This window comes from Pseudomonas mediterranea CFBP 5447, from assembly GCF_000774145.1.
Taxonomy (GTDB): domain Bacteria; phylum Pseudomonadota; class Gammaproteobacteria; order Pseudomonadales; family Pseudomonadaceae; genus Aquipseudomonas; species Aquipseudomonas mediterranea.
Genome location: NZ_KN322985.1, coordinates 340,955 through 455,996, shown reverse-complemented (window position 1 = coordinate 455,996; position 115,042 = coordinate 340,955). Strand labels below are relative to the sequence as shown.

Genomic DNA, 115,042 nt, shown 5'->3' with positions numbered 1-115,042 from the left:
GGATGCTGGAGAGGATGAAGCCCAGGGGTTCGAAGGTTCCGGCAAATACCAGCAACAGCGCGACGCAGATGCCGATCTTCTGCAGGGTTTCACGGTCCAGTTGCGGGTCGTCTTCGCTGTGCACGATGGGGGCAGGGCGGAACACCATGTACAGCAGCGCCAGGCCCATCAGCCCCAGCATGAGCAAGGGGAAGGCACGTGGGCCGACCGGTTCGTAGGAAAAAGCGGCCTGGTACGGCCAGGCCATCAGTGCCAGGCCGATACAGACCAGCAACAGCACCGCGGCAAAAATACGTTGGAGGGTGAGCATGACTAACTCCTGGGCGACGCGGCTTTGCTGCCGACGCCGCCACGAGAACAGAGACGGTTACTGGATCAGGCCGAACTCTTTGGCCAGCACCTTGTAATCAGCTACCTGCTTCTTCACGTAGGTATCCAGTTCCGGGCCGGTCATGGCGAACGGGAACAGCTCACGCTGGTCACGCAGCTTGGCGAACTCTTCGGAAGCCAGCAGCTTGTCGAAGGCGTCTTTCCACCAGGCGTAGTCTTCATCGCTGACTTTCGGCCCGAGGTAGAAGCCGCGCACCACCGGCCACAGGATGTCGTAACCTTGCTCGCGAGCGGTGGGGATGTCCTTCATTTCCGGCTCGTCCAGGCGCTTCTCGGCGAACACCGCCAGCAGGCGCATGTCACCGCTCAGGATGTGGGGCATGGAGTCGGAAATGTCCGTACTGCCCACCTGGATGTGACCGCCCAGCAGGGCAGTGGCGATTTCACCGCCGCCTTCGAGTGCCACGTAGCGCAACTTGCGTGGATCGATACCCGCTGCCTTGGCGATCAGTGCGGTTTGCATCCAGTCCTGGCTGCCGACGGTACCGCCGGAACCGATGACGACGGATCCAGGATCTTTCTTCAGGGCCTGTACCAGATCGTCGAGGTTCTTGTAGGGAGAATCGCTTTTCACCGCGATGGCGCCATAGCTGGTGCCCACGGCTGCCAGCCAGCGCACGTTGGTTTCGTCGAAACGACCGAACTTGCCTTGCGCCAGGTTCAGCAACGAACCGCTGGACCAGGCCACCAACGTGCCGGCGTCTGCCGGGCGTTGCGCGACCACGGCGTTGTAGGCCACTGCACCGACACCGCCGGGCATGTAGGTGACACGCATCGGTTTGGTCAACAGCTTCTGGTTTACCAGCGCGCTTTGCGCCAGCTTGCAGGTCAGGTCAAAACCACCGCCGGGCGCTGCGGGGGCGATGCACTCCGGGCGCTTCGGCTCGGCGAGCAATTGTCCGGTGAACATCAGGCATCCGACGGCCAGGGCTACTTTACGCAGTGATAGGTTCATTCTCGTCTCCACGGGAGTTGTTATTGTGTGTTGCGGTCTTTGCGCTGCCGAACCCTCTGGATCGGGCAACAGGTTCATCGCAGGAACTTGAATCTATAGCTGACCCACCGGCACATGTCCGGGTATTCGCTGACGGCACAGGCCACGAGGAGGCTGGTTGGGGCGGGAAAAGCGAGCAGGCATCGGCGCCTGGGGCTGCATGGACAGCATGGGGGTACTCCGCTTTATTGTTCTTATGTGAAAACGCATCGGGGCGTTTCTCGTTCGCGATTGTGTTGGCGATCGGCAGTCGAAACTGTCCGTGGAAGGACTCTAATCGCCCAACCTTTCGCTAACCTTTCAAAAGCTTTCAGGATGTTTTTTGGCTTCACAGCAGCGGATGCGGCTGTAAACTCCGCGCCAGTGAATGGCGTCGACCGTTCCCGAATCGAGGAAAAAACATGCGTGTTCTGCTCGTCGAAGATCATCTGCAGCTTGCCGAAAGCGTCGCCCAGGCGCTCAAGAGCACCGGTTTGACTGTGGATGTGCTGCACGACGGGGTGGCTGCCGACCTGGCGTTGAGCAGTGAGGAATACGCAGTGGCAGTACTCGATGTCGGGCTGCCGCGCATGGACGGCTTTGAAGTGCTGGCACGCCTGCGGGCCCGGGGCAAGACCTTGCCGGTGCTGATGCTGACGGCGCGCAGCGACGTCAAGGACCGGGTGCATGGCCTCAACCTCGGTGCCGACGATTACCTGGCCAAACCCTTCGAACTCACCGAACTCGAGGCGCGGGTCAAGGCGCTGTTGCGGCGTAGCGTACTCGGCGGCGAACGCCAGCAGCGCTGTGGTGGACTGGTCTATGACCTGGACACCCGGCGTTTTACCCTCGACGACGAACTGTTGACCCTGACGTCCCGCGAGCAAGCCGTGCTGGAGGCGTTGATCGCGCGGCCGGGGCGGGTGATGAGCAAGGAACAACTCGCCGCCCAGGTATTTGGCCTGGATGAAGAAGCCAGTCCCGATGCGATTGAAATCTACGTCCACCGCCTGCGCAAGAAACTCGATGGGCATGCCGTGGCGATCGTGACGTTCAGGGGCTTGGGCTATCTACTGGAAACCCGCGATGCATAAACCCGACAGCCTGCGCTGGCGACTGCTGCGCAACTTGGCGCTGTTGCTGGTGGTGTTGATGCTGGCCAGCGGTCTGAGCGCCTACTGGAACGGTCGCGAGGCCGCGGACACGGCCTATGACCGGACCTTGCTGGCCTCGGCCCGGACCATTGCCGCGGGCCTTTCGCAACGCGACGGCAGCCTCAGTGCGGATGTGCCCTACGTGGCCCTGGATACCTTCGCCTACGACAGCGCCGGGCGCATCTATTACCAGGTCAACGATATCAACAAGAAGTTGATCTCCGGCTATGAAAACCTCCCAGGTCCGCCACCCGGCACGCCGCGCACCGACGATTACCCGGCCCTGGCGCGCTTCTACAATGCCCGCTATCAGGGCCAGAACGTGCGGGTGGTAAGCCTGCTCAAGGCCGTCAGCGAGCCGAACATGAACGGCATGGCGGAAATCCGTGTGGCGGAAACCGAAGAGGCCCGGGTCAGCATGGCCCGCGGTCTGATGGCCGACACACTGCTGCGCCTGGGCATGCTGGCCGTGGGCGCCCTGTTGTTGGTATGGTTCGCGGTCAGCGCGGCGTTGCGCCCGTTGGAGCGTTTGCGAACGGCGGTGGAAGAGCGCCAGTCGGACGATCTACGGCCGTTGCCACTGGTGGAGGTGCAGCACGAGTTATGGCCGCTGGTGCGGGCCCTCAACCACTTTACCGAGCGTTTGCGTGGGCAGTTCGAGCGCCAGGCGCAATTCATTGCCGACGCTGCCCATGAACTGCGCACGCCCCTGGCTGCGCTCAAGGCGCGGCTTGAGTTGGGGCTGCGGGCCAGTGAGCCGGCGATCTGGCGGGAAACCCTGGAGGCCGCGGCCCAGGGCACCGATCGGCTGACGCATCTGGCCAACCAGTTGCTGTCCATGGCGCGGGTCGAAAACGGTGCGCGGGCCATTGCCGAAGGGGGCGCGCAGTTACTGGATCTCAGCCAGTTGGCCCGTGAGCTGGGCATGGCCATGGCGCCGCTGGCTCATGCGCGGGGTGTGGCGTTGGCCTTGGAAGCGGACGAACCGGTGTGGCTGCGCGGTGAGCCGACCTTGTTGAACGAGTTGCTGAGCAATCTGGTGGACAATGCCCTGGCCCATACGCCCTCGGGCGGCAACGTGATTCTGCGGGTCGCCGCGCCGGCGGTGCTGGAGGTCGAGGACGATGGCCCCGGCATTCCGTTGCACGAGCGCGACCGTGTCTTCGAACGCTTCTACCGGCGCAACCAGCAGGTCGCCGGCTCCGGCCTGGGCTTGGCCATCGTCGGAGAAATCTGCCGCGCCCACCTGGCGCAGATCAGCCTGCATGACGGGCAAGAGGGCGGGTTGAAGGTGCGGGTGAGTTTTATCCCCGGCTCAGATTGATCCTGAGACGAACCCGGTTGTGGCGAGGGGATTTATCCCCGTTGGGCTGCGAAGCGGCCCCCCTGCGTTGTATCAGACAAAACGCGGAGGACCGCTTCGCGCCCCAGCGGGGATAAATCCCCTCGCCACAGATGACCCTCCTGGTCTAGTAAAACATCGACCGCGCTTCTTCGAGATGCGCGCATCGTTCCTTGTCGCTCGGGTCGATGCCCAGCTTCTGGAATGACGGCACCTTGAACGCGTCGATCCGGCCGAGGGGATGATCGGTATCCTTGTAGCAGTACAGCGCAGCGACCTGCACCAGGTCGACGTAGTCGAGTTGCCGGGATTCCCGGGCGAAATCCAGGTAAAGGCCCGGCAGTTTCACCAGCCTCTCCGGAAACTCCCAGACGCTGAGCAGCTTGTCCCCCAGCACGGGATGAATCGTTTCGATGACATGGTTGAGGCTGACCGGGTCTGACAGCAGTTCATTATGGTCTTCGGCGTAGGTCAGGATCGGCAGGACGCCGATCTGGTGCACCAATCCTCCCAATGCTGCCTGGTCGGGCTTGAGCTGGGTATAGGTCCGGCACAACGCATAGCTGACGCCGGCGATCTCCAGGCTCCTGCGCCAGACATCGCGCATTTTCTGTTCCACCACCTCGGAGCGGGCGTGGAAGATCTGCTCCATGACCAGGCCGATGGCCAGGTTGCTGCTGTAATTGACGCCCAGCCGGGTAATGGCCGTGTGCAGGTCGGTGACTTCCTGGGTGGCGCGCAGCAATGGGCTGTTGACCACTTTTATCAGGCGCGCCGAAAGCGCCGTGTCGCGGCCGATCACCTTGCTCAGGTTGCTGACGCTGATTTCCGGATCTTCGGCGGCCCGGCGAATCTGCAGGGCCACTTCCGGCAATGTCGGCAGAACCAGGTCATCGTTATCGATGGCCTCTACCAAGTCCCGTTGGACCTTATCCGCCAAATCGCTCATTTCGATTCTCTAGGTATTGCGACAAATGCTGCGATCAGCGCTGGATTTCGCGGTCGCGGTCCAGTTCGTAAGGCAGGTCCAGCAAGTTCAGTATCGGGCCTTCCAGGCTGCCGAGGTGCACATTGCCCTCTTCTGCTGCTTCGGCCTGCAACACTGCCAGCAGTTCAATGTTTCGCTCGGCTTGCGCTGCGATCACCACCTCGCCGATGGCGCTGCCGTGAGCGGGAGAGAACAAGGCGGTGCCGGGCTCTGGCAGTTCGCCAGCGTCCAATTGCAGGCGATACAGGCGTCGCTTGAGCTTGCCCAGATACTGCATGCGGGCAACGATTTCCTGGCCGGTGTAGCAGCCTTTCTTGAAACTCACGCCGCCGACGGCCTGCAGGTTGAGCATCTGCGGAATGAACAGCTCGCGAGTGGCAGGCATGACCTGGCCGATGCCGGCGCGGATCTGGCCCAGCAACCACGAGTTCAGGTCTGCCTCGGTCAAGGTTGCGCGCAGGTGGGTCTTCAGCACGTCGGCCTGTTCGACAGGTGCCCACAGCTCGACTCGGCCGGGGGACACGCGGATGGCGATCAAGGATTCGTGGCGTACCACTCTGTCGACGTCGGCCGGCGGGGCGAGACCCAGTTGAGCCAGTGCCGCGTCGGAGTTCTGCAGGCCGAAGCGAACCCAGGCTGCGCTTTCGTCGGTGAGCTTGGATTTCGAGAACACGGCGTATTTCTTCAGGTCCGCCAATTGCGGCTCGAGCAATTCGGACGCCATTGCCATCAGCACGCCGTCGCCTTCGAGCAGGATCCGAAAGCTCGATTGCATCCGGCCCTTCTGGGTGCAACGGGCGCCGAGGCTGGCCCGGCTGTCGCTCAGGTAGTTGAGGTTGCAGGTCAATTGGCCCTGCAGGAATTTGCCGGCGTCCACGCCGCGGACCGCAAGAACGCCTTCGTGGGACAGGGTGCAGAAAAAAGCGGAATCAGCCATGAGTCATCGCAGGATAAAAAGTCTGGTAGACATCATAAGGGCGCGCCCTTGAAATGGGTAGTTCACAAAGGATCGATGGCGACTGACCAAAGCTGTCTGTTTCAGCGCGGCGGGGCCTGTATACTTGCGCTCTATTTGAGGAGCGCTCCATGGTCGAAGATGTAGAACTGAATCGCCTCTACTGGCACAGCCGCCGCGGCATGCTTGAGCTTGATGTCCTGCTGGTGCCATTCGTGAAAGAGGTCTATCCCCACCTTAATGACGTGGACCGTGCCTGCTATGTCCGCCTGCTCGAATGTGAAGACCAGGACATGTTCGGCTGGTTCATGGAGCGCAGCGAATCCGAAGATCCGGAACTGCAGCGCATGGTCCGGATGATCCTGGACCGTGTCCAGCCGAAGTAATCGCTTCGAATGCCGCTGGCAGGCCTCCGGGCAACTGCTGGCGGCCTACCTGCTGGCCCAAGTCTTCGCGCTGGGCTCGTTGTTCCTGATGTCTGTCCCGCCGGGGTTTGCACTGCTTGGCGTTGTGCTGTGCCTAGCCCACGGCATCTGGACGATACCTCGACAGTTGTTGTTGACTCACCGTCAGGCATTTTGCGGCTTGCGTCGGGACGTTGACGGCTGGCAGCTCTGGAACAAGGCCGATGGCTGGAAGGCTGTGCAGCTACGCCCTGACAGCCTGGCACTGCCACTGATCGTGATACTGCGCTTTCGCTTGAAGGGCGAGTGGCGGATCCGCTCGCTGTGCGTGCCCCGCGACGCGCTGGCGCCGGATGTCCATCGGCGCCTGCGTGTGCGGCTCAGGTTCAGTCGGCGTAGGTGGGCGGCACCAGGATAGTGTCCAGCGCCTCGGGCAGCAGGTTCGGATAATCGAGGGTGTAATGCAGTCCTCGGCTTTCCTTGCGCTCCATCGCTGAGCGAATCATCAGCTCGGCCACTTGGGCCAGGTTGCGCAGTTCGATCAGGTCACGGCTGACTTTGTAATTGCTGTAGAACTCATCGATCTCGTCCAGCAACAGCCGCACCCGATGCTGGGCCCTTTGCAGGCGCTTGTTGGTGCGCACGATACCCACGTAGTCCCACATGAACCGCCGCAGTTCATCCCAGTTGTGCGCAATGATCACGTCTTCATCCGAATCGGTGACCTGGCTGGCGTCCCACGAGGGCAGGGCGGCCGGGATGGCAATCTGTGGCAACTGTTCGAGGATGTCCGCAGCGGCCGAGCGGGCATAGACAAAACACTCCAGCAGCGAGTTGCTGGCCATGCGGTTGGCGCCATGCAAGCCCGTGAAGCTGGTTTCGCCAATGGCGTACAGGCCCGGTACGTCGGTGCGGCCGTGCTGGTCGACCATTACGCCGCCGCAGGTGTAATGCGCGGCCGGCACCACCGGGATCGGTTGTTTGGTGATGTCGATGGAGAATTCCAGGCAGCGCTCATACACCGTCGGGAAATGGCTTTTGATGAATGCCTCGGGCTTATGACTGATATCCAGGTAAACGCAGTCGATACCCAGGCGCTTCATTTCATGGTCGATGGCCCGGGCGACGATGTCCCGCGGCGCCAGTTCGGCGCGCGCGTCGAAGCGCTGCATGAAACGCTCGCCATTGGGCAGCTTCAAGTGGGCGCCTTCGCCACGCAGGGCCTCGGTGACCAGGAAGCTCTTCGCCAGCGGATGATAGAGGCAGGTGGGGTGGAACTGATTGAATTCCAGGTTCGCCACCCGGCAACCCGAGCGCCACGCCATGGCGATGCCGTCGCCGCAAGCACCGTCGGGATTGCTGGTGTACAGATAGACTTTGGCTGCGCCACCGGACGCCAGGATCACGAAACGTGCGCCATAGGTGTCGACTTCACCGGTGCCACGGTTGAGCACGTAGGCGCCGAGGCAGCGATCGCCGGCTAGGCCCAGGCGTTTTTCAGTGATCAGGTCGACGGCGACTCGCTGCTCCAGCAGCTCGATATTCGGTCGCCGCTGAGCCTGGGCCAGCAGCGTCTTGAAAATCGCCGCACCGGTGGCATCGGCCGCATGGATGATGCGCCGATGGCTATGGCCGCCCTCACGGGTCAGGTGGAATTCGAATCCGCCGTCTTCAGTGCCGGACTGCTCGTCACGGGTAAAAGGCACGCCCTGGTCGATCAGCCACTGGATGGCTTCGCGGCTATGCTCGACGGTGAAACGCACTGCTTCAGGATCGCACAGGCCGCCACCGGCATTGAGGGTGTCGTCGACATGGGACTCGACGGTGTCGGTATCGTCCAGTACGGCTGCGACGCCGCCCTGCGCCCAGAACGTCGAGCCGTTGGCCAGGTCGCCTTTGCTCAGCACTGCAATGCGCAGGTACTCCGGCAACGTCAATGCAAGACTCAATCCGGCGGCACCGCTGCCGATTACCAGAACATCATGTTGAAACTGTTGGCTCATTCGATAGTTTCCGCTCAAGGCGACCCGGGTCGGGGTTGGCGCAAGGCATCCGCTTCAGCGGCGTCAGGCAGCCACGCAGCCCACTAGTATATAGAGGGGTGGAACGGCACAATAGCCGGGCATTCATGGCAATGTGAAACCAACGTGACAGAAAGGCGACGCGCTTCGTCGGATCGGTTTTTTCGCCGATGGGTAACAAGACCGTCTTTTCGAGGATAAACGCGGCTGATCTCGTCACGGTTGCCCAATGTCTGCTTTTAATGGCTGTAAATGGCGGGAACTTTTGCTGATCGCTTACGTTCAATAGACGGTTGTCTGCAAAAGGGAACAGCGTCGGGTTGGTGCAGACCTCGATTGAGCGTCTTTGCCAGCAGGCCCGGTGACAGATTATTCGCGCAGCCGGGGAATCTCGTGCTGCGTTTTTCGTGCGTGCCGGATCAGAGCGCGCCGGAAACTTGCTTGAAAGGGGGAGAACTTTTGCGAAAAGCCCGAGTCTATGTTTGCAAGTCCGGTCAATTAGTCATGCAAGCCTCCTTCGAGCTTATCGAGGAGTGTTCATGCTAACCCAGGAAGAGGATCAGCAGCTGGTCGAACGTGTTCAGCGCGGCGACAAGCGAGCTTTCGATCTGTTGGTGCTGAAATACCAGCACAAAATTCTCGGGTTGATCGTGCGGTTTGTGCACGACACCCATGAAGCCCAGGATGTCGCTCAGGAAGCCTTCATCAAGGCCTACCGCGCACTTGGTAATTTTCGCGGGGACAGCGCGTTTTATACGTGGCTTTACCGCATCGCCATTAACACGGCGAAAAACTATCTGGTTTCACGCGGCCGCCGGCCGCCGGATAGCGATGTCAGTTCCGAAGACGCAGAGTTCTACGATGGCGATCATGGCCTCAAGGATCTCGAATCCCCGGAGCGAGCATTGCTGCGGGATGAGATCGAGGGCACCGTCCATCGGACCATCCAGCAACTGCCTGAAGATTTGCGTACGGCGTTAACTTTACGTGAATTCGACGGTCTGAGTTACGAGGACATTGCGAGCGTCATGCAATGTCCGGTAGGCACCGTGCGCTCCCGGATCTTCCGCGCCCGGGAGGCCATCGATAAAGCCCTGCAACCATTGTTGCAGGAAAACTAAAGACAGCGGCGATAGCCAAGAGAGGAACGCCATGAGTCGTGAAGCCCTGCAGGAATCGCTGTCCGCAGTGATGGATAACGAAGCGGACGAACTGGAATTACGTCGGGTATTGAATGCCTTTGACGATGTTGAAACCCGTGAGACCTGGGCTCGTTACCAGATCGCCCGGGCTGTCATGCACAAGGACCTGCTGCTTCCGCGCCTGGATATCGCTGCGGCCGTTTCTGCTGCATTGGCCGACGAAGCCGTACCGGCAAAAGCTTCCCGTAGCCCATGGCGCAGCCTGGGTCGTCTGGCAGTGGCCGCTTCGGTGACCGTCGCCGTTCTGGCCGGTGTACGTCTGTACAACCAGGATGAAATCGCCGGTGTGCAGATGGCGCAGCAGTCCAACCAGCCAGGCCTGGTCGCTCCACAGGTCAAGGGCCCAGCGGTATTGGCCGGTTACAGTGAAAGCTCGGAAGCCGCCGGCCCCATGGTCAACGGCGTTCTTCAGGGGCAGCCAGGCTGGCACGACCAGCGTCTGCCCAACTACCTGCGTCAGCATGCCCAACAGGCTGCCCTGAAAGGGACTGAAAGCGCATTGCCTTACGCCCGTGCGGCCAGTCTGGAAAACCGTTAAGGACAACCCTTGCGCGCCATACCTCTTTTCACGCTGCTGCTGGGTGGCTGGTGTGCTGTCCCAGCGTACGCCGATGAGGCTCAGGACTGGTTGAATCGTTTGGGCCAGGCCGAGCAACAACAAAGCTTCCAGGGCACCTTCGTTTACGAGCGCAACGGTAGTTTTTCTACCCATAACATCTGGCATCGTGTCCAGGATGGGAAGGTACGGGAGCGGTTGCTCCAGCAGGATGGCTCGGCGCAGGAAGTCCTGCGCATCGATGGACATACTCAATGCGTCAGTGGCGCCCTTATCCCAGGGATTGGGAATACCGAGGGCACTGCCCGTGCGCTTGATCCGCAAAAACTCAAGAATTGGTACGACCTTGCCGTCATCGGCAAGTCGCGCGTGGCCGGGCGACCGGCTGTCATCGTTTCCCTGACGCCCAAGGACCAGCATCGCTACGGCTTTGAGCTGCACCTGGACAAAGAGACCGGCCTGCCGCTCAAGTCCCTGCTGCTTAACGACAAGGGACAGTTGCTCGAACGTTTCCAGTTCACGCGACTGAACATTGCCGAGCCGGCAGACAGCGACCTGCAAGCCAGTGCGGAGTGCAAGGCAGTCGTCCAGGACGCCAGCAAGGCTGCCGTGGCGAAAGCCACCTGGCACTCGGATTGGCTTCCCCCTGGCTTCGAGTTGACCAACAGTGCCGTGCGCAAGGACCCGGAGACCAGCGTTCAGGTCAGCAGCCTGATGTACGACGATGGCCTGGCCCGGTTCTCGGTATTCCTGGAGCCGCTGAACGGCGCAAACGTCACCGACACGCGTACCCAGCTTGGCCCGACGGCAGCCGTCTCTCGTCGCCTCACGACGCCCCAGGGCGAAATGATGGTGACCGTGGTCGGTGAAATCCCGATTGGTACGGCAGAACGGATCGCGCTTTCGATGCGTTCCGATGCCACGGCGACTCAGTAACGTGCTGCCCCGGTGGTTCGGTCTTGATCGAAATGCCGAAACTTCCTGTCAGCATTTTCATTTGCAAAACTTCAGTTTTTTTTCTATTAGGTCAGAGCCGCTCGGCTCTGTCCTTGCCTGTTTTTCCGGAGCGACGATACCGGCGTGTCTTCCCACCGGTATTCCTTGCTCCATATCGCTTAACCCTGCTCGTCGTAACGGGAGCCGTATGTCGATACCAAGCTTGAAAACCTGTTTTTCCATCCTTGCCACCGTGCTGGTGCTCGGCCAGGCCGTTCCCGCCGTGGCGGACAGCTTGCCTGACTTCACCCAGCTGGTCGAAAACGCCTCGCCTGCGGTGGTGAACATCAGTACCACCCAGAAGCTGCCGGATCGCCGCGTCTCGGAGCAGCAGATGCCGGATCTGGAAGGGTTGCCGCCCATGCTGCGCGAGTTCTTCGAGCGCGGAATGCCGCAGCAACCGCGTTCGCCGGGCGGTGGTCGCCAGCGTGAAGCCCAGTCCCTGGGCTCGGGTTTCATCATTTCGCCCGACGGCTACATCCTGACCAATAACCATGTGATTGCCGATGCCGACGAGATTCTGGTGCGCCTGGCCGATCGCAGCGAGCTCAAGGCCAAGCTGATCGGTACCGATCCGCGCTCCGACGTGGCGCTGCTGAAAATCGACGGCAAGGACCTGCCGGTGCTCAAGCTCGGCAAGTCCCAGGACCTGAAGGCCGGTCAGTGGGTCGTAGCCATTGGCTCGCCATTCGGCTTCGACCACACCGTGACCCAGGGTATCGTCAGTGCGATCGGCCGCAGCCTGCCGAACGAAAACTACGTTCCGTTCATCCAGACCGACGTGCCGATCAACCCGGGTAACTCTGGCGGTCCGTTGTTTAATCTGTCCGGTGAGGTGGTGGGCATCAACTCCCAGATCTACACCCGTTCGGGCGGTTTCATGGGCGTGTCCTTCGCGATTCCGATCGATGTGGCCATGGACGTGTCCAACCAGCTGAAAAGTGGTGGCAAGGTCAGTCGCGGCTGGTTGGGCGTGGTCATCCAGGAAGTGAACAAGGACCTGGCTGAGTCGTTCGGGCTGGAAAAACCGGCGGGTGCGCTGGTGGCACAGATCCAGGAAGGTGGTCCGGCTGCCAAGGGCGGCCTGCAGGTTGGTGATGTGATCCTGAAGCTCAATGACCAGCCGATCATCATGTCCGCTGACCTGCCACACTTGGTGGGCGCCCTCAAGGCCGGTGCCAAGGCCAATCTGGAAGTGATTCGCGAGGGCAAGCGCAAGAACGTCGAGTTGACGGTCGGTGCCATTCCTGAAGAGGGCGCGGAGCTGGAATCACAACCCAAGTCCGGCGTCGAGCGCAGCAGTAATCGCCTCGGCGTGGCAGTGGTCGAGCTGACGGCCGAGCAGAAGAAAGCCCTGGAGTTGCAGGGCGGTGTGGTGATCAAGGAAGTGCAGGACGGTCCTGCTGCCCTGATCGGCCTGCAACCCGGTGACATCATCACGCACCTGAACAACCAGGCCATTGGTTCCACCAAGGAGTTCACCGAGATCGCCAAGGCCCTGCCGAAGAATCGCTCGGTATCGATGCGGGTCCTGCGCCAGGGGCGTGCGAGCTTCATCACCTTCAAGCTGGCCGAATGATCGGTTGGTGACGCAATGAAAAACCGCCTCGAGAGAGGCGGTTTTTTTGTGCCCGGTGAATGGGCATCCATTGGCGAATATGTTGCCCCTGTGGGAGCGAGCCTGCTCGCGAAGGGGTAGCACATCCAACATCATTGCAAGCTGACCCACCGCTTTCGCGAGCAGGTTCGCTCCCACAGGGGCAGAGCCTGACCGCGAATATTGTCTTCTCAGCCCATCATGTCCTTGACCATGCGCTCCTGCTCCATGAGCTCTCGCTGCCGGGCATCGATACGTGACGACAACGGGAAGTTGGTGCCGGCGCGCCGTTTGGCGAAGTCCAGTTGCTGGATGGCCTGGCGGTAGTCTCCCACCAGGGCGAAGTACTCCGCGCGGGCTTGGTGCAAGCCGATGATGTTCCCCGAGAGCCCGCGAGTCTCGGCCACCATGTACCAGACGTCCGGATCGTCCGGGCGGGTCTTGAGCAGGGTTTCCAGGGCTTTCTCGGCGTCGGCGGGGCGGTTCTGCTTGAGCAGCAGGTCGACGCGCACCTGATTGAGTGGATAATTGCCTGGGTATTGGGTCAGCATCCGATCGACGCGGGATTGAGCGTCGGCCAGCTTGTTGCTGGTGATGTCCAGGTCGACCTGGGCCAGGTTGTAGATGATTTCGTTGGGTGACTTGGCCAGCAGGGGGGCAAGGTTCTGCCGTGCTTCGTTCAACTGGCCGCCCTTGATCTGCGCAATCGCCAGGCCATAGCGGGCCACATCGTTCTTGGGATTTTCATCCAGTTGTGCCCGGAAACGCTTGGCGCCCAAGCCTGGGGTTTCCTCGTAGATCAACTGGACGCGTGCGCGGATCAGTTGATAGCGCATGCTGTCTTCTGTGCCGCCCGGCTTGGCCTGTTCGGCGCGGTTGCGGGTGTCGGCGATGCGGGATTCGGTGACCGGGTGCGTCAGCAGGAATTCCGGTGGCCTGGCGTCGAAGCGGTACTGGCGCATCAGGCGCTCGAACATGGTCGGCATGGAGCGTGGATCGTAGCCGGCCTTTTCCAGGTTCTGGATACCGATGCGGTCGGCTTCCTGCTCATTCTGGCGTGAGAAACGTCGTTGTTCCTGGATGGCGGCCGCCTGGGTCCCGGCAATTGCGGCGATCCCCGCATCACCACCGCCGGCGGCGGCAATCACGATACCGGTCAGCAGAGCAGCCATCATGGGTACCTGCATGCGCTGCTGGGCTTCGACGCCACGGGCGAAGTGGCGTTGCGACAGGTGAGCCAGTTCGTGGGCCATCACCGAGGCGTATTCGCCTTCGGTCTGGGCGTTGAGAAACAGGCCGCCGTTGACCCCGACGATCCCGCCAGGTGCGGCGAAGGCGTTGAGCTGCGGGCTGTTGATCAAGATGAATTCCAGGCGACGGTCATTGACCTGGCTGGTTTCCACCAGCTTGTACACGCTGGTCTCGACGTAATCCTTGAGCTGTGGATCGTTGAGTTGTTGGACCTGGCTGCGCAGCAGGGCCAGCCAGGCACGACCCAGCTGGTGTTCCTGCTCCGGCGAGACAACGGCAGAACTGGCATCGCCAAGTGACGGCAGGTCGTCGGCGAAGCCTGGTGAGGCGAGCAGGCAAGCGAGCGTCAGCAGGGTGGGGCGCAGAAATGTCATGCACGGGGGCCTTAGTCGACAAAGACCCTACTGTAGCCGGACACCGGGCCCGGGACCAGATATTCTAGGCGGCTCTACGACCTGCTGCGGAGTGAATCCATGACCGATGCTGTAGCCCACGATGCCGAACTGGACGCCAGCGGCCTGAATTGTCCGTTGCCATTGCTCAAGGCCAAGCTGGAGCTCAACCGTCTGGCCAGTGGCGACGTGCTCAAGGTCATCGCCACGGATGCGGGCTCGCAGCGTGATTTCCGCACCTTCGCCCGGTTGGCCGGTCATACGCTGCTGCATGAAGAAGACGATAACGGCGTCTACCGTTACTGGCTGAAGAAAGCCTGAATAACCGATGGTGTTGCTTAAGGATTTTTAATGTTCAAAGTGTTACGCGACTGGATTCAGCGCTACTTCTCCGACGAGGAGGCGGTGGTGCTGGCGGTGCTGCTATTCCTGGGGTTCACCGCTGTCCTCACCTTGGGTGGCATGCTGGCACCGGTGCTGGCGGGCATGGTGCTGGCGTACCTGATGCAAGGATTGGTGACGACGCTGGAACGCCTGCGGTTGCCCGGCACCGTGGCGGTGGGCCTGGTGTTTGCCCTGTTCATGGGGCTGCTGGTGGTGTTCGTCGTGATGATCGTGCCACTGCTCTGGCACCAGTTGGTGACACTATTCAACGAATTGCCAGGCATGCTCACCAAATGGCAGTCCCTGCTGTTGCTGTTGCCCGAGCGCTATCCGCACCTGGTATCGGACGAGCAGGTACTCCAGACCATCGAAGTGGTGCGCGGCCAGATCGGCAAGTTCGGCCAGTGGGCACTGACGTTTTCGTTATCCAGTCTGCCGCTGTTGGTGAACATCATGATCTACCTGGTGCTGGTGCCGATCCTGGTGTTTTTCTTTCTCAAGGACCGGGAAATGATCGGCCGCTGGGTTCGTGGTTACCTGCCCCGTGAGCGGGCGCTGATCACCCGGGTGGCCCAGGAGATGAATCGCCAGATCGCCAACTACATTCGTGGGAAGGTCATCGAGGTGTTGATCTGCGGCGGCGTGACCTACATCGGCTTCGTGGCCCTCGGGCTCAACTACGCCGCGTTGCTGGCGCTGCTGGTGGGCGTATCGGTGGTGGTGCCTTATGTCGGCACGGTGGTGGTGACTGTGCCGGTGGCCTTGATTGCGCTGTTCCAGTGGGGGTGGAGCGACCAGTTCATCTACCTGATGGCAGTCTACGGCATCATCCAGACGCTGGACGGCAACGTGCTGGTGCCGCTGCTGTTCTCCGAAGCGGTGAACCTGCACCCGGTGGCGATCATCTGCGCGGTGCTGCTGTTTGGCGGGTTGTGGGGATTCTGGGGGGTGTTCTTTGCGATTCCCCTGGCGACGCTGTTCAAGGCTGTGCTGGATGCGTGGCCGAGCAAGGAACCGATTGTGGCGCCGTTGCTGTAACTGGGATGAAGCTGATGGCCTCATCGCGAGCAGGCTCGCTCCCACAGGGTTCTACACGATCCATGTGGGAGCGAGCCTGCTCGCGATAGGGCCTGGCAGACAATAAAGAACCTCAGGCCTTATCGAGTGCCTGAGCCGCCGCCAGCACGGCATCCACATGCCCAGGCACTTTCACGCCGCGCCATTCCTGGCGCAGCACGCCGTTCTTGTCGATCAGGAACGTGCTGCGATCTACGCCCAGGTATTCCTTGCCATAGAGCTTTTTCAGCTTGATCACATCGAACAACTGGCAGACGGCTTCGTCTTTGTCGCTGATCAGCTCGAACGGAAACTCCTGCTTGCACTTGAAGTTCTCGTGGGACTTGAGGCTGTCCCGGGAGACGCCGAACACTTCGGTGTTGGCGGCCTTGAACTGTGGGTACTGGTCACGAAAGCCCTGGCCTTCGGTGGTGCAGCCCGGGGTGCTGTCCTTCGGGTAGAAGTAGATCACCACCTGCTTGCCTTTCAGGGCGGCGAGGCTAATGGTCTGCCCGCTGGTGGCGGGCGCCTGGAAATCGGTAACCGGCTGGTCGATGGCAACGGCCATGGGCGCCTTCCTTACATTGGGTTTTGTGGGCGCCACGGTTCGATCAGTGCGTCCAGGTTCATCGCGTCGGCGAAGTCCAGGAACTGATCGCGCAGCCAACTGATCTGGGTGCCGGCCGGCAGGGTCACGGTGAACGTGGCGTTGAGCATGGTGCCGCCGGTCTGCGGGGCCTGGTAGGTGTCGCAGGTGAGATTTTCCAGCTCGACGTGGTGGTCCATGAAGAACTGGCACAGCTCGTTGATGATGTCCGGGCGGTAGGCCGAGCTCACATAGGCCACGTAGGGCAGGGCCTGTGGACGGTTTTCCAGCGCGGCGCTGCGCACCACGTTGACGGTGAAGGTGTGCTTCTTGGCCAATATCGGCAGGCTGCCTTCCAGGCGGGCCAGGGCGTCCCAGCTGCCGGAAACCTCAAGCACGAGCGCACTGCATTCGCCGTGGCGGGTCAGGCGTGAGGTCACGACGGCGCAGCGGTTTTCATGGCTGGCGCGGCACAGGACGTTGGTCAGCTCCATGGGGTTGGCGCCGAGGGCACTGATGACAAGGAATTGTTCGCGGACTGTGGGGGTGGACATGCAGCATTCCTAAAGCGATGAGCGGTCGATACCTATGCCATCCTGCACGGTGCCGGCCTGTGAAAACGAACGACTCGAGCCCTGTGCCTGAGGTTGCGCGGCATTCCGTAGAGGGAAATAGGCCGGTACAAACGCAGGATCGGGGCTTGTGGCGACGAAAACGGAGGCTGGGAACCGGCCTGTGAGCGTGTCGGTACCGATCAAAGTCTGAAGGGTAGCGAAAACCATCGCCAAGGGGAATGGGAGTTCGCTTGTACAAGCATCTTGGCGCCAGTACCATTACGGCTCTCTTTTTCCGGCAGGAGCGGTTTCATGATTGCGGGCAGTATGGTGGCACTGGTCACACCCATGGATGCACAAGGGCGTCTTGACTGGGCCAGCCTCAGCAAACTCGTGGACTTCCACCTTGAAAACGGCACCCATGCCATCGTCGCCGTCGGCACCACCGGCGAGTCGGCGACCCTCGATGTCAACGAGCACATCGAAGTCATCCGTGCCGTGGTCAAGCAGGTCAACGGTCGCATTCCCGTAATCGCCGGTACTGGCGCCAACTCGACCCGCGAAGCCGTCGAGCTGACCCGCAACGCCAAGGAAGCCGGTGCCGACGCCTGCCTGCTCGTCGTTCCGTACTACAACCGGCCGACCCAGGAAGGCCTGTACCAGCACTTCAAGCACATTGCCGAAGCGGTCGACATCCCGCAGATCCTCTATAACGTTCCTGGCCGCACCTCCTGCGACATGCAGGCCGAGACCGTGATCCGCCTGTCTACCGTCCCGAACATCATCGGCATCAAGGAAGCCACCGGCGACCTGAAGCGTGCCAAGGCCATCCTCGATGGCGTGGGCAAAGATTTCATCGTGCTGTCCGGTGACGATCCGACCGCGGTCGAGCTGATCCTGATGGGCGGCAAGGGCAACATCTCCGTCACCGCCAACGTCGCGCCGCGGGAAATGGCCGACCTGTGCGAAGCCGCGCTCAAGGGCGACGCCGAGACCGCACGGGCCATCAACGAAAAACTGATGCCGTTGCACAAGGACCTGTTCATCGAAGCCAACCCGATCCCGGTGAAGTGGGCGCTGGTGGAAATGGGCCTGATGCACGAAGGCATCCGCCTGCCACTCACCTGGCTGAGCAACACCTGTCACGAACCGCTGCGGCAGGCCATGCGCCAGTCCGGCGTCCTGGTTTAATTGAGGAAGTACACCGCATGAAGCGAATTGCCGGACTTTCCGCACTTGCCTTGATTATCTCCAGCACCAGTGGCTGTGGGTGGATCTGGGGCCCGGAAGGTTATTTCCGCGATCGTGGTAGCGATTACCTGAACGCGCAACAGACTGCACCGATGCAACTGCCGCCGGATGTCCATGTCGCCAAGCGCCTGGATCCGCTGCTGCCGATCCCGCGTAACGTGGCCGACGACACCGCCAAGGGCGAATACGAGGTTCCTCGTCCGCAGCCGCTGTCGGCCATCGCCGATGCCAGCGACTACACCCTGCAGAAGAGTGGCGATTCACGTTGGGTCATGGCCCAGCACCCTCCGGCCGAAGTCTGGCCCGTGGCGATCCAGTTCTTCCAGGACAACGGCTTCCGCATCGATGAACAGCGCCCGCAGACCGGCGAGTTCACCACCACCTGGCAACACGCCGATGAATTGTCCGCCGCCATGGGCAAGCGCCTGAGTGCCGCCGGTGTCGCCAGCGACAGCGAATCCCGCGTGCGGGTGCGTATCGAGCCGGGCGTGCAGCGAAACACCAGTGAAGTCTACGTGGTCAGCGCCGAGCGCCCTGCCGGCAGCAGCGCCGATGTGGCGTTCACCAACCGTTCGGTCAATACCGGTCTCGACGCCGCACTGGTGGACGACATGCTTGCCAGCATGACCCGTTCCGCCGAACAGGGCGGTTCGGTTTCGATGCTGGCATCCCGGGATTTCGACACGCCGAGCCGTGTCAGCCTGACCGAAGACGGCAGCGGCAACCCGGTGCTCAACGTTGGCTCCGACCTGGACCGTGCATGGTCGAGCGTAGGCCGCGCGCTGGAGCAGGGCGAATGGCGGGTTGAAGACATCAACCGCAGCCTGGGCCTGTACTACATCAACCTCGCCGAAAAAGCCGAGAAGAAAGACGAGAAGCCCGGCTTCTTCAGTGGTCTGTTCGGCGGCAAGCCGGACAAGGAAGAAATCGAGGCCCGCGCCGAGCGCTATCAGGTTCGCCTGAGCAAGGTAGGCGAGAACGTCCAGGTGACCGTCGAGAAAAACATCAACACCGTGGCGCCGGCCGAAGTGGCCCGCAAGGTGTTGGGTGTGATTCAGGACAACCTGGGCTGATCCGATGCGTTTTGCCGTTCTCGGCAGCGGTAGCCAGGGGAACGGCACGCTGGTAGCCAGCGCCGGTACGTATGTGCTGGTCGACTGTGGTTTCTCCCTTCGGGAAACCGAGAAACGCCTGCTGCGCCTGGGTGTGCACCCGGCGCAACTGAGCGCGATACTCGTGACCCACGAACATGCCGACCATGTGCATGGCGTGGGTTTGCTGTCCCGGCGCTACAATCTGCCGGTCTACCTCAGCCGCGGAACGCTGGGCGGTTTGCGCAAGCCCATCGAGCCAGCCGGTTTCGTGGCCGGTGGCGAACAATTGCGTATTGGCGCCCTCGACATCGACGTGGTCAGCGTGGCCCACGATGCCCGGGAACCGACGCAGTATGTGTTCAGCGATGGCGAGCGGCGTTTCGGCTTGTTGACCGACCTGGGATCGTATTGCGACAGGGTCATGGACAGTTATCGGGATCTCGATGCCTTGATGATCGAGTCCAACCATTGCCGTGACATGCTTGCACGTGGGTACTACCCGTACTTCCTCAAGCAGCGGGTCGGCGGGGAACACGGACATTTGAACAACCACCAGGCGGCGTACCTGGTGGCCGAGTTGGGCTGGCAAGGCCTGCAACATCTGGTCCTGGCCCATCTGAGCAGCAAGAACAACCTGCCGCAGCTGGCCCGGCAATGTTTTGTCGACACCCTCGGGTGCGACCCGGACTGGCTGCAACTGGCCGATCAAGATTCAGGGCTCGACTGGCGACATATCGCCTAGCCCATCTACTTAGCAAGCGGAGCCCATCATGGAAAAACGTGAAGAACTCTACCGCGGCAAAGCCAAGTCGGTTTACAAGACCGATGACGCCGACCGCTTGATCCTGCTGTTCCGTAACGACACCTCGGCGTTCGACGGCAAGCGCATCGAACAGCTGGACCGCAAGGGCATGGTGAACAACAAGTTCAACGCCTTCATCATGCAGAAACTCGAAGCCGCCGGCGTGCCGACCCAGTTCGACAAGCTGCTGGGCGACAACGAGTGCCTGGTCAAGAAACTGGACATGATCCCGGTGGAATGCGTCGTGCGTAACTACGCCGCCGGCAGCCTGGTCAAGCGCCTGGGTGTGGAAGAGGGCATGAAGCTCAACCCTTACACCTTCGAACTGTTCCTGAAGGACGACGCCAAGGGCGACCCGTTCATCAACGAATCCCACGTCGTGGCATTCGGTTGGGGCACCGCCGAGCAACTGGCGCGCATGAAGGAGCTGTCCCTCAAGGTCAACGAAGTGCTGAGCAAGCTGTTCGACGACGCCGGCCTGCTGCTGGTGGACTTCAAGCTTGAATTCGGCGTGTTCAGCGATGGCTCCATCGTCCTGGGCGACGAATTCAGCCCGGACGGCTGCCGTCTCTGGGACAAGGCCACCAAGAAGAAGATGGACAAGGACCGCTTCCGCCAGGGCCTCGGTGACGTCATCGAAGCCTACGAAGAAGTCGCCCAACGCTTGGGTGTGCCGCTGTAATCGACGCAAGCATCTGATAGCACGGAAAAAAATTCGCTCGGGGGTTCGCTTCCGGCGAATGTGCTGGTATGATGCGCGCCACTGGAGAGATGCCGGAGTGGCCGAACGGGACGGATTCGAAATCCGTTGTACTGGCGACAGTACCTAGGGTTCAAATCCCTATCTCTCCGCCATTATTGAATACGACTAAGCCCCTGAAATGGTTGAACATTTCAGGGGCTTTTTCGTTTCTTGCGTTTTAATGCTTCGGCGGTTCATGTCGTCGAGCAATAGACACATCCGGGCTGCAAAGCGACCCCGCTTTGTGAGCGCTCCGCACCCACGTTGAGCAAGCCCCTCGGCAGGTCTGCATTACCGTAAGGGATTCACCAACGATAACCATTGGGTTTCTGGACTAATCATCCAGATCAGGAAATAAATAAGCAGAAGTCGTTGGCTGGATCGTCTTTCAAGGCGGTGCGATAGCATTGACTATCCATTTTTGCCCAGCGGATCTGTGTCTTTGCAGTGCTCGCGAGATAAATGTGATACATCTCGCTCAAGTCGAGCCCTTCAGCCCTACCGAAGATGGCTGGGATTTCGCCGCACACTTTGTAGTTATAAAACTGTGCAGCGAAGTTTTTCCAGTTATGTATTTTTTCAAACAGAGCGGAAATTTTAATGGCTGGCATCAGGCCTACTTTGTAATAGGAAGCTTGCCAGTGATTACAAATTTATCGAATGCTTCTTGTCCATCACGCGCGGCCTGCCTGACATCAAGAAAAGTCAGCTCGTCGTGAGCGACCTTTTTCTGCGGTTTGGCGGCTTTTTTGGTGGTGGCCATCGGAGCCTCCGAGGTATGTGTATTCATGCTGATCGGCTTATGTGAATAATCGTATCCGGGCAAATGAGGGCGGGAGGATAAAGCCCTCGGAGGTATTACCGCGTTGGTGGGCATGTCCCTTCGCATCGCGAGGTCCTGAAAGCTGGGTTACAGCGCGAAGTCTATAATCTGCTGGATCGAGCAATATGTCTTAGGGGCGGTGATGTCGACGAGGAGAGTTGATTATCGGCAGTACTTGTAAGAGCCACCTGAACTATGGGCTTTTCGGAAGAGATCATCAATTAGATAGGGTGTAAGACGATTCTTTGAATTGCGTAGGCGCAGGGTGTAAGAAAAAAAGTCCCTCCACCGCTCGTCACCACCCTGTGACAATTGGGCTAATGTCTCTCTAGCAGAATGCACATCCTGCCGATAGGTAGGGCATACCCTAAAAAGGAGTGACACCCCATGCCACGATTTTTCGCCGACCTGGGCTTTCGCTGGAAAATCACCCTGCCAATCGCTTTCCTGGCGTTGCTGTTGGTGTTGATGGGCTGGACGGGCGTGCGTGGCATCGATCAGGTGACCGACTCCAGTACGGAGCTGACCAAGCGTTATCTGCCGGCCATCAGCCTGCTGCTCAATGCCGACCGCGATCTCTACCAGGCGTTCGTGGCCGAGCGCAGCCTGCTGGTCGGCAATGCGGGCGATCACGTGCAAGCACTGCGCGCCAGCCATGCCGAGAACATGAAGCAGGCCTATGATCGCGTGCACAAATACGCGGCGATGCAGCCGGGGGCCGAGGCGCTGGCGCTGGTCAAGCAGTTCGATGACAGTTTTGCCCAGTGGGCGCAACTGACGCGACAAGTGGTCGAGCAGGCCGCAACCAATCCGCAGGCGGCCAGTACCCTGAGTTTCGGCGACAGCGAAAAGCGCTTCGACACCATGCGCGATGCCATCGACAAGTTGGGCGAGCTGGAAGACCAGGCCTCGCTTAACGAGGGGCAGGCGGCTATCGACCATGGCGAAGCGGTAGGGCGGCAACAGGGCGGCATTTTGCTGATCGGCCTGCTAGGGTGCATGCTGTTGGTTTTTGTCCTGCCGCTGGTGGTGTTGCATCCCATGCGTCGGTTGCTTCACCGCGTCGAGCAGATTGCCGAGGGCGGCGGTGATTTGAAGGGGCGCCTCGAGGTGCGTTCGGCTGACGAGCTGGGCCAGCTTGGCAGTGCTTTCAACCGCTTCCTCGACAAGCTTCAGCCGCTGATTGCCGAGGTAGGCCGGGTGACCGGGGAGGTCGATGCCGCGGCCCGCACTATGGCCAGTATGGCCGCGACCAATGATCAACTGATCAGCAGCGAACATGCGGCGCTGGATCAGGTCAGTACCGCCGCCACCCAGATGAGCGCGGCCGTGCATGAGGTGGCGCACAGCGCGGTGAACGCCTCGGACGCTGCCAAGCAAGCCAGCAGCCAGTCCCGTGACGGCGCCGAGGTGGTCAGCAGCACTGTTGAGTCGATCCGCCAACTGGCCCAGGAGGTGGAAAGCGCCTCGGGCACCATCGGCGCATTGGCCCAGGAAACCTCCAGCATCGGTGCCGTCCTCGAGGTGATTCGAGGCATCGCCGAACAGACCAACCTGCTGGCGCTGAACGCTGCCATCGAGGCCGCGCGGGCCGGCGAGCAGGGTCGCGGTTTTGCCGTCGTAGCCGACGAAGTCAGGGCCCTGGCGGCACGTACCCAGGATTCGACCAAGGACATCCAGGTGCGTATCGAGCGGCTGCAAAGTGGGGTGGCTAAAGCGGTGCAGGCCATGCAGGCCGGCAGCGACAAGGCCCGCGACAGTGTCGAGCGCGCCGCGGGCGTCGATCAGGTGCTCAGCGGTACCAGTGGCTCGATACAGCGGATCAACGACATGGCCGCGCAGATTGCCAATGCCTGTGAAGAGCAGAGCAGCGTCACCGAGGAGATTGCCCGCAACATCTCCGACATCCGTGACCTTTCCAACGAAGCGGCAGAGAATTCCGCCCAGAGCATGCAGGCCAGCCGGCAGTTGTCCACTCTGTCGAAGAGCCTGGCGGAACTCACCGGCCGCTTCCGCACCTGAGTCGGGCACGGCCGTGTCTTCCCGCAATTCCCTGGCGGCGCTCACCCGCGACCGCCTGGGGGCCCTGCATCGGGACGGCTTCGTGCTGCTGCCGGCAGTATTGGGCAGCGAGCAGATCGTGGCGCTGCGCCAGGCAATCGACCAGCTCAAACCCCAGCACTGGGACTACAGCGGTGTCATCGATCATTACAAATGCGTTTTCAACCGCGACCCATTCTGGTTGCCGTTTCTGGACGTGGACGGCGTGATCGAGCTGGCCGAGGCCGCATTGGGGGATGACTGTCACGTCATCGGCCAGACGGCCTGGCGTTGCCATCCCGGTTTTATCGGAGCGCCGCTGCATCTGGATTACCTGCCGATGGCGCTACCGCCAAGCCTGTTGGCCGACCCCGCCTTCGAGTTGCCGATGCAGATCTGTACCGCGCAGTTCTATCTCGACGACATCGATGCCGACTTGAGCCCAACCCGTGTCATCCCCGGCAGCCACCGAGCGGGGCGGGCGCCTGTGGCAGGTGAAACCCAGTGGGCGGGACAGTCTGCGCAGCCGGTCTTGTGTAGGGCAGGCGATGTGCTGGTGCTGCGCAGCGAGTTATGGCATGCCGGCAGCGACAACCGGACCGTCGACCGCACCCGTTACCTGCTGCAAGTGCACTATGGCCGACGCATGGTGGCGCAGAAATTTTCGCCTTACCTGCACTGGCAATTCAACCCGGCCGTCCTGGCAGCCGCGTCACCTCGCCAGCGACGCCTGTTGGGCGAGCATCAGGAAGCCGAGTACGACTGAATCTTGCTGCGATCTCAGTTAGATCCAGACATCGTTGTCTGCCGTTCGCTCATGGGTTTCCCCCGTGTTGATGACCCCCCGTGGTTCGATCAACAGCACCTTCACTTCCTGCGCGGCCCAGGGCTTGTGTTCGACGCCTTTCTTGACGACGTACATCTCGCCGGGGCCGATGGTCACCGCGCCGTCGCGAAAGTCGATACGAAGCTCGCCTTCCAGCACGATGAAGGTTTCATCGGTGTCGGCGTGGGCGTGCCAGACGAAATCGCCTTCGAGCCGGGCGACCTTGAACTGGTAGTCGTTCATTTCAGCCACGACCTTGGGGGCCCACTGATCCTGGAACAGGGCGTATTTCTGGGCAAAGTTGACAGGGGCGTCATGGGTAGCCATCGCGCAGTACTCGCTGTAGGACTTGGATGAGGCCACAACAAGCTGCTCGACAGGCAGGGCCCGGCGAAGCAGCTGATGGGGCGGTAATGGCGCGACGCTGTGTCAGATTTCCTTCACTGGCGTCTCGCCCTGGACGTTCTTGATCAGCCCGATGACGTGCAGGCAGTCCGCCTTGTTCACATAGGATTCGCCGCTGGCGATCGTTTCGTGGTTGCCCGCGCGCAGGCGCCAGCGCCATTGACCTTTGCCGCTGCTGTGGGTGCCTCGGGTCTGTCTGTAGATTTCAAAATACATCGGTTCGCTCCCTGCGATTGACTCATTCAAGACATGTTTTTGAACATGTCGACGAAAGCCTAGCCAAGCTGAAAGTTTTCGCTATCGGAAATACGTTTCCAATGGTTATGAAATATTGCCGATAATGACAGCGTTCGCTCGAACTGACTTGACCCGGGAGCAAAGGATGAACCGCAACGAATTGCGCAAGGCAGACATCAACCTGATGGTGGTTTTCGAAACGCTGATGCTTGAGCGCAATGTGACACGGGCGGCAGAAAAACTGTTTCTGGGCCAGCCGGCCATCAGTTCGGCCCTCAACCGATTGCGCGCGCGGTTCAACGATCCGCTGTTCATCCGTGTCGGCCATCGCATGGAGCCCACGGCGCGGGCGGAGGAGATCATCCAGCACTTGTCGCCGGCATTGGACTCGCTGTCAGCGGCCCTGAGCCTGACCCATGATTTTGATCCGGCCAGCAGCAACATGACGTTTCGTATCGGCCTGTCGGACGATGTCGAGTTCGGCCTGCTGCCGCCGCTGTTGCGCAGCCTGCGCCAGGAAGCGCCGCAAGTGGTGTTCGTGGTCCAGCACGTCGATTACTGGCGGATTCCCGATCTGCTGGCGTCCGGCGACATCACCGTGGGCATCAGCCAGACCCGCGGGCTGCCGGCCAATGCCAAGCGTAAACTGTTGCGGCATATCCAACCTTGCGTGCTGCGGGCTGATGCCTCGCAGACACCGCTGACCCTGGACGACTACTGTTCGCGGCCCCACGTGCTGGTGTCCCATACCGCGAACGTGGCCGGGTTCGCCGACGAATGGCTGGCCGAGATCGGTCGCAAGCGTCAGGTGGTGTTGTCCGTGCCGCAGTACAGCGCGTTGCCGGCGTTGCTGGCCGGCACCGATATGATCGCCAGCCTGCCGGACTATACCGCGGTCGCCATGGCCGCTTCGGGCCAGTTGTTCTGCGAACCTTTTCCGTTCAAGACCCCGACCCTGGACCTGTCCATGGTCTGGCTGAGCCATGTTGACACTGACCCGGCGGAACGCTGGTTGCGGTCCAGGTTGGAGGCGTTCATGAGTGAACGTGGGTTGTCGGGGCAGGCGCTTGGCTAGAGCAGCACATGGCTTTGTGACGAGGGAGCTAGCTCCCGCTTGGCTGCGCAGCAGCCCCAAAAAGAAACTGACCGAAATCCGCCTGACACACAGCGGAGCCTGATCCAGGGGCCGCTGCGCAGCCCGGCGGGAGCAAGCTCCCTCGCCACAGGGTTCTGTGTTTATCCCTGGAATCTGGTTTAACCAAAAAGTTTTGCTTAGTCCCGGAGGGGATTCAACCACAGGATTCTGTGCTTGAGCGCCAAGTAGGCGTATGGTTGCGTCGGCTGAATTCACGTCTTCACATTTCGAACCGGAGTCGAACACATGCCTCACCTGCACATCGAGTACACCGCCAACCTGCCCGAGATGAACGCCGACGTCGCGTTGCTGCGCTTGAATAATGCGTTGGTGGCTTCCGGTCAGTTCGCAGAGACGGACATCAAGAGCCGGGCCGTGAAGGTCGAGCATTTCCGGGTAGGCACCGGTTTGGGCGAGCGTGCTTTCGTGCACGTGCAGTTGGCGTTGTTGAGCGGCCGTTCGCCGGAAATCAAGAAGCAGCTGGGGGAGAGCCTGTTGAGCGTGATCCAGGAGTTGGGCCCATGGCCGACCGGTCTCAGCGTGCAGTTCAGTGTGGAAACCGTCGATATGGATCGCGGCTGCTACGCGAAGGCTATCCTCGACAACTGACCCTCAGGCGTCAGCCGGGTGCAGGCTTCGATCGCCCGTTCGTGGCATGGGTGAGCCAGCACCGGCGTGACACAAATTGATGCTTTGCAAGATGCTGCGCACGTGATCGTACATGCCCTCGGCCTTGAACGTGGGGCGCATGCCGGTGCGGGTGTTGATGAACAGTTCATCCTTGAAACAGGTCCGCAGTTTCTTCAGGCAGTAACTCACCGTTGACTGGCTGACACACAATGCCTCGGACACGCCGCTGACACTGCTTTGTTCGTACACGGCGTTAAACACCATGAGGTCCTGCATATCGAGCTTTCTGAGGGAGTTACTGTTTAGCATCCGTTGCTTCTCGCTGTGCTCCTTGCGCGAATCTTGCGCAAACAAGATTCGTGATCCTAACGGAACGATGGTCCCAAGTGAATGCTGTGAAGGCTGTTTCGCTGTCGGGAACGGGACAGATAATGTAGGGAATACGACGAATAGATCGTCTTTCGTTGCGAGAGTGATTGTTTAGCGCATTCCCATCCACGCTTCAGCAAATCCGGATTTAACGACACAGGTCGGCGTGGGACGCTCGCGGGGTTTGTTTACTGTGATGCGCTTATGGACGGTCGGCCCCCAGCATTCCCGTACCCATCATCCGCCGCAGTCGGTCCGGTCGGTCGACTCACGCCTGTCTTCGCCCCGTCACTTTCTGCGCTGCCCTCTGAATTGGCTTTCTGGGCCCTCTGGCATTGTCGCCATGCCCGGCCTCCGGATGTCCGTATTTCCTGTTGAACACTTCACGGTGTCCGCTCATCGCGGGCACAGACTGACGGCGCCCTGGTGCCCGTCCGACATGAAAATACGAGCATTCCCATGAGCATTGCCAATCCTGCGTTCGCGCCCGTTGAACACGCCCGGGCATTCCTGGCCCAGCACCCGGACATCGAACTGTTCGAACTGTTTATCCTCGACAACAACGGCGTGCCCAGGGGCAAGTTGCTGCACCGGGATGAATTGCTGGCGGTCTATGAAAGCGGCCGTCCGCTGCCGAGCACCATCCTCGGGCTGACCCTCAATGGCGACGATGTGGAAAACTCGGGACTGGTATGGGATGTCGGTGACATCGACTGCCGGGCCTACCCCATCAGCGGCAGTTTGCAGCGCATGCCCTGGCGGTTGATCCCCACCGCGGCCGTACAGGTCGCCATGCATCCCCGGGAGGGCATGCCGGCAGCCATCGCCGACCCACGTTATCTGCTCAGCCGGGTGATCGAGCGGTTGCAGACCGACGGCTATTACCCAGTGATGGCGGCAGAGCTGGAGTTCTATCTGCTGGACGCGCAACGCGACAGCCAGGGGCGGCCGCAGCCGGCGCGGGATGCCGATGGTGGCCGGCCGCGTGCAACCCAGGTCTACGGTTTGCGCGAGCTGGAGCAGATCGAGCCGTTCCTGGCGGACCTTTATGCCGCCTGCAAACTCCAGGGCATTCCGGCGCGCACGGCCATTTCCGAATACGCCCCAGGCCAGGTGGAAATCACCCTCGAGCATCGCACCGATGCGTTGCAAGCCATGGACGAGGCGGTGCGCTACAAACGCCTGGTCAAGGGCGTGGCGCATAAACATGGCATGGTGGCGTGTTTCATGGCCAAGCCATTCGAGCATCTGGCGGGTTCCGGCATGCACATGCACGTCAGCCTGGCGGACCGCGAGGGCAACAACCTGTTCGCCAGCGAGGCCGCCGACGGCACACCGTTGCTGCGCTGGGCGATAGGCGGGATGCTCGACACGCTGCTCGATTCGTTGCTGATGTTCTGCCCGAACGCCAACTCCTACCGGCGATTCCAGAGCAACAGTTACGCGCCCCTGACGGCGACCTGGGGCGTCGACAACCGCACCGTGAGCCTGAGGGTGCCGGGCGGGCCGGCCTTTTCTCGACACATCGAGCATCGCATCTGCGGCGCCGACGCCAACCCGTACCTCGCGGCTGCGGCGATGCTGGCCGGCATCCATCGCGGCATACGGGAGCAGTGCGATCCCGCTGCGCCCGTTGAAGGCAATGGTTATGCACAAGCGACCCGTTTATTGCCCACCGACTGGCTCACTGCCTTGCAGGCGCTCGAGGCTTCGACTTGGGCGCAAGAAGCCTTCGGTGGCGAATTCCTTGGCGTTTACCTGGCGGTCAAGCGCGCCGAATACCGTCAGTTCATGGGCGAGGTGGGGGAGCAGGACTGGCGCTGGTATCTGAATCAGGCCTGACGGCTGCGCCAGGTCAGTCACTTAAATAATAATTTAATAGCAACTTTTTCACGAAAAATTGATGGTGGGCTGCCTAAAGTTTGTGTTGCCCTAGGGGACGAATTTTTCACACTTTCCTCAGGCACTTCTTCTCCAAAGAGCAACTTTCAGGAAAACGCCCACCATCATGCTGACCATTAAAGCCGTGCGCCCCGAGTGGGTGACGCTGCTCGCCAGTGCCTTTTTATTAGTTGGCTTCAACGTCATTCTCTGGCAGCACTTGCTGACGATCACGGCGGCCGATGGTCGAGGCCTGCTGATGTGCGCGGCCTTTGGCGTGATGATCTTCTGTGCCTTCAACCTGGTGCTGACCCTCGTGGCGTTCCGCCCGCTGCTCAAGCCCGTGCTGATGCTGATGTTCCTGATCAGCGCCGGTGTGGCTTACTTCATGGCCCAGTACGGTGTATTGATCGACGTCGGCATGCTGCGCAACTTTGCCGAAACCAATGCCACCGAAGTCCGTGACCTGTTGTCGCTGAAGTTATTTGCCTATCTCGGCTTACTTGGCGTCTTGCCTTCCTGGTTATTGTTCAAGACTCCGATCAAGTACCGTAGCTGGTCCAGAGAGTTGTTAAGTAAGCTGTTGGTCGGTGTAGCCTCGGCGGCGCTGATTGGCGTAGTTGCCCTGGCAAATTATCAAGGGCTGTCTTCTCTGTTTCGCAACCATCACGAATTGCGCCTGATGATCGTGCCAAGCAACTACATTGGTGCTTCGGTCGGCTATCTGCGCGAGCAAGTCGTCTCGGCCAAGCAACCGTTTATCAAGCTGGGCGAGGATGCCAGTCGCAATCCGGCCTGGCAGACCCACGCCCGCAAGTCCCTGACCGTACTGGTGGTCGGGGAGAGTGCTCGCGCGGAGAACTTCGGCATCCTCGGCTATAACCGCGACACCACGCCGAAGTTGGATCACGAGGCCGGTCTGATCGCTTTCACCGACGTGCATTCCTGCGGTACCGAAACCGCCGTGTCGGTGCCGTGCATGTTTTCCAACATGGGCCGCAAGAACTACGACGCCAGCAAGGCCAGGCATGAAGAAGGCCTGCTGGATGTACTCCAGCGTGCCGGCCTGGACGTGATCTGGCGGGACAACCAGTCCGGCTGCAAAGGCACCTGCGACCGGGTTACCCTGCAGGATGTGAGCAATCTCAAGGACCCGGCCCTATGCGCCAACAGCGAATGCCGGGATGAGATCCTGCTGCAGGGGCTGCAGCATTTCATCGACACCCTGGACAAGGACACGGTGCTGGTCCTGCACCAGATGGGCAGCCACGGGCCTGAGTACTTCAAGCGTTATCCCAAGGAGTACGAACACTTCACGCCGGTGTGCGAAAGCAACGCGTTGAACAATTGCAGTCGCGAAAGCATCGTCAACGGCTACGACAATACGCTGGTGTACACCGACCACGTTCTTTCGACCCTGATCGATCTGCTGCGGGCCAACCAGGACAAGGTCGATACGGCCATGCTCTACCTGTCGGACCACGGTGAATCCCTGGGCGAATACAACCTGTTTCTCCATGGCACGCCCTACATGCTTGCTCCAGAGCAGCAGAAGCATGTGGCGATGCTCGCCTGGTTTTCCGACAGTTATCAAAAGTCCTTTGCGGTGGACACCCATTGCTTGCAGTTGAGTCGCGAAAAGCCCTTGAGCCAGGACAACCTGTTTCACTCGATGCTCGGCTTGCTGGAAGTCAACAGCAATGTCTATAACCGGGACCTGGATCTGTTTGCCGGTTGTCGCAGCGCGGTGATTGATGGCGTGTTGGCACGAGAGTAATTGCCTACACCTTTTTTTCACCTCGCGCCGTTTAACCTGTCATCTGTCCATTTTCCAAGAGCTGTTCGTATGTCCGGGCTACCCCCATCCACCGTCGAGCTTGAGTTCGCCAGGCATCATGACCAGGAGCATGCGCAAGTCTGCTGCCAGCCGGCCCCTCGACGGCTGCGCCTGGCGTTCTGGCGCGATGAGCATATGGTGCGTAATGCCCTGAAAGTGGCCGGTGAGCCGGGATTGGTGCTGGACGTGGCGTGTGGGGCAGGGCGGTACTGGCCGGTGTTGGCCGAACATGCCAACCGGGTGATCCTGGCGGCGGACCCATCGCCGGACATGCTCGAACACGCGCTTACCCACCACGGCGGCGCATTGCTCAAACGGGTCAAGACCTTTCCAAGTTCGGCGTTTACCATCGGGCTTTCGGAAAACGCGGTGGATTGTATTTGTTGCCTGCAATTGTTTCGTCACGTGAGTGCCAGTGAGCATCGCCTGGCGCTGCTACGCGAGTTTCGTCGGGTCAGTCGCGACACGGTCATCGTGTCGGTGCAAATCGACGGGCGTTTCAAGCTCGGCCATCCATCGCAACGTAACCTGGCGGACAAGGCCGATGTCGAGTCCGAGTTCCTCCAGGCCGGTTTCAACGTGCTGTGGCATCAGGACTTCCTACCCGGTTTTGCGCTGACCCGGGTTTATGTGTTGCGTAAGACCAGTTAGCTTCGAATGTAGGACTATTCTTGCGATTGCGCAGGCAATTTCTCTCAGGCTCTTGCTCTATGGATGCTCGCAATCGCTGACGGCGATATATACTGCGCGCCATTATTCAAGGGAGAGCCGTGTGGCCATCGATATTCACTGGATTCGCGACAACGATAGCCTCGGTCGGTTTTGCGCCGAATGGCAGCAGTTGCCCTTCGTCGCCCTCGACACTGAATTCATGCGGGTCGACACCTTTTACCCTATCGCCGGTTTGCTGCAGATCGGCGATGGCAAGCGTGCCTACCTGATCGACCCCTTGACCATCGACAACTGGCAGCCCCTGGCGGCATTGCTGGAAAACCCGGCCGTGCTCAAGGTGCTGCATGCCTGCAGCGAAGACCTTGAAGTCCTGTTGCGCCTGACCCGCAGCCTGCCTGCGCCGCTGTTCGACACCCAATTGGCTGCCGCCTATCTGAACCTGGGCTTCTCCATGGGCTACTCGCGGCTGGTGCAGGACGTTCTGGGCATCGAGCTGCCCAAGGGCGAGACCCGCTCCGACTGGTTGCAACGGCCGCTGTCCGAAACGCAGATCAGCTATGCCGCGGAAGATGCGGTGCACCTGGCTGAGGTTTTCGTACAACTGCGTCCCAAGCTTTCCGACGAGAAGTACGCCTGGGTCCTGGAGGACGGCGCTGAGCTGGTCGCCAACCTGCGCCGCGAAGTCGACCCCGATGAGGTGTACCGCGAAGCCAAGCTGGCCTGGAAACTGTCCCGCGCTCAACTGGCGGTGCTGCGTGAGCTCTGCGCCTGGCGCGAGCGCGAGGCGCGGGCCCGTGACTTGCCGCGTAACCGCATCATTCGCGAGCATTCGCTGTGGCCCCTGGCCCGTACTCAGCCGGATAACCTCGGCGCATTGGCGAAAATCGAAGACATGCACCCGCGCACCGTGCGCCAGGACGGCGAGTTTCTGCTGGACCTGATCAAGCGCGCCGCCAGCGTGCCACCCGAACAATGGCCGCCGGCCGTGGCCGAGCCGTTGCCCATCGAGGCGGCGGCCCTGGTCAAGCGCCTGCGCGCCCTGGGGCAGGCTGAAGCCGAACGTCTGGGCATTGCCCCGGAACTGATGCTGCGCAAGAAAACCCTCGAGGCGTTGATCAAGAGCGGCTTCCCCGAGGGGCCTTACCAATTGCCTGATTCGCTGCGTGGCTGGCGTCGCGAACTGATGGGCCAGGCGCTGCTCGACAGCCTGGCCACTGCCGGAGAACAGCCTTGAAACGTATTTGCTCCATTTACCGCAGCTCGAAGAAAAACGAGATGTACCTGTATGTGCTCAAGAGCGATGCCTTGACGCGCGTGCCTGAGCCCTTGATGGCGGCCTTCGGCAAAGCGACCCATGCCTTCGACCTGGTCCTGAGCCCCGAGCGGCAGTTATCCCGGGAGGACATCAACAAGGTGCTGGAGAACCTCGACACCCAGGGTTATCACCTGCAGATGCCACCGGCCGAAGACGAGTACATCGAGCATCTGCCCGAAGAGTTGCTGCGACGCAACGACCCGGTCTGACGCGGTACCGAGGTGCCCGTCCTGGGGCCTCTGGAAACACATTGGAATTTTTTTGACGATCGCCGCATGGATGAAGCGACACTCTGTCGGCGTTCGTCTGCACTGTTTTGAAAGGTTTGATTCATGCGCGTTCTGATTGCCGAACACGACCACGCGGTATATGCCCAACTGTTGCGCCAGGCTGCACCCGATATCGAAGTGCTCACCAGCGGTGACTCCGCCGAGTTGTCCCGGCTGGCCGCCGATTGCCCGGTCTGGCTTGGCCAGCCCGACCTGCTGGCTACCCTGCTGCGCCAGGGCCATCGCCCCCAGTGGCTGCAATCGACCTGGGCGGGCATCACGCCGCTGTTGGCCGAAGGGCTGACACGCAACTACCGGCTGACCCGTGCGGTAGGCATTTTCGGTCAGTTGATGGCTGAGTACGTGCTCACCTACATGCTGGGCCATGAGCGCGAGGTGCTGGCGCGGCTGGTCAGCCAGGTCGAGCGCAAGTGGGACAACCGCCAGGGGCAGGGTCTGGCGGGGCGCAAGGCGCTGATCGTCGGGACCGGTGATATCGGTCAACGGGTGGCACAGTTCCTCGTGCCGTTTGGCGTGCAGCTCTATGGCATTGCCAGCGAGGCGCGGGAGCAGGCCCCTTTCGTCGAGGTTGGCGCGATGAAGGACCTGCCGCGTCTGGTCGGCGAAGTGGATTACGTCATCAACTTGCTGCCCAATACGCCCCACACCCATGACGTCTACGACGCGGCGCTGTTCAAGCAGTTCAAGCCCACCGGATTGTTCATCAATGCCGGACGCGGCGTGGCCGTGGTGGACGCGGACCTGGTGCAAGCCTTGAAAGACGGACACCTGGCCGGTGCGGTGATCGACGTTTGCCGCCAGGAACCGCTGCCTCAGCGTCACCCGTTCTGGACGGCCTGGGGCTTGCTGTTGACCGGTCACAGTTCGGCACCGACGTCGCCGCCGCTGATGGCGCAGCTGTTCCTGGAAAACCTGCGCGCCTATCAGGCCGGCGAAGCCTTGCGCGGGGAAGTGGATTTCACCCGGGGCTATTGACCCTCAATCAGCCCTGTGGGAGCGAGCCTGCTCGCGATAGCGGTGTGTCAGTCAACATTGATTTCGACTGTCGCATCGCTATCGCGAGCAGGCTCGCTCCCACAAGGGTGCTTGGCACTTACCGACAGTCGCCAACGCTTGGCCTGAAGCAGCCCCGGCACTAGACTGTCGGCCTTTTCACTACCTGATGTTGTTACTCCGAGCCATGGCCGCCAAAGTCGAACCCTTCTGGATACGCAAGACCCTCGATCAGCTCGACGCGCAGGAGTGGGAATCGCTGTGCGACGGCTGTGGCCTGTGCTGCCTGCAAAAGCTCGAAGACGAAGACGACAACAGCGTCTACTACACCCGCATCGCCTGCAAACTGCTGGACCTGAAAACCTGCCAGTGCACCGATTACCCGCGCCGCCGCGAGTCGGTGCCCGATTGCATCCAGCTCACGCCGGGCAAGGCCGATGAGTTCAAGTGGTTGCCGCCGACCTGCGCTTACCGCCTGGTCAGCGAGGGCAAGGACCTGCCGCTGTGGCACCATCTGGTGTGTGGCGACCGCGATGCCGTGCACCACGAACGCATTTCCCAATCCGGGCGCATGTTGGCTGAAGGCAGCGTGCCGGAAGACGATTGGGAAGATCATCTGATTTTTCGCGCCGGCTGAATCGTCAGGCGTTGCATCACCGGGGAGAGTCCATGGGCGCAGGATGGAAACGGCTGCTGATGACCGGCGGGCTGCTGGCGGTGTGCGGTCCGCTATGGGCGGCGCAGAAAGTCGATCTGGATTATCACGTGCACCTGTTGCCGCAGAGTGACCAGGCCGAAGTGCGCTTGACCCTGGCCCGAGGCTCGGCGGTGCGCAGTCTGGATTTCGACCTTGGCGACGGCAGCCGCTACAGCGATTTCAAGGCGGACGGTCAATGGCAACTGACACCCGGTCAAACCGCGCGAGGCCTCTGGCGCCCGAGCGCCGACAAGGCCAGCCTGAGCTATCGGGTGCGCATCAGCCATGGGCGCAAGAATGGCACCTTCGAAACCCGCATGACACCCGCCTGGGCCATGCTGCGTGGCGATGACCTGGTGCCGTCGGCCCGGCTCGACCAGCAGGACGGCGTCGAGCTGGTGGCGCGCCTGGACGTTGAATTGCCCGCCGGCTGGAAAAGCATCGAAACGTCCTGGCCACGCATCGGCAAGCAACGTTTTCGCATCGACAACCCCTCGCGCCTGTTCGACCGTCCCACGGGTTGGATGCTGGCCGGCAAACTGGGCAGCCGTCGCACGCGTCTGGGTGAAACCGAAGTGACCGTAGCTTCGCCCCAGGGCCAGGGCATGCGCCGGATGGACGTACTGACACTGCTGACCTTTGTCTGGCCGCAGGTGCAGGCGCTGATACCGCGCCACCCCAGCAAATTGCTGATTGTCGGTGCCCAGGACCCGATGTGGCGCGGTGCCCAGGCCGGCCGTGAGTCGATTTACCTGCACAGCCGTCCGCCGCTGGTCAGCGAGCGGGGCTCCAGCCCGTTGCTGCGGGAACTGGTGCAGACCCTCGCCCGTATCCACGACAGTGAGCGCAGTGACTGGATCAGTGAAGGCCTGGCCGAGTACTACGCCATCGAACTGCTGCGCCGCGCCGGCGGCATGAGCGATGAGCGTTACCAGACCCTGAACGAGCGCCTTGTGCGCGACAGCCAGGGCGTGACGACCCTGCGCGGCGAACAGGTCAGCCCCGCGATGGTGGCCAAGGCAGTGCTATTGCTGCAGGAACTGGATCGGGAGATTCGTTTGAAAACCCGTAACAAGCGCTCGCTCGACGATGTGCTGCAGGCGGCGATGCGCCTGGAAACGGTCGACACCCGGGAGTTCGTGCAGCTCAGCGAGAGCATCCTGGGTGGGGCTTCTACGGTGTTGGATAGCCGGTTGCTTCAGTAGAGTCGCCATCGCGAGCAGGCTCGCTCCCACAAGGAACCGCATCCCAATGTGGGAGCGAGCCTGCTCGCGATGGGGCCATCAGCCCCGGCGCATTTTCCAGCTCAAAGCCCGGCCTTCGGTGAATCCAACGAATCATTCCCCGTCACCGTAGCCGTACCGGTCGCCGCCTCGGCGTTGGCCTTCATGCGGACCAGCTCATCGCCGGCCTGCTCGATACGGGCACGGGCGCTGCTCAGGTTCTGGCGGCTCTTCTCCAGCAGCGTCTTGGCCGAGCAGTGCCCGGTAATGCCCCGCGCCAGGGCCATGCCACCGATGGCCAGTTGAGCCAGACCAATGATGCCGCCACGCCGCAAGCCCTTGCCCATCATCAGCACGCCGCCAGCCAGGGAGCCCGCGCGTTCCCAGCCGTGCACGTTTTGCGCAGGGCGGGATTGGAACGGGGTGCTCTCGATCGGCTCGAACGGATTGTTATCGCTCATGGTCTGTCTCCAGTGTGGGGATTGGTATAAAACTGACTGCCGGAGCGAATCCGTCGTTCAATGGAATTTCCCACCGGTCAGCGGAATTGCGGCCCCGAGCGGGTGTTGTTGCCTTTGGCCATGCGGTCGTACAGCACGACGTTGACCGTGGCGGCCAGGTTCATGCAGCCGGTGGTGGGGATGTACACCACGTCTTCGCACCAATCCCGGATGTCCTTGTCCAGCGAGCCGTCTTCAGGGCCGAAGATGTACAGCGCCCGGTCCGGGTGGGTGTATTCGGGCAGGGGGCGGGCACCTTCCACCAGCTCCACGGCCACCGGTATACAGCCCAGGGGCAGGATTTTCTTCAGGTCGTCGATGCCGATCAACGGAATGTCGTAGTGGACTTTCTTGGTGTCGGTGACGAAGTCGGCGGCCCGTTCATAGCGCTTGCCGGTGTAGAACACCGACGCCACGCCGTAGCAACCGGCGGCGCGCATGACCGAACCGACGTTTTCCGGTGATTTGGGGTTGAACAGACCGATGCAGCTGTAGCGTTTGTTGGCCACGGGCGGGGTGCCTTTGGGAAAAGGCGCGATTATACGGGGAATGGGGGAGGGTGGTCAGTTTCAAGATTGGCGGTGAAGGTAGCATCGCCATCGCGAGCAGCGAGCATGCTCGCCCTGCTCGCGATGAGGGCCTGACAGGCGCTCAGTGCCCTACCGGTTACTCGTCTTTCTTCATCAACCCTGCCAGCGCGGCAAACGGGTTGTGAGTCGCCTTGGCGATTTTCGGGGTGCTCAGGGAGCCGTCGCCGAAGTACTGTTGGTCGGTGTAGCGCGAGTGTTCGTTGTCGTGACAGTACAGGCACAGCAGTTCCCAGTTGGAACCGTCCTGCGGGTTGTTGTCGTGGTTGTGATCGCGGTGGTGAACGGTCAGTTCGCTCAGGCGCTTGCCGGAGAATTCACGGGCGCAGCGGCCACAGACGTGGGGGTACATTTTCAGGGCTTTGTCGCGGTAACCCATTTCCCGGTCGCGCTGGGCGTCGGCGAGGATGCGATCCAGCTTCGCGGTATTGGAAGGAGGCGTTGACGAACTCATGGGTTCACCTTTGTAGATAAGACTGATGACGGTTGAACGAAGTTTAGCTCAGCCCTTGAGCTTCTCGGCAATCCAGATGGTGTGGCGGGTGCCTTTGTTGCCATGGGCGAACACCTGCACCTCTTCGGCCTTGAAACCGGCCTTCTTCAGTTTGTCGGAAAACTGCCGGTCGGCGCTGGCCGACCAGACCGCCAGCACCCCCTTGGGCCGCAGGGCCTTGGCACAGGCGGCCAGGCCACCGGCCGAATACAGCCAACTGTTGGCCTTCTGGGTCAGGCCTTCGGGACCATTGTCGACATCGAGCATGATCGCGTCGAAACCCTGGGGCTCGGTTTGCAGCACCTTGGCGACATCCTCCAGGCGGATCACCGTGCGCGGGTCCTCAAGCGGCCGCCCGGCCTTTTCGCCGAGGGGGCCACGGTTCCACTCCACCACGCCGGGCACCAACTCGGCCACCACCACTTCGGCATTCTTGCCCAGGTGCTTGAGGGCCGAGGCGAGGGTGAATCCCATGCCGAGGCCGCCGATCAGCACCCGTGAATCCGGACGTCCCGCTACCTTGCGGCAGGGAATCTCCGCCAGGGCATCTTCGGAGCCGTGCATGCGGGTGTTCATCAACTGCCCACCGTCACCGCCCTGGATCTTGATGACGAAGTCTTCGCCGTACTCGAACAGGCACAGGGCACCGCCATTGTCGGGGATGGGAGTGGTGTCGAGCAGAACGAAACGTTTCATGGAAATCTCATGAGGAAGTGCGGGCCGCTAGGGTCTAGCCTGAAGATGACAGTAGCCACGGAGCCAGTGATGAAGTGCGTCATTCTAACGGCCATTGCCCTGGCCGCGCTTCCATTAAGTTATGCACAGGCCCAGCAGCCGACGATTCCGGTAACCCCGCCCAGTGTGCCAGGTTCGCCTGGTACCGCCACACCGATGCCGTACCCACCGGTCGCGCCCAGCAGTGTGCCCAAGGCCGGTCCCGAAAACGGCGGGCCCCCCTTGCTGCCACCGATCGAGATACCCAGGCCGCCGCAGGATCAACCGCTGCCGGGGATGGAGGTGAAACCGCCCAAGGCCAAGTCGCCGGGGGGCTGACCCCATGGCCTATGTGAATGAATGACGACCCCTCTGTGGGAGCGAGCCTGCTCGCGATAGCGGTGGGTCAGTCACATGGATATTGATTGATCCGGCGCCATCGCGAGCAGGCTCGCTCCCACAGGGTTGATGTGCAGCTACTAGACCTGCTGCGACAACAACTGCCCATCGGCCATGCGCAGGCGCTTGGACAGGGAGACGGCGAGGGCGCGGATGATTTTTGCGGCGACCTTGGGGGCGTCGTTGAGCATTTTTTCCAGGGAATCCTTGCCCAGGTTCAGCAGTTGGCAATCACTGGCGGCGATGCAACTGGCAGAGCGCCGCTCGCCATCCAGCACGGCCATTTCACCGAACGCCCGACCGCTGCGCAGGGTGGCGATGGTCACCGGTTGCCCGTCGGGACCGGTCTTCTGCACGGCCACCTGGCCGGTGTGGATGATGCACATGAAGCTGCCGGCATCACCCTCGCGGAAAATCGCTTCGCCCTGGGCGATGGCGCTGATGCTGAAGTAACCGGACGCGGCGGCGAAGTCGACGGGCAGCAACTGATCGAACAGGCCGCAGTCCATCAGCCAGTGGCGGATTTCGTTGTTCAGTAAGGTCGGTTCTGGCATGGCTTTACGGTCTTTCTTGTTGTGTTCTTTGCAAGAATGGGAGTGATGCCCTTTGGGAGCGAGCCTGCTCGCGATAGCACAGTGTCAGTCGACTTCAATGTCGAACAGTAGATCGCTATCGCGAGCAGGCTCGCTCCCACAGTTCTGATTGTGCCAAGGCTGGGCCCTGCTCATGGAGCTAAGACCCGGTCCTCAACCAGAGTTCCTCAAGCCTTGCCCCAAATCTTCAACACAAATGCATATTCGAGCGCTACGTCACGCAATCCCTGGTAGCGTCCGCTCATTCCACCATGGCCGGCACCCAATTCGGTCTTGAGCAGCAACGGGTTGTCATCGGTCTTGGTCGCACGCAGTTTCGCCACCCACTTGGCCGCTTCCCAATACTGCACGCGGCTGTCGTTATAGCCGGCGATGACCAACAACGCCGGGTACGCCTGGGCGCGGACGTTTTCGTAAGGCGCATAGGCCCTGATCCGATCATAGACGTCCGGCTCCTCCGGATTGCCCCATTCGTCGTATTCGGTGACGGTCAGTGGCAGCTCCGGGTCGAGCATGGTGTTGAGCACATCGACGAACGGCACTTCGGCAATCGCGACCTTGAACAGCTCCGGGCGTTGATTGAGGACCGCGCCGATCAGTAGGCCACCGGCGCTGCCGCCGCTGATTGCCAATTGTTCGGCAGTGGTAAAGCCATTGGCGATCAGATGCTCGGCGCACGCGATGAAGTCGCTGAAGGTGTTGTGCTTGTGTTCCTGCTTGCCGGCGCGGTACCAGGCCTCCCCGAGTTCGCCGCCGCCGCGCACATGGGCGATGGCAAAGGCGACGCCCCGGTCGAGCAGGCTCAGCCGGGCATGGGAAAACCATGGATCGAGGCTTGAGCCATAGGCACCGTAGCCGTACAGATACAGCGGTACCGGTTGGCCGAGGGCTTCGCGCTTGACCACCAGGCTGATGGGCACCTGGGTGCCGTCCGGTGCCGTCGCCCACAGACGCTGGCTGACATAGGCATCGGCGTCGAACGGACCCAACACAGGGGTTTGCTTGAGGACCACCTGTGCGCCACTGGCAAGGTCCAACTGGCGGATCTGCGCCGGGCGATTCAGGGCTTCATAGCGCAGGCGGATGCGCTCGCTGGCGAACTCCAGGCTGTTCTGCACATGCAGGCTGTAGGCTGCATCCGGCAATTGCACGCGATAGGCCGGCAGATCCTGTGGATGCACCTCGATGATCGGCAGGCCACCCTCACGGAGGCTCAACGTCATGGCGCCGGCGTTCAGGCTCAGGCCGTCGATCATGACCGTGTCGCTGTGGGGAATCAGGTTCTGCCAGTCGGCCTCGGTCGGCGCCACGCCCGCGTCGGGGGCCTGGTACAGCGCGAAATTGATGCCGTCGCGGTTGGTGCGGATCAGCCAGGTCCATTGGCCGTCGAGCAGGCCGTGGTCGACGTCGTATTCATGATGCTCCACCCGGGGTGCCAGGCAAGTGAAGGGCTGCTGGGGTTGGGCGGCATCCAGTACCCAGACTTCGCTGGTGGTCTTGCTGCCCAGGGACAGGATCAACTGCCGCTCGGAGCTGGAACGGTAGCAATGCAGGAAGAAACGTCCGTCCGGCTCATGAAACACTTCTTCGGCGGCGGTGCCATCAAGGCGATAGCGCCAAAGCTTGTGGGGACGGTGGGTTTCGTCCAGTTCGCCGAAAAACAGTGTCAGGCTGTCGTTGGCCCACGTCATGCTGCCGTCGCAGTTTTCGAAGGACAGTTCGCTGACCTTGTCGTTGGACAGCTCCTTCACGAACAGCGTGTAGATCTCGTCGCCTGTGGTGTCCAGGCTGTAGGCCAGGCGCTGGTGGTCGGGGCTGATGCTGAACGCACCGAGGGAAAAGAAACCGCCACCGGCCAGCTCGTTCGGGTCCAGCAGCAATTGCTCGTGGTGTTCGTCCACGGTCAGGCTGTCGTCCGCCGGGCGCGGGCAGCGATAGTGGCGCGGGTATTCGTCACCGGCCGTGGTGCGGGTGTAGTACAGGTAGGGACCCCAGGGCGAGGGCAGGGACAGATCGGTCTCGAGGATCCGCCCCTTGATTTCCTGGAACAGGGTTTCGCGCAGTTCGGCCTGGTCGGCGAGTTGTTCTTCCTGGAAGCGATTTTCGGCCTTGAGGTAGTCGAGCACGGCGTCGGTGTCGCGTTCCTGCAGCCAGGCATACGGGTCGACACCGGGGTCCTTGCGGGCTACCGGGGCGTTGGAAACATGGGCGGATAGGGACATGAAAGGCTCTCGAACATATTCATGGCGCACGTCTGGGCAGCCTGACGGGCGAAAAGCCGTTACTATAAGCGCCTATTTGCCTGCCTTGCCATGGACACCATGACCGAGAACGACTATCTGATCGCCTGGGGCCTCTACGCCTTCGCCGCACTGGGCTGCCTGCTGGTATGGATGCGCATCACCCGCTGGATGTGGCGCTGGTTGCGCGAGCCGCTGCGGTTGCTGATGGCGGTGTTGCTGTTCTGCCCCACCATTGTCGACCCGGTGAAGGACAAATTCGCCCCGGCCCTGGCCATTGTTGCCCTGGATATTCTGTTCAAGGTGGGCAACAACGTCTGGCGCGCGGCATCCGATCTGCTCATGTACGGCATGATCGCCTTCGGCGTCTATTTGATCTTTGCATTGATCCGCTTCCCCATCGAGCGTGCTTCCAACGCCCGCAAGGAACGGGCCGCCGCCGCAAAAGCGGCTGCCGCCGCGGCTGATGCGGAGGATGACGAGCCGCCGTTCGGCGTGGCCGGCGATGACCGTTACGGTCGCCCGCCGGTGCCGAGCAATCCCCAGCGTTCGCGTATCGAGCCGCGTCTGTAACCCGGCCTGCCCCTTCAAGCGAGAGTCCGAGCATGTGTGAGTTACTGGGCATGAGTGCCAATGTGCCGACCGACATCGTGTTCAGCTTCACCGGGCTGATGCAGCGCGGCGGCAAGACCGGGCCGCACCGGGACGGTTGGGGTATCGCGTTCTATGAAGGCCGTGGCCTGCGCCTGTTCCAGGACCCGGCAGCCAGCAGCGAGTCGGAAGTGGCGAACCTGGTGCAGCGCTATCCGATCAAGAGCGAAGTGGTGATCGGGCATATCCGCCAGGCCAATGTCGGCAAGGTCTGCCTCTCCAACACCCACCCGTTCGTGCGCGAGCTGTGGGGGCGCAACTGGTGTTTTGCCCATAACGGCCAGCTCGCGGGTTTCCAGCCGGCGGTAAGTTTCTACCGCCCGGTGGGCGATACCGACAGCGAAGCGGCGTTCTGCGACCTGCTCAACCGTGTGCGCCAGGCTTTTCCGGAACCGGTGGAGGTGGAGTTATTGCTGCCGTCGCTGATCCAGGCCTGTTCCGAGTACCGCAGCAAGGGTGTGTTCAATTGCCTGCTCAGCGATGGCGACTGGCTGTTCTGCTATTGCTCGACCAAACTGGCCCAGATCACCCGTCGCGCGCCGTTTGGCCCGGCGCGGCTCAAGGATGTGGATGTGATCGTGGATTTCCAGGCCGAAACCACGCCCAACGACGTGGTCACGGTGATCGCCACCGAACCCTTGACCGAAAACGAAACCTGGACCCGCTACGAACCGGGCCAATGGAGCCTGTGGCGACGCGGCGAATGCGTCAGCCATGGCCGCACCGAATAAGGACGTCACGTTATGCTGCTCAGTTATCTACGGTTGGTGTTGTTTGCAGTGGGCCTGCTGGTCGGCGTCCAGGTGCCGGGTTTCATCAGCGATTACGCCAAGCGGGTCGAAGCGCACCTGATCGAGGCCCAGAACAGCCTGCAAGGGTTCCAGGGCACCGCCAACCAGTTTTTCAAGGGTGACATACAGGCCCTGGTGGCTCATTACCGTGCCAGCGAGGACCCGATCTTTCGCAGCGATGCCGACAGCCTGAACACCCTGCTGGTGCGCCAGCAAGCGTTGGACAAGCAATACCAGGCGATGCAAGGCCCGTGGTATATCCGCTTGCTGCAAGTGGCGCTGGCCGCCGATCCGGACATCCGCAAGGAAACCTGGAACGGCTACAGCTACCAGATCCTGCTGACCCCCGAAGCGATGATCTGGGGCATCGGCGGCGCCATGCTGCTGTCGTTCGGCCTGGAATGCCTGTTCCGCCTGATCGACTGGGTGGTGCTGGGCGGCAAGCGCCTGCGCCAGAGCCGGCCGATTGAAGAGCGGGATTTGCGCGGGCTGTAACACCGAGATCAAAACAGCTTTTTTTGTGGCGAGGGGATTTATCCCCGCTGGGCTGCGAAGCAGCCCCATTGGATCTGTCTGACACACCACTGGGGCTGATGTTTTTTGGGGCTGCTTCGCAGCCCAGCGGGGATGAATCCCCTCGCCACAATGGTGAGTAGCCAAGCCCCCGTTTCCCACCCAATCAACTTTTTCTTATGACCCGTCCGCGATTTTATTCGTTGGACGCGCGGCGCCGTGGGCTCAAGAATCGGCGCAACCGGTCTCTACGTTCGCAGCGTCGAGGCTTATAACAATAAAACCGTGGAGAACCACCATGAGTGCCCCTGACACACTCGGCGTCCGCCAACCCCAGGCCCGTTCCGGTCCGTTCGGCTGGTACCGCAACATCAATCAGCAGGAACGCCGCACCTTCTGGAGCTGCAAGATCGGTTATGCCCTGGACGGCATGGACACGCAGATGCTCAGTTTCGTGGTACCGACCCTGATCGCGATGTGGGGCATCACCACCGGGCAAGCAGGGCTGATCCACACCAGCACCTTGATCGCCTCGGCCCTTGGCGGCTGGATAGCCGGTATCCTCTCGGACCGTATCGGTCGGGTCCGTACCTTGCAACTGACCGTGCTGTGGTTCGCCTTCTTCACCTTCCTGTGTGGCCTGGCCCAGAGTTATGAACAGCTGCTGATCGCCCGTACCCTGATGGGCTTCGGCTTCGGCGGCGAATGGACCGCCGGCGCGGTGCTGATGGGCGAGGTGATCCGTGCCAAGGACCGCGGCAAGGCGGTTGGCATGGTGCAGGCGGGCTGGGCGCTGGGTTGGGGCATGACGGCGATTCTGTATGCGCTGCTGTTCTCGGTGCTGGCGCCGGAAGACGCCTGGCGCGCCCTGTTCATGCTTGGCCTGGTCCCGGCGATATTCGTGATTTTCGTCCGGCGACTGGTCAAGGACCCGGAGATCTATAACCAGACCAAGGCCCGTGAGGAACCGAGCAATCCGGCGAAGTTCTACGAGATTTTCGCCCCCGGCATCCTCTTCACCACGATTCGCGCTTCGTTGCTGACCACCGGTGCGCTGGGTGGCTACTACGCCATCACCTCGTGGTTGCCGACTTTCCTCAAGAATGAGCGCGGCTTGAGCGTGCTGGGTACCGGTGGCTACCTGGCGATGGTGATCGTCGGTTCCTATGTGGGCTACGTCATCAGCGCCTACTTGACCGACATCCTGGGCCGCAAGAAGAACTTTGTCCTGTTCGCCATCGGTTCGTTCGTCATCGTGTTGCTGTACACCCAGATGCCGGTGAGCAATAACGTGATGCTCTGGCTGGGCTTCCCCCTGGGCTTCTTCGCGTCGGGGATGTTCAGCGGCATGGGCTCGTTCCTTACCGAACTGTTTCCGACCCGCATCCGCGGTTCGGGTCAGGGTTTCTGCTACAACATCGGTCGGGCACTGGCGGCGCTGTTTCCGCTGCTGATCGGCCTGCTGAGCCAGAAGGTACCGTTGAGTGTCGGCATCGGTGCGTTCGCGGCCGTGTCCTACGGTGTGGTGATCCTGGCGGCCCTCAGCCTGCCGGAAACCCAAGGCAAACAATTGGATGCCGAGTAACTGATAACCTGTGGGGCACATGCCCCATGGCCAGAAACAACCTACAGGAGCGTTCACTGTGAACCGCCTGCTATTGAACTGCGACATCGGCGAAAGCTTCGGCAACTGGACCATGGGTCTTGACGCCGAGGTGATGCCCTTCATCGATTGCGCCAACATCGCCTGCGGTTTTCATGCCGGTGACCCGAGCATCATGCGCAAGACCGTCAGCCTGGCCCTGCGCCATGGCGTAAAAATCGGCGCACACCCGGCCTATCAGGACCTGGCGGGTTTCGGCCGTCGCTCCATGGCCTATACCGCCCAGGAACTGCAGGACCTGCTGCATTACCAGATCGGTGCCCTCGACGGCATTTGTCGGGCCCAGGGCGGACGGGTCAGCTACGTCAAACCCCATGGCGCGATGTACAACGACATGATGGCCAACCCGGCGCAGTTGCGTGCCGTGATCCAGGCTGTCGCGGCCTACGACCCGCAGTTGCCGCTGATGCTGATGGCGACCCGGGACAACAGCGCCGCCCAGGCCCTGGGCGACGAATATGGCCTGACGTTGTGGTTCGAAGCCTTCGCCGACCGTGCCTACGACAGCGCCGGCCACCTGGTTTCACGGCAGTTGCCGGGCGCGGTGCATCACGACGCCGAGGTCATCATCGGCCAGGCCCTGACCATCGCCCGCGGCGACTCGCTGACCGCCAGCGATGGCAGCGCGTTGCTCCTGCATGCCAATACCTTGTGCGTGCACGGTGACAACGCCAACTCCGTGGCGGCGGTGCAACGCATCCGTGAGGCGCTGGACGGGCAGCGTACATCATGAAACCACGGGTGGAAGTGGTGGCGGTGGACTGCCTGATGGTGCGCCTGTTCGATGAGATCGCCGAGAACCACATGCCATGGATGCTCGCCGCCAGCGAGCGCCTGCGCGAGGTGTTCGCCGAGTACCTGATCGACCTGGTGCCGTCCTACACCACATTGATGGTGCATTACGACATGCTGGCGCTGAACCCGGCACAGGCTCGGGATCTGGTCAACGAGGCGCTGAACAATTTGTCCCCCGATGCCCGGTCGGTCGGCCAGCGCCATGTGCTGCCGGTGTGGTACGACCCCAGCGTCGGGCCTGAACTGAGCCTGTTGTCGAGTCGCAGCGGGTTGACGGTGGAGCAGGTGATCCGTCGCCACAGCGAGCACGAATACCAGGTGTTTGCCCTGGGCTTTGCCCCCGGATTTGCCTTCATGGGGCTGGTGGACGAAGTGCTGGCCGCGCCGCGCCTGGACACGCCGCGCAAGCGGGTGGCGGCGGGCAGCGTCGGCATCGCCGAGCGCCAGACCGCGGCGTACCCATTGGTGTCGCCCGGCGGCTGGAACCTGATCGGTCGTACTCCGGCCAAATTGTTCGATCGCGAACGTGACGGCTACAGCCTGATGCAGCCCGGCGACACGGTGCGCTTCGTCGCCGTGGATCACGCCGAATTCATCGCATTGGGTGGTGACGACACACCGCAGGAGGCCCTGGCATGAGCCGTTTGTTGATCGAGGCCAGCACACCGCTGTGCCTGTTGCAGGACGGTGGCCGTTTCGGCGTCAGGCATCTGGGCGTGACCCAGGGCGGCGCGGCGGACTGGCTGTCGATGGCCTGGGCCAACTGGATGCTGGGCAATGCCCTGGACGCGACGGTAGTGGAGATCACCCTCGGTGGTTTCACGGTGGTGGCCGAAGAGGATTGTGTACTGGCGCTGGCCGGGGCGGACCTCGGGGCTCGGCTGGACGGCCAGGCCGTGGCAGCGTGGCGTTATTTCAGTTTGCGCAAGGGTCAGACCCTGGCGTTGACCCAACCTGTGCTGGGTGCCCGGGCGTACCTCGCGGCCCCCGGTGGCTTCGATGCACCGGCGGTGCTGGGCAGCCGGGCGACGGTGGTGCGTGAAGAGCTCGGCGGCCTGGATGGACTGGGGCGAGCGCTGGGCCGTGGCGAGCATTTGAGCTATTCAGGCCCGGTCACGCCCCGGCCGATGCCGGGCAGGCTGATTCCGGATTTCCAGCAGGCCCAGCCGCTGGAGCTGATCCTGGGCGCGCAGAATGGCGCGTTCAGTGGACGGAGCCTGTTCGATGCGTTCAATACGCCTTGGACGCTGGACAGCCGCGCCGACCGCATGGGCATCCGCTTGCTGGGCGCCGCGCTGGAATACCAGGGGCCTGCGATGATTTCCGAGGGCATTCCCCTGGGGGCCGTGCAGGTACCGCCGGACGGCCAGCCGATCGTGCTGCTCAACGACCGGCAGACCATTGGCGGCTACCCACGCCTGGGTGCCTTGACGCCATTGGCCCTGGCGCGGCTGGCGCAATGCCTGCCAGGCACGCAGGTGCGGTTGCGGCCGGTGGTGCAGGAGGTTGCGCATCGGCAGCAGGTGGAGTGTTTGCGCGGATTCATGGACCGCTGAAAGCATCGCGAGCAGGCTCGCTCCCACATTGGATCTTCGCCACACAGATCCCTGTGGGAGCGAGCCTGCTCGCGATGAGGCCCTGTCAGGCGGTAAAAATCTTACTTGGAAAGGAACCGCATCCCTTCCTCCAACCCCCGCAGGGTCAGCGGATACATCCGATCCTCCACCAATTCCCGAACGATGTTGGTCGAGGCGGTGTAGCCCCAGGTGTCTTTCGGGTAGGGGTTGATCCAGATGAGTTTCTTGTATTTCTCCATGAATCGCTGCATCCACACATAACCCGCTTCCTCGTTCCAGTGTTCGACGCTGCCGCCGGCCTGGGTGATTTCATAAGGGGCCATGGCGGCGTCGCCGATGAAGATCACTTTGTAGTCGGCGCCGTACTTGTGCAGCAGGTCCTGGGTCGAGGTGCGTTCCGAGGTGCGGCGCAGGTTGTTTTTCCACACCGACTCGTACACGAAGTTGTGGAAGTAGAAGTACTCCAGATGCTTGAACTCGGTCTTGCAGGCCGAGAACAGTTCTTCGCAGATTTTCACGTGGGCGTCCATCGAGCCGCCGATGTCGAACAGCAGCAACAGCTTGACGGTATTGCGTCGCTCGGGGCGCATCTGGATGTTCAACAGGCCGGCGTCCCGGGCGGTGTGGTCGATGGTGCCATCGATGTCCAGTTCTTCGGCTGCGCCCTGGCGGGCGAACTTGCGCAGGCGGCGCAGGGCGATCTTGATGTTGCGGGTGCCCAGTTCCACCTGGTCGTCGAGGTTCTTGTACTCGCGCTGGTCCCAGACCTTCACGGCCTTGCCCTGGCGTTTGCCGGCGTCGCCGACGCGGATGCCTTCGGGATTGAAGCCGCCGGAGCCGAACGGACTGGTGCCGCCAGTGCCGATCCACTTGTTGCCGCCGGCATGGCGTTCCTTCTGTTCTTCCAGGCGCTTCTTGAATTCCTCGATCAGCTTGTCCAGGCCACCCAGGGACTGGATCTGCGCCCGCTCCTCATCGCTCAGCGAACGTTCGAATTCCTTGCGCAACCAGTCTTCGGGAATCAGCGCCTGGAGATGGTCGTCGAGTTTTTCCAGACCGTTGAAGTAAGCGGCGAACGCCCGGTCGAACTTGTCGAAATGGCGCTCGTCCTTCACCAGGATCGCCCGGGACAAGTAATAGAATTCGTCCATGTCGGCAAAGATCACCCGCTGTTTCAGCGCGTTGATCAAATCGAGCAGCTCACGCACCGACACGGGCACCTTGGCGGCGCGCATCTCATTGAACAGGTTCAGCAGCATGGCAGTTGCCCTCGCGCTTGTTGACGAAGAGGGCTCAACGCGTGCCGCGACGGCTCATGAACGCCAGGCGCTCAAGCAACTGCACGTCCTGTTCGTTCTTGACCAGGGCACCGGCCAGCGGCGGAATGGCCTTGGTCGGATCGCGCTCGCGCAGCACTGCTTCGCCGATGTTGTCGGCCATCAGCAGCTTGAGCCAGTCCACCAGCTCGGAAGTGGAGGGTTTCTTCTTCAGACCCGGTACTTTGCGCACGTCGAAGAACACGTCCAGCGCTTCGCTGACCAGGTCTTTCTTGATGTCCGGGTAGTGCACATCGACGATTTTCTGCAGGGTGACGCGGTCCGGGAAGGCGATGTAGTGGAAGAAGCAGCGGCGCAGGAACGCATCCGGCAGCTCTTTCTCGTTGTTGGAGGTAATGATGATGATCGGGCGCTGCTTCGCCTTGATGGTTTCATCGGTCTCGTAGACGTAGAACTCCATTTTGTCGAGTTCCTGCAGCAGGTCGTTGGGAAACTCGATGTCGGCCTTGTCGATCTCGTCGATCAACAGGATGACCCGTTCCTCGGACTCGAACGCTTCCCAGAGCTTGCCCTTCTTCAGGTAGTTGCGTACGTCATGAACCTTGTCCACGCCCAGTTGCGAGTCCCGCAGGCGGCTGACCGCGTCGTACTCGTACAAACCCTGGTGAGCCTTGGTGGTGGATTTGATGTGCCAGGTGATCAAGCGCGCGCCGAAGGACTCCGCCAGTTGTTCGGCCAGCATGGTCTTGCCGGTGCCCGGTTCGCCCTTGACCAGCAATGGCCGCTCCAGGGTAATGGCGGCGTTCACGGCCAGCTTCAGGTCATCGGTGGCCACGTAGGCGCTGGTGCCTTCGAACTTCATCTGCAGTTTCCTCGAACGGTGTCGCCGGCCTGGCAAGGCGGGGCGCGCGAAATAGATATCGTGCCCGACTATAACGCGACGTCCCGCCGACTGTGAACGCAGACGCTGTATTCAGTCTCTGAATGGGGCGTCACATGTTGACCCGGTCCTGGTGGATGGCTGACTAAAGGCTGGACAACCTCTGACCTTGTGGCGAGGGAGCTTGCTCCCGCTGGGCTGCGTAGCGGCCCCAAAACTCCGACGAGCGCTGCGCACTCGAACGGGAGCAAGCTCCCTCGCCACATAAGGATCCCGCTAGTCCTTCGACGGCGGCGGCTGTTCGTAGCGCGCGTTGAAGGCCTCGACGAAACCGTTGCGCAGGATCTGCAGGAAGGCTTCGAAGGCGCTGATGTCTTGTTGATGGACATTGCCGCTGAGTTCAACCCGCGTGGCGAACTGGTTCTTGCGCTGGTTCTTCAGGGCCGTTTCGCCGGCGCCGACCAGCGCTTCCCAGACCGAGCGGAAAATGTTCTTTTTCTCGTTTTCCACATCCTGCTGCCAATCGAATACATCCACATCCCGCAGCAAAGGTTTGATGTAACCGCTGAGTTTTGCGTTGTTTGCTTCAGCTTCGATCACCAGGTCGCCATGGCCGGCGTTGAAGTCGAACTTGCCATAGGCCGCGGCGAAATCGTTCAGGCGCTTGAGTTCGACGTTCCTTGCCCGCAGGCGGAAATCGAAATCCTCGAACTTGCTCAAGGGGTCAAAGGTGGCTTGCACCTCCAGCGGCGCGTGTTCGGCCACCAGGGCCTTGCCCTCGAACCGGGCGTCGCGTTTGCCTTCGGTGTCGACCACGTTGGTCAGGTTATAGAAGCTGGCGTTGACCTCGGTGGCCCGCAGGTTGACCGGCGGCTTGGAGTTGAAGTTGCGAAAGGTCACCTTGCCCTCCCTGATCCGCACTTCGTTGAAGGTAATGGGCAGCAGTTTGCTCAGTTGCTCGCGCCAGTTGGTGCCCTGGCCGGTCTGGGAGGCCTGCCGGTTGCCACCGCCATCGACGAAGTTCACTTCGGGGCGGGCGAACTCCGCCTCGGCCACCACCGCGTGGTCGTACCACAGCGAGTGCCAGCTGACCGACAGGTCGACCAGCGGCGCGTCGACGAACGGTACCGGGACCTTGCCGTCGACCTTGACGATTTTCAGGCCGTTGATCCGGTAGGCCCCACGCCACAGCGCCAGGTCCACATCAATGACCTGGCCGCGATAGTCGCCCATGTCGGCCAGTTTGTCGTTCAGGTAATTGCGCACGAGGTAAGGCAACGCGAAGTGCAGGGCCACCAGCACCGCAACGATGGCCGCGAGGGTCCACAGTGGCCAGCTGTATCGACGCTTCATGTCATTCAGTCTCCGGCGATATTAAAACCATTGACCGTTGCGGCATCGCGAACGTTCGGTGCAACTGGACGCCCTTGGGCAACAGGCATACCTTTAGTCGCTTGTATTCACGCCTCACTAAGGACCTCGTCATGAGCCGTATCTACGCTGACAACGCCCATTCCATCGGCAATACGCCACTGGTACAGATCAATCGCATTGCCCCGCGGGGTGTGACCATCCTGGCCAAGATCGAAGGGCGCAACCCGGGGTATTCGGTCAAGTGCCGGATCGGCGCGAACATGATCTGGGACGCTGAAAGCACTGGCAGGCTCAAGCCGGGCATGACCATCGTCGAGCCGACCTCGGGCAATACCGGAATCGGCCTGGCGTTCGTCGCCGCCGCCCGCGGCTATAAGCTGATGCTGACCATGCCGGCCTCCATGAGCATCGAACGGCGCAAGGTGCTCAAGGCCCTGGGTGCCGAGCTGGTGCTGACCGAACCGGCCAAGGGCATGAAGGGGGCCATCGACAAAGCCGCCGAGATCGCTGCCAGCGACCCGTCCAGCTACTTCATGCCACAGCAGTTCGATAACCCGGCGAACCCGGCGATCCATGAAAAAACCACCGGTCCGGAAATCTGGAACGACACCGACGGCGCGGTGGACGTGCTGGTGGCGGGCGTGGGTACCGGTGGCACCATTACCGGGGTGTCCCGCTACATCAAGAACACCTGCGGCAAGCCGATCCTGTCGGTGGCGGTGGAGCCGGAGAGTTCGCCGGTGATCACCCAGGCGCTGGCGGGCCAGGAAATCAAGCCCAGTCCCCACAAGATCCAGGGAATTGGCGCCGGATTCGTCCCGAAGAACCTGGACCTGTCGATGGTCGATCAGGTTGAGCGGGTAACGGACGACGAGTCCAAGGCCATGGCCCTGCGCTTGATGCAGGAAGAGGGTATTCTCTGCGGCATCTCCTGTGGCGCGGCGATGGCCGTGGCCGTGCGCCTGGCGGAAAAACCGGAGATGCAGGGCAAGACGATCGTGGTGATCCTGCCGGATTCGGGCGAGCGGTACTTGTCGAGCATGCTGTTCAGTGATCTGTTTAGCGAGCAGGAAAACCAGCAATAACCCGGTGGCAGGAAAGCTTGCTGTAGCGAGGGTGCTTTTGTGGCGAGGGAGCTTGTTCCCGCTCGACTGCGAAGCAGGCGCCTGTGCTGCTTGAACGGGCGAGGGGCGCTTCGCACCCCAGCGGGAGCAAGCTCCCTCGCCACAAAAACCTCCGCCACGGGTTTTGATTCGCGTCAGCCAGGGTTCAGGTGACGCCTGTTAGGTTTATTGCGTCCTGCACAACAGTGAATATTGCGTCAGACGATTTTTACCCGGGCCATGAGCAATTAGGCTCTGTACGAAAAGTCTTGAGACGAAGGTCAGGCAAGGCGAAAACAGCCGAGGAAGCGCAGTGTACTGGAGTACATGAGCATTCCGAGGCTGTTTTCAACGCAGCATGGACGAGTATCAAGGCTTTTCGTACAGAGCCTGGCATGGCCTACGGCCACGTCGGGCAGTTGACGTGGCCTCCGTTGTTTTTTGACAAGGAGTTATGAATGACCGTTTCGTTTGTCGCCAAGGCGTCGGTACTGCTGCTGTTCCTGGGCAGTACCCTTTTCGTGCACCTGCGCGGCAAGGCGCGTTTGCCGGTGTTGCGCCAATTCGTCAATCATTCGGCGCTGTTCGCCCCCTATAACACCCTGATGTACCTGTTCTCCGGCGTACCTTCCCGGCCATACCTGGACCGCAGCAAGTTCCCCGAGCTGGATGTGCTCAAGGACAACTGGCAGGTCATCCGTGACGAGGCGATGCACCTGTTCGACGAGGGTTACATCCGGGCAGCCGAGAAGAATAACGACGCCGGCTTCGGCTCGTTCTTCAAGAAGGGCTGGAAGCGTTTTTACCTCAAGTGGTACGACAAACCGCTGCCGTCGGCCGAAGTGCTGTGCCCAAGGACCGTCGAGCTGGTCAACCGGATTCCCAATGTCCGCGGTGCGATGTTCGCGTTGCTGCCGGGAGACAGCCATCTGAACCCGCACCGCGATCCGTTCGCCGGCTCGTTGCGCTATCACCTGGGGCTTTCCACACCCAACTCCGACGATTGCCGGATCTTCGTCGATGGCCAGATCTATGCGTGGCGTGACGGCGAAGACGTGATGTTCGATGAGACCTACGTGCACTGGGTCAAGAATGAAACACCCCAGACCCGCGTGATCCTGTTCTGCGACGTCGAGCGCCCCTTGAGCAACCGGTTGATGACCCGTCTCAATCGTGCTGTCAGCGGCATGCTTGGCCGTGCCACCGCGCCGCAGAACCTGGATGACGAACGTGTCGGCGGCATCAACCAGGCCTACGCCTGGAGCAAGTCGTTCAGCGACGGTATCAGCGGTCGGGTCAAGCAATGGAAACGCAAGTATCCCAAAGTGTACCGGGTGATGCGGCCGGTACTGGCGGTGCTGGTGCTCACGGCGCTTGGCTATTGGTTGTTCGGTTAACTGTTGCGCAATACATCGGGCGCTGGTTATAGTCGGCGCTCGTCGGGTTTTCGAACCCACCTCCCCAAAGAGATCGGCTCATGCCTGTATCCCCTGTCATCGCGGTTGTGGTTCCAGCGTTCAACGCTGGCGTCGTGCCGTGCGGGGATCAGCAGCCTGTGCAGATCGGTCAATACCCACCTGTCAGTAGCCCACCGGTATACGCCGTCGTATCACCGCCGGGTGTTGGCATACAGGGCTGATCGGCAACAGTTGCCATCCCCTGTGCCCGCCTGAAAAAAACTACTGGACTTCAGCCTCGGCTGAGTTGGCTTTTGCCTGACTACAGGTGGTATCCATGTTTTCCCTATCCAAGAACGCCTTATTGGCGGCGGCTTCCACGAGCCTGTTCGTCCTGCTGTGGAGCAGCGGGGCAATCTTTTCCAAACTGGGCCTGGCCCACGCTTCACCTTTTGCTTTCCTGCTGATCCGGTTTGCCATTGCGCTGTGTGCATTGGTGCTGTTGATCCCGGTATTCAAGTTCAAGCTGCCCAAGGCCGGCAAGCCGATGATCTTTGCCGCGACCACCGGATTGGTGCTGCTGGGGGCCTATCAGATTTTTTATCTGCTGGCCCTGCAAATGAACGTGACGCCTGGTGTGATGGCGACCCTCATGGGCGTACAACCCATCCTCACGGTGGTGCTCGTGGAACGGCTGCGTTCCTGGCAGCGCCTGTTCGGCCTGGCACTCGGGTTGGTCGGACTGGTCATGGTGGTTTACCAGGGCATCGGGTTGGCCGGGATGTCCTTGACCGGGATGCTGTGCGGCTTGCTGGCGCTGGTGTCCATGACTGCGGGCTCGATCATGCAGAAGCGCATCACCGATAATCCCCTCGGCACGCTGCCGGTGCAGTATCTGGTCGGGCTATTACTGTGCGCGGTGTTCGTACCGTTCCAGCCGTTCCATTTCGACAGCAACGCGGGCTTCATCGTGCCGGTGTTGTGGATGGGGTTGGTGGTCTCGGTGTTGGCGACCCTGCTGCTGTACCGGCTGATTGCACGAGGCAACCTGGTGAATGTCACCAGTCTGTTCTACCTGGTGCCGGCGGTGACGGCGGTCATGGATTACCTGGTGTTCGGCAACCGGCTGGCGCTGTTGAGCTTGCTGGGGATGGTGCTGATCATCGTCGGGCTGGTGTTTGTGTTTCGTAAACGCGGTTGATCGTTAGATCGCTGTTGGCATAGAACCGCTATCGCGAGCAGGCTCGCTCCCACAGGTTATAGACGACCCTTGTGGGAGCGAGCCTGCTCGCGATGGCATTTTTCAAACGCGCCGATGCACTACCGGGCGGACACCTCGACCGGCTTTTGCGCCGCAGGCTTCAACACCAGCCACAACGCTGCCGCAATCAGCACCCCGCCATACAGATGGGCCATCCCCAGCGGCTCACCCAGCAACAACGCCCCCCACAGCACGCCGAAAGGCGGGATCAGGAACGTGACGGTCATCGATTTGACCGGCCCGATGGAAGTGATCAGCCGGAAATACAGGATGTACGCCAGCGCGGTGCACACCAGGCCCAACCCCAGCAGTGACAGCCAGACGTTCCAGCCGCCCCAGCTGGCCGGAGGGTGGCTGATGACGCTGTAACCGAACAGCGGCAGGAGGAACATCGTGGCGCCGAACATGCTGCCCAGGGTCGAGAGACGGCTGTCCAGTCCACCCTGATGATCGAGCCAGCGACGGGTGAAGAATCCGGCGAATCCATAACAGGTGGTGGCCATCAGGCAGGCGAGGGCACCCATCAGCAGTTGCAGGTCGAAGGCCACCGGGCCGGCGCGGGTCAGGATGCCGACGCCGAGCAGTCCCAGGAACACTCCGCTGACCTTCGCCACCGTGAGCTGCTCGCTGAAGAACAGCCCGCCGATCAATACCCCCATCAGGGGCGTCGTGGCGTTGAAAATCGCCGAGTAACCGGCCGGAAGGGTCTGGGCCGCCAGGGAATAGAAGGTTGCCGGAATGCCCGAATTGATCAGGCCCAGCCCCATCACGACTTTCAGCTTGCCGCGGAAATTCCAGTCGACCCGCATCAGTGCCAGGATCACCACCAACCCGACGAAGGCAATGGAGACCCGAAAAAAAGCCGTGGGGATCGTGCCGATGACGGGGGCGATAATGCGCATGAACAGGAAGCTCGCCCCCCAGATGGCGGCCAATGACAGCAGACGCAGGAGATCGACGAGGTTCACGAGGGATTCCTTCCATGGTTGGCTCGCAAGTGTCGCCCTCCTGTTGACCGATGGCAATGGTTGCGTTGCCGCGTGATTGGCCTCTAAGCTCAGCCGCTCACAACAAGACGCCCCGCCGAGGTTTTCCCTATGCCGCAGCCATGGCCCGCCAGCGATATCGCCCGTTCGATTCTCGACGGCTTCGACGATTATCGCGAGCATTTCCGGCAGATTACCGACGGTGCCCGTGCCCGTTTCGAGCAGGCGCGGTGGCAGGAGGCGCAAGCGGCGTCGGCGGCGCGGATCAATCTGTACGAAGAAAAAGTCTTCGAAACCGTGGCACGGCTGCGCAAGGCTTTCGACGTCGAGGTGCTGATGGATGTCAGCTGTTGGCCGCTGGTGAAAAGTGCCTACATCAGCCTGATCGACCTGCGCTTCGACGACGAGCTGTCCGAGACCTGGTACAACTCGATTTTCTGCGGCCTGTTCAGCCATGACCTGATCAGCGACGGCACCATGTTCATCCACACCACCCGGCCGAGCCTGCGCCGGGCCCGTTCCGCGCAGACCCGTACCTACAAGCCCCAGGGGCAACTGGACCGGATGCTCGCGGACATTTTTGCCGATTACCGTTTCAGCGAGGACTACGCCGACCTGGAGGGCGACCTGCAGCGCCTCGAAGCCCAGCTGCGGGAAAACCTGCCGGACTGGGTCTGCAAGGATCCGGAATTGACCGTGGAGCTGTTTTCATCCGTGCTCTATCGCAACAAGGGTGCCTACCTGGTGGGCCGGATCTACACCCCGGGTGACCAGTGGCCGCTGGTGATTCCACTGTTGCACCGCGAGGGCCGGGGCATCCAGATCGACGCGCTGATCACCGACGAGGCCCAGGTCTCGATCATCTTCTCGTTCACCCGTTCGTATTTCATGGTGGACGTGCCGGTGCCGGCGGAATTCATCGGTTTCCTCAAGCGTATCCTGCCGGGCAAACACGTCGCCGAGCTGTACACCTCCATCGGTTTCTACAAGCATGGCAAGTCCGAGTTCTACCGGGCCTTGATCAATCACCTGGCGAACACCGACGACCGTTTCATCATGGCGCCGGGGGTGCGTGGCATGGTCATGAGCGTGTTCACGCTGCCGGGTTTCAACACGGTGTTCAAGATCATCAAGGACCGTTTCTCGCCGTCGAAAAACGTCGATCGCGCCACGGTGATCGAGAAGTACCGGTTGGTGAAAAGCGTCGACCGGGTCGGGCGCATGGCCGATACCCAGGAGTTCGCCGACTTCCGTTTCCCCCTGGGCAAGTTCGAACCGGCGTGCCTGGAAGAGTTGCTGGAAGTGGCACCCTCCACGGTGTCGGTGGAAGGCGATACGGTGCTGATCCGTCACTGCTGGACCGAGCGGCGCATGACACCGCTGAACCTCTACCTGGAAAACGCCAGCGAGGCCCAGGTGCGCGAGGCGCTGGAGGACTATGGCCTGGCTATCAAGCAATTGGCGGCGGCGAATATCTTCCCTGGCGACATGCTGCTCAAGAACTTCGGCGTGACCCGCCATGGCCGCGTGGTGTTCTACGACTACGACGAGATCTGCTTCCTCACCGAAGCCAACTTCCGGCACATCCCCCAGCCGCGCACCCCGGAAGACGAAATGGCTTCCGAACCGTGGTACTCCATCGGTCCGCTGGACGTCTTTCCCGAAGAATTCCCGCCGTTCCTGTTCGCCGACGCCGGGCAGCGCAAGCTGTTCGACCAGCTGCACGGCGAGCTGTACAACGCCGATTACTGGAAAGGCCTGCAAGAGGCCATTCGGGCGGGGAAGGTGATCGATGTGTTCCCGTATCGGCGCAAGGGATAGAAGCAGCTTCAAGCTTCAAGCGGCAAGTTTCGAGTTTCCGGCCAACGCCGCTTGCAACTTGCAGCTTGCAGCTTGAAACTTGCCGCTGCTCTTTTTTCCCCTTGCGTACCTGATGACTGACCAAGCCCCCGCTATCGACAAGCTGCTGAAAAACCTCGACCACGCCATGCTCGCCGACCGTCACCGGTTGCGGCGGCAGTTGCTCGAGCTGCGCAAGAAACCCGATGAGGCCAGGCTGGCCCAATGGGTGGCGCGCATGCAGGCGTCGTGTGACCAGGTGCTGGCGCGCAAGGCCAGCCTGCCGCTGATTCGCTACGACGACAATCTGCCGATTGCCGCCAAGCGTGACGAAATCAAGGACGCACTGCTCAAGCACCAGGTGTTGATCATCGCCGGCGAAACCGGTTCGGGCAAAACCACCCAGTTGCCGAAGATCTGCCTGGAAATCGGCCGCGGCCAATATGGCTTGATCGGCCACACCCAGCCGCGCCGGATCGCCGCCCGCAGCGTGGCGAGCCGGGTGGCCGAGGAACTGGCGACGCCGTTGGGCGCGCTGGTGGGTTATCAGGTGCGGTTCGAGGACCAGAGCGACGCCAACACCCTGATCAAGTTGATGACCGACGGCATCCTCCTGGCCGAGACCCAGAACGACCGCTACCTCGAGCGCTACGACACGATCATCGTCGACGAAGCCCACGAGCGCAGCCTGAACATCGACTTCCTGCTCGGCTACTTGAAGACCCTGCTGCCGCGCCGCCCGGACCTGAAGGTCATCATCACCTCGGCGACCATCGACCTGGAGCGCTTTTCCAAGCACTTCGACGATGCGCCGATCGTGGAAGTCTCGGGCCGTACCTTCCCGGTGGAAACCTGGTACCGCCCGCTGACCCTGGAGCAGGACGAAGAGGGCAATCGGGTCGAGGACGACCTGACGGTCGACCAGGCGATTCTCGCCACCCTCGATGAAATTGCCGCCCATGAGCGCAGCGAGCGCCGCAGCCCGGGCGATGTGCTGGTGTTCCTGCCGGGTGAGCGAGAGATTCGTGACGCGGCGGACATGCTGCGCAAGGCCCAGCTCAAGCACACCGAGATTCTGCCGTTGTATGCGCGACTGTCCCCGGCCGAACAGCAGCGGATCTTCCAGTCCCACCCGGGCCGTCGCGTGGTGCTGGCCACCAACGTCGCCGAAACCTCGCTCACCGTGCCGGGCATCCGCTACGTGATCGACAGCGGCACCGCGCGGATCAGCCGCTACAGCTATCGCGCTAAGGTCCAGCGCCTGCCCATCGAAGCCATTTCCCAGGCCAGCGCCAACCAGCGCAAGGGGCGTTGCGGGCGCGTCGAGCCGGGGATCTGCGTGCGGCTGTACAGCGAGGAAGATTTCCTTGGCCGGCCGGAATTTACCGACCCCGAGATCCTGCGCACCAACCTGGCGGCAGTGATCCTGCAGATGCTCCATCTGCGCCTGGGCGAGATCACCGATTTCCCGTTCATCGAGCCGCCGGATGGCAAGGCCATCAGCGACGGTTTCAACCTGCTGCAAGAGTTGTCGGCAGTGGACCGCAACAGTCAACTGACCCCGTTGGGCCGTCAATTGGCGCGCTTGCCGGTGGACCCGCGCATGGGCCGCATGTTGCTGGAAGCGGCGAAGCTGGGCAGCCTGCAGGAAGTGCTGATTGTCGCCAGTGCCATGTCGATCCAGGACCCGCGCGAGCGCCCGCCGGAGCGTCAACAGGCTGCCGACCAGGCCCACGCCCAATGGAAGGATCCGGACTCGGACTTTGCCGGGCTGGTCAACCTGTGGCGCGGTTTCGAAGAGCAGCGCCTGGCCCTGACCGCCAACCCGCTGCGCAACTGGTGCCGCAAGAACTTCCTCAACTACCTGCGCCTGCGCGAGTGGCGCGACGCCCATCGCCAATTGAGCCTGATCTGCCGTGACATGCAGTTGAGCCTCAACAAGGACCCGGCCGATTACCCGAAACTGCACAAGGCGGTGCTCTCGGGCCTGTTGAGCCAGATCGGCCAGAAAACCGAAGACGGCGACTACCTGGGCGCCCGTCAACGGCGGTTCTGGGTCCATCCGTCGTCGGGGCTGGGCAAGAAGCGGCCGCAGTGGCTGATGACCGCCGAACTGGTGGAAACCACCAAGCTGTATGCGCGCATGGTCGCCAAGATCGAACCGGACTGGATCGAACCGCTGGCCGGCCACTTGATCAAGAAGAACCACTTCGAACCCCATTGGGAGAAGAAGCGCGGACAGGTGGTGGCGTATGAACAGATCACCCTGTTCGGGCTGATCGTGGTCGGCCGTCGGCCGGTGCATTACGGGCCGGTGGACCCGGTGGTGTCGCGCGAGCTGTTCATCCGCGAAGCCCTGGTGCGTGGCGAGATCCAGTCCAAGGCCAAGTGCCTGGCGGCCAATACCCGATTGCTGGAGCAACTCGACGAGCTGGAGGCCAAGGCCCGGCGCCGCGACATCCTGGCGGACGAAGAAACCTTGTTTGCCTTCTACGATGCACGGTTGCCGGCGGAGATCCACCAGACCGCGACGTTCGACAGCTGGTACCGGATCAACAGCCAGAAAGACCCGCAGTTGTTGATCATGCGCGAAGAGGACGTGCTGGCGCGCGAGGCCAGTGAGGTGACCGCCGCGCACTTCCCCGACACCTTGCGCGTCGGCGACCTGACATTGCCGCTGAGCTACCACTTCGAGCCCAACCATCCCCGCGACGGCGTGACGTTGCGGGTACCGGCGCCGCTGTTGCCGATGCTGCCGCCGGAGCGCCTGGAATGGCTGGTGCCCGGCATGATCGAGGCCAAGTGCATTGCCCTGGTACGCAACCTGCCCAAGGCCTTGCGCAAGAACTTCGTGCCGGTGCCGGACTTCGTCAAGGCAGCGCTGCAACGGATCATCTTCGCCGAAGGTTCGTTGCCGCAATCCCTGGGCCGCGAGCTGCTGCGCATGACCGGTGCGCGGGTCAGCGACGAAGCCTGGGCCGAAGCGGCGCAGCAAGTGGAAGGCCACCTGCGCATGAACCTGGAAATCGTCGACGGTCAGGGCAAGTTCCTTGGCGAGGGGCGCGACCTGGCCGAGCTGACCGCGCGCTTTGCCGAAGCCAGCCAGGCTGCCTTGGCCGTGCCGCAAACCGCGAAAAGCCAAGCGCCGGTGGAAGCCAAAGTCTTCGCGCCGGTGGCGGAAAAGACCCAGCAGAAGATCGCCGGGTTGTCGATGACGGTGTATCCGGCGCTGGTGGAAGAGGGCGGCGTGGTCAAGGAAGGGCGTTTCCCGACCCCGGCCGAAGCCGAGTTCCAGCATCGCCGCGCCTTGCAGCGGTTGTTGATGCAGCAATTGGCGGAGTCGGCCAAGTTCCTGCGGGGCAAGTTGCCGGGGCTGACGGAACTGGGCTTGCTCTACCGCGAACTGGGACGCATCGACAGCCTGGTGGAAGACATCCTGTTGGTCAGTCTCGACAGTTGCGTGCTGGAAGGCGAAGCGAGCCTGCCCCGTGACGGTGCGGCGCTGGCGTCCCTGGCCGAGCGCAAGCGTGGCAGCTGGACCGAACACGCCGAACGGCTGGCGAAGCTGACCCTGGAGATCCTCAAGCTCTGGCACGGCCTGCAAAAGCGCTTCAAGGGCAAGATCGACCTGGCCCAGGCCGTGGCGCTGAACGACATCAAGCAACAGCTCAGCCATCTGGTATACCCGGGCTTCGTGCGCGAAACCCCGCATCAATGGCTCAAGGAATTGCCGCGCTACCTCAAGGCCATCGAGCAGCGTTTCGAGAAGCTGGGCAGCCAGGTGCAGAAAGACCGGGTCTGGAGCGGCGAACTGTCGAATCTCTGGGCTCAATACCAGACCCGCGCCGCTAAACACGCCCAGGAAGGCAAGCGCGACCCGCAACTGGAATTTTACCGCTGGTGGCTGGAGGAATACCGGGTGTCGCTGTTCGCCCAGCAGTTGGGGACCAAGGTGCCGATTTCGGACAAGCGCCTGGGCAAGCAGTGGGGGCAGGTGGAGCCATAAGGCAGCACCATTGATCCCTTGTGGGAGCGAGCCTGCTCGCGATGAGGCAGTGTCAGTCGACATCCGTATCAACTGACAGATCGCTATCGCGAGCAGGCTCGCTCCCACAGGGCCTTGCATCTTCCACAAGGGTTTTGTGTCTTGGCTTATGGAGAATGGGCCAAACGCCAGCGTTTATGGCAAACTTCGCGCCTATAAATGCCGGTCCCGTGGTTTTGAGCTTCAATACCCCGGGCGGATCGGAATAAAGCGATGCCAGGTCTGCTTCCCCAGGATGGGAAAAGACCCTTTGCGTATTGGTACGTCGGTACCAATGCTTTCTGCCTGAACAGATCAGAGACACGACCATGCATAACGTCGTCATCAGTGGCACCGGCCTGTATACCCCGGCCAACAGCATTTCCAATGAAGAGCTGGTGCAATCCTTCAACACCTACGTCGCCCAGTTCAATGCCGACAACGCCGACGCCATCGAGCGCGGTGAAGCCGAGGCGTTGACCGAATCCAGCGCGGCGTTCATCGAAAAGGCCTCCGGCATCAAGAGCCGCTTCGTCATGGACAAGGACGGTATCCTCGACCCGCAACGCATGACCCCACGCCTGCCCGAGCGCTCCAATGAGCAATGGTCGGTACTTTGCGAAATGGCCGTCGGTGCCGCGAAACAAGCGCTGGAGCGTGCCGGCCGTACCGCCGCCGACATCGACGGGGTGATCGTCGCCTGCTCCAACCTGCAGCGTGCCTACCCGGCCATCGCCATCGAAGTCCAGGAAGCCCTGGGCATCGAAGGTTTCGGTTTCGACATGAACGTGGCCTGCTCCTCGGCGACGTTCGGCATCCAGGCCGCGGCCAACAGCGTGCAACTGGGCCAGGCCCGGGCGATCCTGATGGTCAACCCCGAAGTGTGCACCGGTCACCTGAACTTCCGCGACCGCGACAGCCACTTCATCTTCGGCGACGCGGCCACCGCCGTGATCATCGAGCGAGCGGACCTGGCGACTTCGCCGTACCAGTTCGACGTGGTCAGCACCAAGCTGCTCACCAAGTTCTCCAACAACATCCGCAACAACTTCGGCTTCCTCAACCGCGCCGCGGAAGAGGGCATCGGCACTCGTGACAAGCTGTTCGTCCAGGAAGGCCGCAAGGTGTTCCGTGACGTGTGCCCGATGGTGGCCGAGCTGATTGGCGCTCATCTGCAAGAAAACCAGTTGAATGTCGAGCAGGTGAAGCGCTTCTGGCTGCACCAGGCCAACCTGAGCATGAACCACCTGATCGTGCGCAAGCTGCTGGGACGGGAGGCCACCGAAGAGGATGCCCCGGTGATCCTCGACCGCTACGCCAACACCAGCTCGGCCGGTTCGGTCATTTCGTTCCACCTGAACCAGGATGATCTGCCCAGTGGCTCGGTCGCGGTGCTCAGTTCGTTTGGGGCGGGGTATTCGATTGGCAGCGTGATTCTGCGCAAGCATTGATTGAATGACCATCACCAACGACACTCAACTGCTCCAACGCCTGCTGGCGGGGGAGCAGCGCGCCTACAAGGAGTTGGTCAGCACCTACCAGAGCCCGATGCGCGCGGTCGCCTATGCCATCGTCGGCAGCCGTCATGCCGACGAAGTGGTGCAGGACGCCTGGCTGTCGGTGGTGCGCAACCTCGGTGGTTTCCAGGGCCGTTCCAGCCTCAAGACCTGGCTGTTGACCATCACTGCCAACGCTGCCAAGGGACGCTACAAGCAGAACCGTCGCGAGGTATTGCTCGACGATCTGCCGGCGCCCCATGGCACGCTGGGCGATGATCGCTTCGCCGCCGATGGCCACTGGCTGCTGGCGCCGTTCGCCTGGCACCAGGACACGCCGGAAGCGCTGCTGACGGAGAGCGAATTACGCGATTGCCTCGAGCACACGCTGCTCAGTCTGTCGGAACTGCAAGGCAGCGTGCTGACCTTGCGCGAACGCCAGGGGTTGGAGCTGGAAGAAATCTGTAACCTTCTGGACATCTCGCTCTCTAACGTACGCGTGCTGTTGCATCGCGCCCGCCTGAAGGTCTTCGCGACCGTGGAACATTTCGAGGAGACCGGCGAATGCTGACCTGCAAGGAACAAGTGGCACGCTCCAGCGATTATCTCGACGGCCAGCTGAGCTTTCGCGAACGCATGATGGTGCGCCATCACCTGGTGTTCTGCCCCAACTGCCGACGTTTCATCCGCCAGATGAAGCTGATGCAGGCCACCCTCAGAAAGCTTCCCGAACCGCCCGTCCCAGACCTGGATCACCTCGCCGAGAAGCTTGCCGCCGAGCGCCGCCGGCATTCGCGTTGAACCTTGAATCGCCATAACCCCTGTGGGAGCGAGCCGCGAGCCGGCTCGCAGGCTCGCTCCCACAGGGAGACGGCTGAATATGCAAAAAAACCTGGCGTTGCTGAACCGGTGGGACCGATGCAGCAACGCCAGGCTAAAAGATGCGCGTCGGGCGTCCTTGCCCGAGTCGTGAGGCGGTGATCAGAACTTGGCTTCGGCATCCAGTTGCAGGGTGTTGATCTTCGAGTCCTTCAGCGTGGCGTTGGTGTAGTCGGAGTCGGCCATGAAGTACGTCGCGCCGAGCGAGAAGTTCTTGTCCAGTTCGTAGCTAGCTTTCAGCTTGCTGCCACGGGAACCGGTGAAACCGTTGGCGAAGTCGGAGTCGGTGAAGGCACCGACCACGGCGTTACGCTGTACGTCGCGATAGTTGTAGTCCAGGCCGAAGCCGAAGACCTTGGTCTTGGCACCCACCAGCCAGCCCATGTCCTGGTCGTTGCTGGCGTCCTTGTTGTTGACCACCTGACCGTACAGCGACAGCGGCATGGGCAGGCCGCCGATGTCGAGTTGGCCAAAGCCTTCGTACAGCTTGAACTGTTCGTTCGCGCTGTTGCCGTTGATGGCCAGGCGGCAGGTGTTGGCCGAGCAGGTGTTGCTGATGTCATTGTCGTTGTCGTAGGCGTAGATGCTGCCGCCCAGGGTCATTTTCAGATTGTCGGTGATCGCGAAGCGGGCGCCCAACTGGCCTGCGTACAGGCGCAGGTCGTGGCGGAACTGTTTGCCTTCGCCGTCGACGTTGTCCTTGAGGGTGTAGTGGCCGGCGCTGCCGAACAGCTCGGTGCCGGCGCCCAGCGGGTATTTGTAGGAGGCCGACAGACCTTCCGGGCTGATGTCGCTATCCCAGATGATGTCGCCCATGCTCACCCATTGCTGTGGCATCTTGCCGCCCACGAGGTGCAGGTTCTTGATGGCGTCCGGGTGGTAGTCGACGTAGCCCTGGTCCAGCCACAGGTCTTTCTTGGTGAAGTTGTTGTCCAGGCTCTGGTTGGTGGAGCGCGAATCGTTGTCGCTGCCGGTGGCGATGCGGATGCCGGTGTCCACTTGCGGGTTGATTTCGCTGTAGGCACCCAGGCGAACGCGGATACGTTGGCGGTCCTGGTCACCGGTGTTCGAGACGCCATCGTTCTTCACGGTTTCCTGACGGAAGCGCACGTCACCTTTGAACTGGGTCTTGGCCGCCCAAGCCAGTTTCTGGTCGAAGGAGCTCAGCTCGTTGGTTTTCTTCGCAGTCGCGGCGATCTGTTCGTTGGTCTCTTGCTGCGCCTGGCGAGCGATTTGCTGCTCCTTTTGATCCCGTGCCAGTTCGGCTTGCAGTTCGGCGTACTGCGCGGTGGTAATCGAACCATTGGCCTTGAGCATGTCGAGCAATTTGGCGTCGACTGCGGCGCTGGCCGGTACACTCATGGCCAGCAGCAGACCGCCACACAGGGCCGCCGCAGTTTTCGTGGAAGCAAGACGCATATCAATCTCCGAAGATGAGAGAGGATGAGCGGATCATCCAGGGCACAACCGACCGTTGAAGGGCGGAAACAGTGACCGGGTTAGAACCCGGCGCTCTAAAAACAGGCGCCAGTATCGCGATGGTTTATTACAGTGCAGTGGCAATGTAGTGGCACATCAGTGACGATTCAGTTTCTATCCGAACGCTGCTGAACAGCGCTTGTCGACACCGCAGGGTGTGGAACTCATGGCGATAAGCGATACTGGCGACGCTCTGAATCGCCGAGTGGAGAGGAATCGATGCCGTTGCAGCGCCTGCACAGACTGTCTGAAATAGCGCCACGCACCTGGGATGCCCTGGTACTGGAACGCCAGCCGTTTCTGCGCCACGCCTTCCTCAGCGCGTTGGAGGACAGCGGCAGTGTCGGCCCGCATTCCGGATGGCAGTCCGAGCATTTGTTGCACATGGACGGTGACCGGCTGATCGCCGCGCTGCCCAGCTATCGCAAGTGGCATTCCTACGGTGAGTACGTATTCGATCATGGCTGGGCGGACGCTTGCGCGCGTGCTGGCATCGACTATTACCCGAAGCTGCTGACCGCTGTGCCGTTCAGTCCGGTCAGCGGACCGCGTCTACTGGCGGCCTCGGTCGATGATGGTTTCGAGTTGCTCAAGAGTTTGCCGGGCTACCTGGAAATCGAAGGGCTTTCCAGTGCCCACATCAACTTTACGGATCCCTTCACCGACACGGCACTGGCCGCGCAAGAGGGGTGGCTGCAGCGGATCGGCTGCCAGTACCACTGGCACAATCGCGACTATCGGGACTTCCAGGATTTTCTCGACGCACTCAGTTCCCGCAAGCGCAAGCAGATGCGCAAGGAGCGCGAACAGGTGGCGGGGCAGGGTATCGACTTCGAATGGTTCGAGGGGCATCAACTGGACGAGGCGCAGTGGGATTTCGTCTATGCCTGCTACGCCAATACCTACGCTGTACGCCGACAAGCACCGTACCTGACCCGGGAATTTTTCAGCCTGCTGGCCGAACGCATGCCCGAGGCCATCCGCGTGGTGCTGGCCAGGCAAGGATCGCGGCCGGTGGCGATGGCGTTCAGCCTGGTTGGTGGCGACAGTTTCTACGGGCGTTACTGGGGCTGCCTGGCAGAGTTCGACCGCCTGCACTTCGAGACCTGTTTCTACCAGGGCATGGACTACGCGATCGCCCAAGGCTTGCAGCGATTCGATGCCGGCGCCCAGGGCGAGCACAAACTCATTCGCGGTTTCGAACCGGTGATTACCCGGTCGTGGCATTACCTGCGCCATCCCGGGTTGAAAGCGGCGGTGGCGGATTTCCTCAACCGGGAACAGGAGGGGGTGTTGGCGTATGCCGAGGAGGCGAGGACGGCGTTGCCGTATCGGCAGTGTTGATGTTCTGGCTGGTACCCTCACCTGTGGCGAGGGAGCAAGCTCCCTCGCCACAGGTGGTTGAGTCAGGTTTCAGTCAATCCCCACAAACCCTCCCGTCTGATGCTGCCACAACCGCGCATACAACCCGCCATGGGCCAGCAGTTCGGCGTGGCTGCCGGTTTCGGCGATGCGGCCGTTTTCCAGCACCACCAGCCGGTCCATCCGGGCGATGGTCGAGAGACGGTGGGCGATGGCGATCACGGTCTTGCCTTGCATCAGCGTCTCGAGGCTTTCCTGGATCGCCGCTTCCACTTCCGAATCGAGTGCTGACGTCGCTTCGTCCATGATCAGGATCGGCGCATCCTTGAGCAGCACCCGGGCAATGGCGATGCGCTGGCGCTGGCCGCCGGAGAGTTTCACGCCGCGTTCACCCACATGGGCGTCGAAACCGGTGCGGCCCTGGGCGTCCGACAGCAGTGGGATGAACTCATCGGCACGGGCCTTGTGTACGGCTTCCCAGAGCTGTGTGTCGGTGGCGTCGGGCTTGCCGTAAAGCAGGTTGTCGCGAATCGAGCGGTGCAGCAGCGACGTGTCCTGGGTGATCATGCCGATCCGTTCGCGCAGGCTTTCCTGGCTCACTTCGGCAATGTCCTGGCCGTCGATGAGAATCCGCCCGCCCTCGACGTCATAGAGACGCAACAACAGGTTGACCAGGGTGGATTTCCCCGCGCCGGAGGGGCCGATGAGGCCGATCTTTTCCCCAGGCTTGATCACCAGGTTCAGGTCGCCGATCACACCGCTCTTCTTGCCATAGTGGAAATCCACATGCTCGAAGCGTACTTCGCCGCGGCCAACGGCCAATGGTCTGGCGTGCTCGCGGTCGGTCACGCTGACCGGCTGGGCGATGGTCTGCAGGCCATCCTGGACCATACCGATGTTCTCGAAGATGCCGTTGACCACCCACATGATCCAGCCGGACATATTGACGATACGGATCACCAGCCCGGTCGCCAGGGCAATGGCACCGACGCTGATCAGCGACTGTGTCCACAGCCACAGCGCCAGGCCGGTGGTGCCGACGATCAGCAGCCCGTTCATGCTGGTGATGACCACGTCCATGCTGGTCACCACGCGGCCGGCCAGTTGGGCTTTTTCGGTCTGCTCCTGGATGGCTTCGCGAGCGTACTGCTGTTCGAAATTGGTGTGGGCGAACAGCTTCAGGGTGGTGATGTTTGTGTAGCCGTCGACGATCCGGCCCATGAGTTTGGAGCGGGCATCGGACGACACCACGGAGCGTTCCTTGACCCGTGGCACGAAGTAATAGAGCGAGCCGATGTAGGCGGCAATCCACAGCAACAGGGGGATCATCAGGCGCCAGTCGGCTTCGGCGAACAGCACCAGCGAGCTGATGGCGTAGATCAGCACATGCCACAACGCGTCCACGGCCTGCACCGCCGAATCCCGCAGGGAGTTGCCGGTCTGCATGATGCGCTGGGCGATGCGCCCGGCGAAGTCGTTCTGGAAGAAATTCAGGCTCTGCTTGAGCACATAGCTGTGGTTCTGCCAGCGGATCAGACTGGTCATGCCGGGGCTCAGGGTCTGGTGCACCAGCAGGTCATGCAAGGCCACGAAAATGGGCCGCAGGACCAGCGCCACAACGGCCATCCATGCCAGTTCCAGGCCATGGATCCTGAAGAAGTCGACGTTGGGCGTGCCCTGGGCCAAGTCGATGATCCGGCTCAGGTAACTGAACAGCGCCACTTCGATCAGTGCACCGATCAGGCCCACCACCAGCAGGACGGCGAAGCTCGGCCAGACTTGTCTCAGGTAATACGTGTAGAAGGGCAGGACGCGGTTCGGTGGGGCCGAACTCGGTGCGTCGCGGAAGATGTCGATGAGTTTTTCGAAACGGCGATAAACCATGGTAAACAGCCCGGGCAGGGCTCTCCTTTTTTGCTGTGAGCGGCACGGGATCGCCGTCGCCGCTCAGGCTTGCCCTGTACCTTCAGTCGATGCGCTTGGCCGACTTGATGATCACAGGGTCGATCGGCACGTTTTGCATGCCTTGCTTGGTGGTGGTCTGGGAGTTGACGATGATGTCCACGACATCCATGCCCTTGACCACTTTGGCGAACACGGCGTAACCGGCGTCACGGCCCGGGTCGAGGAATGCGTTGTCGGCCACGTTGATGAAGAACTGGCTGGTGGCCGAGTTCGGATCGGAAGTGCGGGCCATCGACAAGGTGCCGCGAACGTTGTGCAAGCCGTTGCTGGCTTCGTTCTTGATCGGTGCCTTGGTGTCTTTTTGTTGCATCTGCTGGGTGAAGCCGCCGCCCTGGGCCATGAAGCCCGGGATCACGCGGTGGAAAATCGTGTTGTTGTAGAAACCGCTGTCCACGTACTCAAGGAAGTTCTTGGTACTGATGGGCGCCTTGACCGGGTCCAGTTCGATTTCGATCTGGCCGTTGGTGGTGTCCAGCAGCACGTGGGGGGCAGGTGCGGCCATCAGGTTGGCGGCAAACAGAACAGAGCCGGCGGCGAGGGCGATCTTTTTCAGCATGGGTTCATTGATCCTGAGTGGTGGAATCGATTGCGATCAAAAAGTCGAGCAGGGTTTGGTTGAAGCGCTCGGGTTGGTCCAGCGGAGTAGCGTGCCTTGAATCGGTGAAGACCACCAGCCGTGCATCGGGCAGCAGTTTTACATAGGCTTCCTTCAGTGCCACTGGGGTGTAATCGTGGTCGGCGCAGATGACGAGGGTTGGACAGGCAACCTGCGAGAGTCGTTCCTGGACACCCCAGCCCACGACGGCATCGAAGCTGGCGAGATAAGCATGTTTGTCGTTTTTTGCCCAGCGCCGGGCCATTTCAAGGCGTAAATCCGCCTGTTCGGGCTTGGGGAACAGCTTGGTCCCCAGGGCCTTGCCGATGGTTTCCAGGCTGAGGATACGCATCAGGCTCCAGCGCTTGAACCATTGCCAGCAGTCGTCCAGGGTACGGATCTTGACTTGTGGCGCACTGTTGACGATGCACAGGCTCTTGACCCGCCCGGGCTCATCCACTGCCAACTGAAAGGCGATCATGCCGCCCATGGACCAGCCCACCAGGTGTACCGGGCCCAGGTCCAAATGTTCGATCAGGGCAAGCAGGTCGGCGCTGAAACCTTCGATGCTGTAGGGCCCGCGGGGTTTGTCGGAGCGTCCGTGGCCGCGCACATCCACCACGATCAGGCGGTAACGGGCGGACAGTACCGGGATCTGTTTTTCCCAATCCAGGGTGCTGGAACCCAGCCCATGGACCAGCAGCAGCGGTGCGCCGTGGCCGTATTCCTCGTAGTGCAGATTGCAGTCTTCGTGTACGAACCAGGCCATCGGCGAACTCCTTGTCAGGCTTGTTCTGGGGCGGCGAACGGTGCATCCAGTGGCGCGGTATCGAAGGTGCGCAGCAGTTCGATGAGGATCTGCGTGGCCGGGCCCAGGGGTTTTTCCTTGTTCGAATACAGGTAGAAGCTCGGGTTGCGGCTGCCGCCCTGATCCAAGGGTAGCCGCTTGAGCGTGCCCTCCCGCAGTTCCCGCTCGATCATGTGCCGGGGCAGCCAGGCAAAGCCCAGCCCACTGCCGACGAAGGTCGCGGCGGTGGCGAGGCTGCCGACGGTCCAGCGTTGCTCGGCACCGAGCCAGCCGACGTCCCGGGGTTGCTGGCGGCCGGAATCGCGGATCACCACTTGCAACTGACTTTCCAGGTCCTGGAAGGTCAGCTCGCGATTGAGCCGGTGCAACGCGTGTTCGGGGTGGGCCACGGCGACGAATTCCACGTCGCTCAGCTCAGCACCGAGATAGCCGGGGATGCTGAAGCCAACGATGGCCAGGTCGGCGACGCCCTCGAGCAGCACTTCTTCCACGCCCGACAGCACTTCTTCCCGCAGGCGTACCCGGCAGCCGCGGCTCTGCGGCATGAACGCCGCCAGGGCCCGGACGAGGCGGGCGGTGGGGTAGGCGGCGTCGACCACCAGCCGTACTTCGGCTTCCCAGCCCTGTTCCATGTGATGGGCCAGGTCTTCCAGTTGGCTGGCCTGTTTCACCAGTTGCCGGGAGCGCCGCAACAGCACGCCGCCGGCCTCGGTCAGCACCGCCTTGCGTCCATCGATGCGCAGCAGGGGTACGCCGAGCTGATCCTGCATGCGGGCCACGGTATAGCTCACCGACGATTGGGAGCGGTGCAACACGTCGGCGGCCTGGGCGAAACCGCCGTGGTCCACCACGGCCTGCAGGGTTCGCCATTGATCAAGGGTCACGCGGGGCGCTTTCATATTGAGCTCCTCTTGTCCTAAGCTGGCGGTCCCTTGGTGGAGACAGCCGAATGAAGAAAATCTGTTGTGCAGTGCTGGCCCTGTTGCCGTTGACAGCGTTCGCGTATCCGATCGACGTGGAAAAACACCTCGACGGCCTGAAGATCGACTACACCGCCTACGACACTGACGCCGACATCGGTTCCATCCAGGTCAACAATTACGGCAGCACCGACGCGGCCTGCACCGTGGTGTTCCGCAACGGTCCGGAAGCGCCTCGCACCCGCAAGATCGAGGTGGCCGCCGGCAAGTTCAAGAACGCCACCGCCAAGTTCAACCGCAACATCATCAAGCTGCGCATCGAGCTGACCTGTAAGCCGAAGTAATCCGAAACTGGGACGCTGGTTCAGCTTATAAACGAATTTATCGATGCTTTGCAGCAAGTATTTGCGCTTTTTTATCGATATAGTCCCTATTAGCCTTTGCTCCATCGACTGACAACACATTCAGATGGAGCCTACATCCCATGTCCCGCGTTCTGATTATCGAAAGCAGTGCCCGCCAGCAAGACTCGGTGTCCCGTCAACTGACCCAGACTTTCATCAAGCAATGGAAAGCCGCTCACCCGGCCGATGAAATCAACGTTCGCGACCTTGCCGTCAATGCCGTGCCGCATCTGGACGCCAACCTGCTGGGTGGCTGGATGAAGCCCGCCGAGCAGCGCAACGACATCGAGAACGCCTCGCTGGAGCGCTCCAACCAGCTGACCGATGAACTGTTGGCCGCCGATGTGCTGGTCATGGCCGCGCCGATGTACAACTTCGCCATCCCCAGCACCTTGAAAGCCTGGCTCGACCACGTGCTGCGTGCCGGCGTGACCTTCAAATACACCCCCACCGGCCCCCAAGGCCTGCTGACCGGCAAGCGGGCCTTCGTGCTGACAGCCCGCGGCGGCATCCACGCCGGCGGCAGCTCCGATCATCAGGAACCCTACCTGCGCCAGGTCATGGGCTTCATCGGGATCCACGACGTGACCTTCATCCATGCCGAAGGCATGAACCTGGGCGGTGATTTCCAGGAGAAAGGCTTGAATCAGGCCAACGCCAAGCTGTCCCAGGTCGCCTGATCGTTAATCCTCGGGTAATCGTCGGGTGGTCTAGTGGCTTGGCGATTCCCTTCAAACCGTTTCGCGCATCGAACCTCCCTTTGCACTTGTTGCTCCTGAGTGCAGTAGCCCGATTGAACGCATTGGCGAGATCGGGCTTTTTTTTGGAAAATGGTTTTTAACCGATCTTCGCTCTATGCTGGGCCGGACAGTATGGAGGCTGTGAAAGATGTTCAAACTCAGGCGCAAAACATGGGCCTTACTTCTGGTCTACATCATAGGGGTCAGTGGCTATATCTATTACCTCTACGTCGAGACCCAGGGAATCCTGACCGACAAAATCAACAGCAAATTGCTGCATGCCGCGCTGGGTGCTTCGGCCATCCTCGGCGACGGTTACCATGACAACCTGATCGACAAACAATCCAAGTCGCCGGCGCAAGACTGGGACGCGATCCAGCGGCTCTCCAATTTCAACGAGTCAATGGGCACTGCCTTTATCTACAGCGTGATCAAGCGTGATGGAAAGGCGTACCTGATCAGTTCCAGCGCATCGAAGAAAGAAATCGAGGAGCAGAACTTCGTGCGTTTCTTCGATCCCTATCCCGATGCCAGTCAGGCGCTACTCGACAGTTTCGAGCGCACCGAACCTACCTGGATCGATTATTCGGATCATTGGGGGGACTTTCGCGCCGTCTTCGTTCCGATGAAGTCCAGGGACGGTACGGTTTATGTGGCGGGGGCGGAGATGACGTTGGCGGATTACTACCACCAACTCAACCAGGATTCGCTGCACCACATCATTCTGGCGATTCTGGTTTTTCTCGCATTCAGCCTTTTTCGCACCCGTGGTCATCTCCTGCAGTTGAAAACGAACGAACGGATATTGAACGAGGCAAAAAATGCCGCCGAGGAAGCCGACCGTTCAAAAACCCAATTTCTCGCCACCATGAGTCATGAGATCCGTACCCCCATGTACGGGGTCATCGGCGCAACCGAGTTGCTGGCACGCTCATCCCTGACCGCCGAGCAGAACAGCCTCCTGAAAACGATCCAAACCAGCGGACGAAGTTTGCTGTCGCTGATCGACAACGTGCTCGATCTGGCAAAAATCGAGGCGGGCAAACTTGAGTTGAAGCCTCGCGTATTTGAATTGCGGACACTGGTTTCATCCAGCGTTGAAATTGTCCGGCAGAACATCAAGGACAAGCCGGTCCTCATCGAGACTCAGGTTTCTTCGAGCGTCCCCCGTTGGGTTAAAACCGATCTTGATTGCCTGCGTCAGATATTGATCAACTTGCTGGGCAACGCGATCAAGTTCACCGAAAGCGGGAAAGTATCGCTCGTGATCGCGACCAGCGGACACGACGCTGGAGCCCGGCTCGACGTGTCCGTACACGATACCGGCATAGGCATCCCCGAGGAACGGCAAGGCAGTCTGTTCGAGCCCTTCGTTCAGCTTAAAGGGCAAGCCAGTCAACGTTTCAATGGGAGTGGCCTCGGTCTTTCAATCTGCAAGAAACTGGTCGAAGCCTTGCAGGGGACCTTATCTTTTACCAGCCAATCGGGTGTCGGTTCGACGTTCTCCTTTTCGCTGCCCCTGGCGCCTTTCCGGGGCTCGGAAATCCCCTTGGATGACGACCATGCCGCGGTGGGATTCGACTCATCTTTTGCCAGCCGTTACCCGCTCGATATCCTGCTGGTGGAGAACCATCCGGTGAATCAGAAAGTGGCCTTGGCGATGCTGGAAGCGCTGGGGTATGCCCCGGGGCTTGCGTCCGATGGCCTGGAGGCGGTCAGGCGCTGTGCGGCTTCGATGCCCGAAGTCATCCTCATGGACATCAACATGCCTGGTATGGATGGGGTGGAAGCGATCCGCAAGATCCAGGCGCTGCCGCGGGACCATGCTTGTTACATGGTTGCTTTTACCGCGAGTGTCTTTGCCCATGAGGTCGAACGTTTCAGGGCCGCCGGTGCCGACGACATTCTTGCCAAGCCGGCGAACTTCCACGCCATGACGCGGGTGCTTCAGCGTGCCGCCAATGATCGGCAGCAGCGTCAGACCCGCACGTCGGCGGTGGATGAAGTTTCCTGTTGAGGTGGCCAGGGAATAAACGCCTTTCACGGATCCGGCAAAAACCGCTATCTTCGCCGCCTTCCGAAGCGAGGGGCGTATGGGCTATCTACTTTTTGTGACATTGATCCAGGCATTTTCCTTCAGCCTGATCGGCGAATACCTGGCCGGGCATGTGGACAGTTATTTCGCGGTGCTGGTCCGGGTGCTGCTGGCCGGGCTGGTGTTCATTCCCCTGACCCGCTGGCGCCAGGTGGAGGCATCGTTCATGCGCGGCATGCTGTTGATCGGCGCCCTGCAGTTCGGCGTGACCTACGTCTGCCTGTACCTGAGCTTCCGTGTGCTGACGGTGCCCGAGGTGCTGCTTTTCACCATCCTCACGCCGCTGCACGTGACCTTGATCGAAGACGCGCTGAACCGCCGCTTCAATCCCTGGGCACTGGTGGCTGCGCTGGTAGCCGTGGCCGGCGCGGCGGTGATTCGCTATGACCGGATCAACCCGGATTTCTTCATGGGCTTCCTGTTGCTGCAACTGGCCAACTTCACTTACGCGGCCGGGCAGGTGCTCTACAAGCACCTGGTGGCCCGCCACCCGAGCGACCTGCCGCACTATCGGCGTTTCGGCTACTTCTACCTCGGCGCGCTGGCGGTGGCGTTGCCGGCTTTCCTGCTGTTCGGCAAGACGAATTTCTGGCCCGAAGCGCCGCTGCAATGGGGCGTGCTGGTGTTCCTCGGCCTCGTTTCCACGGCGCTTGGGCTGTACTGGTGGAACAAGGGCGCCTGCCTGGTCCAAGGCGGAACGTTGGCGGTGATGAACAACCTGCACGTGCCGGTAGGGCTGTTGCTGAACCTGCTGATCTGGAACCAGCACGAGGCATTGGGCCGGTTGTTCCTGGGCGGCGGTGTCATTCTGCTTGCGGTGTGGATCAGTCGGTTGAGCTTGCGCAAGCCGCAGGTTGCCTGATCGCCAATTGTTCGACCAGGAAGTCGATGAAGGCCCGGGTTTTCTGTGGCAGGCGCCGGGCTGACGAATACACCGCGTTGATGCTGATCGCCGGCGCTTGCCATTCGCACAGCACCGGCACCAGCCGTCCGGCAGCCAGCGCGTCTTCCACGATGAAATCCGGCAGCAGCGCGATGCCCATGCCGGCCTCGGCGGCCTGCGCCAGCAAGTCGCCGTTGTTGACGTGGAGGGGGCCGGTGACGTTGACCCGTTGCGTCTCCTTGCCGTTGCTCAATTGCAAGCTCACGCCACTTTGCAGGTAGCCGTAGTTGAGGCATTGATGGGCGCGCAGGTCCTGGGGCGTCTGCGGGATGCCCGCACGCTCCAGGTAGGCCGGGGCGGCGACCATGATGCGTGGTGCCGGCGCCAGTTGCCGGGCAATCATGGTGGAGTCGGGCATGCTGGCGATGCGGATGGTCACGTCGAAACCGCCGCGCACCGGATCCACCTGTTGGTCGCTGAGCACCACTTGCAGCTCGATGTTCGGGTGCCGTTCATGGAACAGCGGAATCAGCTTGCCCAGCCGTCGCAGGCCGAACGACATCGGCGCATTGACCCGCAACACCCCGCGTAACTCACCAATCCCGTCCCGTGCCCGCTGCTCGGCCTCATCCAGTGCCGCCAAAACCTCCCGGGCCGCGTCGAAATATTCAGCGCCTGCTTCGGTGAGATGCAGGCTGCGCGTGGTGCGTTGCAGCAGTTGCACGCCGATGGCTTCTTCCAGTGCCTGAATCTGCTTGCTGACCTTCGACCTCGGCACGTCCATGGCCCGGGCGGCCGCCGCGAAGCCGTTCTCGCCCACGGTGACGACGAAGGCGCGCATGCATTCGATGCGATCCATGATTGTTCCTTTTTTAGAATCAATGATTCTCGATTTTAGGTAATTGTCCCTTTTATGGCTAGCCCCTAAAGTACACCCATGCCGACGACATCACCGCTGAAGCGAACGTCGACAAACCCTAACCGATTGAAATATCGACATTAAAAAAGGAACACACCATGTCTATCCGCGAACTGCTGAACCCAACCAACTCCGCCCTGATCTTGATCGATCACCAGCCACAAATGGCCTTCGGCGTACAGTCGATCGACCGTCAGACCTTGAAGAACAACACCGTCGGCCTGGCCAAGGCGGCGAAGATCTTCAACGTACCGACCATCTACACCTCGGTCGAAACCGAAAGCTTCAGCGGCTACATCTGGCCTGAGTTGTTGGCGGTTCATCCGGAGCAGAAGCCCATCGAGCGCACTTCGATGAACTCCTGGGAAGACAAGGCGCTGGTCGACGCGGTGAAAGCCACCGGCCGCAAGAAACTGATCATCGCGGCGCTGTGGACCGAGGTCTGCCTGACCTTCCCGGCGCTGGAAGCACTGGCTGAAGGCTACGAGGTCTACATCGTCACCGACGCTTCGGGCGGCACCAGCAAGGAAGCCCACGACATGTCGGTACAGCGGATGATTCAGGCCGGTGCGGTGCCGGTGACCTGGCAACAAGTGCTGCTGGAATACCAACGTGACTGGGCACACAAAGAGACTTACGAAGCGGTGATGGAGCTGGTACTGGAACACAGCGGCGCTTATGGCATGGGCGTGGACTACGCCTACACCATGGTGCACAAGGCCCCGCAGCGTCAGATCAAGTAATCAGGACATAGCGACAACCCTTGTGGGAGCGAGCCTGCTCGCGATAGCAATCAGTCAGACGACATCGATGTCGACGGGGATTGCCAATCGCGAGCAGGCTCGCTCCCACATGGGGTTTATGGTGATCATGATTTCCAAGTACGGCATATGACCTGTGGGAGCGAGCCTGCTCGCGATGACGGTGGTGCATCCCATTGAGAGGTTGAGCCTTTCACAAGGATCAGCGGTGTATTCAGACCAGCTGCTTCTGCTCCTCCGGAACATGACTTGCCCCCAACACCGCCGGCAGCAACCCCGAACGCAAATCCATGCCGCTGGGCTGTTGGTACAGGTTCAACCCGAACTCCGGCATCACCGCCAGCAGGTAGTCGAAAATGTCCCCCTGGATGCGTTCGTAGTCGGCCCACGCGGTGGTGCGGGTAAAACAGTAGATTTCCAGCGGAATGCCCTGGGCGGTGGTTTGCATCTGGCGGACCATGCAGGTCATGTTCGGCTGGATTTCGGGGTGGCTCTTCAAGTACGCCAGGGCATAGGCGCGGAAGGTGCCGAGGTTGGTCATCCGGCGACGGTTGGCCGACATCGCCGCAACGTTGCCCTGGGCTTCGTTCCAGGCCTTGAGCTCGGCTTGTTTGCGGCTGATGTAGTCGGTCAGCAGGCGCACGTGGGTCAGGCGCTGTTCTTCCTCGTCGTGCAGGAAGCGTACGCCGCTGGCGTCGATGAACAGGCTGCGCTTGATCCGGCGTCCACCGGATTGCTGCATGCCGCGCCAGTTCTTGAACGATTCGGACATCAGCCGCCAGGTCGGGATCGAGACGATGGTCTTGTCAAAGTTCTGCACCTTGACCGTGTGCAGGGTGATGTCCACCACATCACCGTCGGCGCCGACCTGGGGCATTTCGATCCAGTCGCCGACTCGCAGCATGTCGTTGCTGGTCAGTTGCACGCTGGCGACGAACGACAGCAGGGTGTCCTTGTACACCAACAGGATCACCGCCGACATCGCACCCAGGCCCGACAGCAACAACAATGGCGAACGGTCGATCAGGGTGGCGACGATGATGATCGCGCTGAATACATACAGCACCATTTTCGTCAGTTGCACATAGCCCTTGATCGAGCGGGTCCGGGCGTGTTCGGTGCGGGCGTAGACATCCAGCAGGGCGTTGAGCAGGGCGCTAAGGGTCAGCATCATGAACAGGACAGTGAAGGCCGTGGCTACATTATCGAGGAACACCAGGCTGGTCTTGCTGAGCCCGGGCACCAGGGGCAGGCCGAACTGGATAAGCAGCGAGGGGGTCATCTGCGCCAGGCGATGGAAGACCTTGTTGTGGCGCAGGTCGCTGACCCAATGCAGGGCTGGCTGGCGACCGAGCAGCTTGGCGCCGTGCAGGATCAGGTAGCGCGCCACGCGTCCGAGCACCAGGGCGATGGTCAGCAGCAATACCAGGGCAAGGCCGGTATGCAGGAGCGGATGCTGGTCGAGGGCACCCCAGAAGTCTTGGATGTTGAGCCAGAGCTGTTTGATGTCCATGGGCGAAACGGATCTTCTATATGAAATGCGACGGGGGGATTAGAGCATTTAAGGCTGTCGAAGTGACCGTCGACGGCGGGTCTGCCTTGAAAAAAGCCGCTGATTGTCGCCGTTTGCATAAAGAAACTCGGCCTTCGCGCTCGAAACCGTTACCCTATGCAGCTGTTTTTTTGTATTTCTTCGAGGTAGCACCCGTGTTTTCCGAATTCGCCCTGCACGAACGCCTGCTCAAAGCCGTGGCCGAGCTTAAATTTGTCGAGCCAACGCCGGTGCAGGCAGCGGCCATTCCGCTCGCGCTCCAGGGGCGTGACCTGCGGGTGACGGCGCAGACCGGCAGCGGCAAGACCGCCGCGTTCGTGTTGCCGATCCTCAACCGCCTGATCGGCCCGGCAAAGGTCCGTGTCAGCATCAAGACCCTGATCCTGCTGCCGACCCGTGAACTGGCCCAGCAGACCTTGAAGGAAGTGGAGCGCTTCTCGCAATTCACCTTCATCAAGTCCGGCCTGATCACCGGTGGCGAAGACTTCAAGGTCCAGGCCGCCATGCTGCGCAAGGTGCCGGACATCCTCATCGGTACGCCGGGGCGGATGATTGAACAACTGAACGCCGGCAACCTGGACCTGAAGGAAGTCGAAGTGCTGGTACTGGACGAAGCCGACCGCATGCTCGACATGGGCTTTGCCGAAGACGTGCAGCGCCTGGTGGACGAATGCGCCAACCGCCAGCAGACCATGCTGTTCTCCGCCACCACCGGCGGCTCGGGCCTGCGGGAGATGGTCGCCAAGGTGCTGAACAACCCGGAGCACCTGCAGCTCAACGCGGTCAGCCAACTGAATTCCACCACCCGCCAGCAGATCATCACCGCGGATCACAACCAGCACAAAGAGCAGATCGTCAACTGGTTGCTGGCCAACGAAACCTACGAAAAAGCCATCGTGTTCACTAACACCCGGGCCATGGCCGACCGCATCTATGGCCGCCTGGTGGCACAGGAATACAAGGCGTTCGTGCTGCACGGCGAGAAGGACCAGAAGGATCGCAAGCTGGCGATCGATCGCCTCAAGCAAGGCGGCGTGAAGATCCTCGTGGCCACCGACGTCGCCGCGCGCGGCCTGGACGTGGAAGGCCTGGACCTGGTCATCAACTTCGATATGCCCCGCAGCGGTGACGAATACGTGCACCGCATCGGCCGTACCGGTCGCGCCGGCAACGACGGCCTGGCGATCTCGCTGATCTGCCACGGCGACTGGAACCTGATGTCGAGCATCGAGCGCTACCTTAAGCAGAGCTTCGAGCGTCGCACCATCAAGGAAGTCAAAGGCACCTACGGCGGGCCGAAAAAGGTCAAGGCCTCCGGCAAAGCCGTTGGCGCGAAGAAGAAAAAGGTCGACGCCAAGGGCGACAAGAAGAAAACCGCCGCCAAGGCCCCGACCAAGCGCAAGACCGCCAACCGCCCGAAGACCGACGCTCCGGCGCTGGTCAGCAAGGACGGCATGGCCCCCCTCAAGCGCCGCAAGCCGCAAGCGCCGGCGGCTGAGTGAATCGCCTGTAGCGCAGCATAAAAAAGCCGGATCTTGGGTCCGGTTTTTTTATGCGCAACTGAAATGCTCAAAACATCGTGGCGAGGGAGCTTGCTCCCGCTGGGCTGCGTAGCAGCCCCAATCCGGCTTGATACTCACCCCTCAAAGTGGCTGGAACTGAGTTTTCAGGGGCGCTTCGCACCCCAGCGGGAGCAAGCTCCCTCGCCACAAAAGCAATCTGTGCCGGGCTATAGACATCAACCAGCCTTCTTCCCGGCATCCTTCAGTTCCTCCAGACGCTTATCAATCAACTGGCACTTGTCCGGCACGTCCTTGCTGGCTGTCTCCAGATCCATGGCCTGTAACTCATCATTCATCTCCTTGGCCTTGGTCGGGTTCTGCTGGGTGAGCTTGGTGATTTCCTGAGCGAGCTGTTCGCGTTTGGCGGTGGCTTCTTCCGGGGTGCAAGTGGCCCAGGCGGGCAGGGCGCAGGTGAGCGTGGCGGCAAGGGTGAATGTCAGGAGGGTTTTCATGATATGGGCCTCGTATTCCTTGTTGGGCAGGTAATGGGTTGAGGCTTGGTGGGGGTTGAAAGTTCACCAGAGTGAATCGAGTACGCCCTATGGATTTTTTCGACAGGTGGTTTATGAAACTTTCATGGTCGGGGGCTTGGGCAATTGACGTCAAAATGATGGCTCTCTAATATCGCGCCACTATTTTGATGTCATTTCGTATCGAGGGATCGAACATGTTCTCACCCGCCCATTGGGCGAGGTTGTGCCTGGCTTTGCTGTGCCTGTCTCCGCTTACCCTGGCTCACGCCGCCCCGACTCCCGGTGAAACCGACCTGATCCGCGAGCGCCAGAACCGTTTGCTTGAAGAGCAGCGCCGCCGTCTGGAAGAGCTCAAGGACTTGCCCGGCCAGGAGGTGAAACCGACCCAGCCGACCGCGCCGGCCGATACCCGTTGCTTCCCCATCAAAACCATCGAACTCAAGGGCGCCGACAGCCTCTCGGCCCGTGAGCGCGAGCGGCTGCTCCAGCCCTATATCGGCCAATGCCTGGGCGTGCCCCAGCTCAATGAACTGCTCAAGGTCATCACCGACCACTACATCGAGAAGGGCCTGGTCACCAGCCGTGCCTACTTGCCGCAGCAGGACCTGTCCAGCGGTCACCTGCAGGTACTGGTGGTCGAGGGCCGGCTCGAAGGCTTGAAAGGCGCCGAGAACAGCCAACTGTCGGAGCGTGAACTGGCCATGGCGTTTCCCGGCAAAACCGGTGAGCTGGTCAACCTGCGGGAAATCGAGCAGATGGTGGACCAGCTCAATCGCCTGCCGTCGAATCAGGCGCAGATGGAGCTGACCCCCGGCCAGAACGTCGGCGGCAGTGAAGTGCTGGTCAAGAATACTCCGCAGAAGCCCTGGCGCGCCGGGCTGTCCCGCAGCAACGACGGCCAGCGCAGCACTGGCGAGCAGCAGTGGGGCACCCGTTTCGAATGGGACAGCCCGCTGGGCCTGGCTGACCAGTTGATGCTGCGCGGCGGTCATGACGCGATGAGCGATCACCAGCACACCTCGCGAAACGCCATGCTCTCTTACAGTCTGCCGTTTGGCTGGTGGAACGTCAGCTACACCTACAGCCAGAGCGAGTACCGCTCACAGATCGCGGCCAACGGTTTCAACTTCAAGCAGAGCGGCGACAGCCAGAACCATCAGTTGCGGGTCGAGCGGGTCATCTACCGCGACGCCATGAGCAAAACTTCCCTCAACACTGGTCTGGCCTATCTGCGCAGCAACAACTTCATCGAAGACAGCAAACTGGCCCTGAGCAGCAATCGCCTGAGCGAAGCGCAGTTCGGCATCAACCACGGTCGGCGGATCGGCGGTGCCTTCGTCAACCTGGACCTGGGCATGCAACAAGGGATCGGCGCCTTCGATGCCCAGGCCAACCACGACCCGGCACCCGGCCAGGCTGACGCCCGCTATCGCAAATACACCGCCACGGTCAGCTATTTGCAACCGTTCAAATTGTGGGACGAGTCTTTCAGCTTCAGCAGCTTAATGACCGGCCAGCGCAGCGAAGACGTGCTGTTCAGTCCGCAGCGCATGAGCCTGGGCGGAGAGTCTTCGATTCGTGGCTACAAGGACCAGTCGTTGGCTGGTGACAACGGTGGCTACTGGCGCAACGACCTGCGCTGGAGCCGCCCGGTGACCCTGGAATGGTTGCGTCCGGTGTTCGCCGAGTACGGCACCAGCCTGGGCTATGACCAGGGCGTGATCAGCGGGACCCGCTACAACGGCGATCAGCACGGGCGCATGTCGAGCAACTCGCTGGAGCTGTTCGCCCGTGGGCAGCACCTCACCACCAGCGTCACCTTCGCCCACTCCCTGGAACGCCCGGATGCCCTGACCGAGCGTGAAGCGCCGATCTATTTCCGCGTGGATGTATCCATTTAATTCTGTTGCAACGAGACCTGATCATGGACGACCGCCAACCTTCTGCTGCCCACACAAACCGCGATCTGTTCTGCGGCATGCCCAAGCGCGGCCTGGCGTTCCTGTTGGCCAACGTCATGTTCTGGCAACCGATGTGGGCCCAGGCCGACGGCATCGTGGTCAGTGCGCCGGGCACCAGCCTCGGCCAGGCGGGCAACGGCGTGCCCATCGTCAACATTGCCAGGCCCAACGGCAGCGGTCTGTCCCACAACCAGTTCAAGGACTACAACGTCGGCAGCAACGGCGTGATCCTCAACAACGCCACGTCCCGCACCCAGTCCACGCAACTGGGCGGGATCATCCTCGGCAACCCGAATCTCAACGGCGCGGCCGCCACCACCATCCTCAACGAAGTCAACGGCGGCAGCCCCAGCCAGTTGCGCGGCTACACCGAAGTGGCGGGGCAGTCGGCCCATGTCATCGTGGCCAACCCCTATGGCATCACCTGTAACGGCTGCGGTTTCATCAATACCCCTCAAGCGACCTTGACCACCGGCAAACCGATTGTGGAAAACGGCCAGGTGAGTCGCTACCAGGTCGACCAGGGCAACGTCACCGTAGAAGGGGCGGGCCTCAACGCTACCAACGTCGACCGCTTCGAAATCATCACCCGCAGCGCCAAAATCAACGCCGAAATCCAGGCCAGGAACCTGACCATCGTCGCCGGCCGCAACGACGTCGATGCCGCCAGCCTCAACGCCAGCGCACGTGCCGATGACGGCAGCGCCAAACCGCAACTGGCCATCGACTCTTCAGCGCTGGGCGGCATGTACGCCGGGGCGATCAAGCTGGTGGGTACCGAGGCCGGTGTCGGGGTGAAGCTGGACGGCAAGTTGATCGCCAGCGGTGGCGATATCCAGCTCGACGCCAACGGTCATCTGAGCATGGTCGACACGGCGGCGACCGGCGCTGTCAATGTCAAGGCCCAGAGCCTGGAGACTAAAGGCCCGGTCTACGCCGGTACCACCCTGGACATGCAAACCCAGGGTGACCTGACCAGCCAGAACAACCTCGTCGCCAAAGACCGCATCACCCTCGCCAGCGGCGGTCAGTTGACCAACAACGGCATCATCGAAGCCGGGGTCAATCTCGATAACACCCGCAACACCGACGCCGATATCAGCATCAGCGCGCAGCACCTCAACAACCTCGGCAAGAACATCATTGCCAGCCGTGATCTCGACATCACGACCACCCAAACTCTGAACAACCAGAGCGGCACCCTCAGCGGACAGCGGCAGACCACCGTCATCGCCGGCACCCTCGATAACCAGAACAAGGGCCGGGTGCTCGGCGCCGACCGTCTGACCTTGACCGCCGACGAGGTCGTGAACAGCCAGGACGGTTTGATCTCCAGCAACGGCGACTTGGTGGTCAACGTCGGCGCGCTGGGCAATCACGGCGGGGAAATTTCCAGTTTGGCCGATGTCACCCTGAATGTCGCCAGCCTCGATAATACCTCCGGCCTGATCGCGACTGACAAGGGGCTCAATCTCACGGCCAGCGGCGCGATCAATAACGGTAACGGCACCTTGTCGAGTTCAACCCTGGCCACCTTGAAGGGCGTCAGCCTGGACAATACCCGGGGCCAGATCACCGGCGATTTGGGCTTGAGCATCGACCTCAGCGGTGCCTTGGATAACCACGGTGGGACATTGGGTTCCGGCAAGGCCTTGACCCTGGCCGCGGCCCGCATCGACAACCGCGCGGCGGGCACGGTGCTTGCGGCGGACGGCAAGCTGAGCGCCACTATCAGCGGCGCATTCGATAACCGCGAACAGGGCAAGCTGCGCGCCACTGGCAGCATCGAACTGAACATCGGCAGCCTGGACAACCGAGGCGGCAGCCTGGCGAGCAAGGATCACCTGACCTTGCGTGGCGATTCGGCGGACAATCGTGGCGGCCTGATCCAGGCCGACAAGGACCTCAAGCTGCTAGTTGATCAGTTGGACAACCGCGACAAGGGCAATCTTGTCGCCAAGGCGGCCATCGGCTTCGAAGGCACCCGCCTGGACAACAGCGGCGGCCTGCTCAGCGCAGTCGGCCCGGTCAGTCTCAAGGCCAAGGAGGTTACCAACACCCAGGGCCGTATTGCCAGCCAGGGCAACCTCGAAGCCAGTATCGACAACCTGAGCCAGCAGGGCGGGGCGCTGGTGGCCCAGGGTTCCCTGCTGCTGACCGGCAAGAGTCTCGACAACCGTAATGGCGGTACGGTCGCCAGCACCCAGGGCCTGACCGTCAATGTCGAGCAGATCGACAACCGTGCCGGTGAGCTGTCCAGCATCCGCAGCAGCGTCCGTGTCAGCGGACAACGCCTGGATAACAGCGATGGCGGCAAGCTGCTGACCGATACCGACCTCGGCCTTGTCGTGGCGCAAGTGATTAATCAGAACAAGGGCCGCCTGTTCGCCAGGGGCAGCGTCAACCTGAACGGCACGACCCTGGATAACAGCGGCGGGAACATCTCCGCCCTGCAGGGCCTGGATATTCGCCTCGATGGCGCGCTGCTCAACAACACCGGCTTGCTCAGCAGCGAAGGCGCCCTGGGCCTCAAGGTCGGCAGCCTGGACAACACGGCCGGCAAGCTCGGCAGTGCCGCCGACCTGTCGATCGACAGCCTGGGGGCATTGCTCAATCAGGGCGGTTCGATCCTCACGGACCAGGCCCTGGTACTCGCCAGCAGTAGCCTCGATAACAGCCGCAAAGGCCTGATCAGCGGCAAGGGTGCCACCCGTGTCACCACCAGGACCCTCGACAACAGCCAGGGAGGCCGGCTGACCAGCGAGGACCGCCTGGACCTCACCGCGACCCAGGTCAGCAATGGTACTTCCGGCCGTATTGCCAGTGTCAAGGACCTGACCGCCAACGTCGCCGGCCTCGACCAGCAGGGTGGCGAACTGTTCAGCAAGACCCAACTGAGCCTGGACCTGCACAACGGCCGCTTGGACAATAGGGGCGGCCTGATCAACGGCCCGCTGCTGGTGCTGAAGAACCTCGACGAGGTGGACAATCGGGGCGGTGAAATCTCCAGTGCCCAAGCCTTTGCCCTGGCCGCGAAAAGCTTCGACAACAGCAACGGCAAGCTGCTGAGCAACCAGAGCCTGACCCTGCGTATCGATCAGGCTCTGAGCAACGTCAAGGGCCTAGTGGCCGCGGCTTCTGTCGACAGTCGTAGTGCCAGCCTGGACAACAGCCAGGGCCTGATCAGCAGCCGGGGTGCAGTCGACCTGGGTGTGAACGGGGCGTTTATCAACCAGGGCGGTACCCTGGTGGGCGACGGCGCGATCCTGTTGACGGCCAACAGCCTGGATAACGGCAACGGTGCCGTCTCCGGCAAGGCCGATATCATGGCGAATATTGCCGCCCTGGACAATCGCAACGGCAAGCTGATCGCCAGCAGTGCGCTGACCCTGAGCGGTGCCTTGGTGGATAACCGCCAGAACGGTCTGGTAGGGGCGACAAAAGCGCTGACACTCGATGTCGACGCCATCGACAACCGCGGCGGCGAACTCTCCAGCAATGCCAATATCCATCTGACCGGCAAGCGCCTGGACAATAGCGACAGCGGCAGGCTCCTTGCCGATATGACGCTGACACTCGAAATGGCTGAGGTACTCAACCGCAACCTGGGACTGCTCAAGGGTAAGATCGGCGTCACGCTGGACGGCCAGACCCTCGACAATACCGACGGCCAACTACTCAGCGACCAGGATGCACGACTCACCCTCGGCGCGGACCTCGACAACAGCGGTGGCCTGATCAGCAGCGAAGGCCGGCTGGACGTCAGCAGCGCCGGGCTGGACAACACTGCCGGCAGCCTGTCGAGTGCCGGGGCTCTCAAGGTCCAGGCTAACGGTGCATTGGGCAACCAGGGCGGGCGCCTGGTCAGTGACAGCAGCATCAACCTGAGCAGTGCCAGTCTCGACAACACCCAACTGGGAGTGATCATCGGTAAAGGTGCGGTCACTGTCAGTACCGGCGCCTATGACAATCGCACCGGCGCCCTGAGCAGCCGCGACAGCCTCACACTGAGGGCAGGGCAGGTCAGCAACCAGAACGGTCGCATCGGCAGCGACAAGGCCTTGGTCGCGAGCGTCACCGGTCTGAACCAGCAGGACGGCAAGCTCTTCAGCAACACGGCACTGACCCTGGACCTGAACAACGGCCAACTGAACAACCAGAACGGCCTGATCAACGCGCCGTCATTGCTGCTCGAAAACCTCAAGGGCGTGAACAACCAGGGCGGTGAAATCTCCAGTGCCCAGGCCTTCGCACTGACCACCGACAGCTTGAACAACAGCAATGGCAAACTGCTGAGCAACCAGGCCGTGACCCTGCGGATCAACCAGGCGCTGGCCAACCTCAAGGGCCAGATCGCCGCCGCTGCGCTCGATATCCGCGCAGCCAGCCTCGACAACAGCGGCGGTACCGTCACCAGCCGTGGCGACCTCGACCTGACCACCAGTGGTCAACTGAGCAATCGCAGCCAGGGTCTGATCAACGCCGCGCAAGCCTTGAAGCTCAGCAGCGCCGACCTCGACAACCAGGGCGGCACCTTGCTCGGTGCCGGCGCCGTGAACCTCAACGCCATGGCCCTGAGCAACAGTGGCAGGGGCCTGATCAACAGCCAGGGCGGTCTGACGATCAACGCCAGCAGCCTGGACTCCGGCAATGGCGGTGAAGTCTCGGCCAAGGGCGATATCGACCTGACCCTCGGCGCCCTGGCCCAGAACGGTGGTCGCCTGCTCGGCGACCAGGTCATCCGCCTCGACCTGGCGGGTGGTGATATCGACAACCGCAACGGCCTGCTCAACGCCAAGGGCGCCCTGACCCTCAATCGTCTGCGCGACCTGAACAACCAGGGTGGCGAGCTTTCCAGCAGCCAGAGCTTCAACCTCGTTGGACGAACGTTGGACAACAGCGGTGGCAAGCTGATCAGCAACAACCGGTTGGACGTGGCCGGCAACAGCCTTATCAACCAGGGCGGTCTGATTTCCGGTTGGCAAGGACTGGCCGTCAACGTCGCGAGCCTGGACAACCGCAACAGCGGTACTGTGTCCAGCCGCAACGGCAACCTTGGTGTCAACGTCAGCGGCGCATTGCTCAACAGCAATGCTGGTGCGCTGGTCAGCCAGCAGGCCTTGACCGTCAACGCTGCCAGCCTCGACAACAGCGCCGGTATTCTGTCCAGCGGCGGCGCCCAACAGTTGACCGTCAGCGGCCTGTTGAACAATGCCCAGGGCGGCTCCATCGACAGCGGTGCGGCCCTGACCCTGCAAGCTATGGCCCTGAACAACAGCGGCACCATCAGCGTGCAGCAGAGCATCGATTTCACTGGCACCACCCTGAATAACAGCAACGGCACCCTGACCAGCAAGGGCGCGGTCAGCCTCGATCTGCTCGGTGCCCTGACCAACACCAACGGCAAGCTCGCCAGCGCCGGGCCGCTGGTGATCACCCGCAGCAGCCAGATCGGCAACCAGGGCGGCCAACTGATCAGCCAGGGCTTGCTGAGCCTGCTCACCGGCAGTCTGGACAACCGCAATCGCGGTACCGTCGCCGCCAGTGACAACATCGTCATCAGCAGCACTGGTGCCGTACAGAACAACAGTGATGGCCTGATCTACAGTCAAAACGGCGACGTCCGCGTCGACGCAAGGAGTCTCGCCAACGGCAAGGGGTCCCTGCAAGGGCAGGGTGCGCTGAACCTGACGGTCAGCGGCGATATCGACAACCAGAGCGGCAGGCTGATTGCCCAGAATGGCGACCTGACCGTCAGCGCGGCCAACCTCGACAACCGTGGCGGCACCCTGGCCACCGTCAAGGGCGCCCTCGAAGCCCATATCGTCGGCGTGCTGAAAAACGGCTATGACCTAGGCAACAACCGCCAGGGCGGCATCGTCCAGGCCCAGCGCCTGAATCTCGGCGCCCAGGGCGGTATCGACAACTATGGCGGGCGGATCGCGGCGCAGAGCGGCGATGCCCTGGTCACCACCGCCGACTTCGACAACCGCAACGGTGGCCTTTACGCCAATGGCCTGGTGCAGGTCAGTGGCAACAACTTCGATAACAGTGGTGACAACGACGGGCAGATTGCCGGCCAGCGCATTGACCTCAACCTCAACGGCGCGCTGAACAATCGCCTGGGTGTCATTGAAAGCGGCAGCACCCTACGCGTACGTGCAGCCAGCCTCGACAACCAGACCGGTCAGATCCGTGCGCTGGGCACCAGCGGCAAGACCGATTTCCAGATCGGCACCCTGTTCGACAACCGCAACGGAAAGCTGGAAACCGCCAACAGCGACCTGACCCTCAATGCCGGCGGCTTCCAGAACCTGGGCGGCAGCCTGCTGCATGTGGGCGACGGTACCTTTGATATCAGCACTGCCAACATCACCAATGCCGGCGGCAGCCTGGTGACCCGTGGCGGCCTGACGCTCACGGCAGACAGCTGGACCAACAACAGCGTGATCCAGGCCGGGCGCCTGACGCTGAACGTCAACACTCTCAACCAGACGGCGGGTGGACAACTGCTGGCCTCCGACAGCCTGACCGGCAACGGCGGCAATTGGAACAACGATGGGCTGATCGCCAGCGACGGGACTGCGAACCTGAACCTGAGTGGCAGCTACAACGGCAATGGACGTTATACCAGCCTGAATACGCTGGGCCTGACAGCTGCCTCGTTCAATCTGGGGAGCATGGGCAGCATCGCCGGAGGGGCCGATACTCTCATCAACGTCGGTGGGCAGGTGAATAACTACGGCCGAATCACTTCGGCTACTGGGATGAGGGTGAACGCCGGGTCGATCAACAACTACGGAACCTTGGGCAGCAACGCTAACCTGCTGTTGAACACCCCTGGCTTACTGAATGAAAATGGCCTGATCTTCAGCGGCGGTGACACAAAGTTACAGGTCAACGGGTTCACTAACCATACGGCACAACTCTACAGTCTGGGTACCGTCAGTATCGAAGGCTATGGGGGACAGGCTCAGTCGGCTCAAGTCACCAATATCTCCGGGTCGTTGGAGAGTGTTGGTAGATTCAGCATAAATGCCACCAGCTTCGAAAATCGCACAGAAGGTTTTAGCCTGGGACGCAAACTGGTTTCAGCGTCTATCGCTGTCAGATGTCTGGATTGTGGGGGAGGGGACTATGATCTCAGCATCGCGGTTCGTGAGACTTACGAAGGACAGGACAACGACACTAGTGCGGCGGCCTTGCTTTCAGCAGGCGGAGACTTTGTTTTTAGCGGTGGCAACTTTCTAAATAGCAAAAGTACCGTCAGTGCTGGCGGCAACATTTCCATCCAGGCGAGCAACCTGACCAACGTAGGGTCGATGGGCGGCACCATCGAGCGCACGCGCAGTTATCGCACACAAGCGATTGCTAACCTCAGTGCCCTTGCCTTCATCAACCAAGTGGTCAGCTACAACGCGCGAAATGATCCCGACTACCCGAACATTTACTACATCAATGACTCTGGCGGCCTGAGCAAGGCGATTGCCGAGACTTATCAGCGCCCTGTCCCTGCAGGAAGCCCGGGAACCACGTCTCCGGCTGTTCGGTTCAGAGATGCTGTCACGGGTCAGTTGGTAACCACGTTGGCCTTCGGTACCCGGTACGGGCTTAACCAACAGGCCCAGTATGATCCTAATAACCTGATGGCGCTGCCTGCTCAATTGCAGTCGTACACCCAGACCGGTGACGTTGAAGTTTCGAGAGATGGCAGTGGTTCAGGGCGCAGTGCAATTATCCAGGCAGGTGGCAAGGTTTCGATTACTGCGTCCCAGAATCTTAACAACAGCGTCATTCACCAAGATTACGGGGTCGGTTCGGGCGCCAATAAAGTCCAGAGCACGCAAGCTGCCGGCACCGGCACGCCCGTCGTGATCCGGCTCAATGCCCAGTTGCCGCCGGACCTTGCCAAGCAGCAGGTCAATCCCCTGGTTCTACCGGGATTCAGCCTGCCAACCGGACAAAATGGCCTGTTTCGCTTGAGTGGGCAGGGCGGTTCGGCGACGCAGGCCAGTCAGGTCAACGCGGGGCCCCAATCCTGGAGCATGGGCAGCGCGGCGGTGAGCAGTGCCCAGCGCCTGCAGGGTGCGAATGACGTCCAGGCGCGCAACCTGCAGTTCAACGATGCGGCGCGGATCACCGTGAGCAATCTTCAACTCGAACAAAGTACACGCCAGGCTACGGGCAGCGGTGTCTCCGGTAGCGTGATCAATGTCGGCACGCCGGGTGATACCGGCACTGTCCAGTTGCCGGGACAGGGCGGAGCGGTGTCCTCGGTAGGCAGTCAGGTCATCAATCGGGTGCAGGGTTTGCCGGACACCTCGGGCAGGTCCAACCCGCAGAAGTACCTGATCGAAACCAACCCGGTGCTGACCGACCTCAGGCAGTTCATGAGCTCGGACTACCTGCTGGCGAACCTCGGCTACAACCCTGATGAAAGCGCCAAGCGTCTGGGCGATGGTTTCTATGAACAGAGGCTGATCCAGCAGGCAGTGGTCGCGCGCACCGGTCAACGTTTTATCGACGGTCTGACCTCCGACGAAGCTCTCTACAAATACTTGATGGACAACGCCATCAAAAGCAAGCAGCAGCTCGACCTGTCGGTGGGTGTCAGCCTGACCTCCCAGCAGGTCGCGGCGTTGACCCACGATATCGTCTGGCTCGAAGAGCATGAGGTGAATGGCGAGAAGGTCCTGGTGCCGGTGCTGTATCTGGCTCAGGCCACCAACCGCCTGGCTCCGAACGGGGCCTTGATCCAAGGATCGGACGTTACGCTGATCGCCGGAAAGGACCTGAACAACGCCGGTACCCTGCGTGCCAGCAACAACCTGGTGGCCACGGCCGGCAACGACTTGGTCAACAGTGGTCTGATCGAGGCCGGTAGCCGTCTGGATCTTCTGGCCGGTAACGACATCATCAACAAGGCGGGCGGAGTCATCGCGGGGCGCGATATCAGCATGACCGCGATTGCCGGTGACGTGATCAACCAGCGCATGGTGACCGGCACCGACATACGCTACAAGGGAGAAAACGCGCATAGCGAGTATGTCGACAGCGGGTCTCGAATAGAGGCTGCGGACGACCTGACCATCAAGGCCGCGCGGGACTTCGTCAGCACTGGCAGCACCTTGCAAAGTGCTGGCGACACCACGATCAGCGCCGGCCGGGATGCTTTCATCGCGGCCGCCGAACAGCACAACAGCGTCGTGGCCGGCGCCAAGAGCAGCAGCGTTACCCAGTATGGCTCGGATCTGATGGTGGGGCGTGACCTCTCTGTCCAGGCGGGGCGTGATCTGGCGGTGGTTGCCAGCCAGATAGAGGCAAATCGGAACATCGATTTCGGCGCAGGCGAAAACCTTACGGTGGCTTCGGCTGCCGATGAAAGCCATTCGTATTCCAAGTCGAAGAAAGTCACGAAACAGGAAGATCACGTCAAACAGATTTCCAGTGTCGTGAGCGCCGGGCAAGACCTTACTTTCAATGCCGGCAAAGATATGGCGCTGATCTCGAGCCGGATAAATGCAGGCAACGAGGCCTACCTGGCAGCGGTTGGACAACTCGATGTGCTGGCGGCCCAGGATACGGATTACTCGCTGTATGACAAAAAGCAGAAGGGCAGTTGGGGACGCAAGCAGACCCGACACGATGAGGTGACAAAAAACGTCAACGTTGGCACCCAGATCACCACGGGGAGTGATCTGACGCTGGTCAGTGGTGGTGACCAACGTTATCAGGTCGCGAAGCTTGAAAGTGGCGCAGATCTGACGCTGAGAAGTGGAGGTGCCATCACCTTCGAGGGCGTCAAGGATTTGAGCCAGGAAAGCCACGAGAAGACCAACAACAGCCTCGCGTGGAATTCCTCGAAGGGTAAGGGGCATACGGACGAAACCTTGCGTCAGAGCGAATTGATCAGCAAGGGCTCCCTGGCGATCACCGCCGCCAAGGGCGTGCATATCGACATCAAGCAGATTGACCAGAAGACGGTCAGCCAGACCATTGATGCGATGGTTCAGGCGGACCCTCAGTTGGCCTGGCTCAAAGAAGCCGAGCAGCGTGGCGATGTCGATTGGCAGCGCGTGAAAGAGGTTCACGACTCCTTCAAATACAGCAACTCCGGCATGGGCACGGCGACAATGCTGGCGGTAGTTATTATCGTGACGGTGCTGACCGCGGGTTCTGGAGCTGCCGCTACCGTTGGCGCCAGCGCAAGCGGGGCCGCGACGGCCGTGGGGATCAGCGCGACCACCGCCGCCGCGATTGGTGCGGCTGCATCGGCAGCCTACACCGCTGCCGTGGTCCAGTCGGTGGTCAGTACGATAAACAACAAAGGCAACCTGAGCGCGGTCCTCAAGGATGTCACCTCGACGGAAAGCCTCAAGGGGTATTTGACCAGTGGGCTGGCTGCGGGTTTTGCATCTGGGGTCCTGGATAAGGCGTTCGGTGTTTCCGCCGAAAATGCCAGTAAAGCGACTCACGGCTTTGAACTGGCCAGCACCGATGGCCTGACCAAGTTTGTCGGTTACACCTTGGCTGAAAAGGGCTTTGGTGCGGTTACCAATACCGCGATCAATGGTGGCAGCCTCAAGAACAATCTGGCACAAGCAAGTATCAGTGCGGCTGCGGATGTTCTGTCGGCTTCCATCTATAACCGGTTGGGTACCCAGCTGGAGTTCACCGGGATTCCGGCCAAGGTCGGGGCGCATGCGATTGTCGGTGGTCTGATCGCGGAAGCGGCGGGCGGCAGCTTCCGTACCGGCGCCCTGGCAGCCGGTGCCAACGAAGCTTTCGTCGCTTCGGTCGCCGACAAGATCTTCGTGGGCGACATGCATGATCAACTGCTGGCGATGACCTCGCAATTGATTGGCGTAACGGTCTCGGCAGCTGCAGGCGGTTCTGATAAAGAACAGGAAGTGGCGGGCTGGGTCGCCCAGCAGGCGACGAAGTTCAACAGCCTTGATCACCCGACCGCCGAGCGGTTGCTTAACGAACTGAAGGCCTGTAAGTCCGGCGGAAATTGCACCGAAGCGAAGCAGCGCGACCTGATAGGCAAGTTTGAAAAGATCTCGGCCGAACGTTCGCAGTTGATCGACCTGTGCGAAACCCGGGCCTGTGTCGAAGGCCTGAAAGCCAACACCATTGCCATGGACGACCCGGTTGCGCAGGAGTTGCTCAGCTTCTACCGGAACAAGATCTCCTATGACATGGTCGGGATGCTGGTGGGCAATCCAGGGCTGATTGCACAACCGGCCCAAGGGTATGACCCTTGGGGTAATACCTATGTGACCGATGACCAGATCATCACGGCCAAGTACATCAAGGAGGGTTGGTTGACGCCCGCCGAGAGCGTCAATCTCAAGGAGTGGGAGAACAAGACCTCCTGGCTGGACGATGCGGCAGGTCGCAAACTCAGCGTGGCCGAAAGAGCCGCCATGATCAGCAACATGGGCAATACGTTGCTGACCGAGGGGTGGGGGACCAAGGTTGTTGCGGGCGTTGGTAAAGGCGGGAAAACCGGCAATGGTGTGTCGACGGATGCCGATGGGTTCGGAAATAGCCCCGCTGTTACTAAACTGGTCAAGCCATGCTGTTTCGCCGCAGGCACCATGGTTGCCACCCCGCAGGGCCCTCGTGCTATTGATACCCTCAGTGTGGGAGATATTGTCTGGAGCAAGCGAGAAGCAGGGGGAGAGCCGTTCGCTGCAGCTATTTCGGCTACGCACACTCGTACTGATCAGCCGATTTACCAGCTCAAGTTAGAAAATATCCGGGCAGATGGAGTTTCAGAGAAAGAAACGCTTCTGGTTACACCGGGTCATCCATTTTACGTTCCGGCACGACATGACTTTGTACCGGTCATCCAGCTTAAATCAGGCGACTTGCTTCAGTCGTTAGGGGATGGTGCTGCTGAGGGTGTATCAACCAGGGTTGAGTCTCTGGAATTGTTTCTGCCAAAAGGAAAAACCTATAATTTGACCGTAGATGTGGGTCATACCTTTTATGTGGGTAAGTTGAAGACCTGGGTGCATAACGTTGGTCTTTGCGATATCAATGGCAAACCTGTGGTGCCGAGGAATGCCAAAAATCTGGAAGGCGGACCACTAGAGAAAGCCGATAAGTATAGTGGGCATTTTATGCTGGAGGGTGGGCCTGCTAATGGAACTCTTTATCGTTCTGACAATAAAGGGAATATAACAAGTTATGCCGTTTATGATGATAAAGGTATGATTCTCAAGCGAGTCGACGTGACGGGCGATGCACATGCAGGGATTCCCACGCCTCATGCTATTGACTATGGCCGCAACAAGTTGCCAGATGGATCGATCAGAGTACAATCTCCATCGAGCAAGAAACCTCCACGGGGCATCAGTGCAGAAGAACTTCCATGAAAATAATTAAGAATACAGATTCTGTTAGCTCTACAAAATACGAGCATTGGAAAAGCCAATGGGAGGATCAGTCCGAGTTGGATGAGTTTTCTTATATTAGTGATGTGGTACATCCTGAAGATGCTTTGATGTTTTGCAAGGTTCTATTTCCAGATTTCATTTTTTACGAATCGGGGGTGTTTCTGGAAAGCAGATTTACTATTGAGGCATTTTCTAGTTGGATGGAGGCTTGTAATAATGATGTGGTAGAGGTAGAGAAGGTTTTAAATCATATGCATCTGTATGATGTTTTTGGAGGCTGCAGTGATAAGGTGGATGATGCTGTTTATGAGCAGTTGTGCAGGATTGTTGCTCAGTCATGGAGGATGGTGTTGCTGAATAAATTTCCAGAAAAGAATTTTTGTGTGCAAGCGATAGTGTCTGATCAGGAATATGGTCCAGTGGTTACTTTTTCTCAGGTCAGAGAGTAATTTCTATGGATGCCTTCTAATTTATAGTTTATACCGTGGAATGGTCTCGCGGACGCATTTCCATGCTGGAGCGTGTGAGCGTTTCATTAATACCCTGCGTCCGGTCATTGTGCCGCAGAGCCTCACGGTTTGTGTAGCGGCCAACAAATTCCCGGAAAAAGGGGGCAGATTTGAATGGTACTTACATAACGGTTAACTAGCTGATATGAGGCTTGGATATATAAAGATCGGCTTTGGCTTGTTGATGGAAGTTAATTCTTAACGATGTGCTTGGAGCATTTATGAAGAAAACCACGCTGCTGTTGCTGTCCCTTGTCCTGACGTTACCAGGCTGCAAATCCAATGTCCGAGACTCTTCCCCAACCCTGCTCAACAACGGCATCCAACTCCAGCAAAATAAAGTAACCGTCGACGCCCAGCACGCCAAGGTCATCATGAAAGCGATCGGCAACGTCGTCCCGGTAGAGTTTTCGATCAGGCGCGCAATGGATCCTGACCAGCGCCTGGATGTGCAGGGAACGGTGGTGGATTCCGGTCGTGGCAAAGTGTTCGGCTGGATCGCCAAGCTTAACGAAGCGACTCACAGCGCGACCTTGAAGCACTTCCCTCAGTTGGAAGTACAAGCGGACCCCGATCAGCCATTCGAGGTATCGGGTTACGCCAGCGGTGAGAGTATCAACCATGGCTACCGCTGTGGTCCGATCAACACCACGTTCACGCCGGAGAAAGGTAAGGTTTATCTGGCGGAGTTTCAGTTTGTGGGTCAGGGCTGTGAACTGCATGTCTATGACATCACACTGCCTCAGCAGCGCATTCCTGTTACGAGCGCACCTAGCCTCTGATTCAGTTTACAAATGCGAAATGGGCGACCAACAGGTCGCCCATTTTCATTATTCCCCGCCTGCGCTCGCAACCGCCGCCCAATCACATCCATCACGTCGCACCCATCGCGCAACGATACGGTCAGTAGCTTGCAGAAGTCGGAAAGCACGACGGTGTCGGAGCTGATATCCGAACGAAACGCGATGTTCTCCAATACCTGAGTGACGGTGCGAATGCGGTAATCGGCAGTTTCGAAGAGAACGTCGAGCGGGGCTTCGGTGTCGATGAGCAGGGTGGCGGGTGTGCAGTCGACGCCGGTGATGGGCATGTATTTAGTCAGGTAAGAGCCTCGGTTAATGGATGACCCTCGTTGTTCAGATCGCCAAACCCGAGTCGCCATGTGGGCGACGGGGGACTATAGGCTCGCCGGCTCCTGGGTCACAAGACACCGCTTTCCGAGCCTTTTGTAGGACCTTGCTTAGGTGGCGGTCAGCTTTGGCTCTGCGTAGGCAGCGAAGACGTTTGCTGAGCTGTCGAGCAACGAAACATCCCACGACTTTTTAGGGTTGTCCCTCGGAAATGCGTTCCCTACGCTTTTGTCTTTCGCTTCCATTGCGAGACGTCGAGGACCAACCACGATTATGGGCCCGCCAGGGGCTTCGCATTCCTGCCGAGAAGAGTATTGTGTATGTACGTAAGTAAGTACAGGGCGTCCCATGCGGTTTGAATGGGACGAAGAGAAGAACCGAGCCAATATCCGCAAACACGGTATCGACTTCAACGACGTTCCGGGCGTCTTCCAGCATCCTGTGCTGGTTCTGCACGATGACCGAGCGGATTACGACGAAGATCGCTGGATCGCAATTGGCTGGATCAAGGTGTTGATTGGCGTGGTCGTGTATACCGAACGGCGTGGTGATGTCATCCGTATCATCTCAGCCCGAAAATCCACTCAGCAGGAGGCCAAACTGTATGTCAAAAGCATCGAAGACTGACTGGGAGCGCCTGGCCAGAATCAATGACGAAGACATCGACACTACCGACATCCCCGAATTGGGAGAGGATTTCTTTCGTCGCGCGGAGCTGCGTGTTCCGACAAAACAAGCGGTGACCATTCGCCTCGACTCCGATGTGCTGGAGTGGTTCAAGGGACAGGGCGCTGGTTACCAGACGCGCATCAATCAACTTCTGCGTCAGTACATGCAAGCGCAGCAAAACCACCGGTAATAAAGGATGCAGCAATGAAACGGGCGAATCAGGTCGTCCGTTTTCATTATTGTTCTTCCTGCGCCCGCAATCGTTTCCCAATCACATTCAAGTGGTGGTGTTGATTCAGGCACCGCAGGCGCCTGCTGCGCAGTCGAGCGGGAGCAAGCTCCCTCGCCACAGGGGGAGCTTTGCTCGACTGGGCGGTAGGCGAACGCCCTGCATCAACCGTGGCAGCAACCGCTGGGCTTGGCGTCTTCGTATTTATCGTGATGCCGTACCCAATCCATGATCTCGTCCTCATTACGCCCCTTCGGCGTCAGGTCGAGGTAGTGGTAGGTCCCGACCAGCATGTCCAGACCTCGGGCATAGGTGGAGTAGGTGTGAAAGATCTCGCCGGCTTCGTTGCGATAGAAGACGCTCAGGCCTGGGAGTTCGCCTTCGGCGGTGTCGGTTTTTTCGTAGTTGTAGGTGGCCGTTCCGGCGGCGGTGTTTTCGGCTTTGAAGCTGACGCCGAAGTCGTAGTTGAAGTCGCAACCGTTTGAAGAGACCCAGTCGAAGGCCCAGCCCATGCGGCGTTTGAACGGTTGGAATTCGGCGAACGGGGCGCGGGAGACGGCGACCACCGCCACATCGTGGTGGGCCAGGTGTTGGTTGGCGCCGTCGATGTGGTCGGAGAGGAAGGAGCAGCCTTGGCAGCCTTCTGTCCAGCCGGGGCCGAACATGAAGTGGTAGACGATCAGTTGGCTGCGGCCGCCGAACAGGTCGGCCAGGCTGAGTTCGCCGTCAGGCCCCTGGAAGCGGTAGGGTTTGTCGACTTTCACCCACGGCAGGGCGCGGCGTTCGGCGCTGAGTTTGTCCCGTTCGCGGGTGAAGGCTTTTTCGTGGGCCAGGTGTTGTTGGCGGGCCTTGAGCCATTCTTCTCGCGAGACGACTGGATGATTCTCTACGTTCATGGTGATTTCTCCTGGAGGCAGGGCGTTTCAACATGTGGTCGTCTGGCTCTGGATGAATTCGACAGACCGTTGGTCGGTTGGCGCGACGGTCCGCCTGGAATCCTGGCTGAACGGTGGCGTGGCGCCTCGGTCACAACTTGAGTAGACATCTCACTCTTTGGAGGATGGACCAGGATGACGACTTATAACTGGGACTTGATCGAACGGTTGTTGCACGAAGTGCAGAACGGCGCCGGCCACAGTTTTACCCCTCGGCCTTATGCGGAGCAGTACGCGGCGGCGAAGGCGGCCGCAGGCGAGGAGATAGAGAACCTCGATCATCTGAAAGCGGTCGCCGGGGAGTACGAGAAGTTGCTGCTGGAGCGTGGCTTCATTGAGCCTCGGCCGGAGGAAGAGGGCGGTAATGGCGAGAATTTCGTGCTGACGGTGCGGGGTTCGCGTTTGTTGAGCCTGATCGACAGCAGCATTCCCGGGAATGATCATCCGCGCCAGGTGCTGGATGAGCAGGAGGATGCGCTGGATGAGTTTACCTTTGATGATCTGGCTTCGAAGGCGCAGATTGCCTGAGGGTTGAACACAACACCTGTGGGAGCGAGCCTGCTCGCGATAGCGGTGTGTCAGTCGCCATCTATGCAGGATGACACTCCGCTATCGCGAGCAGGCTCGCTCCCACAGGGGCCTTCAGTGTTCTTGAGAGCCTGTTCGTTCAGCTTCTTGCCGCTTTCAGGCACTTCAAATCAGTAAAGTCCTTCTTCACCCCATCAATTTTCTTCAGCAGCCGTTCGCGCTGGGGCGGGGTGCTGTCGGCCATCAGGTCGATCAGCAGGCTGCGGGCCTGGGCTTCGGTGTTGTTGTAGGCCTCGCGATAGGCCGGGGTCCAGAGGCTTTCGCGGTTGACCAGCAGTTGCTCGATGCGTTTTGGAAAGTCGGGGTCGTGGCGCTGGGCCACGGCGGCGCTGAACTGGTTTTGCCAGTGGGCGCGGTTGGCGATCCATTGCTGGTTCTGGTCGCCGAGGGCGGTGGACCAGGCCACCACGCGCTGGCGTTGAGCGATGTTGAGGGGGCCGAGCCAGTCGTTCAGACGTTTTTCCATGCGCTCGCTGCGTTCCTGGATCTGCTGTTGCAGTGACGGCTTGAGGTATTCCTGCTGGCGCTTGCGCTGGTCCTTGATGAACGCGGCGTCCATGTCAGCGACCTGTTCATCGTTCAGGCCTTGCAGCAATTCGATGGCTGACGGCGTGATTTCCCGAGCGGTTTCGGCGATGGCGGCCTTGGCTTCCCGGGTGCGCTGTTGCAGGGCTTCGTCAGTCACCTGATCGTTCTGGACCATGATCTTCAAGCGGTCCAGCCAATCGAGGTAACCGGGCAGTTGCGTGGTGCAGTGCCAGCTCAGGTGCTCCTTGAGGCGTTCGTTGAACCAGTCCTTTTGCTCGCCGTTGATTTCCAGGTAGTCGTTGAGGGTCCAGGGGATGATCAGGTCGAGGTTGCGGTAGGCCAGGCCGATGCGGCTGCAGGCCGTCAGCAACAGCAGCAGGGCGATAAAGGTGACGGTGCGTGTAAACCAGCGCGACATGAGCGAGTCCTTGCGAAGCCATCGGTGTTTTGTTTGAGCATGGCAGGCGCGCGGCAGTTCAGCCGAGTGAATACGTAACCCTTAGTAAAACGGATGGGCCATCTTCAGGGTCAGCAGGCCGTCGCATTCGCTGTTGTGGCCGGAGTAGGCCGAACAGCTGCTGCCGCTGAGGCTGGAGTCGCTGTAGATCAGGTTCAGGTCGATGCCGCGCCACGGGCGGGAAATTTTCAACGACCAGTCGCTGAAGCTGCCTACATAGCCGTTCTCGACTGAAACCGGCGTATTGAGCTGATGGGTGGTGTATTTGGCGCTGATGCCGATGCCGAACGGCACGTTACCGCCCAGGTCGGCGAACAGCGTGCTGTTCTGTTTGTCCGGGTCATTGCTCAGGGCAGCGCCGAAACGGCTGCCGAGCACGGTCAGGCCACCATAGAGTTCCTGGCTGTCGAGGGTGTCGACGGTGGGGTAGCTGTAGTGGATCAGGCCGACTTCGTAACCCAGGGTCTGGTCGAAGGGATGCTTGAACCCCATGTAGGAATCCACTTCGAGGTCGGCGGAGGAGGTCAGCCCGGCGCTGGGTGACCATTGTCCAAAGTACCAGCCGCTGTCGTGGCTCAGGTCCAGGCCACCGTGAAACGAGCCGGTGCTCGAAGGCGTGACGAGGCCTTGGGCCATGCTGCGGCTGGGGCTGGTGCCGAGCTTGAGGTCGAAGTCGCCGAGTTCGCGCTGGAAGATCTGTCCGTGGGCTGGGGGACAGGCCAGCAGGCTGATGGTCAGCAGGGCAATGGGGATACGCATGCTTCACTCCGTGAATTAGCGAGGAGCAGGACAAGCTGGAACACTTGAGCTAGAACGCTTGAGCTAGAGAGGTGCAAGCATACCGGCGAATACCCGGCGATGAAGGCCGTTCGTCGATTTTTACCGGTGAGATGTGGCGGGGGAGGTTCCAGTCCAAGCGCTTCGAAGCTCAAAGCGCTTTGGGACCAGGTGATGCGGGGATTACTTCTTGCCCAGGCTGATCTGCTTGGATGGGCCGAATGTCTGGCCGCTGACGCCTTTGGCGATTTGCTGGATTTCACCGCCGGATTTGAGGAACGCAGCGATCTGGTCGTTGATCGATTCGCTGGTTTCAACGGCTGGAGCTGGCTTTGCTTTGCTGTTGGATGCTTTTACACGCATGGCGGCCATTAACCTGTCGATAATTAATTGGGCCAGGCATCGTACAGGAAATACATGACCCTTGCTTGGCTGATATCCCATTGAGTGATCTGGATTGGGCTGGGTAATGGGTGGATGTATACCGCTGTGATAGTCCTAAGCCACTGTTTTAAATAACAACCGCCAAGGAAATATGCCGTCGAGTGGCCTGTGCGAATCGGTCGCACGGGGTGTCGTCTGCCTGACGAATGGCCGCTCCACGGATGAAAACCCTGGAAAATCAAGGTGGAGACGGGCGCTTTCCCGCTGGCCACGAATCGCCCCGCAAAACCGGGTAGAATGCCGCCCACGCAACGAGGGTATTCGGAAATGGCTTTAGTCGGGCGCTACAACAGTTTGCAAGTGGTTAAACATACGAACTTCGGTTTATATCTGGACGGTGGTGCGGACGGCGAAATTCTTTTGCCCAATCGTTATATCCCCAAGGATATTCCCAGCGAAGATGAAGATTGGCTCAATGTTTTCATTTATCTGGACAGCGACGACAAACTGATCGCAACCACGGAAAAACCCAAAGTCCAGGTCGGTGAATTCGCCAGCCTGAAAGTGGTTGAAGTCAACAGCATCGGTGTGTTTCTCGACTGGGGCCTGCCCAAGGATCTGTTGCTACCGTTCTCGGAAGAGAAACGCCAGATGGCTGCCGGGGATTATTGTGTGGTGCATGTCTATCTCGACAAGCACACCCGCCGCATCACCGCCACGGCACGCCTGGACCGCTACCTGGACAAGACGCCGGCCAACTACTCGCCGGGGCAGGAAGTGGATCTGCTGGTTGCCGAGGCCACCGACATGGGCTTCAAGGCGATCATCAATAACCGCCACTGGGGACTTATTCACAAGAACGAAGTCTTCAAGTTTCTGCGCCCGGGCAAGCAGGAAAAAGGCTACATCAAGGAAATCCGTGCGGACGGCAAGATCAGCCTGAGCCTGCAGCCGGTGGGCCAGGAAGCCGCCACCAGCCTGAATGCCAAGATCCTCGCCAAGTTGCGTGACAACAACGGCACTCTGCCAGTCAGCGACAAGAGCGATCCGGCGCAGATCAGCAGCCTGTTTGGCGTGAGCAAGGGCAACTTCAAGAAAGCCATTGGTGCGCTGTACAAGAATGGGCAGATTGTCATTCATGCGGATCGTATTGAGTTGAGCTGATTCGACCACAGAGCTTTCTGGCCCTGTGGCAGACAGCACGTGCCCGCTGGACTGTTCCCTGTGGCGAGGGAGCTTGCTCCCGCTGGGTCGCGAAGCGGCCCCTCGATATATCGCCTCGGTGTGCCAGTTTTGACTGAGCACACCGGTTTGGGGCTGCTTCGCAGCCCAGCGGGAGCAAGCTCCCTCGCCACGGGTTCTTTGCTGTATACAAAATCTTGCACCTTTAGCATGCACGCGCGCCCTGTTCGTGGGCGTGTGTCCCTTCCTGTCCGCCATCAAACCCTGCCAAACACCGCTGCTTGTCTCATATTCCATGCCTATGGCACGCATTCTGCGTAGCGCTTCGTATACAAACCATGCCGGCTCCCGTGCGCAGTATGGTGAGCAAGTCATCTCGGGGGCACGGCGGTACTCATAAGGAGCCCCGCGATGTCCGAGCAATTGCCCGACGGCTACAGCCCCCGCCTCTATAACCAGGATTTGGGCCCGCTGCCGCAGAAATGGAATTGGTACAACATTTTCGCGTTCTGGATGAGCGATGTGCACAGCGTCGGTGGCTATGTGTTCGCCGCCAGCCTGTTCGCCTTGGGGCTGGCGAGTTGGCAAGTGTTGATCGCGCTGTTGGGCGGGATTTGCATCGTGCAGGTGATCGCCAACCTGGTGGCCAAGCCGAGCCAGCAGGCGGCGGTTCCGTATCCGGTGATCTGTCGGCTGGCGTTCGGTGTGTTCGGGGCGAATATCCCGGCGGTGATTCGCGGCTTGATCGCCGTGGCGTGGTACGGCATCCAGACGTACCTGGCGTCCAGTGCGCTGATCATCGTGGTGCTGCGCTTCTTTCCTACAATGGAAGTGTATGCGACGCCGCATTTTGCCGGTTTGTCTTACCTGGGCTGGTTTGGTTTCCTCAGCCTGTGGTTCGTCCAGGCACTGGTGTTCTGGACGGGGATGGAGTCGATCCGCCGTTTCATCGACTGGGCCGGGCCAGTGGTCTACGCGGTGATGTTTTTGCTGGCGGGCTGGATCGTGTGGAAGGCCGGTTGGAGCAACATCAGCTTTACGCTGGCGGAAAAATCCCTGTCCGGCTGGCAGGCGTTTGGTCAGGTGATCGTGGCGACGGCGCTGGTGGTGTCGTACTTTTCCGGGCCGACCCTTAATTTTGGCGATTTCAGTCGCTACTGCCGGAGCATGTCTGACGTGCGCCGGGGCAATTTCTGGGGGCTGCCGGTGAATTTCCTGGCGTTCTCGCTGGTCACCGTGGTGATTGTTTCCGGAACCCTGCCGGTGTTCGGCGAAATGCTCCATGATCCGATCGCCACCGTGGCGCGCATCGACAACGATGTGGCGGTGTTGCTCGGGGCCTTCGCCTTCGTGACGGCCACCGTCGGTATCAACATAGTCGCCAACTTCGTCTCGCCGGCCTTCGACTTCGCCAACGTTGCCCCCAGCAGGATCAGCTGGCGTGCCGGCGGCATGATCGCTGCGCTGGCGTCGATTTTCATCACGCCCTGGAACCTGTTCAACAATCCTGAAGTGATCCATTACACCCTGGATGTGCTGGCAGCCTTCATCGGCCCGTTGTTCGGGATTCTGCTGGTGGACTTCTACCTGATCAAAAAGCAGTGGATCGACGTCGATGCGCTGTTCGATGACGGCCCGAGCGGGCGTTATTACTACAGCGGCGGTATCAACTGGACGGCGGTCAAGGCGTTGGTGCCGGCGACGCTGATGGGCGTGGCGATCACCTTCACGCCGCTGCTGCAACCGATGGCCAACTTTGCCTGGTTCACCGGCTGTTTCCTTGGCGGGGTGTTGTATCTTGCCCTGGCGCGGCGCGAGCCGGCCGCGCAACCGAGCCCATCGTTCAGTTCGGTCGGCCAGGCCTGATCAACGCAGGACGGTTTGGGTACATGGGTTCATCGCGCTCCGGCGGGGTAGCAACAACCCACCGGCCAGCACCAGGCCGCAGCCGGCAACGATCAGCGCCGGTTGCAGGCCGCCGCTGAAGTGGCTGCTCAGCGCCGCCAGCAACGGCCCGCTGAGCTGACCCACGGCAAAGCAGGCGGTCAACAGCCCGGCGTTGCGCTGGGTGGCATGGGGGGCCAGTTCCCGGGAGCGCAGCATCACCAGTTGCATGCACGCCAGGAATGGCGCGCCGCACAGCATAACCCCCAGCGCCAACCCTGGCCCGCTGCCCAGCAGGCAGGCGAACACCCCGGCGGCCTGCAGCCATAACGTGCCGATCAACCAGCGGCCGGTGCTGTTCGGCGCCGGCCGACGCAGGCTCACCAGCAGCACGCCGAGGGCGGCGGCCAGGCCGAAGCAGGGCCAGAACAGGTCGGCCTGCCATTGGCCATGGAATTGCGCCGATGCCATCTGCGACAGGAACGTGGCGGGGATGATGTAGCCTACGCCATACAAGGCGTACACCACGCCGAGTCGGGCAATACCACGATTCGGCGTTGAGCCGGCCGGCGGCGCAACGGTTACGGCGATAGTGGGTTGCGGCAGGATCGGCAGCACCACCAGCAGCATCGCCATGGCCACACCGGCATACACCAGCCACAACATGGCGGACGTCTGACCCGACAAGTTCGAGACCAAGGCCAGCAGGCCTGTGAGAAAAATCCCCAGCCCCGGTCCGGCAAACACCAGCGCGCCCAACCGTGGCCGTCCCGCCGCGGCTGCCAGGGGTTGGCTCAAGGCCGTGATCATCACCAACACCCAGGCACTCGCCACGCCCGTGCCGAAGCGCAGCGCCAGATGCGGCCAGAAGCCCCAGGCCCAGAACGACGCCAGGGTCAACAGCACGCACAGCCACAGGCCGCCGAGCAGACGCCGGCGCACCTGTTCCGGGCGCCGGGCGAACATGGCGTCCAGCGCGCCGAGGAAATAACCCAGGTAGTTGGCGGCGGCAATCAGACCGGCGGCGGTCAAGTCGATCTGACCTTCGCCGATGAGATGAGGTAACTGAGGTGTCAGGGCGAAGCGGCCGATGCCCATGGCCATCATCAAGGCAATGAAGCTGGCAAGCAGGCGAACAAGGGGCGACATGGTCGTTCTCCACAGTGAGGTGAATGACCGTCAGGCTAGAACTGATTGACTTTCATTAAAAATGAATAATAGTGAGAAACTTGTTCCTTTTTGGAGAATGTCGTGGAGTTCAGCCAGTTACGGATTTTCCAGGCCGTGGCCGAGGAAGGGTCCATCACTCGCGCCGCTGAGCGCCTGCACCGGGTACCGTCGAATCTGTCGACCCGGCTCAAGCAGCTTGAAGAGCAACTGGGGGTGGATCTTTTCCTGCGGGAGCGTCAGCGCTTGCAGCTATCGCCTGCGGGAAAAGTCCTGTTGGACTACGCGGCCAAGCTCTTTGCCTTGCACGATGAAGCCCATGCTGCCGTGCAGGGCGGGCAACCGGCCGGGGAGTTTGTGCTGGGCACCATGTACAGCACGGCGGCGATTCATCTGCCGGACCTGCTGGCCAGTTATCACCGGGCGTATCCGGCGGTGAACCTGCAAGTGCAGTCCGGACCCAGCGGCGAATTGCTCGAAGGCTTGCTCACCGGGCGGCTCGATGCGGCACTGGTGGATGGCCCGCTGGAACTGGCGGGGCTGGACGGCGTGCCGTTGTGCGACGAGCGACTGGTGGTGATCACCGAGGCCGATCATCCGCCGGTGCGCAGTGCGCTGGATGTCCAGGGTCGCTCGGTGTTCACCTTTCGCCGAGGCTGTTCGTACCGCATGCGCCTGGAAGCCTGGTTTGCCCATGATCATGCAACCATGGGCCGAGCGATGGAGATCGAGTCTTACCAGGGGATGCTGGCGTGCGTGATCGCCGGGTCCGGGGTGGCGTTGTTGTCCGAGTCGATGCTGGCCAGCATGCCGGGCCGCGAGCGGGTGGCGGTGCATCCATTGGCCGAGCCGTTCGCCAGCGCCACGACCTGGCTGATGTGGCGCAAAGGCATGGTCGGGGCCAACCTGAACGCCTGGATCGAGTTGCAGCAACAGGCCTGGCCGCGGACGTCCGTGGCGACGGCCCAATCGGCTTGAACTACGGGCGCGGGATTTGGATCAATTCAGTAACAGATCATTGCAAACAGAGACGAGCATTGCGCAGCACATCGGACTATTATCAACGCGAAGGGGCCACAGAAATCTGCCGCTCGCATGACCCTGAGGGGGCACCACGATGAAAGAGAAAATCCAGAACTGGCTTCACGACCTGGGTGTCGCGCTCGGCCTGATCGAACCGCCCATGCAGCCGATTCCAATTCGCACCGATGACGAGCAACGCCGCCGCCAGCCGCGTCGCCGCTGATTACCTGTCAGGTCGATTTTTTGTGGGAGCGAGCCTGCTCGCGAATGCGTTGTATCAGCAGCATAAGTAGTCGCTGATACGCCGCCATCGCGAGCAGGCTCGCTCCCACAGTCGTTTACCGACTATCAGACCATCTTCGCCACCACGTTCGAGCGTGGCGACAACAGACTCACCACCACAAAACTCACCAGCGCCACGCCCAGGCTGTAGTAGATCGGCGTGTTGGCGTCCAGGCCGTCCTTGAGCATGAAGAACAGCGCGGTCACGAAGCCCAGCGACATACTGGTGATCGCCCCCGTGGTGGTGGCGCGTTTCCAGTAGATGGCGCCGATCAGCGGGATCAGCATGCCGCCCACCAACAGGTTGTAGGCCAAGGTAAGGGCGCTGATCACGTCGCTAACCACCAGGGCGATGCCCAGTACCACCACGCCCATCAACAGGGTGGCGATGCGGTTTTCATGGGCGTCGGCGCCGGTGCCTTCACGGCCTTGGCGCAAGCGGGGTAGCAGATCCTGGACCACGGTGGTCGAGGCCGCGAGCAGGCCCGCCGCCGCAGTGGACATCAGTGCTGCCAGTGCGGCGGCGACCACCAGCCCACGAATGCCGTTGGGCAGGCTGGTCTGGACCACGCTGGCAAAGGCGTTGTTGACGTTGGCGAGGTCCGGCAGCAACACCTTGGCCGCCATGCCGATCAACGCACCGGCCAGGCCGTATAGCACGCAATACAAGCCGGCGGCGGTGCCGGCCACCTTGGCCACGCCTTCGCTGCGGGCGGTGAACACCCGTTGCCAGATGTCCTGGCCGATGAAGATGCCGAAGAAGTAGATCAGGAAGTAAGTGATGATGGTGTCCCAGCCAATCGCGGTGAAATCGAAGTAGCTGGCCGGCAGTTTCGCCACCATCGTATCCCAGCCGCCGGCGTCCATGATGGACATCGGCATCAGCAGGAACACCAGGCCGACAGTCATGATCAGGAATTGCACGATGTCGGTGAGGGTCAGCGACCACATGCCGCCGATGGTGGAGTACAGCACCACGACGCCGCCGCCCACCAGGATCGAAGCCCAGAAGGGCAGGCCGAACAGCACCTGCATGACGGTGCCAATGGCGATGGTCGACGTCGCCCCGATCATCAGCGCATAAACCAGCATGATCAGCGCACTGGCGTGGCGTGCGGCCGGGTTGTAGCGGCGCTCCAGCACCTGGGTGACGGTGTAGATCTTCAGTTTGAGCAACGGCTTGGCCAGGAACAGGCTCAGGCCGACGATGCCCAGGCCGATGGCGCCGCACAGCCAGAACCCGGAAATCCCGTGGACATAGCCTAGGCGCACGGTGCCGATGGTGGACGCGCCGCCCAACACTGTGGCGGCCATGGTGCCCAGGTAAAAGCCCGGGCCCAGGTTGCGCCCGGCGACCAGGTAGTCGTCACGGGTTTTGGCGCGGCGCATGCCGTACCAGCCGAGGGCGATCATGCCGGCGGCGTAGATGAGAACGACGATTAAATCCAAAGCCATGATGGCGTGTCTCCGATTGTCTTTTTTATGGAGTGCGAGGTGGTACCGTCCCTGGCACTGACCTCAGTGCGAATCTGCTTGTGTGGCGAGGGAGCTTTTGTGGCGAGGGAGCTTGCTCCCGCTCGGTTGCGCAGCAACCGCTATCGGGAGCGCTTCGCACTCCAGCGGGAGCAAGCTCCCTCGCCACAAAGGCCCTCGGTCACAGGTATTGCGTTCACCATGGGTCAGGCGGCTTGTCGGAGCTCCGTTTTATCTGCTGGCGCCGAACCATCGCTACGCGAATCCCCCGGTCCATACACCGCCCCCGGTTCCGGGAACACCCCCAGCAACACCAGGTACACCAGCGAAGCCAGGCCCAGGGTCACCGGCAGGCTGATGTCGATGCCGCCCGCCAGCTCACCCAATGGCCCGACGAACTGCCCCGGCAGGTTGACGAAGCACAGACCGACCAGCGCGCTGGGGATCCAGGCCCCCAGGCCGCGCCAGTTCCAGCCGTGGCTGAACCAGTAGCGGCCGCCGGTTTCGCCCCGGGTGAACACTTGCAGGTCATCCGGGCAGTAGAAGCCGCGGCGCACCAGCAGGCCGATGATCATGATCACCATCCACGGCGTGGTGCAGGTGATGATCAGCACGGCGAAGGTCGACACGCTCTGCACCAGGTTCGCCGCGAAGCGTCCGATGAAGATGAAGGCAATCGACAGCACGCCGATCAACAGCGTCGCCTTGACCCGCGACAGCACCCGCGGAAACACGCTGGACATGTCCAACCCGGTGCCATACAGCGACGTGGTGCCGGTGGACATGCCACCGATCACCGCGATCAGGCACACCGGCAGGAAGAACCAGGTTGGCGACACCGCTAGCAGCCCGCCCACGTAGTTATTCGCTGCGATGTAGTCCGGCGCCTTGATCGCCACGATGGTGGCGGTGGCGAGGCCGAACAGGAACGGAATCAGCGTCGCCAGTTGCGCGGCGATCACCGCCGCCATGATGCGCCGCTTGGGTGTGTCGCGCGGGATGTAGCGCGACCAGTCACCGAGGAACGCGCCGAAGGAAATCGGGTTGCTCATGGCCACCAGCGCCGCGCCGATGAAGGCTGCCCAGAACCCCGGCTGGCCGAGGCCGACGGTGCCGGCGAACTGGCTGTCGAAGGCCGGTGCGAAGGCGACGATGCCCAGCAGGAACAACAGGCTGGCCGCCCACACGGCGATGCGGTTGACCCACAGCATGAAGCGGAAGCCGTAGATGCACACCGTCAGCACCAGCAGGGCGAACAGGCCGTAGGCCAGGCCCAGGCTCAGGTCGGTTTCCGGGACGCCGATCAAGCGTTTGGCGCCACCGATCAGCGCGTCCCCCGAACTCCAGACGGACAGCGAGAAGAACGCGATGGCGGTCAGCAGCGACAGGAACGAACCGACGATCCGCCCATGCACACCGAAGTGCGCACCGGAAGACACGGCGTTGTTGGTGCCGTTGAGCGGACCGAACAGGCCCATGGGGGCGAGGATGATCGAACCCACCAGCACGCCCAGCACGATCGCCCAGGCCCCAGCCTGGAACGATAGGCCGAACAACACCGGGAAACTGCCGAGCACGGCGGTGGCGAAGGTATTGGCACCGCCGAAGATCAGCCGGAACAGGTCGCCCGGGCCGGCGGTTCGTTCGTGGTCCGGAATCTGTTCGACTCCGTTGGTTTCGATTTGCGTAAGGCTGTTGTCGTTATTGTTATGCATGATCTGCTCCGATCATCGAGGTGCGTTCATCGAATGTGAACGTCGCCTGTTTGGCTAAGGGATTGGCAGCCCTTCCGGCATTGCGGACAAATGTTCGTGACAGGCCAGCCATAGGCCTTGTTGTTCTTGGCGAAACACAATGGTCTCGCGCTCCTGGCTAAAGTGAAGCTCCCCTAACATGCGCAGCTCGGTGGCCACGTCATGGATGAAAACCGCCACATCCCCTTGCAGGCTGACGAAGGCGTTGCTCGAAGTGCACGAGAGCACCTCGAAACCTTCCTCGGACCGCCAGCGGTCCCACAGTGCCTGATAGGCATCGCGAGACAGCAGGGGCTGTTCGAGGGTGTGGAACACGAAGCTCGCGTCAACGGTGAATGCGCCGAAGTAGGCGTCGCGGTCGTTGCGAGCGAAGGCCGACACCAGTTCGGCGGCGGCCTTGAGTACTTGATCCCGTTCGTTCATGACGACACCTCAGCGATGGGCCACGCCGGGCAGTACGCAGAGCATCTCGTACAGCAGGTTGGCGCCCAGCAGCGAGGTGTTGCCGGTGGTGTCGTACGGTGGCGAGACTTCCACCAGATCGCAACCGACCAGGTCGAGGCCCTGGCAGCCGCGCACGATCTCGATGGCCTGGATGGTGGTCAGGCCGCCGATTTCAGGGGTGCCGGTGCCTGGAGCCCAGGCCGGGTCGATGCCGTCGATGTCGAAGCTCAGGTACACCGGACCGCCGCCGACTTTCTCCCGCACTTCGGCCATCAGCGGTGCCAGGGAATGGTGCCAGCACTCTTCGGCCTGGACCACGCGAAAGCCCTGGCGACGGCTCCAGTTGAAGTCATCGGCGGTGTAGCCCTGGGCCCGCAGGCCGATCTGCACCACGCGATCGCAATCGAGCAGGCCTTCTTCGACGGCGCGGCGGAAGGTGGTGCCGTGAGCGATTTTCTCGCCGAACATGTGGTCGTTCACATCGGCATGGGCGTCGATGTGCACCAGGCCGACCTTGCCGTGTTTCTTGTGGATGGCTCGCAGGATCGGCAGGGTGATGGTGTGATCGCCGCCCAGGGTCAGCGGGATGACGTTGTGTTCGAGGATCTTGTGATACGACTCCTCGATGATCCGCACGGCGTCCAGCAGGTTGAAGGTGTTGATCGCCACGTCGCCGATGTCGGCCACCGACAGCGAGTCGAACGGCGCGGCCCCGGTGGCCATGTTGTAGGGGCGGATCATCACGGATTCGGCGCGGATCTCCCGCGGCCCGAAACGGGTGCCGGCGCGCAGGGAGGTGCCGATGTCCAGCGGCACGCCGACGAAGGCTGCGTCCAGGCCGGCGGCGGTGGGCACATGGGGAAGTCGCATCATGGTGGCGATGCCGCCGAAGCGCGGCATTTCGTTGCCGCCCAGTGGTTGGTGAAGAATCTTGTCCACGGGTAGGGCCTCATCGTTTGTTTTAGTTATCAGGGGCCGATTCTGCGAAAAGCCGTGGGCGCGAAGAATCGTTGGGGGCAAATACTTAGTTCAGATTTTTCTAAACTAATGTGGGGTGGGGGCGATAACTCTTGCTCAAAGAGGCTCACTGTTGGTCCTGATGGATACCCTGTGGCGAGGGGATTTATCCCCGGGGGATTTATCCCAATCCCCTCGCCACAAAGTTTTGCAGCGACCGCCGATATGGAGAACCCCCAATGACCAACGCTCTACCCGACCTGAAGCTGCTGCGAATCTTCGTCAGCGTGGTCCGGCACCAAGGGTTCGCCAATGCCCAGCATGAGCTCAACCTGTCCACATCGGCCATCAGCACCTACATGAGTCAACTCGAGTCGGCCTTGGGCCTGGTGTTGTGTCATCGCGGCCGGGGCGGGTTCAGCCTGACCAGCAAAGGCGAGTTGTTCCATCAGGAAACCCTGCGCCTGTTGGGTGAGCTCGAAGGTTTCGAGCAGTACGCCGCAGCCCTCAAGGGGGAGTTGCGCGGCACGTTGAACCTGGGGGTGATCGATTCCACCGTCAGCGACAAGGCCCTGCCGTTCGCCGAGGTCATCGGCGCCTACAGCCTCGAGCACCCGGCGGTGCACCTGCACTTGTCTGTCATGAGCCCTTACGAGCTGCAACTCGGCGTGCAGGACAACCGCCTGGACCTGGCCATCGGTGCATTTTCCACGCGCATGAGCGGGCTGATCTACATGCCGCTGTACCGCGAGCAGCACTGGTTGTATTGCAGCAATCGCCACCCGCTGTTCAACGAGCGGCGCATCCCCGAACAGCTCATCACCCAACAGCGGATGGTCGGGCGTGGTTACTGGAGCCAGGCCGAGCTGGCCCGCCACGGCTTCAAGCACAGCGCCGCGACGGTGGAGAGCATGGAGGCGCAACTGATCCTGGTCTTGTCCGGTGCCTACATCGGCTACCTGCCCGAACATTACGCCCAGGCCTGGGTCGACAAGGGCGACTTACGAGTACTGCTGCCGGCCACGTTCGGCTATCAGGCGCCGTTTTCGATGATCATGCGCCGGGGCCGTAGCCGCGAGCCGCTGATCCAGACTTTCCGCGACCTGCTTAAAGCGCAGCTCCACCAGGCCTGAGGTGACGATGTCCAGAATCCATTGCCCGCGCTGCCACCGACCGCAAAGCCATTGCCTGTGTCCGCTGATTCCCAGTCTCGACAGCCGCACCCGGGTCCTGCTGTTGCAACATCCCAGCGAAGTGAACCACGCCCTGAACACCGCCCGGCTGGCGGCGCTGGGGCTCAACAACGCCGAGTTGATCGTCGGTGAGGTGTTCGAGAATTTACCTGCATTGCTCAACCAACCGGGTTATCGGGCCTGCCTGCTGTTTCCCGGCGAAGATGCGCAGCCGATGCAGGCCTATGGACCGTCCGACGATCCGCTGCTATTGGTTGTGCCGGACGGCACCTGGCGCAAGGCGCGCAAGTTGCTGCACCTCAATCCTTTGCTGGCGGCGTTGCCGAGGGTGACGCTGGCCGACGGCGGGGTATCCCGTTACCGCTTGCGCAAGGCACCGGGACCGGGCGCATTGTCGACGGTGGAGGCGATTGTCCAGGCGTTGCAGGTGCTGGAGGCGCCGATCAGTTTCGAGCCGTTGCTCCGGCCGTTCGAGGCGTTGATCGAGGGGCAGATTGCGGCGATGGGGGAGGAGACTTACCAGCGTAACCATGCTGACAGATAGTACTGGCCTCATCGCGAGCAGGCTCGCTCCCACAGTAGAGCCGTGGTGATCACATATTTTGTATCCACTGGAGATCCCCCTGTGGGAGCGAGCCTGCTCGCGATAGCGATAAAACCATCAATGAACATCCTGGCTCAGACTACCGCTCGCGCATCGCCTCGGTCCGCGCCTTCAACACCGGCTTGAGCAAGTAATCCAGCACACTTTTCTCCCCGGTAATGATGTCCACCGTCGCCACCATCCCCGGGATGATCAGCAACGGCTTGGTGTCGCCGCCCAAATGGTTCTTATCGGTACGCACCTGGATCAGGTAGAAGCTGTTGCCCTTGTCGTCGGTGATGGTGTCGGCACCGATCAGTTCGAGCCGGGCACTGAGCCCGCCGTAGATGGTGTAGTCATAGGCGCTGAACTTGACCATGGCTTTCTGGCCCGGATTGAGGAAGGCAACGTCCTGTGGGCGGACCTTGGCTTCGATCAGCAGGTTGTCCTCCATGGGCACTATTTCCACCATGTCGCTGCCCGGCTGCACCACGCCGCCGATGGTGTTGACCTTGAGCTGCTTGATCACCCCATGCACCGGTGAAACGACAGTGGTGCGGGTCACGCGGTCGTCAATGGCGATGCTCGAGGCGGTGATCTTCGACAGGTCCGTGCGTTTCTCGTTGAGCTCCTTGGCTGCGTCGGAGCGGAACGTCTGTTCCGATTCGTCGATCTTGCTCTTGATTTCATTGATCGCCGATTCGGCCCGGGGGATCGCCAGGGTGGTGGCGTTGAGCGAGCCACGGATCTCCACCGCGCTGCGCTTGAGCCGCAGGATTTCCACCGGTGACACCGCCCCGGTGCTCACCAGCGGCGCGGACATGTTCATTTCCTCTTGCAGCAGGGCCAGGCTGGAACTGAACTGGGCTTGCTTGGAACGAAACTCCGCCAGCTCCTGGGTCTTCTGCCGCAGTTGCTCGGTCAGGGTCCGTTGTTCGCTGGCCAGGCGCCGTTGTCGTTGCTCATACAGCGAGCGCTCGTCCTCGGCCACTTGTGGAGCCTTGGCGGTCACCTCGGCCGATACCTGGAACGGCCGCCCCTCGGCTTCTGCCGACAAACGCTGGACCTGGGCCATCAAGGCATAGCGGTCGGCCTCGCTTTCGCCCTTGTTCGACCGGTACCGCGTGTCGTCGAGGCGCAGCAGGGTATCGCCCTTGTTCACCATCTGGCCTTCGCGGACGAAAATCTCGGTGACGATACCGCCCTCCAGGTTCTGGATCACCTGGACCTTGCTCGACGGAATCGCCTTGCCCTCGCCGGTGGTGACTTCCTGCAGGATCGCCAGTTTCGCCCACACCAGCGCGGTGACGATCAGCCCGGCGGCCAGCCACACGGTGACGCGGGATCGGCGTGGCGAATCCTGCAACGCCGCGCCGGCAGTTTCCGGCATGAACTCGCTTTCGGCACTTTTGCTGAAACTGCCGAAGTAGCTTCGGGCGGCTGGATCGGATGTTTGGGCAGACATGGGGGGATACCCGTCGGTTAAATGAAGTAATGCTGGGCACGGCTTTTGTGGCGAGGGGATTTATCCCCGCTGGGCTGCAAAGCAGCCCCAAACCAGTCAACTCAATCTGCCTGATATACCGAGGTGTCAGGTGTTAGGGCCGCTTCGCAGCCCAGCGGGGATAAATCCCCTCGCCACAGGGTTCGGTGGTGCTTGCTAAACCGTTCCGGAACCCACCCGCCCCTTGCGCAGCGCATCGATCACCATTTCTTTCGGTCCATCCGCGACGATCCGGCCGTTGTCCAGCACCACCAGGCGATCCACCAGGCTCAGCATCGAGGTGCGGTGGGTGACCAGCAGCAAGGTCTTGCCCTGAATGTGTGTGTGGAGCTTTTGCCGCAAAGTGTCTTCGCTGCTGTTGTCCATGGCGCTGGTGGGTTCGTCCAGCAGCAGGATCGGTGGATCGAGC

General features: G+C 61.0%; 104 protein-coding genes, 1 tRNA gene and 2 pseudogenes (2 of these 107 cut by a window edge). 64 read left to right on the top strand and 43 right to left on the bottom strand.

Translation table 11 applies throughout. The annotated features are described in order from the left end of the window. On the bottom strand, window positions 1-310 hold the 5' portion of the coding sequence (locus N005_RS14300) for a tripartite tricarboxylate transporter TctB family protein (protein ID WP_047701777.1). Its footprint begins 152 nt before the window's first position; 310 of the gene's 462 nt are visible here — the first part of the coding sequence; its start codon is at window positions 308-310; the stop codon falls past the left edge of the window. Between the two features lie 57 nt (window positions 311-367). Beyond that, window positions 368-1,345, bottom strand: a complete 978-nt coding sequence (locus tag N005_RS14295) for a Bug family tripartite tricarboxylate transporter substrate binding protein (RefSeq protein ID WP_047701776.1) — start codon at window positions 1,343-1,345, stop codon at window positions 368-370. Window positions 1,346-1,785: 440 nt separating this feature from the next. Between N005_RS14295 and N005_RS14290 the strand changes: the two genes are divergently transcribed. Together N005_RS14290 and N005_RS14285 are read left to right on the top strand one after the other, a co-directional pair. Next, window positions 1,786-2,457 carry a response regulator gene (locus N005_RS14290; protein WP_047701775.1) on the top strand — a complete coding sequence of 224 codons (672 nt, stop codon included), beginning with the start codon at window positions 1,786-1,788 and terminating at the stop codon, window positions 2,455-2,457. After that, the gene (locus tag N005_RS14285) at window positions 2,450-3,841 is read left to right on the top strand and encodes a sensor histidine kinase (protein WP_047701774.1); all 1,392 of its coding nucleotides are present in this window, start codon (window positions 2,450-2,452) and stop codon (window positions 3,839-3,841) included. The genes N005_RS14290 and N005_RS14285 overlap by 8 nt, the downstream gene beginning before the upstream one ends. 145 nt (window positions 3,842-3,986) lie before the next feature. On the opposite strand, the gene N005_RS14280 is transcribed toward N005_RS14285, so the two are convergent. Next, on the bottom strand, window positions 3,987-4,808 hold the full coding sequence (locus N005_RS14280; protein ID WP_047701773.1) for an HDOD domain-containing protein: 822 nt from the start codon (window positions 4,806-4,808) through the stop codon (window positions 3,987-3,989). 34 nt (window positions 4,809-4,842) lie between these two features. Continuing rightward, entirely contained in the window at window positions 4,843-5,784 is a 942-nt protein-coding gene (ygfZ, locus tag N005_RS14275; protein ID WP_047701772.1) for a CAF17-like 4Fe-4S cluster assembly/insertion protein YgfZ, read from the bottom strand. A gap of 149 nt (window positions 5,785-5,933) precedes the next feature. On the opposite strand from ygfZ, the gene N005_RS14270 reads away from it, so the two are divergent. Both N005_RS14270 and N005_RS14265 read left to right on the top strand, forming a co-directional pair. Continuing rightward, on the top strand, window positions 5,934-6,188 hold the full coding sequence (locus N005_RS14270) for an FAD assembly factor SdhE (protein WP_007930227.1): 255 nt from the start codon (window positions 5,934-5,936) through the stop codon (window positions 6,186-6,188). Continuing rightward, window positions 6,172-6,624 carry a protein YgfX gene (locus N005_RS14265; protein ID WP_047701771.1) on the top strand — a complete coding sequence of 151 codons (453 nt, stop codon included), beginning with the start codon at window positions 6,172-6,174 and terminating at the stop codon, window positions 6,622-6,624. The genes N005_RS14270 and N005_RS14265 overlap by 17 nt, the downstream gene beginning before the upstream one ends. On the opposite strand, the gene nadB is transcribed toward N005_RS14265, so the two are convergent. Further along, complete coding sequence (gene nadB, locus N005_RS14260) at window positions 6,593-8,209, bottom strand: L-aspartate oxidase (RefSeq protein WP_047701770.1); 1,617 nt, start codon at window positions 8,207-8,209, stop codon at window positions 6,593-6,595. The two genes, N005_RS14265 and nadB, sit on opposite strands and share 32 nt — an antisense overlap. Before the next feature lie 557 nt (window positions 8,210-8,766). On the opposite strand from nadB, the gene rpoE reads away from it, so the two are divergent. From rpoE to N005_RS14240, 4 genes are all read left to right on the top strand, one after another. Then, a complete protein-coding gene (rpoE, locus tag N005_RS14255) occupies window positions 8,767-9,348 on the top strand; it encodes an RNA polymerase sigma factor RpoE/AlgU (RefSeq protein WP_003172477.1) in 582 nt (193 codons plus the stop codon). 31 nt (window positions 9,349-9,379) lie between these two features. Next, window positions 9,380-9,967, top strand: coding sequence for a sigma-E factor negative regulatory protein (locus N005_RS14250; protein ID WP_047701769.1), 588 nt, complete (start codon window positions 9,380-9,382; stop codon window positions 9,965-9,967). A gap of 9 nt (window positions 9,968-9,976) precedes the next feature. Beyond that, entirely contained in the window at window positions 9,977-10,921 is a 945-nt protein-coding gene (locus tag N005_RS14245) for a MucB/RseB C-terminal domain-containing protein (RefSeq protein ID WP_047701768.1), read from the top strand. A 214-nt stretch (window positions 10,922-11,135) separates the two neighbouring features. Beyond that, entirely contained in the window at window positions 11,136-12,560 is a 1,425-nt protein-coding gene (locus N005_RS14240; protein ID WP_392397499.1) for a DegQ family serine endoprotease, read from the top strand. Window positions 12,561-12,769: 209 nt separating this feature from the next. On the opposite strand, the gene N005_RS14235 is transcribed toward N005_RS14240, so the two are convergent. Next, window positions 12,770-14,203, bottom strand: a complete 1,434-nt coding sequence (locus N005_RS14235; protein WP_047701766.1) for a M48 family metalloprotease — start codon at window positions 14,201-14,203, stop codon at window positions 12,770-12,772. A 99-nt stretch (window positions 14,204-14,302) separates the two neighbouring features. On the opposite strand from N005_RS14235, the gene N005_RS14230 reads away from it, so the two are divergent. Together N005_RS14230 and N005_RS14225 are read left to right on the top strand one after the other, a co-directional pair. Next, window positions 14,303-14,542, top strand: a complete 240-nt coding sequence (locus N005_RS14230; protein WP_047701765.1) for a sulfurtransferase TusA family protein — start codon at window positions 14,303-14,305, stop codon at window positions 14,540-14,542. A gap of 30 nt (window positions 14,543-14,572) precedes the next feature. Further along, window positions 14,573-15,643, top strand: coding sequence for an AI-2E family transporter (locus N005_RS14225; RefSeq protein ID WP_047701764.1), 1,071 nt, complete (start codon window positions 14,573-14,575; stop codon window positions 15,641-15,643). A gap of 112 nt (window positions 15,644-15,755) precedes the next feature. Here N005_RS14225 and N005_RS14220 read toward each other — a convergent pair whose 3' ends face one another. Both N005_RS14220 and N005_RS14215 read right to left on the bottom strand, forming a co-directional pair. Continuing rightward, a complete protein-coding gene (locus N005_RS14220) occupies window positions 15,756-16,229 on the bottom strand; it encodes a peroxiredoxin (protein ID WP_047701763.1) in 474 nt (157 codons plus the stop codon). Window positions 16,230-16,240: 11 nt separating this feature from the next. After that, complete coding sequence (locus N005_RS14215) at window positions 16,241-16,801, bottom strand: glycine cleavage system transcriptional repressor (protein WP_047701762.1); 561 nt, start codon at window positions 16,799-16,801, stop codon at window positions 16,241-16,243. Window positions 16,802-17,113: 312 nt separating this feature from the next. Between N005_RS14215 and dapA the strand changes: the two genes are divergently transcribed. The 5 genes from dapA (at window position 17,114) to N005_RS14190 (ending at window position 20,803) form a co-directional block, all read left to right on the top strand. After that, window positions 17,114-17,992, top strand: coding sequence for a 4-hydroxy-tetrahydrodipicolinate synthase (gene dapA / locus N005_RS14210; RefSeq protein WP_047701761.1), 879 nt, complete (start codon window positions 17,114-17,116; stop codon window positions 17,990-17,992). Between the two features lie 17 nt (window positions 17,993-18,009). After that, window positions 18,010-19,125 (top strand): outer membrane protein assembly factor BamC, encoded by a 1,116-nt coding sequence (gene bamC / locus N005_RS14205; protein WP_047701760.1) that lies wholly within the window; start codon window positions 18,010-18,012, stop codon window positions 19,123-19,125. Between the two features lie 4 nt (window positions 19,126-19,129). Continuing rightward, complete coding sequence (locus tag N005_RS14200) at window positions 19,130-19,888, top strand: MBL fold metallo-hydrolase (RefSeq protein WP_047701759.1); 759 nt, start codon at window positions 19,130-19,132, stop codon at window positions 19,886-19,888. A gap of 28 nt (window positions 19,889-19,916) precedes the next feature. Further along, window positions 19,917-20,630 carry a phosphoribosylaminoimidazolesuccinocarboxamide synthase gene (purC, locus tag N005_RS14195; protein ID WP_016963914.1) on the top strand — a complete coding sequence of 238 codons (714 nt, stop codon included), beginning with the start codon at window positions 19,917-19,919 and terminating at the stop codon, window positions 20,628-20,630. 83 nt (window positions 20,631-20,713) lie between these two features. Next, window positions 20,714-20,803: transfer RNA gene (locus N005_RS14190), tRNA-Ser, on the top strand. 234 nt (window positions 20,804-21,037) lie between these two features. Here N005_RS14190 and N005_RS14185 read toward each other — a convergent pair. Together N005_RS14185 and N005_RS29440 are read right to left on the bottom strand one after the other, a co-directional pair. Then, entirely contained in the window at window positions 21,038-21,301 is a 264-nt protein-coding gene (locus tag N005_RS14185) for a hypothetical protein (protein ID WP_052126393.1), read from the bottom strand. 5 nt (window positions 21,302-21,306) lie between these two features. Continuing rightward, window positions 21,307-21,453, bottom strand: coding sequence for a hypothetical protein (locus N005_RS29440; RefSeq protein ID WP_162843615.1), 147 nt, complete (start codon window positions 21,451-21,453; stop codon window positions 21,307-21,309). 447 nt (window positions 21,454-21,900) lie between these two features. Between N005_RS29440 and N005_RS30005 the strand changes: the two are divergent. The 3 genes and pseudogenes from N005_RS30005 to N005_RS14175 all read left to right on the top strand — a co-directional run. Next, a pseudogene (locus N005_RS30005) lies at window positions 21,901-22,677 on the top strand (HAMP domain-containing protein); the annotation flags it as partial. A 69-nt stretch (window positions 22,678-22,746) separates the two neighbouring features. Continuing rightward, window positions 22,747-23,535, top strand: a complete 789-nt coding sequence (locus N005_RS30000) for a methyl-accepting chemotaxis protein (RefSeq protein WP_371921424.1) — start codon at window positions 22,747-22,749, stop codon at window positions 23,533-23,535. A 13-nt stretch (window positions 23,536-23,548) separates the two neighbouring features. After that, window positions 23,549-24,319: a phytanoyl-CoA dioxygenase family protein gene (locus N005_RS14175; protein ID WP_052126392.1), complete on the top strand. Its 771-nt coding sequence runs from the start codon at window positions 23,549-23,551 to the stop codon at window positions 24,317-24,319. An 18-nt stretch (window positions 24,320-24,337) separates the two neighbouring features. Here N005_RS14175 and N005_RS14170 read toward each other — a convergent pair whose 3' ends face one another. Beyond that, the gene (locus tag N005_RS14170) at window positions 24,338-24,706 is read right to left on the bottom strand and encodes a cupin domain-containing protein (protein ID WP_047701757.1); all 369 of its coding nucleotides are present in this window, start codon (window positions 24,704-24,706) and stop codon (window positions 24,338-24,340) included. Between the two features lie 102 nt (window positions 24,707-24,808). Continuing rightward, a complete protein-coding gene (locus N005_RS14165) occupies window positions 24,809-25,000 on the bottom strand; it encodes a YegP family protein (RefSeq protein ID WP_047701756.1) in 192 nt (63 codons plus the stop codon). A gap of 166 nt (window positions 25,001-25,166) precedes the next feature. Between N005_RS14165 and N005_RS14160 the strand changes: the two genes are divergently transcribed. After that, complete coding sequence (locus N005_RS14160) at window positions 25,167-26,096, top strand: LysR substrate-binding domain-containing protein (protein WP_047701755.1); 930 nt, start codon at window positions 25,167-25,169, stop codon at window positions 26,094-26,096. Between the two features lie 306 nt (window positions 26,097-26,402). Continuing rightward, window positions 26,403-26,765 carry a 5-carboxymethyl-2-hydroxymuconate Delta-isomerase gene (locus tag N005_RS14155; protein WP_047701754.1) on the top strand — a complete coding sequence of 121 codons (363 nt, stop codon included), beginning with the start codon at window positions 26,403-26,405 and terminating at the stop codon, window positions 26,763-26,765. Window positions 26,766-26,822: 57 nt separating this feature from the next. Here N005_RS14155 and N005_RS14150 read toward each other — a convergent pair. Continuing rightward, window positions 26,823-27,095 (bottom strand): annotated as a pseudogene (locus N005_RS14150) (LysR family transcriptional regulator); the annotation flags it as partial. 519 nt (window positions 27,096-27,614) lie between these two features. On the opposite strand from N005_RS14150, the gene N005_RS14145 reads away from it, so the two are divergent. The 8 genes from N005_RS14145 (at window position 27,615) to N005_RS14110 (ending at window position 36,045) form a co-directional block, all read left to right on the top strand. Next, on the top strand, window positions 27,615-28,997 hold the full coding sequence (locus N005_RS14145) for a glutamine synthetase family protein (protein WP_047701752.1): 1,383 nt from the start codon (window positions 27,615-27,617) through the stop codon (window positions 28,995-28,997). Between the two features lie 166 nt (window positions 28,998-29,163). Beyond that, entirely contained in the window at window positions 29,164-30,813 is a 1,650-nt protein-coding gene (locus N005_RS14140) for a phosphoethanolamine transferase (protein WP_047701751.1), read from the top strand. A 69-nt stretch (window positions 30,814-30,882) separates the two neighbouring features. Beyond that, window positions 30,883-31,524 (top strand): class I SAM-dependent methyltransferase, encoded by a 642-nt coding sequence (locus N005_RS14135; RefSeq protein WP_047701750.1) that lies wholly within the window; start codon window positions 30,883-30,885, stop codon window positions 31,522-31,524. A gap of 121 nt (window positions 31,525-31,645) precedes the next feature. Further along, complete coding sequence (gene rnd, locus N005_RS14130) at window positions 31,646-32,779, top strand: ribonuclease D (protein ID WP_047701749.1); 1,134 nt, start codon at window positions 31,646-31,648, stop codon at window positions 32,777-32,779. After that, window positions 32,776-33,069: a YcgL domain-containing protein gene (locus N005_RS14125; RefSeq protein WP_047701748.1), complete on the top strand. Its 294-nt coding sequence runs from the start codon at window positions 32,776-32,778 to the stop codon at window positions 33,067-33,069. The genes rnd and N005_RS14125 overlap by 4 nt, the downstream gene beginning before the upstream one ends. Before the next feature lie 123 nt (window positions 33,070-33,192). Next, a complete protein-coding gene (locus N005_RS14120) occupies window positions 33,193-34,125 on the top strand; it encodes a D-2-hydroxyacid dehydrogenase (protein WP_047701747.1) in 933 nt (310 codons plus the stop codon). Window positions 34,126-34,330: 205 nt separating this feature from the next. Then, window positions 34,331-34,780, top strand: a complete 450-nt coding sequence (locus tag N005_RS14115) for a YcgN family cysteine cluster protein (RefSeq protein ID WP_024780408.1) — start codon at window positions 34,331-34,333, stop codon at window positions 34,778-34,780. Between the two features lie 32 nt (window positions 34,781-34,812). Further along, on the top strand, window positions 34,813-36,045 hold the full coding sequence (locus N005_RS14110) for a hypothetical protein (protein ID WP_047701746.1): 1,233 nt from the start codon (window positions 34,813-34,815) through the stop codon (window positions 36,043-36,045). Between the two features lie 101 nt (window positions 36,046-36,146). On the opposite strand, the gene N005_RS14105 is transcribed toward N005_RS14110, so the two are convergent. From N005_RS14105 to N005_RS14090, 4 genes are all read right to left on the bottom strand, one after another. After that, window positions 36,147-36,524, bottom strand: coding sequence for a YgaP family membrane protein (locus N005_RS14105; RefSeq protein ID WP_047701745.1), 378 nt, complete (start codon window positions 36,522-36,524; stop codon window positions 36,147-36,149). A gap of 77 nt (window positions 36,525-36,601) precedes the next feature. Further along, complete coding sequence (locus tag N005_RS14100) at window positions 36,602-37,072, bottom strand: RNA methyltransferase (protein ID WP_047701744.1); 471 nt, start codon at window positions 37,070-37,072, stop codon at window positions 36,602-36,604. A 157-nt stretch (window positions 37,073-37,229) separates the two neighbouring features. After that, window positions 37,230-37,604, bottom strand: coding sequence for a YajD family HNH nuclease (locus tag N005_RS14095; protein ID WP_003184246.1), 375 nt, complete (start codon window positions 37,602-37,604; stop codon window positions 37,230-37,232). A 48-nt stretch (window positions 37,605-37,652) separates the two neighbouring features. Further along, window positions 37,653-38,339, bottom strand: coding sequence for a spermidine synthase (locus N005_RS14090; protein ID WP_047701743.1), 687 nt, complete (start codon window positions 38,337-38,339; stop codon window positions 37,653-37,655). Window positions 38,340-38,408: 69 nt separating this feature from the next. Here N005_RS14090 and N005_RS14085 point away from each other — a divergent pair, with 69 nt between their 5' ends. After that, window positions 38,409-38,696 carry a hypothetical protein gene (locus tag N005_RS14085; protein WP_047702225.1) on the top strand — a complete coding sequence of 96 codons (288 nt, stop codon included), beginning with the start codon at window positions 38,409-38,411 and terminating at the stop codon, window positions 38,694-38,696. Window positions 38,697-38,836: 140 nt separating this feature from the next. Here N005_RS14085 and N005_RS14080 read toward each other — a convergent pair whose 3' ends face one another. Beyond that, a complete protein-coding gene (locus N005_RS14080) occupies window positions 38,837-39,310 on the bottom strand; it encodes a cyclic nucleotide-binding domain-containing protein (protein ID WP_047701742.1) in 474 nt (157 codons plus the stop codon). Between the two features lie 206 nt (window positions 39,311-39,516). After that, entirely contained in the window at window positions 39,517-41,571 is a 2,055-nt protein-coding gene (locus N005_RS14075) for a S9 family peptidase (RefSeq protein WP_047701741.1), read from the bottom strand. Between the two features lie 90 nt (window positions 41,572-41,661). Between N005_RS14075 and N005_RS14070 the strand changes: the two genes are divergently transcribed. The 7 genes from N005_RS14070 (at window position 41,662) to N005_RS14040 (ending at window position 47,558) form a co-directional block, all read left to right on the top strand. Next, window positions 41,662-42,162, top strand: a complete 501-nt coding sequence (locus N005_RS14070; protein WP_047701740.1) for a hypothetical protein — start codon at window positions 41,662-41,664, stop codon at window positions 42,160-42,162. Window positions 42,163-42,194: 32 nt separating this feature from the next. After that, entirely contained in the window at window positions 42,195-42,971 is a 777-nt protein-coding gene (locus tag N005_RS14065) for a class II glutamine amidotransferase (protein WP_047701739.1), read from the top strand. 12 nt (window positions 42,972-42,983) lie between these two features. Then, window positions 42,984-43,526: a DUF2937 family protein gene (locus N005_RS14060; protein WP_047701738.1), complete on the top strand. Its 543-nt coding sequence runs from the start codon at window positions 42,984-42,986 to the stop codon at window positions 43,524-43,526. 316 nt (window positions 43,527-43,842) lie between these two features. Further along, complete coding sequence (locus N005_RS14055) at window positions 43,843-45,129, top strand: MFS transporter (RefSeq protein WP_047701737.1); 1,287 nt, start codon at window positions 43,843-43,845, stop codon at window positions 45,127-45,129. A 58-nt stretch (window positions 45,130-45,187) separates the two neighbouring features. Next, the gene (locus N005_RS14050; RefSeq protein ID WP_047701736.1) at window positions 45,188-45,940 is read left to right on the top strand and encodes a 5-oxoprolinase subunit PxpA; all 753 of its coding nucleotides are present in this window, start codon (window positions 45,188-45,190) and stop codon (window positions 45,938-45,940) included. Beyond that, window positions 45,937-46,641 (top strand): 5-oxoprolinase subunit PxpB, encoded by a 705-nt coding sequence (gene pxpB, locus N005_RS14045; RefSeq protein WP_047701735.1) that lies wholly within the window; start codon window positions 45,937-45,939, stop codon window positions 46,639-46,641. The genes N005_RS14050 and pxpB overlap by 4 nt, the downstream gene beginning before the upstream one ends. Then, window positions 46,638-47,558, top strand: a complete 921-nt coding sequence (locus N005_RS14040) for a 5-oxoprolinase subunit C family protein (RefSeq protein ID WP_047701734.1) — start codon at window positions 46,638-46,640, stop codon at window positions 47,556-47,558. The genes pxpB and N005_RS14040 overlap by 4 nt, the downstream gene beginning before the upstream one ends. 101 nt (window positions 47,559-47,659) lie before the next feature. On the opposite strand, the gene N005_RS14035 is transcribed toward N005_RS14040, so the two are convergent. The 3 genes from N005_RS14035 to N005_RS14025 form a co-directional block, all read right to left on the bottom strand. Further along, entirely contained in the window at window positions 47,660-48,838 is a 1,179-nt protein-coding gene (locus N005_RS14035; RefSeq protein WP_047701733.1) for a vWA domain-containing protein, read from the bottom strand. A gap of 34 nt (window positions 48,839-48,872) precedes the next feature. Further along, window positions 48,873-49,718, bottom strand: a complete 846-nt coding sequence (locus N005_RS14030) for an AAA family ATPase (protein ID WP_003184225.1) — start codon at window positions 49,716-49,718, stop codon at window positions 48,873-48,875. A 294-nt stretch (window positions 49,719-50,012) separates the two neighbouring features. Then, entirely contained in the window at window positions 50,013-51,089 is a 1,077-nt protein-coding gene (locus tag N005_RS14025) for a DUF748 domain-containing protein (RefSeq protein WP_047701732.1), read from the bottom strand. Between the two features lie 131 nt (window positions 51,090-51,220). Between N005_RS14025 and cysK the strand changes: the two genes are divergently transcribed. The 3 genes from cysK (at window position 51,221) to N005_RS14010 (ending at window position 54,811) form a co-directional block, all read left to right on the top strand. Continuing rightward, complete coding sequence (gene cysK, locus N005_RS14020) at window positions 51,221-52,195, top strand: cysteine synthase A (RefSeq protein ID WP_047701731.1); 975 nt, start codon at window positions 51,221-51,223, stop codon at window positions 52,193-52,195. 476 nt (window positions 52,196-52,671) lie between these two features. Continuing rightward, complete coding sequence (locus N005_RS14015) at window positions 52,672-53,610, top strand: aspartyl/asparaginyl beta-hydroxylase domain-containing protein (protein ID WP_047701730.1); 939 nt, start codon at window positions 52,672-52,674, stop codon at window positions 53,608-53,610. 337 nt (window positions 53,611-53,947) lie between these two features. Beyond that, entirely contained in the window at window positions 53,948-54,811 is an 864-nt protein-coding gene (locus N005_RS14010) for a DMT family transporter (protein WP_047701729.1), read from the top strand. Between the two features lie 119 nt (window positions 54,812-54,930). On the opposite strand, the gene N005_RS14005 is transcribed toward N005_RS14010, so the two are convergent. Then, window positions 54,931-55,839 carry a DMT family transporter gene (locus N005_RS14005; RefSeq protein WP_047701728.1) on the bottom strand — a complete coding sequence of 303 codons (909 nt, stop codon included), beginning with the start codon at window positions 55,837-55,839 and terminating at the stop codon, window positions 54,931-54,933. Between the two features lie 129 nt (window positions 55,840-55,968). On the opposite strand from N005_RS14005, the gene aceK reads away from it, so the two are divergent. From aceK to N005_RS13980, 5 genes are all read left to right on the top strand, one after another. After that, window positions 55,969-57,678, top strand: a complete 1,710-nt coding sequence (aceK, locus tag N005_RS14000) for a bifunctional isocitrate dehydrogenase kinase/phosphatase (protein ID WP_047701727.1) — start codon at window positions 55,969-55,971, stop codon at window positions 57,676-57,678. A 112-nt stretch (window positions 57,679-57,790) separates the two neighbouring features. Next, window positions 57,791-61,702 carry an ATP-dependent RNA helicase HrpA gene (hrpA, locus tag N005_RS13995; protein ID WP_047701726.1) on the top strand — a complete coding sequence of 1,304 codons (3,912 nt, stop codon included), beginning with the start codon at window positions 57,791-57,793 and terminating at the stop codon, window positions 61,700-61,702. Window positions 61,703-62,049: 347 nt separating this feature from the next. Then, window positions 62,050-63,171 carry a beta-ketoacyl-ACP synthase III gene (locus N005_RS13990; protein ID WP_047701725.1) on the top strand — a complete coding sequence of 374 codons (1,122 nt, stop codon included), beginning with the start codon at window positions 62,050-62,052 and terminating at the stop codon, window positions 63,169-63,171. A gap of 4 nt (window positions 63,172-63,175) precedes the next feature. Then, window positions 63,176-63,787, top strand: coding sequence for an RNA polymerase sigma factor (locus tag N005_RS13985; RefSeq protein WP_047701724.1), 612 nt, complete (start codon window positions 63,176-63,178; stop codon window positions 63,785-63,787). Next, a complete protein-coding gene (locus tag N005_RS13980) occupies window positions 63,781-64,017 on the top strand; it encodes an anti-sigma factor family protein (protein WP_047701723.1) in 237 nt (78 codons plus the stop codon). The genes N005_RS13985 and N005_RS13980 overlap by 7 nt, the downstream gene beginning before the upstream one ends. A gap of 180 nt (window positions 64,018-64,197) precedes the next feature. Here N005_RS13980 and N005_RS13975 read toward each other — a convergent pair whose 3' ends face one another. Then, window positions 64,198-65,514, bottom strand: a complete 1,317-nt coding sequence (locus N005_RS13975) for a putative porin (protein ID WP_047701722.1) — start codon at window positions 65,512-65,514, stop codon at window positions 64,198-64,200. A gap of 279 nt (window positions 65,515-65,793) precedes the next feature. Between N005_RS13975 and N005_RS13970 the strand changes: the two genes are divergently transcribed. After that, window positions 65,794-66,918, top strand: coding sequence for a GNAT family N-acetyltransferase (locus N005_RS13970; RefSeq protein WP_047701721.1), 1,125 nt, complete (start codon window positions 65,794-65,796; stop codon window positions 66,916-66,918). 69 nt (window positions 66,919-66,987) lie between these two features. Here N005_RS13970 and N005_RS13965 read toward each other — a convergent pair whose 3' ends face one another. The 4 genes from N005_RS13965 to N005_RS13950 all read right to left on the bottom strand — a co-directional run bounded on the left by N005_RS13965 (window position 66,988) and on the right by N005_RS13950 (window position 71,203). Beyond that, entirely contained in the window at window positions 66,988-68,820 is a 1,833-nt protein-coding gene (locus N005_RS13965) for an ABC transporter ATP-binding protein (RefSeq protein ID WP_047701720.1), read from the bottom strand. An 82-nt stretch (window positions 68,821-68,902) separates the two neighbouring features. After that, window positions 68,903-69,457: a peptidylprolyl isomerase gene (locus N005_RS13960; protein WP_041020173.1), complete on the bottom strand. Its 555-nt coding sequence runs from the start codon at window positions 69,455-69,457 to the stop codon at window positions 68,903-68,905. 4 nt (window positions 69,458-69,461) lie between these two features. After that, window positions 69,462-70,265, bottom strand: a complete 804-nt coding sequence (locus N005_RS13955) for an alpha/beta fold hydrolase (RefSeq protein WP_047701719.1) — start codon at window positions 70,263-70,265, stop codon at window positions 69,462-69,464. 14 nt (window positions 70,266-70,279) lie between these two features. Then, on the bottom strand, window positions 70,280-71,203 hold the full coding sequence (locus tag N005_RS13950) for a PA3225 family LysR-type transcriptional regulator (protein WP_047701718.1): 924 nt from the start codon (window positions 71,201-71,203) through the stop codon (window positions 70,280-70,282). Between the two features lie 50 nt (window positions 71,204-71,253). Here N005_RS13950 and N005_RS13945 point away from each other — a divergent pair, with 50 nt between their 5' ends. From N005_RS13945 to N005_RS13930, 4 genes are all read left to right on the top strand, one after another. Next, the gene (locus N005_RS13945; protein WP_047701717.1) at window positions 71,254-71,568 is read left to right on the top strand and encodes a hypothetical protein; all 315 of its coding nucleotides are present in this window, start codon (window positions 71,254-71,256) and stop codon (window positions 71,566-71,568) included. Between the two features lie 140 nt (window positions 71,569-71,708). Next, entirely contained in the window at window positions 71,709-72,308 is a 600-nt protein-coding gene (locus N005_RS13940; protein ID WP_024780440.1) for an FMN-dependent NADH-azoreductase, read from the top strand. Window positions 72,309-72,516: 208 nt separating this feature from the next. Beyond that, window positions 72,517-74,385 (top strand): ATP-binding protein, encoded by a 1,869-nt coding sequence (locus N005_RS13935; RefSeq protein ID WP_047701716.1) that lies wholly within the window; start codon window positions 72,517-72,519, stop codon window positions 74,383-74,385. A 76-nt stretch (window positions 74,386-74,461) separates the two neighbouring features. Beyond that, window positions 74,462-75,325 carry a carboxylate/amino acid/amine transporter gene (locus N005_RS13930; RefSeq protein ID WP_041020167.1) on the top strand — a complete coding sequence of 288 codons (864 nt, stop codon included), beginning with the start codon at window positions 74,462-74,464 and terminating at the stop codon, window positions 75,323-75,325. Here N005_RS13930 and N005_RS13925 read toward each other — a convergent pair. Continuing rightward, the gene (locus tag N005_RS13925) at window positions 75,288-76,205 is read right to left on the bottom strand and encodes a LysR family transcriptional regulator (protein ID WP_047701715.1); all 918 of its coding nucleotides are present in this window, start codon (window positions 76,203-76,205) and stop codon (window positions 75,288-75,290) included. The genes N005_RS13930 and N005_RS13925 overlap by 38 nt on opposite strands. 158 nt (window positions 76,206-76,363) lie before the next feature. On the opposite strand from N005_RS13925, the gene N005_RS13920 reads away from it, so the two are divergent. Next, window positions 76,364-77,008: a hydrolase gene (locus N005_RS13920; RefSeq protein WP_047701714.1), complete on the top strand. Its 645-nt coding sequence runs from the start codon at window positions 76,364-76,366 to the stop codon at window positions 77,006-77,008. 232 nt (window positions 77,009-77,240) lie between these two features. On the opposite strand, the gene N005_RS13915 is transcribed toward N005_RS13920, so the two are convergent. Continuing rightward, window positions 77,241-78,539: a mechanosensitive ion channel family protein gene (locus N005_RS13915; RefSeq protein WP_047701713.1), complete on the bottom strand. Its 1,299-nt coding sequence runs from the start codon at window positions 78,537-78,539 to the stop codon at window positions 77,241-77,243. A gap of 194 nt (window positions 78,540-78,733) precedes the next feature. Between N005_RS13915 and N005_RS13910 the strand changes: the two genes are divergently transcribed. Beyond that, on the top strand, window positions 78,734-80,080 hold the full coding sequence (locus N005_RS13910; RefSeq protein WP_047701712.1) for a DEAD/DEAH box helicase: 1,347 nt from the start codon (window positions 78,734-78,736) through the stop codon (window positions 80,078-80,080). A 236-nt stretch (window positions 80,081-80,316) separates the two neighbouring features. On the opposite strand, the gene N005_RS13905 is transcribed toward N005_RS13910, so the two are convergent. Next, the gene (locus N005_RS13905) at window positions 80,317-80,592 is read right to left on the bottom strand and encodes a hypothetical protein (RefSeq protein WP_047701711.1); all 276 of its coding nucleotides are present in this window, start codon (window positions 80,590-80,592) and stop codon (window positions 80,317-80,319) included. A 215-nt stretch (window positions 80,593-80,807) separates the two neighbouring features. On the opposite strand from N005_RS13905, the gene N005_RS13900 reads away from it, so the two are divergent. From N005_RS13900 to N005_RS13885, 4 genes are all read left to right on the top strand, one after another. Further along, window positions 80,808-82,514, top strand: coding sequence for a ShlB/FhaC/HecB family hemolysin secretion/activation protein (locus N005_RS13900; RefSeq protein WP_047701710.1), 1,707 nt, complete (start codon window positions 80,808-80,810; stop codon window positions 82,512-82,514). A gap of 23 nt (window positions 82,515-82,537) precedes the next feature. Then, window positions 82,538-94,960 (top strand): two-partner secretion domain-containing protein, encoded by a 12,423-nt coding sequence (locus N005_RS13895; RefSeq protein ID WP_081993268.1) that lies wholly within the window; start codon window positions 82,538-82,540, stop codon window positions 94,958-94,960. Next, window positions 94,957-95,430 carry a hypothetical protein gene (locus N005_RS13890; protein WP_047701709.1) on the top strand — a complete coding sequence of 158 codons (474 nt, stop codon included), beginning with the start codon at window positions 94,957-94,959 and terminating at the stop codon, window positions 95,428-95,430. The genes N005_RS13895 and N005_RS13890 overlap by 4 nt, the downstream gene beginning before the upstream one ends. Before the next feature lie 281 nt (window positions 95,431-95,711). Further along, window positions 95,712-96,272 carry a hypothetical protein gene (locus N005_RS13885; protein ID WP_047701708.1) on the top strand — a complete coding sequence of 187 codons (561 nt, stop codon included), beginning with the start codon at window positions 95,712-95,714 and terminating at the stop codon, window positions 96,270-96,272. Here N005_RS13885 and N005_RS13880 read toward each other — a convergent pair. Further along, entirely contained in the window at window positions 96,233-96,592 is a 360-nt protein-coding gene (locus tag N005_RS13880; RefSeq protein WP_230165253.1) for a hypothetical protein, read from the bottom strand. The genes N005_RS13885 and N005_RS13880 overlap by 40 nt on opposite strands. 376 nt (window positions 96,593-96,968) lie before the next feature. Between N005_RS13880 and N005_RS13875 the strand changes: the two genes are divergently transcribed. Continuing rightward, the gene (locus N005_RS13875; RefSeq protein ID WP_047701706.1) at window positions 96,969-97,247 is read left to right on the top strand and encodes a BrnT family toxin; all 279 of its coding nucleotides are present in this window, start codon (window positions 96,969-96,971) and stop codon (window positions 97,245-97,247) included. Continuing rightward, the gene (locus N005_RS13870) at window positions 97,225-97,479 is read left to right on the top strand and encodes a BrnA antitoxin family protein (protein ID WP_047701705.1); all 255 of its coding nucleotides are present in this window, start codon (window positions 97,225-97,227) and stop codon (window positions 97,477-97,479) included. The genes N005_RS13875 and N005_RS13870 overlap by 23 nt, the downstream gene beginning before the upstream one ends. Before the next feature lie 203 nt (window positions 97,480-97,682). On the opposite strand, the gene N005_RS13865 is transcribed toward N005_RS13870, so the two are convergent. Further along, window positions 97,683-98,414 carry a DUF899 domain-containing protein gene (locus tag N005_RS13865; RefSeq protein WP_047701704.1) on the bottom strand — a complete coding sequence of 244 codons (732 nt, stop codon included), beginning with the start codon at window positions 98,412-98,414 and terminating at the stop codon, window positions 97,683-97,685. 174 nt (window positions 98,415-98,588) lie between these two features. Here N005_RS13865 and N005_RS13860 point away from each other — a divergent pair, with 174 nt between their 5' ends. Continuing rightward, a complete protein-coding gene (locus tag N005_RS13860) occupies window positions 98,589-98,981 on the top strand; it encodes a hypothetical protein (protein ID WP_047701703.1) in 393 nt (130 codons plus the stop codon). A 139-nt stretch (window positions 98,982-99,120) separates the two neighbouring features. Here the strand turns inward: N005_RS13860 and N005_RS13855 are convergent, their stop codons facing one another. From N005_RS13855 to N005_RS13845, 3 genes are all read right to left on the bottom strand, one after another. Further along, window positions 99,121-99,987, bottom strand: a complete 867-nt coding sequence (locus tag N005_RS13855; protein WP_047701702.1) for a DUF6279 family lipoprotein — start codon at window positions 99,985-99,987, stop codon at window positions 99,121-99,123. Window positions 99,988-100,068: 81 nt separating this feature from the next. Beyond that, window positions 100,069-100,785, bottom strand: a complete 717-nt coding sequence (locus N005_RS13850; RefSeq protein WP_047701701.1) for a TorF family putative porin — start codon at window positions 100,783-100,785, stop codon at window positions 100,069-100,071. Window positions 100,786-100,986: 201 nt separating this feature from the next. Next, window positions 100,987-101,175: a hypothetical protein gene (locus N005_RS13845; RefSeq protein ID WP_016702300.1), complete on the bottom strand. Its 189-nt coding sequence runs from the start codon at window positions 101,173-101,175 to the stop codon at window positions 100,987-100,989. A 339-nt stretch (window positions 101,176-101,514) separates the two neighbouring features. On the opposite strand from N005_RS13845, the gene N005_RS13840 reads away from it, so the two are divergent. Next, window positions 101,515-102,351 (top strand): CvfB family protein, encoded by an 837-nt coding sequence (locus N005_RS13840; protein ID WP_047701700.1) that lies wholly within the window; start codon window positions 101,515-101,517, stop codon window positions 102,349-102,351. 429 nt (window positions 102,352-102,780) lie between these two features. Continuing rightward, a complete protein-coding gene (locus N005_RS13835) occupies window positions 102,781-104,235 on the top strand; it encodes an NCS1 family nucleobase:cation symporter-1 (protein ID WP_047701699.1) in 1,455 nt (484 codons plus the stop codon). On the opposite strand, the gene N005_RS13830 is transcribed toward N005_RS13835, so the two are convergent. Next, window positions 104,236-105,402, bottom strand: coding sequence for an MFS transporter (locus N005_RS13830; protein WP_047701698.1), 1,167 nt, complete (start codon window positions 105,400-105,402; stop codon window positions 104,236-104,238). Between the two features lie 102 nt (window positions 105,403-105,504). Between N005_RS13830 and ptrR the strand changes: the two genes are divergently transcribed. Further along, a complete protein-coding gene (gene ptrR / locus N005_RS13825) occupies window positions 105,505-106,398 on the top strand; it encodes a putrescine utilization regulator PtrR (protein ID WP_047701697.1) in 894 nt (297 codons plus the stop codon). Window positions 106,399-106,537: 139 nt separating this feature from the next. Further along, a complete protein-coding gene (locus N005_RS29790; protein WP_256222727.1) occupies window positions 106,538-106,666 on the top strand; it encodes a PA1414 family protein in 129 nt (42 codons plus the stop codon). A gap of 125 nt (window positions 106,667-106,791) precedes the next feature. On the opposite strand, the gene N005_RS13820 is transcribed toward N005_RS29790, so the two are convergent. From N005_RS13820 to speB, 4 genes are all read right to left on the bottom strand, one after another. Beyond that, the gene (locus N005_RS13820; RefSeq protein ID WP_047701696.1) at window positions 106,792-108,180 is read right to left on the bottom strand and encodes a sodium:solute symporter family protein; all 1,389 of its coding nucleotides are present in this window, start codon (window positions 108,178-108,180) and stop codon (window positions 106,792-106,794) included. A gap of 224 nt (window positions 108,181-108,404) precedes the next feature. Next, window positions 108,405-109,916: a purine-cytosine permease family protein gene (locus N005_RS13815; RefSeq protein WP_231983285.1), complete on the bottom strand. Its 1,512-nt coding sequence runs from the start codon at window positions 109,914-109,916 to the stop codon at window positions 108,405-108,407. Between the two features lie 51 nt (window positions 109,917-109,967). Then, window positions 109,968-110,375 (bottom strand): YybH family protein, encoded by a 408-nt coding sequence (locus N005_RS13810; protein ID WP_047701694.1) that lies wholly within the window; start codon window positions 110,373-110,375, stop codon window positions 109,968-109,970. A 9-nt stretch (window positions 110,376-110,384) separates the two neighbouring features. After that, the gene (speB, locus tag N005_RS13805; RefSeq protein ID WP_024779101.1) at window positions 110,385-111,335 is read right to left on the bottom strand and encodes an agmatinase; all 951 of its coding nucleotides are present in this window, start codon (window positions 111,333-111,335) and stop codon (window positions 110,385-110,387) included. Between the two features lie 257 nt (window positions 111,336-111,592). Here speB and N005_RS13800 point away from each other — a divergent pair, with 257 nt between their 5' ends. Then, entirely contained in the window at window positions 111,593-112,486 is an 894-nt protein-coding gene (locus tag N005_RS13800; RefSeq protein ID WP_047701693.1) for a LysR family transcriptional regulator, read from the top strand. Between the two features lie 7 nt (window positions 112,487-112,493). Next, complete coding sequence (locus tag N005_RS13795; RefSeq protein ID WP_047701692.1) at window positions 112,494-113,090, top strand: tRNA-uridine aminocarboxypropyltransferase; 597 nt, start codon at window positions 112,494-112,496, stop codon at window positions 113,088-113,090. A gap of 139 nt (window positions 113,091-113,229) precedes the next feature. On the opposite strand, the gene N005_RS13790 is transcribed toward N005_RS13795, so the two are convergent. Together N005_RS13790 and N005_RS13785 are read right to left on the bottom strand one after the other, a co-directional pair. After that, entirely contained in the window at window positions 113,230-114,594 is a 1,365-nt protein-coding gene (locus N005_RS13790; protein WP_047701691.1) for an HlyD family type I secretion periplasmic adaptor subunit, read from the bottom strand. A 195-nt stretch (window positions 114,595-114,789) separates the two neighbouring features. Beyond that, on the bottom strand, window positions 114,790-115,042 hold the final stretch of the coding sequence (locus N005_RS13785; protein ID WP_047701690.1) for a type I secretion system permease/ATPase. Its footprint extends 1,907 nt past the window's final position; only the last 253 of its 2,160 coding nucleotides appear in the window; its start codon lies beyond the right edge, outside the window; its stop codon occupies window positions 114,790-114,792.

Bases quoted from the DNA above. Each gene is read 5' to 3' on its own strand.
- N005_RS14295 (WP_047701776.1), bottom strand. From the start codon at position 1,345: ATGAACCTATCACTGCGTAAAGTAGCCCTGGCCGTCGGATGCCTGATG.
- N005_RS14290 (WP_047701775.1), top strand. From the start codon at position 1,786: ATGCGTGTTCTGCTCGTCGAAGATCATCTGCAGCTTGCCGAAAGCGTC.
- N005_RS14285 (WP_047701774.1), top strand. From the start codon at position 2,450: ATGCATAAACCCGACAGCCTGCGCTGGCGACTGCTGCGCAACTTGGCG.
- N005_RS14280 (WP_047701773.1), bottom strand. From the start codon at position 4,808: ATGAGCGATTTGGCGGATAAGGTCCAACGGGACTTGGTAGAGGCCATC.
- ygfZ (WP_047701772.1), bottom strand. From the start codon at position 5,784: ATGGCTGATTCCGCTTTTTTCTGCACCCTGTCCCACGAAGGCGTTCTT.
- N005_RS14270 (WP_007930227.1), top strand. From the start codon at position 5,934: ATGGTCGAAGATGTAGAACTGAATCGCCTCTACTGGCACAGCCGCCGC.
- nadB (WP_047701770.1), bottom strand. From the start codon at position 8,209: ATGAGCCAACAGTTTCAACATGATGTTCTGGTAATCGGCAGCGGTGCC.
- rpoE (WP_003172477.1), top strand. From the start codon at position 8,767: ATGCTAACCCAGGAAGAGGATCAGCAGCTGGTCGAACGTGTTCAGCGC.
- N005_RS14250 (WP_047701769.1), top strand. From the start codon at position 9,380: ATGAGTCGTGAAGCCCTGCAGGAATCGCTGTCCGCAGTGATGGATAAC.
- N005_RS14235 (WP_047701766.1), bottom strand. From the start codon at position 14,203: ATGACATTTCTGCGCCCCACCCTGCTGACGCTCGCTTGCCTGCTCGCC.
- N005_RS14230 (WP_047701765.1), top strand. From the start codon at position 14,303: ATGACCGATGCTGTAGCCCACGATGCCGAACTGGACGCCAGCGGCCTG.
- N005_RS14225 (WP_047701764.1), top strand. From the start codon at position 14,573: ATGTTCAAAGTGTTACGCGACTGGATTCAGCGCTACTTCTCCGACGAG.
- N005_RS14220 (WP_047701763.1), bottom strand. From the start codon at position 16,229: ATGGCCGTTGCCATCGACCAGCCGGTTACCGATTTCCAGGCGCCCGCC.
- N005_RS14215 (WP_047701762.1), bottom strand. From the start codon at position 16,801: ATGTCCACCCCCACAGTCCGCGAACAATTCCTTGTCATCAGTGCCCTC.
- dapA (WP_047701761.1), top strand. From the start codon at position 17,114: ATGATTGCGGGCAGTATGGTGGCACTGGTCACACCCATGGATGCACAA.
- bamC (WP_047701760.1), top strand. From the start codon at position 18,010: ATGAAGCGAATTGCCGGACTTTCCGCACTTGCCTTGATTATCTCCAGC.
- N005_RS14200 (WP_047701759.1), top strand. From the start codon at position 19,130: ATGCGTTTTGCCGTTCTCGGCAGCGGTAGCCAGGGGAACGGCACGCTG.
- purC (WP_016963914.1), top strand. From the start codon at position 19,917: ATGGAAAAACGTGAAGAACTCTACCGCGGCAAAGCCAAGTCGGTTTAC.
- N005_RS14185 (WP_052126393.1), bottom strand. From the start codon at position 21,301: ATGCCAGCCATTAAAATTTCCGCTCTGTTTGAAAAAATACATAACTGG.
- N005_RS29440 (WP_162843615.1), bottom strand. From the start codon at position 21,453: ATGGCCACCACCAAAAAAGCCGCCAAACCGCAGAAAAAGGTCGCTCAC.
- N005_RS30000 (WP_371921424.1), top strand. From the start codon at position 22,747: ATGGCCAGTATGGCCGCGACCAATGATCAACTGATCAGCAGCGAACAT.
- N005_RS14170 (WP_047701757.1), bottom strand. From the start codon at position 24,706: ATGGCTACCCATGACGCCCCTGTCAACTTTGCCCAGAAATACGCCCTG.
- N005_RS14165 (WP_047701756.1), bottom strand. From the start codon at position 25,000: ATGTATTTTGAAATCTACAGACAGACCCGAGGCACCCACAGCAGCGGC.
- N005_RS14160 (WP_047701755.1), top strand. From the start codon at position 25,167: ATGAACCGCAACGAATTGCGCAAGGCAGACATCAACCTGATGGTGGTT.
- N005_RS14155 (WP_047701754.1), top strand. From the start codon at position 26,403: ATGCCTCACCTGCACATCGAGTACACCGCCAACCTGCCCGAGATGAAC.
- N005_RS14145 (WP_047701752.1), top strand. From the start codon at position 27,615: ATGAGCATTGCCAATCCTGCGTTCGCGCCCGTTGAACACGCCCGGGCA.
- N005_RS14140 (WP_047701751.1), top strand. From the start codon at position 29,164: ATGCTGACCATTAAAGCCGTGCGCCCCGAGTGGGTGACGCTGCTCGCC.
- N005_RS14135 (WP_047701750.1), top strand. From the start codon at position 30,883: ATGTCCGGGCTACCCCCATCCACCGTCGAGCTTGAGTTCGCCAGGCAT.
- N005_RS14120 (WP_047701747.1), top strand. From the start codon at position 33,193: ATGCGCGTTCTGATTGCCGAACACGACCACGCGGTATATGCCCAACTG.
- N005_RS14115 (WP_024780408.1), top strand. From the start codon at position 34,331: ATGGCCGCCAAAGTCGAACCCTTCTGGATACGCAAGACCCTCGATCAG.
- N005_RS14110 (WP_047701746.1), top strand. From the start codon at position 34,813: ATGGGCGCAGGATGGAAACGGCTGCTGATGACCGGCGGGCTGCTGGCG.
- N005_RS14105 (WP_047701745.1), bottom strand. From the start codon at position 36,524: ATGAGCGATAACAATCCGTTCGAGCCGATCGAGAGCACCCCGTTCCAA.
- N005_RS14095 (WP_003184246.1), bottom strand. From the start codon at position 37,604: ATGAGTTCGTCAACGCCTCCTTCCAATACCGCGAAGCTGGATCGCATC.
- N005_RS14090 (WP_047701743.1), bottom strand. From the start codon at position 38,339: ATGAAACGTTTCGTTCTGCTCGACACCACTCCCATCCCCGACAATGGC.
- N005_RS14085 (WP_047702225.1), top strand. From the start codon at position 38,409: ATGAAGTGCGTCATTCTAACGGCCATTGCCCTGGCCGCGCTTCCATTA.
- N005_RS14080 (WP_047701742.1), bottom strand. From the start codon at position 39,310: ATGCCAGAACCGACCTTACTGAACAACGAAATCCGCCACTGGCTGATG.
- N005_RS14075 (WP_047701741.1), bottom strand. From the start codon at position 41,571: ATGTCCCTATCCGCCCATGTTTCCAACGCCCCGGTAGCCCGCAAGGAC.
- N005_RS14070 (WP_047701740.1), top strand. From the start codon at position 41,662: ATGGACACCATGACCGAGAACGACTATCTGATCGCCTGGGGCCTCTAC.
- N005_RS14065 (WP_047701739.1), top strand. From the start codon at position 42,195: ATGTGTGAGTTACTGGGCATGAGTGCCAATGTGCCGACCGACATCGTG.
- N005_RS14060 (WP_047701738.1), top strand. From the start codon at position 42,984: ATGCTGCTCAGTTATCTACGGTTGGTGTTGTTTGCAGTGGGCCTGCTG.
- N005_RS14055 (WP_047701737.1), top strand. From the start codon at position 43,843: ATGAGTGCCCCTGACACACTCGGCGTCCGCCAACCCCAGGCCCGTTCC.
- pxpB (WP_047701735.1), top strand. From the start codon at position 45,937: ATGAAACCACGGGTGGAAGTGGTGGCGGTGGACTGCCTGATGGTGCGC.
- N005_RS14040 (WP_047701734.1), top strand. From the start codon at position 46,638: ATGAGCCGTTTGTTGATCGAGGCCAGCACACCGCTGTGCCTGTTGCAG.
- N005_RS14035 (WP_047701733.1), bottom strand. From the start codon at position 48,838: ATGCTGCTGAACCTGTTCAATGAGATGCGCGCCGCCAAGGTGCCCGTG.
- N005_RS14030 (WP_003184225.1), bottom strand. From the start codon at position 49,718: ATGAAGTTCGAAGGCACCAGCGCCTACGTGGCCACCGATGACCTGAAG.
- N005_RS14025 (WP_047701732.1), bottom strand. From the start codon at position 51,089: ATGAAGCGTCGATACAGCTGGCCACTGTGGACCCTCGCGGCCATCGTT.
- cysK (WP_047701731.1), top strand. From the start codon at position 51,221: ATGAGCCGTATCTACGCTGACAACGCCCATTCCATCGGCAATACGCCA.
- N005_RS14015 (WP_047701730.1), top strand. From the start codon at position 52,672: ATGACCGTTTCGTTTGTCGCCAAGGCGTCGGTACTGCTGCTGTTCCTG.
- N005_RS14010 (WP_047701729.1), top strand. From the start codon at position 53,948: ATGTTTTCCCTATCCAAGAACGCCTTATTGGCGGCGGCTTCCACGAGC.
- aceK (WP_047701727.1), top strand. From the start codon at position 55,969: ATGCCGCAGCCATGGCCCGCCAGCGATATCGCCCGTTCGATTCTCGAC.
- hrpA (WP_047701726.1), top strand. From the start codon at position 57,791: ATGACTGACCAAGCCCCCGCTATCGACAAGCTGCTGAAAAACCTCGAC.
- N005_RS13990 (WP_047701725.1), top strand. From the start codon at position 62,050: ATGCATAACGTCGTCATCAGTGGCACCGGCCTGTATACCCCGGCCAAC.
- N005_RS13985 (WP_047701724.1), top strand. From the start codon at position 63,176: ATGACCATCACCAACGACACTCAACTGCTCCAACGCCTGCTGGCGGGG.
- N005_RS13980 (WP_047701723.1), top strand. From the start codon at position 63,781: ATGCTGACCTGCAAGGAACAAGTGGCACGCTCCAGCGATTATCTCGAC.
- N005_RS13975 (WP_047701722.1), bottom strand. From the start codon at position 65,514: ATGCGTCTTGCTTCCACGAAAACTGCGGCGGCCCTGTGTGGCGGTCTG.
- N005_RS13970 (WP_047701721.1), top strand. From the start codon at position 65,794: ATGCCGTTGCAGCGCCTGCACAGACTGTCTGAAATAGCGCCACGCACC.
- N005_RS13965 (WP_047701720.1), bottom strand. From the start codon at position 68,820: ATGGTTTATCGCCGTTTCGAAAAACTCATCGACATCTTCCGCGACGCA.
- N005_RS13960 (WP_041020173.1), bottom strand. From the start codon at position 69,457: ATGCTGAAAAAGATCGCCCTCGCCGCCGGCTCTGTTCTGTTTGCCGCC.
- N005_RS13955 (WP_047701719.1), bottom strand. From the start codon at position 70,265: ATGGCCTGGTTCGTACACGAAGACTGCAATCTGCACTACGAGGAATAC.
- N005_RS13950 (WP_047701718.1), bottom strand. From the start codon at position 71,203: ATGAAAGCGCCCCGCGTGACCCTTGATCAATGGCGAACCCTGCAGGCC.
- N005_RS13945 (WP_047701717.1), top strand. From the start codon at position 71,254: ATGAAGAAAATCTGTTGTGCAGTGCTGGCCCTGTTGCCGTTGACAGCG.
- N005_RS13940 (WP_024780440.1), top strand. From the start codon at position 71,709: ATGTCCCGCGTTCTGATTATCGAAAGCAGTGCCCGCCAGCAAGACTCG.
- N005_RS13935 (WP_047701716.1), top strand. From the start codon at position 72,517: ATGTTCAAACTCAGGCGCAAAACATGGGCCTTACTTCTGGTCTACATC.
- N005_RS13930 (WP_041020167.1), top strand. From the start codon at position 74,462: ATGGGCTATCTACTTTTTGTGACATTGATCCAGGCATTTTCCTTCAGC.
- N005_RS13925 (WP_047701715.1), bottom strand. From the start codon at position 76,205: ATGGATCGCATCGAATGCATGCGCGCCTTCGTCGTCACCGTGGGCGAG.
- N005_RS13920 (WP_047701714.1), top strand. From the start codon at position 76,364: ATGTCTATCCGCGAACTGCTGAACCCAACCAACTCCGCCCTGATCTTG.
- N005_RS13915 (WP_047701713.1), bottom strand. From the start codon at position 78,539: ATGGACATCAAACAGCTCTGGCTCAACATCCAAGACTTCTGGGGTGCC.
- N005_RS13905 (WP_047701711.1), bottom strand. From the start codon at position 80,592: ATGAAAACCCTCCTGACATTCACCCTTGCCGCCACGCTCACCTGCGCC.
- N005_RS13900 (WP_047701710.1), top strand. From the start codon at position 80,808: ATGTTCTCACCCGCCCATTGGGCGAGGTTGTGCCTGGCTTTGCTGTGC.
- N005_RS13895 (WP_081993268.1), top strand. From the start codon at position 82,538: ATGGACGACCGCCAACCTTCTGCTGCCCACACAAACCGCGATCTGTTC.
- N005_RS13890 (WP_047701709.1), top strand. From the start codon at position 94,957: ATGAAAATAATTAAGAATACAGATTCTGTTAGCTCTACAAAATACGAG.
- N005_RS13885 (WP_047701708.1), top strand. From the start codon at position 95,712: ATGAAGAAAACCACGCTGCTGTTGCTGTCCCTTGTCCTGACGTTACCA.
- N005_RS13875 (WP_047701706.1), top strand. From the start codon at position 96,969: ATGCGGTTTGAATGGGACGAAGAGAAGAACCGAGCCAATATCCGCAAA.
- N005_RS13870 (WP_047701705.1), top strand. From the start codon at position 97,225: ATGTCAAAAGCATCGAAGACTGACTGGGAGCGCCTGGCCAGAATCAAT.
- N005_RS13865 (WP_047701704.1), bottom strand. From the start codon at position 98,414: ATGAACGTAGAGAATCATCCAGTCGTCTCGCGAGAAGAATGGCTCAAG.
- N005_RS13860 (WP_047701703.1), top strand. From the start codon at position 98,589: ATGACGACTTATAACTGGGACTTGATCGAACGGTTGTTGCACGAAGTG.
- N005_RS13855 (WP_047701702.1), bottom strand. From the start codon at position 99,987: ATGTCGCGCTGGTTTACACGCACCGTCACCTTTATCGCCCTGCTGCTG.
- N005_RS13850 (WP_047701701.1), bottom strand. From the start codon at position 100,785: ATGCGTATCCCCATTGCCCTGCTGACCATCAGCCTGCTGGCCTGTCCC.
- N005_RS13845 (WP_016702300.1), bottom strand. From the start codon at position 101,175: ATGGCCGCCATGCGTGTAAAAGCATCCAACAGCAAAGCAAAGCCAGCT.
- N005_RS13840 (WP_047701700.1), top strand. From the start codon at position 101,515: ATGGCTTTAGTCGGGCGCTACAACAGTTTGCAAGTGGTTAAACATACG.
- N005_RS13835 (WP_047701699.1), top strand. From the start codon at position 102,781: ATGTCCGAGCAATTGCCCGACGGCTACAGCCCCCGCCTCTATAACCAG.
- N005_RS13830 (WP_047701698.1), bottom strand. From the start codon at position 105,402: ATGTCGCCCCTTGTTCGCCTGCTTGCCAGCTTCATTGCCTTGATGATG.
- N005_RS29790 (WP_256222727.1), top strand. From the start codon at position 106,538: ATGAAAGAGAAAATCCAGAACTGGCTTCACGACCTGGGTGTCGCGCTC.
- N005_RS13820 (WP_047701696.1), bottom strand. From the start codon at position 108,180: ATGGCTTTGGATTTAATCGTCGTTCTCATCTACGCCGCCGGCATGATC.
- N005_RS13810 (WP_047701694.1), bottom strand. From the start codon at position 110,375: ATGAACGAACGGGATCAAGTACTCAAGGCCGCCGCCGAACTGGTGTCG.
- N005_RS13800 (WP_047701693.1), top strand. From the start codon at position 111,593: ATGACCAACGCTCTACCCGACCTGAAGCTGCTGCGAATCTTCGTCAGC.
- N005_RS13795 (WP_047701692.1), top strand. From the start codon at position 112,494: ATGTCCAGAATCCATTGCCCGCGCTGCCACCGACCGCAAAGCCATTGC.
- N005_RS13790 (WP_047701691.1), bottom strand. From the start codon at position 114,594: ATGTCTGCCCAAACATCCGATCCAGCCGCCCGAAGCTACTTCGGCAGT.